Raw genomic sequence first — 115,343 nt, forward strand, 5'->3', positions numbered from 1 at the left:
TTGCAGTAATTTTTGCCGTTCCGATTCCAACAAGCGATTGACAGGGATTCCTGTCCATTTGGCGACGATTTCGGCAATATCGGCTTCGGTGACTTGTTCTCGCAGTAAGGTGGAACCTTGGTTTTGCATTTCTAAAAGGTTCGCTTCTTTGGCTTCGCGATCGTGCTGCACTCCCTCCAATTTGCCATACTTCAGTTGGGCAGCTTTATTCAGATCATAGGCGCGTTCCGCCTGTTCAATTTGCACTCGCAACGCATCTTCTTCTTTCTTTAAGGCGCTTATCGCCTCCAATATCTGCTTTTCACCTTGCCATTGTTCATTAAATATTTGCTGTTTTTCCGTTAAATTGGCGATTTCTTTCTCAATTCGCTCTAAACGTTCTCTAGTTTGGGGAGTACCCTTTTCTTCGCCAGCTAATGACAGCTTTTCCATTTCTAACTGCATGAGGCGGCGATCAATGGTTTCCAATTCGGCTGGTTTGGAAGTAATCTCCATTTTCAACTGTGCTGCTGCTTCATCTACTAAGTCAATGGCTTTATCTGGTAAGAAGCGATCGCTAATATAACGCGCTGACAGTGTTGCTGCTGCTACCAAAGCCGAATCAGAAATTTTGACATTGTGATGTACTTCGTAGCGTTCTTTCAATCCCCGGAGAATGGAAATAGTATTTTCCACACTTGGCTGATCGACAAATACCTGTTGAAAGCGGCGTTCTAGGGCAGCGTCTTTCTCAATGTGTTTGCGGAATTCGTCGAGAGTAGTAGCACCAATGCAACGCAGTTCTCCCCGCGCCAGCATTGGTTTGAGCAGATTTCCCGCATCCATTGCCCCTTGTTGAGTAGAACCTGCGCCGACTACGGTGTGCAGTTCGTCAATAAACAGAACAATGTCACCGTTAGATTCAGTAACTTCCTTGAGAACTGCTTTTAGGCGTTCTTCAAATTCACCTCGTAATTTTGCTCCAGCAATTAAACTGCCGATATCTAACGAGATCAACTTGCGGTTTTTCAGAGATTCGGGAACGTCACCGTTTACCATTCGCTGTGCTAAGGCTTCGGCGATCGCTGTTTTACCTACCCCAGGTTCACCAATCAATACGGGGTTATTTTTGCTCCGACGAGACAATACTTGAATTACCCGCCGAATTTCGTCATCCCGCCCAATCACTGGGTCAAGTTTTCCAGCTTTTGCCTGTTCTGTCAAATCTCTACCAAATTTTTGTAAGGCTTCATAGCGGGATTCTGGGCTTTGATCTGTCACCTTTTGGCTACCGCGAATGGTTTTGATAGTAGCTTCGAGTTTAGCTGCATCCGCAGTAAAGCCTTTGAGTATCTTTCGTCCAATGCGATCGTCTTCAGCAAAGGCCAAGACTATGTGTTCCACGGAAATGTGGGAGTCTTTCATCCTCGCTCTAGCTTCCTCGGCTCGGTCTAGTAAAATATCTAAATTGCGGCTAAGGTAAAGCTGATCGCTTTTACCAACTTTCGGCTGACGTTGGGTAAAGGCTTCTAGTTGCTCCTGCAAGCGGATTGGATCGACCTCAGATCGAGCCAGAATACGTATTGCTAGACTAGTGGGTTCTTCTAACAGGGCAATAATTAAATGTTCAACATCTAGTTGCTGTTGTTGATAAGCACGGACTATATCCTGAGATTTAACAATTGCGTCCCAGGCTTTATCAGTAAATTTATTTGGATCTGTAGGTTGCATCTTTAGAATTTTGGAATTTGGATTTTTAGTTTAGGGAGTGGGGATTATTAAAGGGAGTAGGGAGTGGTTGTAGCCCTACTCCTTAGTACCCAGATAATTATCCAAACATTATCGGTGTATATCCGCGTGTATCTCCGGTGGCAATTTGAGATTGGTAATTGGTGATAGTTTAATCGATTACCTATTTTCTAATTTAAAACGAAAATACTGTTCTGAGCGGACTTTGGCAAATGGTGCGATTGAAGCGATCTTTATTAGTGTTGCTCATCAAGGACAGTATGAGGGTAATAGTAATAGGATTTACGCACAGGAGATCCCCTAACCCGCCTAAAAAGGGCAGCTAAAAAGGGAAAAGTATCGCGCGTCTGGGTTTACCAGCATGAGATGCCAATGTGTGGGAAGAATCAATTTCCCCGCCTCTGTTCAACTTTTCAAGATATATCTTCAGCAAAACTTGCTGCCCAGATTCCCGACTTATTGAAAAAGTCGGGGATCTAAACTAAATCCAGCTTAAGTAAGTGACATCCCACCCTAGCGGATAATTTTTTTTTGGAAATCCCCGAGCAAAATTACTGACTCACAAGTTGCTCTTGTGATTCCTGTTTGACTGCTGACCCTTGAGTTCCCAGTTGAATCAGTTCAATTTTATACCCATCTGGATCTTCCACAAAAGCAATTACTGTCGAACCATGTTTCATCGGGCCTGGTTCGCGCACGACTTTACTGCCATGATTACGGATTTCATCACACGTAGCGTAAATATCATCAACCCCAAGCGCAATGTGACCATAAGCATTACCAAATTCGTACTTTTCTACTCCCCAGTTATAGGTTAGTTCGATCACTGTGTTGTCGCTTTCATCACCATAACCAACAAAAGCCAACGTAAATTCTCCCCCTGGATAATCTTTTCGGTGCAGTAATTTCATTCCTAAAACTTCACAGTAGAACTTTAAGGATTCTTCAAGGTTGCCCACCCGTAGCATTGTGTGTAGTAATCGCATATTGACCTTTTCTCTGTAATTGATTTAGTGTTATTCTCTGCCAATATTTTACCTAGCCCAAAGTCTGAAGGTAGAAATGCCATCAGGGAAAGAATTAAAAAGTAAAGGACAGGATAAACATTCTCTTACCCATTTTTGGCATTGATCTCTATCGATATAATGGAAATCTTCTTTAATCTCAGCCAATAAAGTCTCTTAACAGCATAAGCTAGCGATTGGGTTAGGCAACTGGATGGACTGTATGCGTAACACACTCGAACAAAGGATAAAGTACAGATGAGTAAATTTCTAGATACTGCAATTGTTGCGATCGCAGCCCGTGAAATTCTTGATTCACGCGGTAGACCGACAATTGAAGCCGAAGTGCATTTAGCTAACGGTGTTGTAGGACTAGCGCAGGTTCCCAGTGGTGCCTCGACTGGCACTTTTGAGGCTCACGAACTGCGTGATGGCGATAAAAGCCGTTATGGGGGCAAAGGCGTACTCAAGGCAGTACAAAACGTCAAAGAAGCACTTGCGCCAAAATTGTTAGGCTTGGATGCCCTCAACCAAGAATTACTAGACCGGACGATGATCGCTATAGATGGTTCTGCTAATAAATCCAATTTGGGGGCTAATGCGATTTTGGGGGTTTCCTTAGCAGCTGCTAAAGCTGGTGCTGAGTCTCTAGCAATTCCTCTGTATCGCTATTTGGGTGGCCCTTTAGCGAATTTGCTCCCAGTGCCGTTGATGAACGTGATTAACGGTGGCGCACACGCCTCAAATAACGTGGATTTTCAAGAGTTTATGATTGTCCCAATTGGCGCAACTTCTTTCCGGGAAGCATTGCGCTGGGGTGCGGAGGTGTTTGCTACCCTCAGTCAGGTGTTAGATGAAAAGGGTTTGCTTACTGGTGTGGGTGATGAAGGCGGTTTTGCCCCTAACCTAGAATCTAATCAGGTGGCTTTGGAATTGCTAGTTGCTGCCATTAAGAAAGCTGGTTATAAGCCAGGGGAAGAAGTCGCCTTGGCGTTGGATGTGGCGGCTAGCGAATTCTACAAGAATGGACAGTATGTTTACGATGGTAAACCTCACGCCCCGGCTGAGTTTATTGATTATTTAGGACAACTAGTTGACCAATACCCAATTGTATCAATTGAGGATGGTTTACACGAAGAAGATTGGCAAAGTTGGCAATTGCTGACCCAGAAGTTAGGTTCGCGGGTGCAGTTGGTAGGGGATGACTTGTTTGTTACCAACGTCACGCGCTTGCAAAGAGGCATCCAGGAAAAAGCTGCTAATGCCATTTTGATTAAACTCAATCAAATTGGTTCTCTCACCGAAACCTTGGAAACGATTGATTTAGCAACTCGCAACAGTATTCGTTCAGTAATTAGCCATCGTTCTGGTGAAACCGAAGACACAACGATCGCTGATTTAGCTGTAGCAACCCGTGCCGGTCAAATCAAAACAGGTTCTTTGTGTCGTAGCGAACGAGTAGCAAAATATAATCGCTTGCTGCGAATTGAAGATGAATTAGGCGATCGCGCCGTTTATGCTGGTGCTGTGGGGTTAGGGACGAAGTAGGGACTGGGGACTGGGGACTAGAATTCTTCCCAATCCCCAATCCCTAATCAAGGATAAAACCCCAACTTGGGCAACCCCAAGGTTTCATCCCAGCCCATCATCAGGTTTAGACACTGAATAGCTTGGCCCGCCTGTCCTTTAATTAGATTGTCAATTGCTGACATGACAATTACGCGACCTGTGCGCGGGTCAACTTCTACACCGATATAACAAAGATTGCTGCCGTTAGCCCACTTGGTTTGCGGGTAAACGCCGCTACCGCAGACTCTTACCCAAGGAGAGTTGCGGTAGAAGGCTGAGAAAATTGTGATTAAGTCATCTCGCACTAGACCGGGATCGCTCATTTTCGCATATACCGTTGCCAAAATACCACGTACCATTGGGATAAGGTGTGGCGTAAATTGGATCATGAGTTCGTGACCAGCTAAGTCACTGCAAATTTGCTCAATTTCTGGGGTATGACGGTGACGACCGACGTTGAAAGCTGCTATAGAGTTGTCTGCTTCAGCTAGTAATAAGTTGGTTTGAGGTTGTCGTCCACTGCTAGATGTGCCAGACTTGGCATCGATAATAGCTGTTTCTGGTATGATTAAACCTTGCTTTAAGAGTGGCGAAAGTGCAAGGAGACTGGCAGTAGGATAGGAACCAGGACAGCCAATGAGTTGAGCTTCGGCTATGCGATCGCGATAAAGTTCTGGTAATCCATAAACTGCTGTAGCTGCAATTGTGCGATCGCTTCTCTCTTTACCATACCAATTTGTATAAGTTGTCAAATCACTGAACCGATAGTCTGCACTCAAATCTAGTACTTTACATCCTTTTTCCAACAGTTTGGGCGCGATTTGACAAGCTAGACCATTTGGTAAAGACAGGAAAACTACTTCACAGCGGTGAGCAATTATTTCTGGTTCTACCGCCTCTATTAGCAGGTTAGTTGCATGAGCCAGATGCGGGTAGAGATCCCCGAAGGATTTCCCGATACTACTCTCACCACCTAAATAAACCAGTTCGACTTCTGGATGATCCATCAGTAGTCTTACTAACTGTACTCCGCCATAGCCCGACGCGCCAACAATCCCAACGGGTACGCGTCTAAATTTGCCCATGATCTGAAATCCTTATCCCATGAATGGTTAATTCGTTCTCAGCTATCAACAATATCAGCGACCAGACGCGCCGCGCACAAAACGTCCCAAACCCCTCTACTTTGTTTTGGGGAAATGGGGAACAAACAAACGATTATTATTCTTCCTCATCCCCTTCATCCTTTACTGTCGCTGCACTTGATCCCCACTTTCTCATGGCAAAAATTTTTGCCCCGTTATCAAATCATTGCTAGTCTACTTCTCTGCCTTATAAAGGAGCTACAATCTAAAAGAAGAAATTGTTAAAAAAATTTACGTTTATAGCTGGAAATCTTTCTGTGTCACAGCCTAATACTACCCAAGCTTTTAAATTTGATTCGATTGATGCCGCCTTAGCAGACCTAAAAGCTGGTCGCGTCATTGTAGTGGTAGATGATGAAAATAGAGAAAATGAAGGCGACTTAATTTGTGCTGCCCAATTTGCCACACCCGACACGATTAATTTCATGGCGGTGCAAGCGAGAGGACTGATTTGTTTGGCAATGACAGGCGATCGCCTAGACGAGCTAGACTTACCCTTGATGGTAAGCAACATTACAGATACTAACCAAACTGCCTTCACTGTCAGTATTGATGCCGGGCCAGAATTAGGTGTTACCACAGGCATCTCAGCAGAAGACCGCGCCCGCACTATCCAGGTTACTCTCAATCCAGCCACAAAACCTACTGATTTACGTCGTCCTGGTCATATTTTTCCGATTCGGGCTAAGGAGGGCGGCGTACTCAAACGGGCAGGACATACGGAAGCGGCTGTAGACTTGGCTAGACTAGCAGGGCTATACCCATCTGGGGTAATTTGTGAAATTCAAAACCCCGATGGTTCAATGGCGCGGTTGCAGCAGTTAGTTGAATACGCTAAAAGTCATAATTTAAAAATAATTAGTATTGCGGATTTAATTAGCTATCGCCTACAACACGATCGCCTAGTGTATCGTGAGGTGATTACCAAGCTGCCTAGTCAATTCGGTCAGTTTGAAATTTACGCCTATCGCCATACTCTGGATAATACAGAACACGTTGCAATTGTCAAGGGCGATCCAGCTAACTTCAAAGATGAGCCTGTGATGGTGCGGATGCACTCAGAATGTTTAACTGGTGATGCTTTGGGTTCTTTGCGCTGTGACTGTCGGATGCAGTTACAAGCTGCACTGAAAATGATTGAGGCTGCTGGTCAAGGTGTCGTTGTCTACCTGCGCCAAGAAGGGCGGGGAATCGGCTTGATTAACAAGTTGAAAGCCTACTCGTTGCAGGATATGGGACTGGATACAGTAGAGGCAAATGAGCGTTTGGGATTTCCCGCTGACTTGCGAGACTACGGGATGGGGGCACAAATGCTCATGGACTTGGGCATCAAAAAGATTCGCCTGATTACCAATAATCCCCGCAAAATTGCCGGAGTCAAGGGTTATGGGTTGGAAGTTGTCGATCGCGTGCCATTGTTAATTGAGGCAACTGAGTACAATTCCTATTATCTGGCGACAAAGGCGAAAAAGCTGGGTCATCTGCTGTTACAGACTTATCTGGTGACAGTAGCAATCCACTGGCAAGATCACCCTGAACCTGTGACAGAACGCTATGAACGCTTAGAGAAACTGCGACATTTAGCGAGAAGTAATGATTTATTGTTACAGGAAGAAGCGCGGCCCTTAGCGATCGCTATATTTGACGAGCCATCTTTAACAGTACACTTGGGTTTTGATCAAGCAAAAGTTGCTAGCTGTGATTGGTATCAGCAAAGTGGTCATCCTTATATACAAGCAATCTTCCAAATTCTGGATAACCTCGCAACTTTGCCATATATCCAGAAACTAGAATTTCTGATTTCTTCTGGTTGCGATCCTTTGAGTAATTTACAAGTCCAACTAGATCGGCAGACATTCGCGGATGGTACACTGCCTTCATCGATTAGCGATCGCTTAAAGACGCAACAAATTTACAGCTTTAGCAAATAGCCACAACCCTAAAAGCCAACTTTTTAAGGGGTTTGAGGATTTATTGTGTGTAAGTCCTACATTCCCCCCAAACTTTTCAGCCGTTCTTTTATATGACAATGAGAGCAATTAAAATTATTGTTGAAAAACATAATGACGGTTACGTAGCATATCCCTTGGGTATCAAGGGGGTTGTAGTTGGCGAAGGTGACAGCTATGAAGAAGCACTAGCTGATGTTAAATCTGCTATCCACTGCCATATAGAGATATTTGGCCAAGAGGTTTTAGAAGAGGAATCACCAGTCCTAGAAGCTTTTGTGGCAGAAGCTGAGGTTCCTATTTAATGGTTAAATTCCCAGTAGACGTACCTAAAGCTAAAGTAATTAAGACATTGGAATTTCTGGGATTCACTGTTATTAGGGAGCGGGAACATATTATTATGGAGCGAGAAAACGAAGATGGAACAAAAATTCCACTGACTATGCCTAACCATTCTCAAATTAAAGGTTCGACGTTGAGATCCATCTGTACTCAAGCGGGTATCTCAAGAGAGGATTTTTTGTCTGCTTATGAGCAAATCTGAAAGCAATACTGCTCGGTTAAGACTAAAAAATAGAAATGTGTAGCGAATTAGGCGATCGGATCACTGTATTGATTAACTACCAACGATCCTCGGCAGATAATCTCAGTGGATAATTTCTAACAGAGAGCGTTGGATTATCAGAATAAGACGGCTTGCGATGCAACGAGATTATTATGCTGTCTCGCCGTTTGCTGCTTGTGGCATTGACTCAATCAACGCCCTTAACACTTTATTAACCGATTCTGGTGTGGTGAAAACCTGAGCCACATCTTCATCTAAGACCACAACTGTTAATTGTTGCGTTCCACTACGGGCAGCAAAGCGATTAGGCTTTGCTTTTTGATAATCGAAGCGATACTCAGCCTGAAGCTCGTCTTCAGAATTTTGTGATTTTTCAAAAGGTGTTTCGTTCATAATCTTCACGTTCCTTTCGAGTAGCTAGACGGGCGCTGATGATACGGATAGCATTAGAACGCTCAGTGAAGGAAATCAATAGCAAAAGATTTTGTTGAGAGTGACCAATAATGATTTCTCGCTGCTCATCTATAGAGTGTGCTTTATCATCAAAGATGACTGCCAGAGAATTGCTGAAGACAGTTTTGGCTTCTTCAAAGCTGACACCGTGCTTGTTCAAATTTGCGGCTGCTTTTGATTTATCCCACTCGAACTCCATGACCAGCTCATATCCAATTAGCTATGCAGAGTTGCTAAAACTGCTCATCTGTAAGGTGAACCATTAGCTGTAGGTTTACCACAACTGTATTCATTGAATATTACTGCGATCGCTCTGGTTAAAAGTTTTCAGGATTAATAGAGTTTTTGCAAAAAAAACAAACCAGTAGTGCAGTATAATTTCCAGCCTTAAAACAAATTAGCCCCAAGCTCTAGCTTGAGGCTATCTTTTCAGTATTTCTACATCAAGCAAGTGTTTTTTACTGTACAATAGTACTTAATCCCCTAAAAATTTTTTCTGGGGATTCAAATAAACCAAATACGAGGGAATAATGAACAAACACGTTATCGTGTCTTTTGCTTCCCTGCTTGTGTTGGCTTACATATCATTCAATGTAGCCAAAACAGCAGCGCATACAGACTCTGCTACTAAATCGGTAATTACGGGAATTACACTGTTGAAAAAACACTGATAAAATGATTAGGCTACTGGTAATAGCTTTTTCATTCGTTTAACTATTCCAGCTCGTGAATTATGAACTTCACGGGCTTTTTTTATCTTATTTACATTCTAACTCATTTTTGTAATTAAATTACAAAAATGTATCCCACTAATAAAACTGACTTTTCCCGTTAACTGGTGAAACAACGAAATAGCAAGCGTTTCACACTATGTTTCATTCTAAACAAATTAATTTTAATGATAATGTGTGTTTTGTCAATCCCATTTGAGATGCGCTTACCCTGCATTCCTTTTCCACGTTTGGATAGTTCTTCAGGAAATATATCCTCAAATAGTTTCGTTTCCATTCCAGGTTACTCAATCGTTCAAAACGCCCAGCCATAAACAGATACACCCTTCTCAATATGAGAGGTAGATTACCACATTTCAATATTAGTGGGATACGTTCAATTAGCAGACCATGCCAAATTAATAATGAGTTGCCGACTTGCGATGATGCACAGCTGTAACGCCATCAGTATCTAGCAATTTGCCATTCTCGACAGTTGCATAAACCAGCCAGTGGTCGCCAGATTCCATCCGGTTTTGTACGGAACACTCTAGATATGCTAGGGCATCAGTAAGTATGGGAGAACCGCTTTCAGTTTCTTGAGCAGCGACATCAGCAAATCGGTCTTGTCCTGGGCCAAAAGGTTTGAGGAAGTGCTTCATCAATCCTAAGTGATTCCCTTCTTTAAGAATATTAAGGACAAATTTATTTCCTGTATGCGTCAGTGTTTCTACTGCGCGGTCTTTGGCGACGGCGATAGTTAAACCAGGTGGACTAAAGCTTGCTTGAGACACCCAAGAGGCTAACATGGCACTGGAGCGATCGCCTTCTTTTGCTGTGAGAACACAAAGAGAACCCACAATTCGCCCAACTGCTTGTTCTAGAGTTGTTGCAGGTTGGCTTTGCGATCGCACTTTTCTACCTTTCTTCAGTGCTTGGGCAAAGTCGGTTCCAGCTTCTTCACATAATTGTAAGGTGGCATCGTCGGGTTTGAATTTCACGCGGATGGTATCAAAACCAAACCGATAGCCAGCATCTTTTAATTTGCCCTCAATTAAATCAACTGCTTCCCCACTCCAGCCAAAGGAACCAAAAGCACCAGCGAGTTTATTGTTAGTCGCGGTAGATAGTACAATTCCTAAAGCTGTTTGCACGGGTGTGGGTGCATGACCACCGAGGGTAGGAGAACCGATGATGAAACCACCAGCTTTTTCCACAGCCGCCCGGATTTCTTCTGGTTGAGTAAATTCGCAGTTAATCGATTCTACAGCGACGCCAGCTTTTGTAATGCCACGAGCGATCGCTTGGGCTAATGTTGCCGTATTTCCATAAGCTGATGCATAAATCAATGCTACTGTCAAGTCAGCAGAAGTTTGCTGTTGACTCCATTCCCGATAGGCTTTAGTCAGATCGATTAAGCCATAGCGCACTAAAGGGCCGTGTCCGGTGGCATACATTCTCACGGGAAAATCGACAAGTTTATCCAACGCTGTTTCAACTTGACGGGCGTGGGGAGCCATGAGGCAATCAAAATAATAGCGTCGATCCTCGTTATATACTTCCCAGCCTTCATCAAATACCTGATCCCCACAAACATGCGCCCCAAATAACTTATCTGAGTACAAAACTTCTGTTTGCGGATCGTAGGTGCAGAGTTGATCTGCATAGCGGGGATTGGGGGTGGGAATAAATTGTAAATTATGCCCGTTACCCAAATCTAGGGTTTCATCGCCCCGCATAACAAGAATTTGCAAATCTGGATTTTCTAGCGCCCCACGCAAATTTATCGCCCCTGGATTAGAACACACAAAGGTGATTTGCGGGGCAATTTCCAACAAAGCTTTTAAAGTTGCAGCGCGGTTAGGATTTACGTGTCCCAAAATTATATAATCTAGGTCTTCGACATGGAAACGTTGCTGCAAAGCTTCTAAATAAATTTGCGTAAACGTTTCCCCTGGAGGATCAATAATTGCGTTTTTATCGCTTTCGATTAAATAAGAGTTAGCAGTTGTACCCTTAGCAAGAGCATATTCAATTTCAAATCTGAGCCTTGACCAACTGCGCGATCGCAGTATTCTTGTATCTGTAGCTATTGGATAAACTTGAACATCGCGGGGTTTATTTTTTGACATGGCGAAAACAATTTTAGATTTTAGATTTTAGATTTTGGATTGTTAATTAAACATCCAAACTATGGATATTAAGTAGGGATGGCTATACTCCACAAATGCTTTATTGAGTGTTTTCGGATTTTGGATTATTAATCTAAAATCCAAAATCCAAAATCCAAAATTAATAGTGGTTTCCAACTTTACGGTGATGTACAGCAGTCAAAGCTTCTGGCTTAGAAACCCGTCCGGCGTAGACTGTGCTGTATACTGCCCAGTGGTCGCCGCAATCCATTCTACTGATGACTTCGCACTCCATGTAGGCGAGGGCATCGTTGAGAATGGGCGCACCATTTTCGGCTGACTGAGTTCTCACACCTTCAAAGCGATTGGCACCAGGGGCGAACCGTTTCAAAAAGTGCTTCATTAGTGGTTGAAAATTACCTTCTTCTAAGACGTTGAGAACAAAGCGATCGCCTACTTGCATGAGTGATTCAATTGCCCGATCTTTGGCCACTGCAATAGAAAATCCCAAGGGTTTAAAGCTAGCTTGACTCACCCATGAGGCTAGCATGGCACTGGAAACATCGCCTTTTTTGGCCGTAATAATATACAGTCCGCCGCTGATTCTCCCTAATGCTTTATCTAAGTCAGCACCAAGGGATTTCATGGCTTTGATGCTGCGATCGCGTGTTACCCATTGAGCTAAGTCTGTACCCGCTTCTTCACACAACTTGTAAGTATTTTCTGTGGGTGTTTGTTTAATCCGAATCGCTGGGAACACTGTTGTCAAACCCAAATTGCGGAATTTACTCACCAAAGGATCTATCGGTTCATCATCGCCACCGCCGGTTTCAAATACGCCGATAGCTTGCTTTTCTTTGGCTGATCCTAAAACTGTGCTGAGTGCGGCTTGGATGCTCGCAGCCCCAGAAACCGGAGGTACACCAACGATTAGTCCAGCGCAGCGGCTAACTAATTCCCGCAGTTCTTGTAAATCGACTTCAGATCCCAAATCGACAATTTCCAGGGCGACACCAGTTTTACCGATACCGTTGGCAATTGCTTGCGCGAGGCGATCGCTATATCCGTATTCGGAAACGTAAAATATTCCAACTGCTGTTTCTGCCTTGGTTTGGCTTTGGCTCCAAGTGCGATAACGTCCAACTAGTTCCTCAACATTGTGAGATAATAATGGCCCGTGTCCTGTGGCAATCATGCCGATAGTTTTCAGTTCCCCCATCCGTTTCAGGGCAGACAAAACTGACCGGGCATTCGGCCCCATCAAGCAATCGTAGTAGTAATGAAAGTCTTCTTCGATAGCTGCCAAGTCTTCATCAAAGGTGCTATCTGAGCAATAGTGCAACCCAAAGGCATCACAAGTATAGAGAATTTTGGTTTTGTGGTCGAAGCTGAAGATGGTATCCGGCCAGTGTAAATTTGGAGCAATCACGAATTCAAATTCATGAGCGTTGCCCAAATCCAAGCGATCGCCATTTTTCACAATCCGCCGTTTGAATGGCTGATGTACTAAATCTTCAAGAAACTGAATCGCCACTTTAGAACCGACAACGGTTATTTCTGGAGCCATTTGCAGCAAATCTTTAACTAAACCGCTGTGGTCTGGCTCGGTGTGGCTGATAATTAAATAATCAATCTCTGTTGGGTTGATTAGTCCGGTGAGCGTATCGAAGTATAGTTGACGAAACTTTTCGTGGGAGGTATCAACTAAGGCAGTCTGCTCTCCACGGATGAGAAACGAGTTATAAGTAGTACCGTTTTGCAGACCAAACTCAATATCGAAGCGATCGCGATCCCAGTCCAAAGAGCGAATAGCCGTCGTCTCTTGAGCAATCTCCACAGTCTGTATGGTGAGCCGTTTTTCAGTTTTTTCGGTGAGTGCTACCATAACTCCCTCCTTGACACAATGAGTATTTCTTCCTCTTCTTTTATTGTTACACGACTTGAATGTTAATTTTTATTAAAAAATCTCTAGCTGACTTAAAAAAGTTAAAAGTGTGAAACCGCAGAAGGACAGAGAAGCCAGGGCGTTGGGCTGGTTAAGAGACTTGTTCCCGCAGCGTCTCCGACAGGAGAAGCAACTGGCGCGACACAGAGAGGAAATTTGGCTAGCCTTGGAAATTGGTAATTCTCGGCTGCATTGGGCATTGTTTTTAGGCAAGACGCTTTACTCAGCTTGGGATACCGACTATTTTCCTGAGTCTGCTATACAACACCTAGCAAAATGTCAAACCCTAGATGATTTATTACTAGCAATTTCTTCACCCCATCAACAAAGTAATTTTCTCACAAATACTCCGCCCCTTTGCCCCTTTGCCCCTCTGCCCCCCTGCCCTCTACTCCTCGCCTCGGTAGTTCCTAGCCAAACTGCTATTTGGCAAAGTTATCCCAACATTCGCGTTATTACCTTAGACCAAATACCACTAAAGGGAGTGTATTCCACACTAGGAATTGACCGCGCTTTAGCTTTGTGGGGTGCAGGGAAAACTTGGGGTTTTCCGATGTTAGTAATTGATGCTGGGACAGCGCTGACTTTTACGGCTGCGGATGCTAATGAGTCTCTAGTTGGAGGTGCAATTTTGCCAGGATTAGGTTTACAATTTGCAACTCTCGGTCAACAAACAGGACAATTACCATTTGTAGTAATGCAAAATTTTCCCACTCTACCACCACGTTTTGCGCTGAATACAACCGAGGCTATTCAAAGTGGAGTTATTTACACATTAATAGCTGGAATTAAAGATTTTATTGAGGCATGGTGGCATTTATTTCCTGATGGAAAGGTTGCGATTAAAGGAGGCGATCGCACTTTATTGCTAAACTATCTGCAAGCCTTATATCCTGAAATAGCAGCACCTTTAATTGTGGAGCAAAATTTAATTTTTTGGGGAATGGGGGAAATATTTAGGAATTATAAGTCATAAATTAAGAAATAATTAAAGCAACTGCTGTGAAACAGATATTGCTGAGTTATAGCGTTTCCCAATCCCATGAAAGCCCCCTCCCCGCAAGCGGGGAGGGGTTAGGGGTGGGGTTCTTCTACCTCACAAGGGCCGAGAACCGCTATGTGTATTCTAAGAGGATGTTTGGAAATTCAACAAATATACTCGAAACCTCATCCTATATTTTGGATGTGAGTATTTGATCTAAATCAACTTTGACTTTCAAGTAGCGTAGACACTTTTTCCTGGCTTTTCAACCTATTTCAAAAATAATATAGCTAACATTTCTGAGTTATCCTGACCAAATTTAGTATTCTGAATTAGCGTAGAAATACTTGTTTTCTGAATATAAGTTGCTGTAACTGATAGAATTGTAATTACCAAAAAAAATATGATGTAGTTAGTAGCAATATCTGGTTTAATTTGCACCAGTGATTGTTTCAAATATAGGAATAAAATGTGCCACAAGTATATCCATAATGTTGATGTACTGATAAATACTATAGCTTTAACAATTGGATTTTCTTGATTATTTAAATTAGATTTTTTACATAATATATCAACTACGGTAAACGTAAGCATTGACATAAAAATTCCATAAGATAAATAGTAAAGTCTTGGTGGGTATTTAAAACTTTGCGTTGATGGAATTACTCCTTGCGTATAGGATAAATATCCAGCTACTATCAAAAATACTGTTAAAAAAACTCCAGCAACAACTAATATTGATTTTCGCTTCATCGTTGGTAAAGCAATACCTAAACCAAATAAACATCCATACGGAATAGCATAAAAAACGTAGTTATTTATCAAACTAGATAAGAATGGAATATTCACTAGATTAATTGTTGTAGCTATTTGCACTAGTATTTCATAACAGATATAAATGAATAATAGCACTGCAAAAAAATGATTTTTACTTTGACAAGACTTATATAAATTCATAATTATAGTTGAAATAATAGCCATAAGAATAAAGACACGTATTACCCATACATAACCTATGCCATCTAATAATAAAAAGCTATTAATAATATGTTTTTTTAGTAAAAAAGGGTAATCCTTCCCTAGTAAGTAAAAAGCAACATAAATAGAAATAAAGTAAAAAATCAAAAACAACCATACAGGAGCAATCAGCCTTGGAATTCTCTTATGCAAGTAAGTAAGCAAAGAATAGTTTTTCTTGTAACTAGAACAGTAAAAGAGTGAGCCAGAAACGATAACCATTAGGGGAACATCAAAATTCCTGATATTAAAAAAGATGTTTTGAGGAATTATATGAGCAAGAATAATGGAAAAAATGCCGAGAGTTTTTAGAATATCAAATCTAATATCTCTTGTGACACTCTTTTTTGTTTCTACTAGCTCTTTTTGGCTTTTCATCTGCTTAATGACTCTACTAATTCCACGCAAGACTTTTAGCAGGTGTTTGCTGCTAGCGATAACTATCAAATTTAATATACTACGACTTATGTAAAATGGGGTAGTAAAAAAGAAAGGGAAACCGCAAGGTAAAGATAACTACACTTCTGCGTCAACATTTTGGTATTGATGTGCTTACTTTTGAACAATATACTGTAGCTTAATTTACATAAGGCGTTTGAGAGTTCCTAATAAACTCCTGAATCTCGATTGCCACAACCCCAGCACAAGATTCTGGTAAGTTATTTCCGGCATGGGCAATCATTTTCAACTCGACTTTCGGCATCAGTTGAGCATAAACTCGACTCTTGGCTAAAGCATCTGGTGTATCTTGGCCACCTTGTAAAATAAAAACTGGGACATCTATCATGTAAAGCTGCTTTTGCAGTAATTCTGCCTCAATTTCTACTTGTCGCCGTTTGAAAAGTAACTGGCAACCTATGGGATACGGCAATAGCGCTTGACGCAACTGCAAGTCTTGTGCAATTTTTTCATGCCAACCCAGGATTTTAGTCAAGGGAGTTAGCGATCGCAACAATTTAACTATTAGTGGTGGATAATTCAATAATCGCCGCATCTTTCGGCAATACTCTTCAAGTCCAGCTATCTCTACACCCTCTGGTGCTAACAGTACCAAGCCATTAACTTTCTCTGGATACTTTAAAGCATAGCTAGCAGCAATCCAACCCCCAAGAGAATGCCCCACTAAATATACTTTTTCTAGCTTCACAGCTTGCAAAAACTCAGCTAGACACTCAACTTGTAAATCTATCGAATGGTGGATATTAGGATTTTCTGATTCACCAAACCCTAACAAATCAGGTGCAAAACAATGAAAATCTTGTGCAAGGGACTCCATTACAGATAACCATTGACTGCTCTCATTCCAAGCACCATGTAAAAAAATTATAGGAGTTTTTTCACCGACTTCACGCCAGAATAATAGCCCTTGAGAGAGCTTTCTCCGGGAGTTACGGAATAGTGTATCCATTTTATTTAGTAGTTAACTTTTAGCACCATAATAGATAGTCATTAGTCATTAACATCTGAAAAATAACTAATGACTAATGAAAAAAATATTGTTATGCCAGTGTTGTCAAGCCATTCAAGTAGTCTTGCAACTGCCGACTATGGTCGTGAGACATCTGTCCTGAAGGTAGTAAACTGGGAGAGAAAGCTTGGATTTCCATAACTTCTAAGGTGTCTTGAATCTCCATTGTCCCATGTACTTCGGCTTCAACCACAATACAAATTGAATGGATTCTCGGATCTCGGTCTGGTGCAGAGTAAACTCCTACCAAACGGTTAATTTTCACCAATTCTAGCCCGGTTTCCTCCATCAATTCCCGGCGGACTGTATTGGGAATATCTTCTCCCCAATCCACAATCCCCCCAGGCAATGACCAAAGACCATTGTCGCGCCGTCGGATCAGTACAATCCGACCATCAGGTAAAATTGGGATGATACTAGTGCCAGTAATGGGATGACGAAATATGATACCCAAGACTGTTTGTCCAATACGCCATAAACTACGTGTGGACTCGACAGCTGCCGGAAAAAAAGCAATAACGTTCAATCTTCAAAATTTCTGTGTTGTATTCTATAGTTCCCTACCACTTACATACTCTCAACTAATAAAATTTTGGTTGAGTTGTGTTTTATACAAAAATGTTTGTGGCTTGAGATTTTATTCTGACGATTTACGTAGAATACTATCAATTCTAACATCAAGTTTCAAGAGAAGCACTGTATTTATATGTACATAATATTTGTGAGATGAGGAAAATTTTCAGTTTATATAGGACTCCGATTTGATTTTTGAAAAAACTCAGTATATCTTTATTCCTTATTCCTTGTTAAGAGTTCCCCGTTCCCTGTTCCCCTACTCTACGAGTGATTCAGGAATCAAATCGGATTGCTATAACTAGCATTAGTGCTGTTGAAACTAGCGAAAGCTAATAGTTTTTCAGTAGAGATTAAAAAAATAATATGAATAATAGGTGAGAATCCAAAATTCTGAATTTATAAGAGGCAATGAAGTCGGGTTTAAGACCTCGACTTAATTAAAGACCACTAAATTAAATATTAGACTCCATACTTAAACCTACCTATTCCTCCTGAGTTATAACGACTGACTCCTGAATTCTTTCTTGATCAGGTTGGTTTGTTTCAAGAAGAACAACTAGTTAGCTAATTTACAATCTATTGGACAGACTCGAACCTCAGAAAAGGTATTTTTCGTCTCGTTGGTGGGGATAATTCGGAATTATTATTGACATAACAAGGTTGAATGCGGTAGACTAGTACACTGTTTAAAGCGTATTTATTGCTGCACTAGGCTACAAGTATATCAATAACATTGGTAGCTGATATTGCCTACGTGATGCCTAGTTGCTACTTTTTTGTTGTTTATTAATGAGGTGAACATGGCCAAGCGCCGTAACCCGAAAAAAGAAAAGGCGCTACGTAACCAGGCGTATGCCAGAAAGTTTCGTAAACGGACTACGACAGGAAGAATGCAGAGAAGGTTCCAACAAAGACCACCAAAGAGTGAAGAAGAAGAAGGCGCAGCAACAGCAGCTGACACTGACTAAGCTGCCTGCCTAAATCCTTGTTATTTGGATTATTTTAGTTTTTAGGGCGTACAAATGTGCGCCCTTATTTTTTTTGGGCATTGGGCAATTCAATTTTGGATTTTAGATTGAAATTTAATCCAAAATCTAAAATCTAAAATTCTTACTTCCCACTCCCTCTATTGAGCAATTTGAGCGCGGGCAGCTACGAGTGCTTGGCTTACCTGTACAAAGCCAGTACCACCGTAACTGTTGCGGGCTGCCACAACTTGACGAGGGGATATCGCCTCATAAATATCTGCTGCAAATGCCGGATGTAATTGTTGCCACTCTGACAATTTCAAATCTTTCAGGAGTTTACCTGCGGCAATACTAGTTTTTACCACCTTACCCACAAGATTGTAAGCTTCCCGGAAAGGAACGCCTCGTGCTGCGAGATAATCTGCTACATCTGTAGCATTGGAAAAATCTTCTGTTACAGCTTCTGCTAACCGCTGGGTACGAAATTCCAAGCCTTCCCTAAGCAAAATCGTCATCGCTTCTAGAGAGGCTTTGACTGTGTTAACGCTATCAAATAGACCTTCTTTATCTTCTTGTAAGTCTTTGTTATATGCCAGGGGTAGCCCCTTCATAATCACTAACATCGCCTGAAGATGACCAAATACACGCCCCGTTTTCCCCCGTACCAATTCTGGTACATCGGGGTTTTTCTTTTGGGGCATGATACTGGAACCCGTAGCACAGCTATCTTTGAGGGTGACAAAGCGAAATTCTTCAGATGACCAAAGAATGACTTCTTCTGCAAGGCGGCTGAGGTGAACCATAATCAAGCTAGCAGCACACAAAAATTCGATCGCAAAATCGCGATCGCTGACTCCATCGAGGCTATTAGCATAAATATCGTCAAAATTCAATAGTTTGGCTGTGTAGTGGCGATCGATGGGGAAAGTAGTTCCTGCTAATGCACCACACCCCAAAGGTGAGATATTCACACGGCGAGAAACATCTCCTAAGCGTTCCCAGTCACGCTGCGCCATTTGAAAGTATGCCAAGAGGTGATGAGCTAAACTTACGGGTTGGGCGCGTTGTAAATGAGTATAGCCAGGAATCAGGGTTTCAACGTGCTTTTCCGCTATATCTAGTAAAACACCTTGAAATTCTCGCAATTCGCTTTTGATTTGTTGGATTTGGTCGCGGAGGTAGAGTCTAGTATCGGTGCCAACTTGGTCATTCCGCGATCGCGCCGTATGCAGTTTTTTACCCACATCGCCGACAATTTCTGTCAGCCGCCGTTCAACTGCAAAATGGACATCTTCAGCATCGACACCAGGCTGAAATTTCCCTTGGCGGTACTCTTGGCGAATTTGTTCTAAACCGGCAACTAGTTGCTCTCCTTCTTCTGGGGAGATAATGCCCGTGTGAGCGAGCATTTTGGCATGAGCTTGAGAACCAGTCAGGTCATATTCTATTAATTCAATATCAAAACCTATACTGGCATTAAAACGAGCGATCGCTGGATGCAACGCTGATTCAAACCGCTGGCTCCAAGTTTGTTTTTCGGTCATAAATATCAAGGGAGTGGGCATCAATTTTGGATTTTAGATTAATCATCAATCTAAAACCCAAAATCTCAAATCTAAAATTACTTTAACCGTAGCTAGTTAGATTCCGAATCATATAACCAATGACTAAACCAATCAACAATGCCCACACTTGACCTGTTTGTATAAAGTGGCTCCAAGCTTTTTGAATCTGATCCAGAACGTTTGGATCAGTGATTGTTTGTGCTAGTGTTGTCAAATTTACAGGTAAATGCCAAAGTAACTGAGATGTCAAATCGCTGTAATGGCTCATATTTGGTGCTTAATAAGTTAGGGGTGGCAAATTCCAGCTATCAGTTTATTTTTTACATTAAATACTGATATTGTACTGAAACTTTGGGTATGACTTTAATGTCTTAACTCAAGATGCAGCCGATGCCAACCGCAATTTCTCGGCAGTCCGCAAAATTTGCCCCGCCAAAACTGCTGCGCCAAAACCATTATCGATATTTACTACACCTACTCCCGCAGCACAAGAGTTAAGCATTGTCAATAAAGGTGCTAAACCGCCAAAACTTGCACCATAACCGATGCTGGTGGGTACGGCAATCACAGGACAACTCGCTAAACCCGCGACAACGCTGGGTAAAGCGCCTTCCATCCCCGCCACGACAATCAACACCGATGCTGATTCAATCAGGTGGCGGTTACTCAGCAAACGGTGAATACCAGCAACGCCAACATCCCAGAGGCGCTGGACGTAAAAACCAGACAGTTCAGCAGTTACAGCAGCTTCTTCAGCAACGGGTAAATCGGCAGTACCAGCAGAAAGAATGCCAATTTCACCCCAGAATTGTGGTTCGATAGTAGGAGGAGCGATCGCACAAATTCGCGCCGATTCGTAATATCGCAAACCGCTAACTTTTGATTCCAGTGCAGTATAAACTGCTGGTTCAATGCGAGTCGCCATCACCACCGGATTGCGAAGGCGCATCACTTCCATAATTTGAGCAATTTGATCGGGAGTTTTACCAGGGCCCCAAATTACCTCTGGGAAACCAGTTCTTAGCTGGCGATGATGGTCAATTTTGGCAAACTCACCCACAGATTCATAAGTTAAGTCTTTGAGTGAGTCTAATGCCGTATCTGGCGTAACTTTACCATTAGCAACCGCAACGAGTAGCGATCGCAAAGTTTTTTCATCAGTCATTGGTTATTTGTCCTTTGTCCTTTGTCACTTGTCATTTTTCCTTTGTAAATAACCAATACGCCATGCCCCATTCCCAATTCCTAATCAGTTACTTTTAGTTCGTAGAGATTCCAGAATGGGCCACCAAGAGCAGTATATTGAATTCCTTGGAAGCGATCGCGCACTGCTTGCAGAGTCAAGCTCTCCACTAAATGAATAAACGGCAACTGTTCTGAGGCGATGCGCTGATATTGATAATAAATTTCCTTGCGCTTGTTTTCATCCAATACCTGTGCGCCTTTAATGTAAAGGCGATCAATTTCCTTTTCCCAGTCGGAAACCACCCAGCCAGTCATGGGTGGATCTCCTGGTTGTGGCCCCAAATTAAATGCGTGGGATGCACCGGCAATCCTCCAGATATTGCTAGCGCCGTGTGGTTCAATACCGCCTCCAGCAAATCCTCCCAGATAACAATCCCAATTATGCGTAACCTTGAGTTTTTCTAAATAAGAATTGAAGCTGAGAATTTGTAAATCTACTTGAATCCCAATATTACCGAGATCCCGTCTGATTTGAGAGGCCATATCTCCTCTAACTTTTCTTTCCGAATTCGTTAAAATTGTAAATCTGACTCGGTTGCCATCAGCATCAACAAGCTGATTTTGAGCATTATATTTGAACCCAGCTTCTAACAGTAATTTCTGAGATTTATCTGGTTCATAATTATATACCTTTAACCCTTTTTCTGGAGGAAGGAAGTAGGGACTTTTGATATAAACAAATGAATTTTGTAGTTCACCCAGTCCTCGATAAGCATTTGTTTTCATCGTTTCTCGATCAAGTGCATAGGCGATAGCCTGCCTAAATTCCTTTTTATTAAACCAGCTAGATTTAATTGGGTCTACAAAAGGTTTACCCTGAGAATTCTTCGCTTTACTAAGATTGAAAGCAATAAAACTCGTACTTGTGCCTGGACCACCGTTATAAATTTTAAACTTCGCCCGTTTTTCTTCTCGCTTCAGCAAACTAAAACCTTCAGGAGGAACTTCTAAATCATCTAACTGCCCAGAGCGAAAACTAATCAACTGGTTTTCAGTAGATTCAATAATTTGCCAAACAATACGTTCAATGTAAGGCTGAGGATTACCCTGAGTATCTTTGCGCCAGTAATATGGATTACGCCGAAATATAACTCGCTGACTGGAAACGTAACTTTCCATAACATAAGGACCGTTGCCAACAATTTGTTTAGGATCTGTGCCTGTTCCCCATGTTGAGAGAAACTTAGAATGTCCATCAGAGCCAATTGTGCGAACTGCTTCCTGTAGAGCATGGGCTGGCATAATTGGGATGCCACCTACATATCTTAAAAAAGGAGCAAAGGGTTCTAGTATGCTAAATTCAACCCGACGCTCATCAATTTTCTTCACCTTTGGCAAAGTACCCTTGTCACCAATTCTTAGAGCATCTTTGGTAGAGGTGGGAATTTTAGGATTCAGGTAGATTTCGTTATAAGTAAAGACAACATCATCAGCTGTCATTGGCTTACCATCTGACCACTTAATTCCTTCTCGGAGGGTGATTACAATCCGTTGACCATCTTTAGAAATTTCCCAAGATTCTGCTAAAGCAGGCTCTAATTTTGTGGTTATAGGATTCTCATTAATTAATGAGTCATAGATGAAGCCAAAAACGCTATATGCTGAATCATTTAGAGCATAGTTAAAAGTTGAAGGCTCGCTCAAAACTGCGGTGACTACTTGCGGCACTTGAGCCGCCGCCGTTTTAAAGTTAGCTGGGTTGCAGGCGGTAAGTGTAAGTGCTGTTGCTGAAGTCAGAATTATTGGCAACCAAAAACGCCTAATTGCAAAAAAGATTGATGGTGATTTCATAGAATTCAATTTACTGGAATTCTGTCTAATTATGTCAATAAACTCACCCGCAGGTTTATAGGACAAAGATTCAAGTGCGTCTAATCCTATATCTGGGGTAACTTTACCATTGGCCACTACTTCGAGGAGCGATCGCAATATTTTTTCATCGGTCATTGGTAATTAGCCTTTTGTCATTTTTCATTTGTCATTTATCAATCACCAATGCCCAATGCCCAATGCCCAATAACTAATTCCCAATGCCTAATCCGTTACTTTAATTTGTTCAATATTCCAGAATGCGCCGCCAAGGGCAGAGAATTTAATTCCTTCAAAACGATTACGCACCGCTGACATTGAATAAGGATTAACCAAGTAAATAAAAGGTAAATTTTCCTGGGTAATCCGCTGTGTTTCGGCATAAATCGCCTTAACCTTTGCTTCGTCTAATTCTCGTGCAGCTTGAATGTAAAGATTCCCTATTTCCGCTTCCCAAGGAGCAATCTCCCAACCCTGAATCGGCTTTTGTCCTGCTTGGGGTTTCTGATTAAACATGTGCAATCCGCCTTCAGGTGCCCAGACATTAGCACCATCATTCGGTTCTAATCCGCCGGTCAAACCCATCAAAGAAGCTTCCCAATCCAAGGAATTAGAAACTTTGTCAGTAAAAGTATTCCATGCCAACGGGGTGAAATCAACTTGAATGCCGATTTTGCTCAAGTCTTGTTTAATCTGCGATCCCATTGCCTCACGGATTTTATTTCCAGCATTGGTAAGTAAAGAGAAACGGACGCGATTTCCCTGAGCATCTACTAGCTGATTGTTGTTGTACTTAAATCCTGCTTTTAAGAGTAATTCCTTCGCTTTTTGCACATTGTAATCGTAAATTTTTAACCCTTCTTTAGGGGAAATATAATAGGGACTTTGCACAGAAATCGGTGAATCTTGTGCTACACCCAAGCCGCGAAAAGTGTTATTAATCATCGTTTGGCGGTCAATTGCATAAGCTATAGCCTGCCGAAATTGCACATTATTGAACCACCCAGACTTAACCGGATCAACTAGTGGTTTTCCGTCCCTTTTACCTTTGTTGAGATTGAACCAAACAAACGATGTACTGGATGTTGGCCCACCATTATAAATTTTGAAATTACCCTGCTTTTCTTGCACCTTTAGCAAAGAAAAGTAATCTGGCGACACTGCCACAGTATCTAACCCGCCAGAACGAAATTGCAGCAATGAGGTATCTGTTGATTCCACAATTTGCCAAATTACCTGTTCAATATAAGGCTGAGAATTGCCTTGAGCATCCTTGCGCCAGTAGTAGGGGTTGCGCCGAAAGACCACACGCTGACTCGTGTCGTAGCGATCTATTTTGTAAGGGCCATTGACAATAATTTCGTTCACAGGAGTATCAACGCCCCATTGTGTCAGAAAAATCGGCTTCCCATCTTGGTCTTTCGTTTTTATCGATTTTTGCAACACATGAGCGGGCAAAATTGGTGAACCTGTACTTAGTAGAAAAGGTCTAAAGGGTTCCGGTACGCTAAACTCAACCCGGCGTTCATCCACTTTTCGTACAGTAGGCAGTTTCCGACTTTCACCAATCCGCAGTGCGTCTCTAACATCAGTAGGAATCGCTTCGTTTAAGTAAATATCGTTGTAGGTAAACACTACATCATCTACTGTTAGTGGCTGACCATCAGACCATTTCAACCCTTCGCGTAGGGTAAAGACAATCTTTAATTTATCATCGGAAATTTGCCAGGATTCTGCTAATGCTGGCTCGACTTTCGCAGTTATTGGGTTTTGGGTGATTAACCCCTCGTAAATTAGAGGAAAAACATTCGGAGATTCCTGACTGAGAGGGTAGTTAAAGGTTTTGGGGTCACTGAGAATGGCACTTACCAATTGCGGCACTTGAGCGGCTGCACTTTTAAAGCTAGTTGGGTTGCAGGCGGTAAGTATAAGTGCTGTTGCTGAAGTCAAAATTATTGGCAACCAAAAATATTTAATTGTCAGAAAGATTTTCCTAAAAAATTCCATAATTTTAATACGCAAATAGTGTAATTAATTTGATTGAGATTGTAGCCAACCAAGGAATTTTTGAGTTTTATTGAAATACTGAATGCCACTATCTCGTAAAACTTCTATAACTTCACGTCTGCCAAATTCTTTAGAATTAGCGCTTAAAAATATTTTTATTTCATCTGGGTTTAGGCGTGCATGGTGAACTATACACTCTATAATAAATTTATCCATCAAATGCTTTTCAAGAATATTTTTAACCCGACTTTCATGAATAATTTCTGTCGTTAACGGAATTTCTTCTGCTTTGCTAAAAAGCTGATTTAAGGCTATATAAAAACGTTTTTCTGTGTCATTATTACGTTGAAGAAAGCTAATCTTAGCTTGTTTCAAAGAATTCACAACTAATTGAGCATTTTGTGAAGTTTTATCTCTTGCAGCCTCGTTAACTTGAATGTCCAATCGCCTAATAAAATCCTCGTTATATTTGTCTTCTTGCTCTAAAGTCGTCAAAGATTCTACATAACAAATGCTGGGTATTGTTAAGGATACTGAGATAGGCATATTTTGCAGAAAATTTTCTGCTAGTTCATCTTGTCCTTTAGCAATACTCATTAAAAAGTTTGTTTCTACGTAAAGTATCACTGCTAATAGTACCTAAGGTTGAGTAATTCCACCTTTTAATAACTGTGACAAACCTATTTCTGCTACCTCCTTGGATGCTGGCGGTATTTCTGACTTCCAGTGATAGCAAAAATCACTTATCCAAGCTTCTGTAAGACCTTTAAGGTAAAGACTAAATATGCTTTGATCGCGAAATTTTGGCTCGTAATGACTAAGCACATCAGCAGTATTAAGACTGACAATCGGCTCTGATAAATTATTGCCATCCCATTTAAAAATCAGAATGTTATTTACATCAACAAACATGGCAAAAGGAATCACTATCTTTGCAGCTTTTAAGTAATCAATCAGCCGTAAAATAGCATATTTTTTGGCTTTTGCTTCTTGAAAATGGAATGGTAAACCTTTGACTTCAGCTATGAGAATAATTTGTTCCTCTTTGTCTAAAGCAACTAAATCGGGAAAGTCTATATCTTCTATTTTTGTAGCTTGTAAGGCTCTAATTTCCCACCAATTTAAGGTTTGTTGGTTGCTATAAATCATTGATTTCAATCCTCGTGAGTCTTCGATATTTTTACCGATGTTTTCAAATAAAAGTTACTCTAAAGCCACTAGCAAGACAACAGCATAAGCACATATACCTTCTTCACGTCCAACGGGGCCTAATTTTTCGTTGGTGGTAGCTTTGATGCCAATTTGATTTGGTTGCAATTCTAAAACCGCCGCTAGTTTGTCACGCATATTGTGAATATGCGGTTTTAATTTTGGGCGTTCTGCTACTACTACCGAGTCAATATTTCCGATTTGCCAGCCTTGATCGCGAATTAGTTGATGTACTTGAGTTAATAGTATTAAACTATCTGCTCCCGCCCATTGGCGATCGCTAGGAGGAAAATAATGACCAATATCCCCCAAAGATAATGCCCCAAGCATGGCATCCATAATCGCGTGCGTTAACACATCAGCGTCACTGTGCCCCAACAAACCCAGTTCATGAGGAATTTGAATTCCACCTAAAATTAAAGCGCGATCGCTCACCAGTTGATGAATATCGTAGCCGTTACCAATCCGAATTTTTGTCATTTGTTATTCTCCCTCGTCCTCTTGTGCGGTTGTCTCCTTGTGCAATTTTTCCAGGAGATCGGGGCGGCGATCGCCTGTTCTTTGAATTTGTTGCTCGTAACGCCACCGTGCGATCGCTGCGTGATTCCCACTGAGCAAAACATCAGGCACTTTCAAGCCGCGAAAATTGGCAGGACGAGTATATTGGGGATAGTCCAATAACCCTTCCTCAAAGCTTTCTGCTGTCAGGGACTCAGTTTTGGCTACTGTTCCTGGCATTAGTCGCACTACGCCATTAATCAAAGCCATTGCTGGAATTTCTCCGCCAGTCAGAATAAAATCCCCTAAAGATACTTCACGAGTTACCAAATGTAGTACCCTCTCATCCACTCCTTCGTAATGCCCGCAAATAACTACTAACTGGTCATAATTTGTGACCAATTCTTTCAAAAGAGGTTGATTAATTGTTTGACCCTGTGGACTCATCAAAATTACTTCTCTTCGGGGTAGAATCGGCAGCGACTCCACAGCGGTAAAAATAGGTTCTGGCTTCATTAGCATCCCAACACCGCCGCCGTAGGGTTCATCATCTACTTTTCGGTGCTTGTCAGTGGTAAAGTCCCGTGGGTTAACCAGATGCACTTCGGCAATCTGTTTGGCTAAAGCTTTACCCAGCAGCCCAGAATTGAGAACAGAGTTAAAACAGTCAGGAAAAAGCGTAACTATATCAAAGCGCACAGTTATTCGTATTCGAGGACACTAATCTTAAATTTGAATGTCTAGCAAACACCAGCAAGCCAAGGTCGGGTCAAACTCCAGTTAAACTTTATCAATAGTATCTAAAACTACCAGACCTCTTGGATTTTAGATGGGATCAAAAGTTTTTCTAATTACTTAATTTATGTTTAAATGTTGTCACAACTACATTTAAATTAATAATCTTATCAAGTTAACAACTTCCAGGATGCATCGAGCCAGCCTCAGAAAAAAGCGTAGTCTTAACTGCTCGTCCCCAACCCTAGAGGGGAAATCTAGCCTCAAAAAGACTATTTTGCCCTGCTGCAAGTGGACAGGTGAAAAACAAGGTGCTGGCTTTGAGGAATGGGAACAAACACGTTTAGACTGAGGCAACGCGAGCGTTAGGCGAGAATTTGGAGAGTGGCTAACCCAGTTCCAAACTTCCAAAAAGTGTCCTCTCAAAGAAGCAAAGCGCAAAATCATCAGGCTTCTGAACCTTGTTAAATTCACCTGAAGTTGTTGACAGGAGAAACAAAATGCCGCAATTACAAGCTAAATCGCTAGAAATGAGGACACCCCAAGCAACTAAAACCGCCGTTCTGGTTATCGGAGGTGCAGAAGACAAAGTTCATGGGCGCGAAATCCTACGAACTTTTTTTGGACGCGCCGGTGCTAGTAAGGCTTATATTACAATTATTCCATCTGCCTCTCGCGAACCTGCCATCATCGGTGGTCGGTATATTCGCATTTTTGAAGAAATGGGTGCCCAGAAGGTAGAGATTTTAGACATCCGCGAACGAGAACAGTGTGAAGCCTCCCAGATCAAAGCATCCTTAGAAGCCTGTAGTGGGGTATTTTTGACAGGAGGAGATCAGCTGCGTCTTTGTGGCGTATTGGCAGATACGCCAGCAATGGAAATTATTCGCCAGCGGGTGAGGGCGGGGCAACTTACGTTAGCAGGTACCAGTGCAGGAGCGGCAGTGATGGGGCATCACATGATTGCTGGCGGCGGTAGTGGAGAGACGCCAAATCGTTCCCTAGTGGATATGGCAACGGGTTTGGGATTTATTCCCGAAGTCATCGTTGACCAACATTTTCACAATCGTAATCGTATGGGGCGACTAATTAGTGCGATCGCAGCCCATCCCGATCGCTTAGGTATTGGTATTGACGAAGATACTTGTGCTGTGTTTGAACGTGATGGTTGGCTACAGGTTATGGGCAAAGGCAGTGTAACCATTGTTGATCCCACTGAACTGACCCACACCAACGAACCCCATGTTGGTGCTAATGAACCGTTAACCGTGCATAATTTACGTCTCCATATCCTCAGCTACGGCGATCGCTTCCACTTGTACCAGCGGACTGTATTGCCTGCTGTACACCGAATCTCCAGCTGACGGGATAGAGTATCTGAGGTTACACTGAGTTGACCGCACATTTATTATTTCTTACCGTAGAAAAATGATAAGAATACCATGTAAAAAGAAAAAACTGTTTGCAATGAACAGTTTAGCGGTCAATTCCAGTAAGAAACTAGAATTTTGGTTCCGAATCTCCATCTACCTATTCCCATGAGAATCCTCAAGATCCAGACCTTACGCGGCCCAAACTATTGGAGCATTCGACGCCACAAACTGATCGTCATGCGCCTCGATTTAGAAACCCTTGGCGAGACGCCCTCGAATGAAATCCCTGGCTTTTATGAAGGATTAGTTGAGGCGCTGCCGAGTCTGGAGGGTCACTATTGTTCGCCTGGCTGTCGTGGTGGTTTTCTGATGCGAGTCAAAGAAGGCACTATGATTGGTCACATAGTGGAACACGTAGCCCTAGAACTCCAAGAATTAGCTGGTATGCATGTCGGCTTTGGTCGCACCCGCGAAACTGCCACACCCGGAATTTATCAAGTAGTAATCGAGTATCTGAATGAAGAAGCGGGACGCTACGCTGGACGAGCCGCAGTGCGGCTGTGCCAGAGTATCGTTGATCGAGGCCGTTATCCCAAGGCAGAACTAGAGCAAGATATCCAAGACCTGAAAGACTTCACCCGTGATGCTTCTTTAGGCCCTTCCACGGAAGCGATCGTCAAAGAAGCAGAAAAAAGAGGTATTCCCTGGATGTCGCTGGAAGCCCGCTTTTTGATTCAGCTAGGCTACGGCGTGAACCAGAAGCGGATGCAGGCCACAATGACGGACAACACCAGCATTCTGGGCGTAGAACTAGCTTGCGATAAAGAAGCCACTAAACGCATCCTCGCGGCCGCTGGTGCGCCAGTACCCAGAGGTACAGTGATCAACTTCTTAGACGATTTGGAACAAGCCCTGGAATTAGTTGGCGGCTATCCCATCGTCATCAAGCCCCTGGATGGCAATCATGGACGTGGGATCACCATTGATATCAGAACTTGGGAAGAAGCGGAAGCCGGATACGAAGCTGCCAGACAGGTTTCCCGGTCAATTATTGTCGAAAGATATTACGTTGGACGCGACCACAGGGTACTAGTGGTAAATGGGAAAGTAGTAGCAGTAGCCGAGCGCGTCCCGGCTCATGTCATTGGCAACGGCAGATCCACCATCGCCGAACTGATTGAAGAAACAAACCTTGACCCAAATCGCGGCGAAGGACATGATAACGTCCTAACCAAGATTGAACTAGACCGCACCAGCTACCAGCTGCTAGAAAGGCAAGGCTATACCCTAAATAGCGTGCCACCCAAGGGTACTATTTCTTATCTCAGAGCCACGGCAAACTTGAGTACAGGTGGTAGTGCCGTCGACCGTACCGATGAAATTCACCCAGAAAATCTTTGGTTAGCACAACGGGTAGTCAAGATTATCGGTTTGGATATCGCCGGACTCGATATTGTCACCACGGATATTAGCCGTCCGCTGCGGGAAGTGGATGGCGTGATTGTCGAAGTTAACGCCGCTCCCGGCTTCCGAATGCACGTCGCCCCAAGCGTGGGCATCCCCCGCAACGTCGCTGGCGCAGTAATGGATATGCTGTTTCCTAACGAGCAATCTAGCCAAATTCCCATCCTCAGCATCACGGGTACTAATGGCAAAACCACCACTACTCGACTACTAGCACATATTTATAAACAGACTGGTAAAGTAGTAGGTTATACTACTACCGATGGAACATATATCGGTGATTACTTAGTAGAATCTGGCGATAATACAGGCCCCCAAAGTGCCCAGGTCATCCTCCAAGATCCCACAGTGGAAGTAGCAGTACTGGAAACGGCTCGCGGTGGCATTCTCCGCTCTGGATTGGGCTTTGAAGCCGCAAATGTGGGGGTAGTATTGAATGTAGCGTCCGACCACTTAGGAATTGGCGATATAGATACCATTGAGCAGTTAGCTAACCTCAAAAGTGTAGTAGCGGAAGCCGTATTCCCTGATGGCTATGCGGTACTCAATGCCGACGATCGCCGCGTCGCCGCCATGTCAGAAAAAACTAAGGCTAATATTGCTTACTTCACCATGAACCCCGATTCGGAATTAGTGCGGAAGCACATCCAAAAGGGTGGAGTAGCGGCAGTATATGAAAATGGCTATTTGTCAATTGTTAAAGGTGATTGGACACACCGCATAGAAAGAGCCGAAAATATACCTTTAACAATGGGCGGACGTGCGCCGTTTATGATTGCCAACGCTTTAGCAGCAAGTTTGGCAGCGTTTGTGCAAAACGTCACAATTGAACAGATTCGGGCTGGTTTGAGGACTTTCCGGGCTTCAGTTAGTCAAACGCCGGGACGGATGAATCTATTTAATTTAGGAAATTACCACGCTTTGGTGGACTATGCCCACAACGCAGCCAGTTACGAAGCTGTAGGTTCCTTTGTGCGGAACTGGACTACAGGACAACGGATTGGCGTAATTGGTGGGCCAGGCGATCGCCGCGACGAAGATTTTGTTACTTTGGGTAAATTAGCAGCACAAATTTTTGATTACATCATCATCAAAGAAGACGATGATACACGGGGACGCCTACGGGGATCAGCCGCCCAGTTGATTATTCAAGGGATCACGGAAGTTAAGCCTGATAGCCGCTATGAATCAATTCTGGATGAAACTCAAGCGATAAATAAAGGCTTAGACATGGCTCCTGATAATAGTCTGGTGGTAATTTTGCCAGAAAGCGTTACTCGCGCGATTAAGTTAATTAAGCTGCGTGGTTTAGCGAAAGAAGAGACACACCAACAAAATCCCGGCACAACTGTCATTGATTCCCAAAATGGAATCACACCTTCTTCTGTTGTTAATACCTTGCTGTAGTCAGGAGGAGTCAGTGCGCTGACTCCTGTATTCGGACTCCTTTTATTATTGTTTTTCTTCTTCCTGATTGGTTTCCTCACTGGGAGTTTTCATCTCCTCCTTAAAACCTCGTAGGGTTTTGCCTAGTGCGGTTCCCAGTTCGGGAATTTTTTTTGGCCCAAAAATTAGAACAGCGACTATGCTAATTACAGCTATTTCTGGCCATCCCAGTCCAAACATATAAATTTCCTCTAAGGCTCCTGTAATTAAATATAGACATTGATGGCTCAAATCCAATAAATCCGTGACTGATAAGCGTTTAATGCCATTGCCGAAATAAAATATAAATAAATTCAATACAAGTAGCGCATTTCTCTTCAAAAACTTTTTGCAAAGCAACATACCATAAGTGCTTTATTGTTGCTTCTAGCCAATCTAATTGCTGACTCATACTTATGATGGTTGACTTAGAGCAGCCTGAATTCTCTATACTCATTTTCATGCAGCTATCAAACGCAGGATCATCGGGGACATTGTTCGGGAAATATTGAGACGAATTCGGGCAGAGGGGGGTCATTTCCCTGTCCTAGCATTTAATGCTGAGTAGGAACAACCTTGGTCTGTTAATTGCGAAGTATATAAAGTTCATAAAACCCATGAAATAACTTAGTAAAAAGGAGATCATCTGTGATTAAGAGTCTTGGATACGCAGCCCAAAGTGCAACTACACCACTGGGCTTGTTCACTTTCGAGCGGCGAGAGTTAGGGACGCACGACGTACAGATCGAGATCCTTTACTGTGGCGTGTGTCACTCGGATCTGCATACAGTCGCTAATGAATGGAAAGGGACGGTTTACCCTCTCGTACCTGGACATGAGATCGTTGGTCGTGTAGTGAAGATTGGTGAGCAGGTTTCCAAGTTCAAGGTAGGCGAGGCTGCGGGCGTTGGTTGTATGGTCGATTCTTGTCGCACCTGTCCAAACTGCCGTGAGAGTTTTGAGCAGTACTGTGATAACGAAATTATCTTCACCTACAACAGCCCAGAGAAGCAGACAGGGAAAACGACTTATGGGGGTTATTCAAACCAGATAGTCGTGGATGAAAATTACGTGCTACGGGTTTCGGAAAAGCTGGATCTCGCTGGCGTCGCACCCCTGTTGTGCGCGGGGATCACGACGTACTCACCTTTGCGCTACTGGAAAGTTGGCAAAGGCGATAAGGTGGGTATCGTCGGGCTTGGTGGGTTGGGACACATGGGGCTAAAATTAGCCCACGCTTTTGGTGCTTACACTGTGCTGTTCACAACATCGTCAGGGAAGACCGAAGATGCCAAGCGCCTCGGAGCCGATGAGGTTGTCATTTCAAAAAACAGCGATCAGATGAAGAAGCATATCAACAGCTTCGACTTCATTCTCAACACGGTTTCGGTATCGCATAATCTGGACGCATACACTGAGTTGCTTAAGCGTGGTGGTACGCTGTGCTTGCTTGGTGTACCAGAAAATCCGCACCCATCACCCAACATCGGTAACTTGATTTTTAAGCGCCGAGTAATTGCCGGTTCGATGATCGGCGGGATTCAGGAGACACAAGAAATGCTCGACTTCTGCGCTGAACACAATATCGTCAGTGACATCGAACTTATCCCGATTCAGAAGATCAATCAAGCATACGAGCGGATGCTAAAAAGCGATGTGAAATACCGCTTTGTGATTGACATGGCATCGCTGAAGGAAGAATGACAGTAAAAAAATGCCATTGTCGCTTTTGATGAAAAGTCCTGAATCCTTTGCCTTTGTTTAGAGTCAGGACTTACGCAAACAATACCTGAAACCCTTATTTTAACGTAGGGGCAATTCATGAATTGCCCCTACAGCGTTTACTTTTGCGTAAGTCCTAAGAGTGTAAGAAAAACGAAAAAAAAAGTCTGAGCGTTGGTTTTCGGCGCTCCGACTTTTTAATTAAGAATTAAATTAAATGATTAGCTTAACTCACTTCCCATTGGATTGGTAATTGGCAAACCTAACCACTCACTTAATTCATGAGCTAACCATTCAAGTTCTACTTCGGATTTAATACCGCCATCGTTTCCACCAATCTGATATTTTTGTAATCCTGAGCAAATATATAATTGTGCTGGAACGGCAACTCTAGTGTCTTTAGAGCCTTTAGTAAAGTGTTTTGGAATGTAAACCAACTTATTAACACTTTGCCTTGGGGATGGACGGGGACGCTCAAACTTCCAACTAAACAACTCCCAGGTTAGGGTAATTTGTTCTGGATTCAGGCGTAAGTAAATGCTTCCAAACAAATTAAAGATAAATTTATACATCATCATAAAGCCAGCACCCCAAAAAGGAAGTGAGAACAAGGCAAAGGGGATGTTGACAGGAAAAGTAGCTATTGAGAGAGCGCTAATTGTCCAAATTAGGACAAATGAATTCCAGACGATCGCAAAAAAACCTGTGAATACTATTGATTCATGGAAACCAGATGGTGGAATGATAATTTCGAGAGAATCCCAATTTTTGGTTAGTTGAATCTTACTCCCGTCTGGTTTGCTAACAACTAAAGCAGGTAAGGTAGTCGCTTGTGGTTTATCTAAGGAGGCGGAACCCGTTGTAGACATCGCTTGAGCCGCAGAACTAAAACGCCCTTCTAAACTAGGTTCAATCATCCACTTTAACCAATTGGTAAAGCTGGGACTGAGATTAGCCGCTTGTTCAAACTGAATCCGAAAATCCTTTTGGGGTAAATCGGCTGGGTGAGTACCCGTCACCAAGTAAATTAAAGTTGCGCCTAAACTATAAAGGTCAGATGCTGCAACAGTGCGTCCGCCAAATTGCTCTGGTGGCATATAGCCATAAGTTCCTACCACAGTTCTTGTCCCAGTTTCGCTAACTAAGACAGTCTGTACTGAGCCAAAATCTACCAAATAAACTTGACCGACACTATTCCCTGAACGCTCCCCCAATAAAATATTGCTAGGCTTAATATCACGGTGAATTACAGGCGGATACAGCCTATGCAGGTAAACGAGAATCTCTAAAAGTGCTTTGGCTATCTGTTTGACTTCAGCTTCGGTAAAAGTCCGCCCAGTTTGTAAACATTGCTCTAAAGTTTGTGCAGGGATATAAGTTTGTACTAGAGCAAATCCTTTGATGGTTGGTAAATTTACCTCAAAATAGTTCAAATAGCCAGGAATTGAGGGATGTGCTAGGTTTTTTAAAGTTTCGGCTTCTCGCTCAAACAACTTGAGTGAATCCCACTCAAAATCACTACCAAAAGAGAGTAACTTGATGACGACTAATTCCTGAGTTTGCAAATCACGAGCTAATAAAGTCCGCCGCCCTGCTTTTTTTCCTAATAGCTGCTGAACTTCGTAGCGTAGACGCCCAGCGTCTTCTCCTCGGACATCGCTTAATATTTCACCAATCATTATGTTTTCTTCTAATGCTACGGTTGAAAAGTTTTATAGCTGATAGCTTTTCAATTTGGCAAATCGATATCTTTAGTATAATTGCGTAATTCTATGCCCTCCCAACTTTGGCCTTATATTACTCCAGGTATTCCCGATGACTTATTTGAGCATTTGCCAGGAATTCCCCTGAGCCAGCGAGAAGTCCGACTGCTATTGATTTCTCAACTGCGGCTAAAATCAGATTCTGTGTTGTGGGATATTGGCGCAGGGACAGGTACAATTCCGGTAGAGGTGGGGCTATTGTGTCCAGGCGGACAAATTATCGCTATCGAAAGGGATGAAGAAGTAGCTAATCTGATCAAGCGTAACTGCGATCGCTTTGATGTGAAAAATGTCGAAGTTGTTGAAGGCAGCGCCCCAGAGTGTTTACATGACCTCAAGCTTACTCCTCACCGCGTTTGTATCGAGGGAGGCCGCCCCATTCAAGAAATTCTGCAAGCAGCTTGGCATTATTTGCCGCCATCCGGTCGGGTTGTAGCCACAGCTGCTAATCTAGAAAGTCTGTATGCTATTTCCCAAAGCTTTTCCCTATTAAGGGCTAGAAATATCGAAGTTGTGCAATCTGCGGTTAATCGCCTAGAGACACGCGGCTTTTCTCAAACCTTTACCGCCGTTGATCCCATTTTTATCCTCAGTGGTGAGAAACTAGACTAAATCCAAAAGATTTTAGATTTTAGATTTTAGATTTTAGATTGGGGATTTAGGTGATATGTCATCAGAAACCAAGCCACAATTACCAATCCCTAATCTCGAATACCTAATCTCTAATCCAAAATCCAAAATCCAAAATCCAAAATACTTCTATGCCTTGGTCTCGGATTATTAGTGGAATTGTTGCGATCGCTCTTGCTCTTGGGGCAACCCTTTTGGGGGGTTGGTACTTTACCATCATCTTTGCGGTCATCATCTTTTTGGGTCAACAGGAATATTTTAATTTGGTGCGAGCCAGAGGCATCGCTCCGGCCGCTAAAACCACTATGGCTGTCAGCCAAGTCTTGCTGGTGATTTGTACCATTGATGGCAGTTTAGCTGACGCTGTGATGCCAATAGCTGGCACACTTATTTGTTTTTACTTGCTATTTCAACCCAAATTTGCCACGATCGCTGATGTTTCTGCTTCTATTATGGGGCTATTTTACGTCGGTTATTTACCAAGTTACTGGGTGCGGTTACGAGCAATTGATAGTGCTGCTTTTAGCAATCTCCCTTTCGGAGGTTACTGGCCCACAACCTGGACAGATTTCTGGGAAAAGGCAAATTCTGCTTCTTTAGCACAAGGTTTTACAGCCACACTGCTGACTTTTTTGTGTATTTGGGCAGCCGATATTGGTGCTTACACCATTGGCAAATTCTTTGGGAAAACCCGTCTGTCTGACATTAGCCCGAAAAAAACTGTAGAAGGCGCTGTCTTTGGCATTACTTCAAGTGTAGCCGTAGCTGTAGCAGGAGCCTATTATCTTCACTTGCCCAAATCCCTCTTCACAGGTTTAGCATTGGGTTTGCTGATTGGGATTGCTAGTCTTTTAGGGGATCTCACTGAATCTATGCTCAAGCGGGATGCTGGAGTTAAAGATTCTGGACAGTTAATCCCCGGTCACGGTGGTATTTTAGACCGTACTGATAGTTATATTTTCACAGCTCCTTTGGTTTACTATTTTGTGACATTACTTTTGCCACTACTATAGGGGATTGGGCATTGGGCATTGCATTGGTTATTAATTATTCTCCTCTGCTCACCCGCTCCCCGCTCTCCACTCTTGTTTCCAGAAGCGCCATATCATTTAAAATAGGGTATTAATATTTTTTAATTTCTCACCATCAAGGGTTAACGTTAATCCGCCCACGACACACCAGCTTGCCTGGGATCAGCGTTAATTCTTCGATATCAACATCTGAGCCAAGATCCAGATTGTACTCATAATTGTCCTTTAATATATCTTCCCGGTCGGGCTTGATTGGGATATGTACCAGTTGCAACTCATGCCCACTGAGTAATTGTAAGCCGAGACAAATCTCTAGAGGCGTTGTTTCGCTATTGGTTACTCTCAAACCCCGCAGTATAATTTGGTTGTTCCCAATCAGAATTTCTTGCCACTTAATTGGTTGTGACTGTGGGTAATCTGTTGGTAAAACCTTAACCAATAGATCGCTCAAAGCAGTCGATAATAAGTCTGATGAGAGAGAAGCATTAAGATCCTTCTCGTCTACGAGCAAATTGCCAACCACTGGTACTGTTTCTAACAGTCGTAGGGGTTTTCTCTTGAGTACGGAGCCGATATTTATCCGAATATTTTCTGCTATTAATCGAATTTGTGTAATCAGGAGACCTTGATAAACTGCATGAGTAGCAAAAACAGATACCGAAGGAATGCGCCCAGAGAGAAGTTGGCGATCGCTGGCTTTGATCTCCACTTCTAATTTCGATATTTGGCTGACTTGCGCTCTCAACCAAAGCTTGACTGCTGTCGTGAGTACCTGCGTAATTATGCGGGTTTTATTTGCACTTATTGTTTGGGGATTTTGCTCTGGCATCTAACCAATCTGTTTATGAGTATTTGCTCAACAACCGAACAGAAATTAAACAAGCTTTAAATGTAACATTTATGCCTACTGGCTACAAAATGCAAATATCATTTAATTGATAACAGTAAATAAGCAATTTCCACATGGAGGCACGGTTACAAAAAATTCTCGCTCAATGGGGTATCGCCTCACGTCGTGAAGCCGAAGAAATGATTAGGCACTCACGGGTGCGGATTAATGGGGTATTGGCACATTTAGGTCAAAAAGTCGATCCCGAAAAAGATGCGATCGCAATTGATGGTAAGCCTGTATCCGAAAAGCAGCGTCCGGCTTTAATATATCTATTGCTGCACAAACCGGCGGCAGTGGTTTCGACTTGCTACGACCCTCATCGCAGAACAACAGTCCTGGATCTACTACCGAAAGAATTACGGGAGGGTTCAGGTATTCACCCAGTTGGCCGTCTAGATGCAGACTCTACAGGAGCATTAATCCTGACTAATGACGGAGAACTGACATTTGGACTAACCCATCCACGTCACAGTATTTCCAAGACATATCATGTTTTGGTCAAAGGACATCCTCCAGAAACAGTACTAAAAATGTGGCGTCAGGGTGTGATGTTGGAGGGTAGAAAAACCAGAGCTGCTAAGGTACAGCTAATAGAACGTCGTGCCGAGGAAAGCGTTTTAGAAATAGTGTTGCAGGAGGGAAGAAATCGCCAAATTCGCCGTATAGCTCAACAGTTAGGATACCCAGTAATCAAGCTGCATCGGACTGCTATCGGCCCAATTCAATTACAAACTCTAAAAGAACCCTTTTTGTCAGAGGGTAAATATCGTTCCCTCAAAGATCATGAAATTCACTTTTTGCAAGAGCAGATAACGCAACCTAATTATTGATTTAGCGGAGTTAAGGAGTGTCAGCAGGCATGAAATGGCTAAGAAAGAAGAATAATCACCAGCCATCACTTTCATTAGAGGAACAACGAGCCGAGAAATTAGCAGAATTAGGCGCTCAACTTTGGGCATTGCGGCAAGAACAGGGTCTATCTCTAGAGCAAGTGGTTGTATTAACCAGGATTCCCCGACGATTATTGCAGGCGATCGAAGAAGGTAATTTAAACGATCTGCCAGAACCAGTCTATATTCAGGGTTTGATCAGGCAATTTGCCGATGCACTAGGCTTGAATGGAGTAGAATTTTCGGGGACTTTTCCGATCAGTTCTGCCCAAGTGAACCCCCGAGGAATGGGGAATAATTCATCCCTTGCTCAACTACGTCCGATTCATCTTTACTTTCTTTACATATTCCTAATAGTGTGTTCTGTAAATGGCTTATCTCAGTTATTAAATAACGCGCTATTACAACAAGCAAGTAATAGCCAAAACCAGCCATATCCACCACAAAAGTCCGTTGTTAAACCAGAACTAGCCCAACTAAAAGAGTCAGTGGAGGTTGAACCTGTTAGCGATACCGTTAGCGGTGTCCAAAAGGGACAGGTTGTACAGATTGGTGTCACTTTGAAAGCCTCATCTTGGATTCGTGTAGTAGCCGATGGCAAAACCGAGTTTGAGGGTATTCTGCCAGAGGGAAGTCACCGAATTTGGAAAGCTCAAGAGCAACTGACAGTGAAAACTGATAATGCTGGTGGTGTGTTGATGAGCGTCAATCAAGAGAAAGCCAAAGAAATGGGAGAGCCGGGGAAAGAGGAAGAAGTTAGGATTGCTGCCAAGCCTAAGTTGTGAAATATGGGGCATAGGGCATGGGGTATGGGGCATTGGGTATGGTGATTTTCATTCTTCCCTGTGCCTTTGTCCCATGCCCCACGCCCCACTCACCCACTCCTCACTGGGCTTCTGGGGCGCGTCCATTGAGTCTGGTAAGAACTTTCAAGCGATCGCGTAATTCGTCTGTCAACGCTCCGGCTTGATAGCGCCACTCCCAGTTACCCTCAGCAACACTAGGAAAATTCATCCGCGCTTCGTTTCCTAATCCCAAAACATCTTGCAAGGGAATAATCGCTTGGTTGGCTATAGAACTCAAAGCTAGGCGAATTAAATCCCACTGGATGCCTTCAGGACTAATACAACCTAAATAAAGCCATAAGTTATGCTTTTCGTTGTCATTAGCGGAATTGAACCAGCCTACAGTTGTGTCATTATCGTGAGTGCCGGTATAAACTACAGCATTTCGCGGGTAATTGAATGGTAAAAATGGATTAGCGGGATCAGAACCAAAGGCAAACTGCAAAACTTTCATCCCAGGAAATTCATACTTGTCTCGCAGTGCTTCTACCTCTGGTGTAATTACTCCCAAATCTTCCGCCAAGACGGGTAGCTTGCCCAACTTCTCCCTAATCGCTTCAAAAAAAGCATCTCCAGGCGCTTCCACCCATTTACCATTCATGGCAGTTTCTTCACCTTGGGGCACAGACCAATAAGCCTCAAAGCCTCGGAAATGGTCAATGCGAATTATATCTACATAATCCAGCATTGCCTCAAAGCGCTGTACCCACCATTTAAAATCTTGTTTTTGCAATTCCTCCCAGTTATAAACCGGGTTTCCCCACAATTGACCGGTGGCGCTAAAGTAATCGGGTGGAACCCCTGCCATTTGAGCAGCTTCTCCTGTCTCTTTGTCTAAGCAAAAAATGTCGGGATGCGCCCACACGTCAGCACTATCATGAGCTACGTAGATGGGGATATCGCCAATAATGTCAATGCCGCGCATATTAGCGTAGGCTTTCAGGTCTGACCATTGCCGGAAAAACTCAAATTGGACGAACTTGTAATAATAAATCTCTCCGTTGAGCTGATGCTGTGCTTGCTCCAATGCTTGTGGATCGCGCTTGACAAATTCTCTCCCCCATGCGTGCCAGTTTGCATTCTCGTTAGCATCTTTCAGCGCCATAAATAAGGCGTAATTATCTAGCCAATAAGCTTTACTGTCGCAAAAACCTGCAAACTCTTTCTGCTGGATAGGCGTAGCATTGGTTCTAAAGTTGTCACAGGCTTTTTTTAGTAGCCCAATCTTAATCGGCACAACCTGCTGGAAATCTACCTTTTCTAGCGGAAATTCTGGTAAATTAGCAAAGTCTTCTTCAGATAGCAAACCCTCTTCTAAGAGTTTTTCTGGGCTAATTAGCAGAGGATTTCCTGCCATTGCTGAGTAGCACATATACGGAGAATTGCCGTATCCAGTGGGGCCCAGTGGTAAAACTTGCCAATATTGTTGATGGCTTTCTTTGAGAAAATCAATGAAGCGATAGGCTTCTAAGCCTAAATCCCCAATGCCAAATCGACTGGGAAAAGAGGTAGGATGCAGCAAAATGCCACTGGATCTAGGAAAAGGCATATTTAACCTGAATTATGAGAGGGAGCAATTATCTGATCGACACGCTACGCGATCGCATCGAATTTATCACGGAACAGTATTTGCAGGGGAAATCAAGTAAACTCATTTTGTTTGTCATTTGTCCTTTGTCCTTTGTCTTTTGGGAATAACCAATGACTAATGACTAATGACCAATGACTAATGACTAATGACTAAATAACTATGACTTACCGAAATCCTACACCGACAGTTGATATCATCATTGAACTAGTAGATCGACCTCATCGGCCAATAGTGTTAATTGAAAGACATAATCTACCTTTAGGTTGGGCTATTCCTGGTGGTTTTGTAGATTATGGGGAAGCGGTGGAAGTGGCGGCGCGGCGAGAAGCTGAGGAAGAGACGGGTTTACAGGTGGAGTTGGTTGAACAATTATTGGTGTATTCTGACCCCGATCGCGATCCGCGTCAGCATACGATTAGTATTGTGTTTTTGGCAACAGCGACGGGGGAACCTGTGGCTGGAGATGATGCTAAGGGTGTAGGCATTTTTGAGTCTTGGCGTGTGCCTGGTAATTTATGTTTTGACCACGATCGCATTTTGCGCGATTATTGGCGTTATCGGCATTATGGGATACGTCCGAGGTTGGGGTAAGAGGGACGAACCGCAGAGGCGCAGAGGGCGCGGAGATAAGAGGGGAGAGGAATATCGGGAATTTTCTAATATACAGTTTGGGTAAATGTTCTCTAGAAATCCGTTGGTGTTGGGAGGCTGTGAAAGCCAAGATTCTAAAGCTAAGAGGATGTTTTAAAAGTTCTCTGGTCGGTAGCAAAACGTTTTAGATCCCCCTAAATCCCCCTTAAGAAGGGGGACTTTGATTCCGGTTCCCCACTTTTTAAGGGGGGTTAGGGGGGATCTAGAAGTGCCTAAAATTACAGCCGAACACTTTTAAAACAAGCGTCTCGCAGAGAAGAGAAGGAAGAAAAGAGAGGAATATCTGTGACACAAAGTTTTTGTGATTATACTGTGTCAATGGTATTTAAAGGTGCATTATGGACGCTGAGACACTGTTGGAGAAATACGCCGCAGGAGAACGGAAATTTCATGCAGTAAATCTTAGAGGAGTAGACCTCAAAGGTGCAAATCTGAGTGGAATAGACCTAAGAAGTGCAGATTTGACGGGTGTAGATTTAAATGATGCGAACCTGAGTAAAGCATTACTTCAAAATGCAAACCTCACTAGAGCTTCTCTAACAGGTGCAAATTTGAGTGAGTTGGGCGAAAGTTATAGTTTAAATTTGAGTTGGGCAGACCTAAGTAGTGCTAACTTGAGTGCAGCTAACTTGAGTGCAGCTAACTTGAGTAACGCCAATCTTGATAACGCCAACTTGAGTGCAGCTAACTTGAGTGCAGCTAACTTGAGTAACGCCAATCTTGATAACGCCAACTTGAGTGCAGCAAACTTGAGTAGCGCTAACTTTACCGACACATCCTTAAATGAAGCAAAATTCGTTAGAGCTAACCTTACTAATGCTAATTTAAGTGGAGCTAACTTGTTTAAAGCTGATTTGAGTCAAGCTAACTTAGCTCAAGTGATATTCAAAGGTGCTAACTTGCAGGGAGCCAAAATTCGGGGTATTAATTTATCTCAAAAAGATTTGTCAGGTATGAATCTGACTGAAGCTGATTTAGGTGATGCAAATCTTACAGGCGTAAATTTCAGAAAAGCCTGCCTTAAAGGAACAAATTTAGAGAAAGCGGAACTGCAAAAAGTAGATTTAATGAACGCGAATCTGAACGAGGCAAACCTAAAGAAGGCAAATCTAACTGGCGCAAATATCTATGGAGCAACTTTTAAAGATGCTGACTTCACTGGTGCGATAATGCCAGATGGAGAGGTTTACAAACCGATCGCAGCTGAGGCGGAAATCGGTAAACAGGAAACATCGTTAGAGAAAGTAATATCTATGACTCGTAAAGTAATTAATACTGATAACGCACCCGCTCCAGTCGGCCCTTATAATCAAGCGATCGCAGCTTCAGGTCAATTTGTATTCATCGCTGGACAAATTGCCATCGATCCCCGCCTTGGTGATGTCGTCTACACTGATGATGTCAAAAAGCAAACTGAGCAGGTATTAGCTAACCTTGAAGCCATCCTCACAGCAGCCGGAGCGACTTTTCAAGATGTCGTGAAGACCACTGTATTTTTAGCTGACATGAATGATTTTGCGGCGGTGAATGCCATATATGCTAAATATTTCCCGGAAGATACAGCCCCAGCGCGGGCTTGTGTGCAGGTATCGCGCTTACCTAAAGATGTGTTGGTAGAAATTGATGCGATCGCGGTGATCGGCGGTTAGCAGAAATAGAACAATGAGCAAAATTTTAACGGTTACATTTGATGGTTCTGTTTTGCGGCCAGATATTCCACTTGATTTAGAACCGAACAAACGCTATGTGATTACTATTATTTCTGAGGATATTAACTCATCTCAAATTAAAGTAGCTGATGCATGGGATGTATTAGAAGGTTTAACTGGAACAGTTGATGCACCCGATGATTGGGCAAGTCAACACGATCATTACCTGTATGGCACACCAAAACGTCAACCTGAAATTAACATAAGACAGGTGAGCGAATATTTTTAGACACTGTTTTTATCCAGGCCCTCTGATGAATGCGATCGCTTCTATAACTTTGGGAATACTGAAATTAAGTACCCTAAAGGAGTATTAAAAATGGCAGAAAATCGCATCAGTGCCAGCCTAAGCCCAGCAGATAAAGAAGCGGTCATGCAAGCGATCGCTACAATTAGAGAAAAGTTACCGTTTTTGATTGATTTGACTACCGAAGACCGACGCACCATAGTCAAAATGGGAGATAAAAGTCGGGCTTTTGTCAGCAAAGCTTTAGAAGTGGCGACACAAAACCCTAACTTTCTACCCCGTTCTTTTGATTTGGAAGAAATGCGGCGAGATTTAGAAATATATGAGGATTTGTATCCGGTGCTGTTGTCTCTAACCCAACTGCAAGAACTGGTAGATGATACCTGTATTGCGGCTGGTAGTGAAGCTTATGCAGCAGCATTAGCAATTTACAACTATGCCAAAGTTAGCAATGATGTCACAGGTTTAGATGCAGTCATTGATGAAATGGGACGCAGGTTTACCCGCCGTTCCAAGAAAAAGAAACCCGAAGTCACAGCTAGCTAAACCCTAAGATAGGCGATTTTAGCAGTTATCAGTTGGGTATTATATACGTTATTTATGGGGGCACAACATTGTTATGCCCCCATCGCCTTTTGTTTCCCAATATTCATGTAACCTGCGAAGGCAGGTTTTGTCTGTGTAGCCGCGATTTCTAATCGCCTGAGCATTTTTGAACCTTTGAACCTGACAGTTGAGCCTTTGAGCCTGACAGTTGAGCCTTTGAGCCTCAACATTGAGCCTTTTAGCCTCAACATTGCGCCTTTGAACCTCAACGTTGAGCCTTTGAGCCTCAACATTGAGCCTTTTAGCCTCAACATTGAGCCTTTTAGCCTCAAAGTTGCGCCTTTTAGTCTCGAAGTTGCACCTTTTAGCCTCGAAGTTGCGCCTTTTAGCTTGAAATTACAAGTTTATCTAGATAAATTATTAAATTTAATACTGGTTTTGAGTAAAAATCTGATAAAACCTTGTTGAAATATATTAACTAAGTACATCTACCAGCATAATACAACAGCTATGAGCAATACCTCTGGATTTTCAGTTAGCAAACCAGTTGCATTATGGAATAAACCAATAAAGGCTGACTTCAAGGAACTATTCAAATCACTAGGGAAAGTTGCGATAGATGGGGCCTTGGGTAAGTGGGAAGAGGTAGCCAAAGGTGCTTTAGATGCTACAGCAGCACTAGGTTTAGCAGACGCACCAGAGGAAGTTGCTTGGTTACTAATTTACCGTTCTTTGGTAGAAGCAATAGTGAGCTTGGTAAAAGGAAATCAAGAGTTACTGTTTGAAAAACCAAACGAGAGCGATCTTGAGCTATTGTGCGATCGCCTTAATCATTCTCTAGAAAGTATAGAATTGCGTATTGACCAAGATTTTTTTCGCCGTCCCAAAGATTTGCCGATTCTGGAAGCGATTAAAGCTGCTTTTACCGACTGGTTAAAATACTTTAGCGTTAATCAAGCACAGGCACTAACAATTAGTCATCGTCTTCCTACCTATTTTGTATTTGCCTTACATGAAGAGTGGGCAAAACATCCAGAAAAATATGCTTCTTTAAAAGAAGAACTGGATACCCCCTTTACTCAAGCCAATGAACGGGAACAGTCATGGCAGCGTTATTTAGCTTGGCTACAAAAACAGGTTGAAGAACCGATGCTTTTAGAAGCCTTTGGGTTAAAACAGGTTTATGTTCCTTTACGCGCCTACTATAAGCAGAAAGTTGCAGGTGAAAAGTCAGAAGAATTTGAACGCTGGGTGAAAGAAGATGAGAAATATCAGCGAGTTGTTCTTGACTTAGAAACTGAACTAGAAGCTTGGTTAGAAAAAGGCGATCGCAATGATCCCATTAAAGTGATTAGTGGTGGCCCAGGAAGTGGTAAATCTTCCTTTACCAAAATCTTTGCAGCTAACCAAGCAGAAAAAGGGAAAATTCCGGTTTTATTTATTCCTTTGCACCATTTTGAACCCTCGGATGATTTAGTTGATGCAGTTAGTAAGTTTGTGCGAGACGATGGTTTTCTCAGACATAATCCGCTAGATAAAGATAAGGCTGATTCACGCTTACTCATTATCTTCGATGGTTTAGATGAGCTTGCCATGCAGGGCAAAATTGCCACTGAGATTGCTCAACAATTTGTGCGTGAAGTCCAAATAAAAGTAGAACGGTTTAATGCCCATAAAACTTGCTTACAAGTATTAATCAGTGGTCGAGAATTGGTAGTGCAAGCAAATAGTAGTGACTTTCGCCAACCACAGCAAATCTTGCATATCTTACCTTATTTTGTTACTGAAGATGAGAGGAAGAATTACATTGACGATCGCAACTTGTTGCAGCAAGATCAACGTCAGATTTGGTGGCAGAAATACGGCAATGCTAGCGGACGAGCTTATGATTGCTTACCAGAAGAATTAAACCAAGATAACCTGACAGAAATTACTGCTCAACCCTTGCTGAATTACCTAGTAGCATTGAGTTTTGACCAGCAAAAGAAATTTCCTACAGACGGCAACCTGAATGCAATTTATGCAAATTTGCTCACAGCAGTTTATCAGCGCGGTTGGGCTGGTTATCAACATCCGGCTATTCGTGGAATTGAGGAAAAAGACTTTGTTCGCATCCTCGAATAAATTGCTTTAGCTTCCTGGCATGGAGATGGACGAAAAACAACAGTCAGAGAGATTGAAGCCCATTGTGAACACAGTAGTTTAAAGAGTCTTTTAGACAAGTTTCAGGAAAGTGCCAAATTAGGTGTAACTCGTCTTTTAACTGCCTTTTATTTTCGTGAGAGTGGAGTTAAAGAACAAGAAAAGACTTTTGAATTTACTCACAAAAGTTTTGGTGAATATTTGACAGCAAAACGCATTGTGCGAGAAGTTAGACTCATTCATAAAAAGTTAAACGATCGCCAGAACGATCCAGATGAAGGATGGGATGAGCGCGAGGCTTTAAAAAGGTGGGCAATTCTCTGCGGTGCATCCCATATAGATGAATACCTTTTTAACTTTGTTGCGAATGAAATGCGTTTACAGAATCCATCGGATGTTAGCAATTGGCAGCAGACATTATGCCATCTGATTAGTGTTATGTTGCGTCATGGAATGCCAATGGAACGCTTGACTCCCAGACCTGATTTTCAAGAAGAAAATAGACAAGCACGAAATGCAGAAGAAGCGTTGTTGGCTGTCTTAAATGCTTGCGCTAGGGTGACAAAGACAGTTTCAAAGATTCAATGGCATACTTCTGAAGCTTTCGGGATCTGGATTTCCCGCTTGCAAGGGCAAAGAATAGATACTGATACTGATGTGTTTTGCTTGAATTGTTTGAGTTTTTTGGATTTGCAAGGTTGCGTTTTAGTTTTTAAAGACTTTTATAAGGCGAATCTTGAAGGGGCGATTCTTGAAGGGGCGTATCTTCAACGGGCGAATCTTCAAGGGGCGTATCTTCAACGGGCGTATCTTCAAGGGGCGTATCTTGAAGGGGCGAATCTTCAAGGGGCGAATCTTCAAGGGGCGAATCTTCAAGGGGCGAATCTTGAAGGGGCGAATCTTCAACGGGCGAATCTTCAAGGGGCGAATCTTCAACGGGCGAATCTTCAAGGGGCGAATCTTCAACGGGCGTATCTTGAAGGGGCGTATCTTCAAGGGGCGATTCTTGAAGGGGCGATTCTTCAACGGGCGTATCTTGAAGGGGCGATTCTTCAACGGGCGTATCTTGAAGGGGCGTATCTTCAAGGGGCGATTCTTGAAGGGGCGATTCTTGAAGGGGCGATTCTTGAATGGCCAAGACTTAAACGAACAAATTTTGAGGGCGAAAATTTAGCAGACTTGAATGGAGGTTCAGGTTTAGACTCTGATGAGTGACTTGACTCTAGATACTTTCGATACGTTAGGCATCGCTAAACTTAATTCCATACAAATAATTAAGTGATGCCTGTGGCGGGCTACGCCTACGCTATTACTACTTTGCCTTTATCATGACAAACTGCTTTGCGATCGCTTTGTTATTAAGCTGTAGGTAAGCGATCGTAAGATTCCGGTTCAATATCTGGTACTTTCGCTAAAACTGCGTCGTATTTTTCTCGACTGCCTCGCTTTGCTAACTCCCCTAGATAAATTTCAGTTGTTAATGCAGCGATTTTTTCCGCAACTGCTGTCGCCACAAACTGATCGATAGAAATCCCGTCTTGTTTGGCAAGTTCTTGCAAACTTTTGTACAAAGAGTCAGGAAGCTGAACGTTGAGGTTGCTCATGACAATGCTCCAATAGATTGCAAAAACTCCGCAGGTGTCAATATTGTTATCCCAAACTGCTCAATGCCTTTAAAATCACGAGCATTATATGTTATTACGCTATCACATCGCGCCTTGACTGCTAGCTCTAGCACCATATCGTCTTTTGGATCGGGCAAGTAAGGTCGCCAGAGGAAGAAAATCTGATGCTGCGTTGCAACCGAGCAATGAAACTCGATAAATTCTTCAACATCTAGTGCAGTGATATATAGATTTGGGAGTTGCCGCGATAATACCTCTCGATACTCCAAAACCAGTGGAACCGAAAGATGGATATCAAAAATTCCTGTGCCCACAAGTGTCAGTAGACGAAAAGCACTCCCTCGTTTGGAACGCAAACCAGTAACAATAATATTTGTATCAAGTACAACTTGTGGAACTGTCATAGAGGCATGATACTGGCTCTCAGCTTAGGAATCAATGCTCTAAGAAAAAGTAACCCAAAGTCCCAGTTAGCTAAGGCTTTAAATAGGCAATTATACCAGTTGTCAATTGAGTAAAATACACGTTATTTCTAGGGGCATAACAATACTATGCCGTTTTTGCATTTTGTATCCAAAGATTTTTGAAACCCGCGCAGGCGGGTTTTGTCTGTATAGCCGCGATTTCTAATCGCCAAGGCATTTTTAAGCCTCGGAAGGTCAACATCGAGCCTCGGAAGGTCAACATCGAGCCTCAGAAGGTCAATGCATAAAAATTAATTAAAAAAAATTTAATAAATTCCGAAATACACCTTGTTTATTTAGTAGTTCTTTTTAGATAAATTAGCGCCTCAAAATTGAATCTTGTTATGAATACACAAAACAAGCCCAAAAGTTTACAAGATATTATTAAGCAACGTCAACAATCAAATTTTGTGGGACGTGAAGACCAAATAAACCGATTTAGCCAAAATTTAGCATTATCCCTAGAAGACAATCGCCATTGTTTTCTGTTTAATGTTTGTGGTCAAGGCGGAGTTGGTAAAACTACCTTGCTGCGGCAGTTTCGTAAAATTACTGACGAAGCAAAAATGATTTCAGCTTACATTGATGAAGCTGAAAAAACTATACCAGAAGTCATCGGGCGTATAGCTGAGGAGTTAGAACAGCAAGGTTACAGACTAACGCAATTTAGCGATCGCTACAAAGTTTACTGCCAAAAGTGCCAAGAGTTAGAAACAGATCCAGAAGCTCCTCAAGGTTTTAGTGCTTTTGTCGGGAAAACTATCGTAAAAACTGGTGTGCATCTGGCGCGTCGAGTTCCCGTTGGTGGTGCTGTATTTGATTTTGTAGATGGGGATGCTTTGGCTAACCAAGCTGGAGAATGGGCATCTTATGTTGCTAAGAAAATAACCAATAAAGATGAGGTACATTTAGTTAAACAACCTGAAGAAGTTCTCACCCCGCTATTTTTGCAAGATATTTCTAAAATTGCTGATAAAATTCCTGTTGTCCTGTTTTTCGATACCTCAGAACGCACCGGAGAATTTCTAGATAACTGGCTGCGAGAGATTCTGGAGGGTCGCCACGGTGAAGTATCTCCCAATATATTGATAACTATTGCCAGTCGGCAAGAATTAGATAAAAATGACTGGGCATCCTACGAAGGATCAATAATTCGTTTGCCTCTGGAACCCTTTACAGAAGAAGAAGCCCAACAATATCTAACTCGCAAAGGCATTACAGACAAGCACATTATTGAAGTGATTATAAATCTTTCTGGAAACTTACCGCTGCTAATAGAAATGCTAGCAGATGCTCATCCCAATGACCCTAACCAACTAATTGAGCCTAGCAGCAGTGCTGTAAAAAGCTTTTTAAGATGGATTGACGATCCCAAACGGCGACAAGTGGTGCTTGATGCTGCGATTCCTCGATGCTTGAACCGGGATATTATAGCCCAGTTAAGAACAGAAGAAGAAGCTGATGAGCTATTTACTTGGCTCAAAGAAACATCCTTTGTCAACGAACATAGCAACGGCTGGGTTTATCATGATGTCGTCAAAACCCAAATGTTATGCCACAAACGCCTTTCATCCCCGCAAGGTTGGGCTGAGATACATAATAAGTTGGCAAAATATTATGACAACCTACGGAATGATTTGCAATTAGAGGAAGATAACAAACAGCGCGATCCTAGCTGGCAAAGTCACACATTAAACGTGTTGTACCATAAGTTATGTCAGTCACCGCAAAGGAATTTACTTGTAGCTCTTAAGGAATTTCTGGCTCTACTCAAAAATCAACCCATTTTTGCCCAACAATATGCAAAAACAATGCTTCAAGCTGGTAAAGATGGGGATTCTGCTGAAGTTAAGTATTGGGGTAAGCAATTAGCAAATGGGTTAAAAGCTGATGAGGAAAAACATTATGAAGATGCTATGTATAATCGCGCTTTAGTATACTTAGCTGTTAACCAACCAGACAAAGCACGAACTCTACTAGTGCCTGCCATCAAGCTTACTACAGAGCATTGCAAAAAAGATGCTAAAGACTGCCGTAATGCTTTTAATTTAGCCCTTTACTATTTGGCTGCTCAATACACTCAACAAGCAGACCACTTATATCACTATGCTTTATCAAAGGGTACTTCCTCAGAATCTATTGGTGAAGCTATTCAAGACCTAAATAACTTTTTAACTGTCTTGCCTGACCATCTGGAAGCTACATCCATCCGACAGTTATTGCAGTCTTATCTAACTAAATCATGTAATTCTCAACCTACCGCCCAGAAAACCCAAGAATCTCAACAACAAACTGCTAATCAATTTCCTCTCTCATAATGCAAGTCCATTTGAGTGGACTTGCATTATAAGCCTGAGATTTCAACCTCTGGCACAGAAACTGGTAAGCAGAATATCCCCGCTAACTTGCATTCGGGAGACTGATGACTCAACACAATTACATAAAAATATTAAGCAATTTTAGCCAACTCATGAAAAACTACTTTGCGTAGGCTAGCAAGCACCGCAAGCATCACTCAATGTAATTCTGTAAATTCTGCATCTAAATGAAACACTACACATAGCTTGCTTCACCCGTAGGAGTACACAATCCAAAATGACATTTGCCAGGTAAAAAGGGGATTTGTCTAAATCCACTCAAATCCCTGTGTAGCTAAAAATTCTTTACCTGGTTCCAAAATATCTTTGTTTAAAATCAGGGTGACTTTTGGAGAACTAAGATACAAACGAAAACGCTGAATAAATAGTTGGTTAGCAGGTTCAATTTTCCTAATGGCACTCCAGGGAATCAACAACGGCGTAAGTCCAAAGCTAAATAACGGGAAAATACTTAGATAAATCCCTTGAGGATTTGTACCAACATTTAAAGTTCCTTTGTAATACACCAAACCCACAGAACCGCTTCTCATCCGGGAGAAGTTTAGTGGCGGCGCTTCTTGGGTGCGGTAGAGTTTAGCGAGGCGATTCCAGTCATGACGGAAAAGAAAAATCATGACTATCATCCCAAATGGCAAAAAAACGATGTATATCCACTGAGGGTTATGTGGCATTTGTTTTTAATTCATTGATGATTGACGCTTCAACTGTAAGCGATGTCCAACAACAAGCCTCAGTGCGTCTCTGTACTCACCAATCAATCACGTTCCCTTGAATCTTGACAAATTATGGGAGCATCCCAGTTAAAAATTGCTCAATAGAAACCCTATTCATTCAAAAAACTGGCCTTAATTAAAGCCAGTTTTTTGATTTTATTGCTAACTTTTAGCAAAGCTTACGGCCGAGTATTAACGGAACACACTTGAGAAGATATTATTAAACTTTCTCGTTAAAATGTCAACATTTCACTACTAATTTCCGTGAAATTTACCATTAAATATCGCCGCTTCCCTTAAATTCTCAGACTGTGCTGACAAATTTTTGTCACCAAAATGCTGATTCATCAACGCTGGGACTTGTCCAGCTTGAATTCGGCTATGGCGTGTTTTATCTGGCATTACTAAATTCGGCCCAGCTTTACAGTTCTTCATACAACCAGTGCCCTTGATTGTAACTTGGTCTTCTAAACCGCGATCGCTTAAAGCCGCCTCCAAAGCCTGACAAACTGCGTTACCACCGCGTTTCATACAATCAGACTTTTGACACACCAAAATCGTGGCCTTAGTCTTAGCTGGTTTTACCTTGACATTATCAATAGATGAAGGTTCTTGTGGTGCAGCGATGGTTTGAATTGTCGCCATTTCAGAACGCGCCGCCATCACACGTTCAGCTTTCAGTGTAACTTTGTCTTTTTTTATATCGTATTCTTTATAACCAACAACTTGTAGCCAAGTACCTGCTGGTAGCCGCAAATCAAAAGCAGCGCGTAAATGTTTAGCAAGTTTAACGTAGCATTCACCCTCATGAGTACCCAGCATTAAACCTTTCAGCTTATAGCCATCTTTAATAACAAAATTTATAAATCTGCCTTCAAGGCAAAATTCGGAACTGTGAGATACACCCATTTTTTTGACCTCCTTTTAACTAATACAAGCTATCAAGCGAGAGATTCTCAGCAGTAGCCACAGATTAGAACTGTTGGTAGCGACTTTGCCAGCAGCACTCAAGAGTCCAAATCTGGTCTTGGCGAGAGGCTGTAAATCGCCGGATCACATTCCAAAGTTGAACAGCCGCAATCGGATTGCCAATTTCAACTTTTAATGGCTGGTTAGGCGCACAACTACAGGGAATGTCTAACTCCTTTAGGCGTTGATAGACTTGCCAGCGGTCTACCCAATTCACCTCTACAAGGTGGTTTATTTCTATTTCTGAACTATACGATTTCAAGAGAATTGCCCTCAAAGTGCAACAAACTTGCAGTAACTACCGCCATTTAAGTCCCTGCTTTTTGAAAGTGTTAGTAGTTTAACCTCTTCAAACCAGCATACCTTAAGTGCAAAGAATTCTCATTAATTTTGCAAAAAAAATAAAATTCTTGCAATCATCCCATGAGGGAGATGAGGGGCACAAAGGGCAATACGCTTGATGTTAGGCATAAAAACCTTAACCTGCGTCGGTTGGGTTGAGGAACGAAATCCAACAATTAACGCTTGATGTTGGGACAAGGGAGATGAGGGAGATAATTCTACTCTATCTTCCCCACTTCCCTTGAGGAGAATCCACATTTAAGTCTGTATGTCAAGAAGAATGAAAAATATACACAACTGAATGAGCGTACCATTATCTACCAAACAAGAAACTTGAGACTTTTGGTATGTAAAAATACAAAATCTTGTGATGGCGAATTGGCTTGCTCTTATTATTAAAATGTTAATATGTAAGGAATAAGCAGTTAAAATCTATAATTGCTAAATAGGGAGGAGAGCAATGTCTGAAACGCAAACTTTGTTACGGAACTTTGGTCATGTATATGACAATCCGGTGTTGCTGGATCACAGCGTAACGGCTCCAGTTACAGAAGGATTTAACGTTGTATTAGCTAGTTTCCAGGCACTGTACTTGCAGTACCAAAAGCACCATTTTGTAGTTGAAGGCTCAGAATTTTATTCTCTGCATGAGTTTTTTAACGAAAGCTACAACCAAGTACAAGACCACATCCATGAAATTGGAGAACGCTTGGATGGACTAGGTGGTGTGCCAGTAGCTACCTTTAGCAAATTAGCAGAATTAACCTGTTTTGAGCAAGAATCTGAAGGCGTATATGCCTCTCGCCAAATGGTGGAAAATGATCTAGCCGCAGAACAAGCCATTCTTGGCGTAATTCGCCGCCAAGCTGCTCAGGCAGAGAGTTTAGGCGATCGGGGTACACGCTATTTGTACGAAAAGATTTTGTTGAAAACTGAGGAACGTGCTTATCATTTGTCTCACTTCCTCGCTAAAGACAGCTTAACTTTAGGGTTTGTCCAAGCTGCTCAAAGCTAAAACTCTCATCATCTAGATTTGTCTACCTAGACTGAAAGAAAAATTTGGCAGCGCCAACTCTTAAAATATTATAAAAAATGGCAGAAGATGGTATTCCTATCTCTCTGCCATTTTTAATCCAAGTAAACATATTTACATAATATTTAACGTTGCAAATATTTTGCAATTAGCTAGTTAATATGGATTTTTATCTAAGTAATATATCTGTGCTTAATCAGGAGACAGATATATGCCAAAATAAATCATTAATTGTTGCAAAGTTCATTAGCTTAAATAATAAAGATTCGCAAAAGCTTTAGAAATTTGAGCGTCACAATTAAATAAAATTAGAAATACAAAATAAAATAATCTTTGGGTATGGGGGAATAGCACTAAGAAAAGCCCAAAGGCTTGTGTCGCCTCGTTCCCAGTCTTAAGACTGGGAATGTATTCCGAGAGGGCTGCTGCCTCTGGTCAAGAAAGAGGAGGCGGCAGCCCTCCCAGGATGGGTTAAGAGCCTAGAGGCTGGGAACCAGTTAGACCAGTTAGGGCAAGGGCTGTATCTTAACTTAGTGCCATTCGGCTATGGGGCCTGCATTGGGGATTGAGCAAAACAGTTCCGTTAGCGAATAGCTAGGGTTTAGCCCGATATGAGTAAATAAGTGAGATTCCCAATTCAGCACTCCTGAAGGGCATCGGGTATTGGTTATTCTCTTTGTTCGCCTTGTCCCCTTATCCCCTTTTTGTCATCAAACTTAGAAAAGTTAATAATAAAAAGCACCACAGGGGGTAAAGACCCTTAAAATGATCAGGATTTGTATTCTCGTATTCCAAGGCAACGACTATGCCCCGCCGTGACGACCTCCGGAAGATTCTACTGTTAGGCTCTGGCCCAATTGTGATTGGACAAGCCTGTGAGTTTGACTACTCTGGCACTCAAGCCTGCAAAGCGCTGCGAGAAGAAGGCTATGAAGTGGTTTTGGTCAACTCCAACCCTGCAACGATTATGACCGACCCGGAAACGGCCGATCGCACTTACATTGAGCCGCTGATACCGGAATTGGTCGAAAAAGTCATTGAGAAAGAACGCCCCGATGCTCTACTACCGACGATGGGAGGACAAACCGCCCTCAACCTCGCCGTTGCTTTAGCCAAAAATGGGGTGTTGGAAAAGTACGGTGTTGAGTTAATCGGCGCTAAACTACCAGCCATCGAAAAAGCCGAAGATCGAAAACTTTTTGGTCAGGCAATGGCCAGGATCGGGATAGCTGTGTGTCCTAGCGACACAGCCGAATCTTTAGAAGAAGCCAAAGCTGTTGCCCGCCAAATTGGTACTTATCCCCTAATTATTCGTCCAGCTTTCACAATGGGAGGAAGTGGCGGCGGTATTGCCTACAACCAAGAAGAATTTGAAGAAATGGCACAGGTTGGTATAGATGCCAGTCCCGTTTCACAAATTCTCATTGACCAGTCTTTACTCGGCTGGAAAGAATATGAACTCGAAGTGATGCGTGATTTAGCAGATAACGTGGTGATTATCTGCTCCATCGAAAACCTTGATCCTATGGGCATCCACACCGGGGACTCAATTACCGTCGCTCCCGCGCAAACCCTCACTGATAAAGAATATCAAAGGCTGCGGGATATGGCAATTAAAATCATCCGCGAGATCGGTGTGGAAACTGGCGGTTCTAATATCCAATTTGCCGTTAATCCGGTTAATGGGGATGTAGTTGTAATTGAGATGAACCCCCGTGTTTCCCGCAGTTCGGCTTTATCTTCCAAAGCTACAGGTTTCCCGATCGCTAAAATTGCCGCAAAATTGGCTGTGGGCTACACCCTGAATGAAATTCAAAATGACATCACCAAGAAAACTCCCGCGTCCTTTGAGCCAACAATTGACTATGTAGTAACAAAAATCCCCCGCTTCGCCTTTGAAAAGTTCCCTGGTTCAGAACCAGTGCTGACAACCCAAATGAAGTCTGTCGGGGAAGCAATGGCAATTGGACGCACATTTAACGAATCCTTCCAAAAGGCACTGCGATCGCTCGAAACAGGACGCGCTGGTTGGGGTTGCGACAAAGCCGAAAAATTACCCAGTGGTGAACAAATCCGCGCCCAACTGCGGACACCTAACCCCGATCGCATTTTCTCCGTGCGTCATGCCTTGCAACAAGGGATAACCATTGAAGAAATCTATGAACTCACTGGTATTGACCGATGGTTCCTAGATAAATTGCAGCAACTCCTAGATGTCGAAAAATTCCTGAAGCGAACACCTTTGCAGCAATTGACAAAAGAGCAACTTTATGAAGTGAAGCGGGACGGATATAGCGATCGCCAGATTGCTTATGCCACCAAAACCACCGAAGATGAAGTTCGCGCCTACCGCAAGTCATTAGGAATCATCCCAGTTTATAAAACAGTGGATACCTGCGCCGCTGAGTTTGAAGCCTTTACCCCCTACTACTATTCTACCTACGAAGAAGAAACAGAGGTAATGCCCGCAACCAAGCCAAAAGTGTTGATTTTGGGTGGTGGCCCCAACCGCATTGGGCAGGGAATTGAGTTTGATTATTGTTGTTGTCACGCCGCTTATGCCTTGAAGGATGCGGGGTATGAGACAATTATGGTCAACTCTAACCCAGAGACAGTTTCGACCGACTACGATACTAGCGATCGCCTTTACTTTGAGCCTTTAACAAAAGAAGATGTCCTTAACATCATCGAAACTGAAAATCCAGTTGGGGTAATTATCCAGTTTGGCGGCCAAACACCGCTAAAGTTGGCTATCCCATTACAAGAGTTTCTTAGCAATAACACTTCTGGACTGATCACTAAAATTTGGGGTACATCACCAGATTCCATCGACATGGCAGAAAACCGGGAACGGTTTGAAAAGATTCTCCAACAGTTGAATATCGCCCAACCGCCTAATGGTATCGCTCGGAGTTACGAAGACGCGCTGATTGTCGCCAAACGCATTGGCTATCCAGTGGTGGTACGTCCCAGCTATGTGTTGGGGGGACGGGCGATGGAAATCGTCTATTCCGATGCTGAGTTGGAACGCTACATGACCTTTGCGGTACTAGTGGAACCAGAACATCCAATTTTGATTGATAAGTTTTTGGAAAACGCGATTGAAGTCGATGTCGATGCGATCGCCGATCATACAGGAAGGGTGGTGATTGGTGGCATCATGGAACACATCGAGCAAGCGGGGATTCACTCAGGAGATTCCGCTTGTTCCTTACCTTCCATTTCCCTATCACCAGCAGTTCTCAATCAAATTCGCACTTGGACAGTGCAGCTAGCACAAGCGCTGTCAGTGGTAGGGTTGATGAATATTCAATTTGCTGTTGTCGGCGCAAGCAGCTATTCTCCCCAAGTTTACATTCTGGAAGCTAATCCCCGCGCCTCTCGCACAGTGCCCTTTGTATCAAAAGCAACGGGCATACAGTTGGCGAAATTAGCATCCTTGATTATGTCGGGTAAAACCTTAGAGGAGCTACACTTCACAGAGGAAGTCATCCCAACCCACATTGCTGTAAAAGAAGCTGTATTACCCTTTAATAAATTCCCCGGAACTGATACAATATTGGGCCCAGAAATGAGATCCACTGGTGAGGTGATGGGGATTGATAGCGACTTTGGCCGGGCCTTTGCCAAAGCGGAATTGGGTGCTGGGGAGCGTTTACCACTGACGGGAACTGTATTTGTATCAATGAGCGATCGCGATAAAGCTGCTGCAAGTGGTGTGGTGAAGGAATTTATCGATTTGGGCTTTAGAGTGATGGCGACCCTTGGTACACGCCGAGTTCTTCTTGAACAGGGGTTAAATATTGAATTAGTCTTAAAACTCCATGAAGGTCGTCCCCACGTCCTAGATGCGATCAAAAATCAGAAAATCCAACTTATTATCAACACACCATCAGGGGAAGAAGCCCAGACTGATGCTAGGTTAATCCGCCGTACAGCCTTAGCTTACAAAATTCCCATTATTACTACCATTGCCGGCGCAAAAGCTACCGTCGCCGCCATCCGTTCCTTACAAAATACGACTTTGGACGTTAAAACCATCCAAGATTACTGTGCCAAGGACTAGGGACTGGGGACTAGGGACTGGGGACTAGGGACTGGGGACTAGGGACTAGGGACTGGGGACTAGGAAAAAGTTTTTCAAATACCTGATATCCCCAATCCCAATTCCCAGAAAAAATTAAACAATTGTTATAAGAGAATGAATATAGTTCTCATTGAGATACTTTAACAAATATGAGGAAAATTATTTGAACCAGATAATTTCTTAAATTGACTTCTAGTCAACCTTAAGATAGAGGGCAACGTTGGGTGAACTGGAACAACCAGGAAATTTCATGTCGCCATCTAGCCAAAACATTCTCATAAATGTTACAATTGTTAATAAGGCTACCATAAAAAAAATGTTTAAAAAGCGACCTTTTATCTAACTGTAGATACTTGTGATAAGTAGGAAATAACTGTAGTTTTAGCAGTTAAGAAGCCTAAATTTGATTATTATAAGCAGCCGAGTTTATCGGGCGCGTAAATTGCAAACCATAGTATGGGTTCCCAGTCTGACTGGGTAGCACCCTAATAAATAAAGCATCTATCCCTTAATGACCCTACCGCCAAACCCATCATTACCAAAGAGTAGCGCCATGAAGACCGCTCAGACAGCCACAGACCTCGTGCGGACTTACCTGCGTGAGATTGGCCGTGTGCCACTCTTAACCCACGAGGAAGAGATTTTCTATGGTAAACAGGTGCAACGTTCCTGCGCTTTGCATGAATCAAGGGAAAGTCTTGCCACCCAGTTAAGTCGTCAACCGACTCTAGAAGAGTGGGCCAAAGCGACAAAGCTAGAACCAGCAGAGTTGAACGAAGCGATCGCAGATGGTGAAATTGCCAAGCGCAAGATGGTAGAAGCCAATTTGCGGCTGGTAGTGTCCGTTGCCAAAAAGTACATCAAGCGCAACGTCGATTTACTGGACTTGATTCAAGAAGGTAGTATTGGTATGCAACGGGGTGTAGAAAAGTTTGACCCTACCAAAGGGTACAGATTTTCTACTTATGCCTATTGGTGGATTCGGCAAGCTATCACTCGTGCTATAGCCGAAAAAGCCCGTACCATTCGGCTGCCTATCCACATAACCGAAAAATTAAATAAGATTAAAAAGGCACAGCGCCAATTATCTCAAAAATTGGGACGCGCTCCGACAGCTGGTGAGCTAGCTGACGAATTAGAATTGACCCCCAAACAAGTACGAGAGTATCTAGAAAAGGCGCGTTTGCCCCTTTCCTTGGATTTGCGGCTAGGTGATAATTACGACACCGAACTCGGAGAAATGCTGGAAGATCCAGGAGCATCTCCAGAAGAGTTTGTGATGCAATCTTCCCTATCTTATGACTTAGATCGCCTGATGGGTGATCTCACGCCACAACAGCGGGAAGTAATCACACTGCGCTTTGGGTTAACTGATGGGCAAGCGCTGACTCTGGCTAGAATCGGTGAAATACTCAATATCAGCCGAGAACGAGTGCGGCAAATTGAGCGGGAAGCTTTAACTAAACTTCGCAAGTCTAAAGCCAACATGGATGAATATTTGGCAAGTTAGGGGAAGTTAGTAGTTAGGATTTAGGAGTGATGAGTTTTTAATTAACTCCTCACTCCTTACTCTATTTATTGGGGTGAGAAAATACGCTGACTTTTGTACGGTTACACCTACTTCCACTCTTACGGTAGGCTGTTACATTAGTTGACAGGAAGACAAAATAACTAAGTCAAATCCAAAACAGACATTTAATATTCAAATCACAAGCACCGCAGCCAATAGTGGTAGTTAAGGAGCTAAAAAATGAGTAACCCATCCAATCGCGTCTCAGAATTTTTTAATAGCGAATCAGAAACTAACGATTTACTATGGCAATACGTTAAATCCTTGAGTCCAGAGGCAGTTACCCAGCTATCTAAACCCACATCTGCCGAAGTGTTTCAGGTGATGGAACGGAATATTACAGGACTGTTGGGTAATCTACCTTCAGAACACTTTGGTGTTACTGTAACCACAAATCGGGAAAATCTGGGTCGGCTTCTGGCTTCTGCGATGATTAGTGGTTATTTCTTGCGTAACGCTGAACAGAGAATGAATTTTGAAATCGCCCTACAAGGTTCTGAAACCAATAACAGCGAAGTTGATTAAAATAGAAGATTTGGGAAATTCAATATTGTTGGGCTGATAGCTAGTCACAGTCACGCCGATCAGAATTTCAAATCAGCATCTGCGAAATTTTTGCCCCTGATTCCCACTCATGCATCAGCTAAATTTTTTGAAATATCCAAAAATAGTGACGAATTAGGGTTTAAATTTCGACGCAGAGGAACGCGGAGGTTGGCGCAGAGTAAGGCGAAGTTTTTGGATTTGGTTATCTTTGAACTCCTGTATATTTGGTAATTAGTTCAACTAGAGGCGTATTGCTAAATGATTAATGCACATTTGTGGATAAACTAATAGCGGTAGACGACCTTGGCAATAAATCAAAACTCGGCAGAGTTACAACTAGTCTGCCGAGTTTTGTTATTAGTCAAGAGTCAGAAGTCAAAATTCAGCAATTCTTCTCCACTCCCCATTCAACTATGAGTGAAACCAGTTCTTTCCCACCCCATAAAATCATTGGTGTTGCAGTAATTTGGAATGACCAAAAGCAAATTTTAATCGATCGCCGTCGCAAAGAAGGAGCGATGGGTGGTTTGTGGGAGTTTCCTGGTGGTAAAATAGAACCTGGTGAAACTATGAGCGAGTGTATTCAACGGGAAATTTCCGAAGAACTGGGAATAGTAATTGAAGTGGGAGAACATCTGATTACTATTGACCACAGCTATACAAATTTGCGTGTTACCCTCACAGTACATCACTGCCGCCATCTTACAGGCGTCCCCCAACCTTTGGAATCGGATGAAATTCGCTGGGTAACTTTGGCAGAACTAGAGCAGTTTACTTTTCCGAAAGCAAACACTCAAATTATTGCTGCATTAAAAGGGACTAGGGGCTAGGGGCTAGGGACTGGGGACAACGGGAATAAAGAGAATAACCAATGCCCAATACCCAATCCCGTAACAATCTATTAATTGCATCAGGTTGAGTCCCGCAATTTTCTACAATAGGCGCAGGGACTTTGATTTAAGGTGTCAACAAATAAATGCCTAAAACCGTTGCCGATGTGATGAGCCGCGATCCTATTGTCGTCCGGGAGGAAACTCCACTGAAGGAAGCTATCCAAATTCTCGCAGAACGCCACATCAGCGGACTACCTGTTGTGGATGATCTCGGTAAATTGGTGGGCATTATCTCGGAAACCGATTTGATGTGGCAAGAAACTGGTGTTACTCCACCTGCGTACATTATGTTTCTTGATAGTGTTATCTATTTAAAAAATCCTGCTACTTATGATCGTGATTTGCACAAGGCTCTAGGGCAAACCGTTGGGGAGGTGATGAGTAAAAACCCGATCGCTATTTCCCCTGATAAAACTTTAAGAGAAGCAGCTACAATCATGCACGATCGCAGCGTTCACCGCTTGCCAGTACTTGAGGGCACGGGTCAACAAGTAATTGGTATCCTCACTCGTGGTGATATTATTCGGGCAATGGCGGCTAGTCAAGATTAGTCAAAAATAGAGACGCGATTAATCGCGTCTGTCTTTTTTACACCTTTGAAAATCAAGGATAACAAAATGAGTATTACTCCGGAGTCTGTTAAGCAATTGCTCAGTTCTGAGGATTTAGGCGATCGCTTACGTGCAGTAAATCAAATCCGCCAATTGGAACCTGCGATTGGCTTTGAATTAATTCAAAGTGCTATTGGCGATCCCAATTCCCGTGTCCGTTACTCAGCGGTGAGTCAAATGGATACACTAGGAACGCAGGATTTACAGTTATCCTTGGATATTTTGCGCGATCGCTTGCTTAATGACTCCGAAGTAGATGTACAAGCAGCAGCAGCAGACTGTTTGGGCGCTCTGAAGTTACGTGAAGCTTTTGAAGATTTGCAGCAGCTTTATTATACAACCAGTGAATGGCTAATACAATTCAGTATTATTGCTACATTAGGAGAGTTAGGCGATCCACGAGCCTTTGAACTACTCAAAGAGGCACTCTCATCAGAAAACGAATTAGTCCAAACTGCTGCTATTAGTTCTTTGGGTGACTTGGGAGATTTACAAGCAGTTCCCCTATTGGCTCCCTATGCTACCAATCCAGATTGGCAAATTCGTTACAGACTTGTACAAGCCTTGGCTCGTTTGAGTAATCCAGAAGCCAAATCTATATTAGAAACTCTGGCTGATGATGAAGTAGATGCGATCGCAAACGAAGCGAAACAATCTTTGCAGTCAGTTTAACGTATCGCGGAAGTCCCCATCTTCTCTGCGAGACGCTAACGCGAACAAGGTACTCCTAAGATGGGGATTGTGAGCCTTGGTTGTTCGCGAAGCGTCACGAAGTGAGGATTGCATCTGGAATTGATTTTTTGCTGTGCAAAAACAAATTTTGGATGTATGACGAATCCCCAGGATTTTCTGGTAAGATAGGTAATATATTGACCATCAATGCCACAAGCGAAAACCATTAGCTTTTAGGTATATGTCGTAAGAGAAAGATTTGGGTCTTGGGAACCAGGACTCCTGCCCTTGGAGGGAATGTCAGACCAAAAAAACTACGGAGTAATTGATGGCTATTCCCGATGAATTGGGAAGCTCAGACTTCAGGCGAAGCCAAGTCTGAGTAGTTCACGTCTATCTAATACCATTTTGGATTTTAGATTTTGGATTGTGAACGCGAATGCGTCTCGTAGAAAAAGAGTTACGGGTAATCGCTTTTAGCGCTCCATCTGTCGCAATCATTGTTCAAATTGGTATAAGGTTAAGAAAATTCACCTTTCATATAGATTTGTCTGACAGTAGAAAAAAATTCGATCTGGTTGGTGAAATTTTGTATTCCAGCCAGATCGAATAGATAAATTAGAGTTACTTTTAGCAACTAAAAGTAACTTGTTTATACTTAGGATAAGCCTATTGAGCTACACTTTTGCGGCGGCGAGACATCGCCATTACTGCACCTACTGCACCCAAGCCTAGTAATGCAGCTGGTTCAGGAACGGAAGTGGTGAATGTAGAACCAGAAAAAGTCAAATTCTTCAATGAGCCGCCAGCAGTATTGAGAATTGAATTTGCTTGATCAATAGTAGTATTATTTCTTTGGAAAGATAAGCTTCCTGCTCCATTAGTTATCTCTCCAGTAACGCTGGTAAAGTACCCAAATAGATCAACGGCTATAGTAATGTTTGCACCAGTCTGGGTTATTTTATAACCAGAAGATGTCAAAGTAAAGATGTTCCTGCCATCGGCTAGAGAAGCTGTATGTTCCCCAGGTAAAATGGTACCAGGAATTGTCAGATTACCAAGGTCTAGAAATGGATTTTGCACAGTATCGCTTGCAAAGGAGATGATATCACGTATACCGGCTGAATTGAAACGTGAGAAGCTTCCTGTCTGAGCAGCAATAGCAACTGGGGTACTCTTTACTCCATTGGAATCTGCAATAATGCTATTTGGAGTAAATGTTAGTGAATCTTTTTTCAATGTTACTAAGCTGGAGGCAAATGGATTCACAGTCATCCCACCGTCAAAACTGAACTCACCTGTGAGTGCAGCAGCTTGAGCAGAACCAGCAGAGGTAAAGAACCCAGCAGCAGCTAAGGGAAGTGCAGCGGTAGCAGCCAGGGTAGCATTTAGTAATTTAGATTTTAAACCAATCATGATCATTTAAGAGTCCTAATAATAATCTTGAACAGAGAATGTGATGGCGTTACTTGTACTATCAGTAATTTATTTAAAATACTGTCAGTGAAAGCGGCACTTACGTGACGTATTTCTTATTTCCATAAAATCACATAGACTCTGAGTATGCAAGATTTACTTAGTGGTCTTCATTACATCTTCAATTAATGAGTAGTCTTCATAAAATTTTAATTGATTGTATAGCTGCTCTTCGTACTATTTATCATTTCATCGGGTTGAAATTGTAGGCAATAGCTTTGAATTTAATTTGCTTAACTTCCGTACATTGAACACAATTAGTATTTTTTCTTCTTGCAGATTACTCAACCATTTTTTAGATAAATAGAGTAAGCAATATATCTATATTCAATCCTTGAAGATTTAGGAAACTTTTTGAAGGTGTCACTGTACCTTTTACCCAGACTACAAAGGGGATGAAGAATGCTTATCCAAGAAGTATTGAAACAAAGGGGATTTATCCAAAGCGTAATACACTAAGTAGCGGTTCCTCCTGTCCATAGATGAAATGGGAGAAACCGCTGTCTTGGTGTAAGGTGGAAAATTTTTGTCAACTATCGGACTTACGCATTGACAGACATAACCAAATGTGAATTACCTCTCGTTAGAAGGCAGAGCCAGGGAAGGAGGCAGGGCAAGACTTTTATCTTAATAAGCTTGATATGCAGATGATGCTCAATTTTTAAAGTGCGTAAGTCCTAAACTAATTGAATGTCTGCAATAAATAGCCTGACTGCTAGTTATTACCGCTGTTTTCAAATATGTCAGAGCTTTGAAATGCTAAGAGGATGTTTGAAAAGTCTACGCTTGTATCTAGATCCCCCCTAGCCCCCCTTAAAAAGGGGGGAATAACGTTCTCAAAGTCCTCCAATTTATCGGAGGATTTAGGAGGATCTAAAGTTTTGGATACCTCAGTCACCACTTTTCAAACAACCTCTAAGAGCCAAATACCTGTGGCCAAGTTGTCACAACAAAAACTACAACTGCTGCGATCGCTAACAACCCTTGAATCAAATTTCCAACCAAAGATCCGACTACAATTCCTATACCTGCTTTAACCGCCAACCCAAATTCACGTCGGTAAAGGTACTCACCAATAATTGCTCCCAAAAGCGGCCCTAGTAAAATTCCTAACAATGGGCCTCCAAAAGGTAATGTTGGCAATAATCCGAAAAATCCCACCACCAAACCGACAATTGCGCCAATTTGACCCCACTTGCTAGCTCCAGCTTGTTTTGCTCCCACATAGCTAGCTAAAAAATCCACTCCGACACTGAGCAGTAAAACTAGAACTGTCACAATTAGGGGAATCTTGATAGCTGCAAAGGAACTACTAACGATTCCCCAGACAATAATTGCAATTAAAATTAAGCTGCTACCAGGAATGGCAGGAATTACAGCACCGATAATACCCACAACCATTACGGCAACTAATAGCCAATAAATAATTTGCATAGATCAATTGTAAATTTCCAAATTTCCCAGTAGGGGCGCACATCTGTGCGCCTCTACTGTATATTCTATCTGGGCAAGATAGCGACAAATCCCTAGTACACTGTGGTGTAAGTTTGCCTAATGCTTCTAAACTTCTATTTTAAAGCTCAAAACCGATGACGAGAAAAATATTAACTGGACTGAGTTCAGCAGCCTACGAACACCCTTTTGATCGCAAAGCCTTGGCTTCTTTGCAAAATATGCCCGGTGTCTCGCTGCTACTCAAAAAAATTAACGAATACGGCATCGATCGCCTACTCAGACTGCAAAGCCTTGGTAGTGAAATCAGAATTTCGCCCCGTAATTTTCCCCAATTACATCAAGCATTTGTAGAAACCTGCCAAATTCTTGATGTTGCTCCACTTCCTGAACTATATCTGTTTCAAGGCACAGGTCACATAGAAACCTACATTGTTGGGGTGGAAAAACCCCTTGTTGGTATGAATTTAGATGCAATGGAGTGGCTTGATGCAGATGAGTTGCTTTACATTTTTGGACACGAAATCGCTCGCATCAAGAGTCAGCACATGATTTATCACCAAATGGCAATTGTTATGCCAACTTTGAAAAATTTGTTGAGCAGTACCACACTGGGGATTGGTGGCTTGGTAGCTGGTGGAATGGAACTTGGTCTGTATAATTGGCGAATGATGGCTAGGTTCACTGCTGATCGGGCTGGAATGCTTGCTTGTCAGGATATTGACGTAGCAACTACTACACTGATGAAACTCGCGGGTTTACCAGACGAGTACTTAACTACTGCTGTAATCGAAGATTTCCTTGTCCAAGCCCGTGAGTTTGCATCCAATAACTTAGATAGTGTGGATAAAGTCACCAAAATATTAAGCTATACAGAATCTGGGCTTTCTTGGGTAGTTATGCGGGCTGGCGAGTTATTGAAATGGGTTGATTCAGGAGAATATGATAATTTAATTCAACAGACAAATTTAAAGACACCCGAAGAACCGGAAGAAAAAAAAGAAAAGACACCAGAAGAAAAAGAAGGGTGGAATTTTTTGACTTCTTGGTGAAGAAATTTTAGATTTTAGATTAAATTTTGTAATCCAAAATACGCTTGTGATGCTCAATGACTTGCCAATACCGATTACCTCTGATTTGCTCCAGAACTTGGGGCTTAAGCCCCAAGTCTCACCAAAATTGGTTGACTTCTAAACTAGCGAACACCCTAAGTACTAAGAGTAACAGCAAGTTTATCAGCAATTGCTGCAATCCAGTTTTCATCTTGTTTGGTGTAACTGCGAGGAGCATTGGCTCCCAAAATTAGCACACCTTGGTTGCCAATGGGTTGACAAATTACACCTTGAGTATTTTCTGGTAAGTAATCAAATTCAAGCCTACCTGGATATATTTTTAGAGCAACTAGATAAATCGGCTTTTGTTTTTCGAGTACCTGTTTTAAGATTACTCCTGGTACAACTTCAGATTTAGTACCCAGAACCCCGCGACGCAACAAAACTTTACCTTGATAAAAAACTACGAGCGATCGCGTTACTGTATTAGTCAACAATAAATGAGATGCCCAGGCTAGCTCTGTTTTTACAGCTTCTGGTAAATCTGCTGCGAGTACAAAACCAACTTCACCAATTAGTTCTACAATATCAGGCGATCGCGGCTGAACTTGCTGCCAAATTAAACCCGTCAAAATTAACACCGCACTCAAAATCACGCCCACCACATCACCACGCGATTGAGACTGGGTTAATTCCGGTGTTAATAAACGGTTAATCAGCAAAAGCACAGCGCCTAGCCCACCCACGACAATGGGTAGACGCCGCAAAACTCGATTATGATCAGGTTTAGTCATTAGTTATTGGGCATTGGGCAATTCAATTTTGGATTTTAAATTTTAAATTTTGGATTAAATTTCAATCTAAAATCCAAAATCTAAAATCTAAAATTCTTGCTCCCCCTGCTCCCTTATCTCCTCACTCCTCCCCCGGTTCAATAATTCGCTGGAAAAGATAACCAGTACCCCGCGCTGTGAGAATCAATTCTGGGTTGCTAGGATCATCTTCTAACTTTGCCCGCAAACGGGATATATGCACATCTACTACGCGGGTATCCACATGACGTTCTGGTGTGTAACCCCAAACTTCCTGCAAAATTTCCGAACGAGAAAAAGCTTCTCCAGAGCGACTGACTAACAACTCTAACAAGCTGAACTCCATACCTGTCAATCGAATTCGCTCATCGCCTTTGTAGACTTGTCGCTTATTCGTATCGATTTTAATATTAGCGACATGGATCACCCCAGAACTAGGAATGCCAGAAGCACTGGTTTTGTCTACCCGCCGCAGCACCGAGCGAATCCGGGCTTCTAGCTCCTTGGGGGAAAATGGTTTAACTACATAGTCATCAGCACCCAATTCTAACCCGGTGATGCGATCGGCTACATCACCCAAGGCTGTTAGCATAATAATGGGGACATCTGATTCTTTTCGTAATTCTTGACATACACCATAGCCGTCTAGCTTTGGCATCATTACATCTAAAACTACCAGGTCAGGCTCAGTTTTGCGAAAAGTTTCCAAAGCTTCTTCCCCGTCACCAGCCGTCACTACATCGTAGCCAATCATGGAAAGGCGCGTTTCCAAAATCCGGCGAATGCTGGCCTCGTCGTCTACCACCAAGATTTTTTCTTTATGGCTTTCCAAGTTTATCAACGCTCCTTGACTAAAAATTTACATGATTAATTTTTAATACCATAATATTAAGATATCATTCCATCAATTGATTTGGAAAAAGCTCTAAATACTACTATTATTGGTTTTTAGTTTTTTTCAAGAATTAAGTAAATATTAAGATTATTTAATAAGATTTAATAATGGCAAAGCCAAAAACCTTTTTCACTTGTAACGAATGTGGAGCAGAATCGCCCCAGTGGTTTGGTAAGTGTCCAGCTTGCGGCACTTACAACTCTCTAGAAGAACAAATTTCTATTCAATCCTCAGTAGATGTACCCAGTCGGGGAGGAGTAAGTAGTTGGCAATCAACTCAAGGCAATGGCAAATCTCACGCTAAACCAGCTAAAGCGCGAGCCTCTTTAACATTTGACCAAATTACCGATCGCCAAATTGCTCGCTGGGAGTCTGGTTATGAAGAATTGGATCGGGTGCTTGGGGGTGGCATTGTCCCAGGTTCTATGGTGCTGATTGGTGGCGATCCGGGTATTGGTAAATCGACTTTATTACTGCAAGTATCTAATCAATTAGCACAAAAATATCGCATCCTTTACGTAACTGGTGAAGAATCGGGACAGCAAGTAAAATTACGAGCTTCTCGTTTGGGAGTATCAAAACCCCTAAGTGTGGTTAATGAGGAGAATGTTACTGTAGTAGTAGAGACTACACTTCCTATAGACCCTGACAGTATAGGTGCAGATTTATATGTACTGCCAGAAACAGATTTAGAAGAAATTTTACGGGAAATAGACTCTCTTAAACCAAATGTGGCGGTGATTGATAGTATCCAAACGGTGTTTTTTCCGGCGCTGACTTCTGCACCAGGTTCAGTAGCTCAGGTACGGGAATGTACAGCAGCATTGATGAAGGTGGCGAAGCACGAAGATGTCACCATGCTGATTGTGGGACACGTTACCAAAGAAGGAGCGATCGCGGGGCCAAAAGTCTTAGAACATTTAGTAGATACGGTGTTGTATTTTGAAGGCGATCGCTTTGCCTCCCATCGGTTATTACGCACAGTCAAAAACCGCTTCGGCGCAACTCACGAAATCGGCATCTTTGAAATGGTAGCGGAGGGATTAAGGGAAGTCTCCAACCCGTCAGAGCTATTTTTAGGCAACCGTGACGATCCCGCTCCCGGTACTGCCATTGTCGTTGCTTGCGAAGGAACTCGCCCGATAGTTGTCGAGTTGCAAGCTCTTGTCAGTCCCACCAGCTACCCTTCCCCCCGGCGTGCTGGAACTGGCGTAGACTACAACCGCTTAGTGCAAATTCTCGCCGTTTTAGAAAAACGGGTGGGAATTCCCATGTCCAAGTTAGATTCTTACGTTGCTTCTGCGGGTGGGTTGAATGTGGAAGAACCAGCGGTAGATTTAGGAATAGCGATCGCGATCGTTGCTAGTTTCCGCGATCGCATCGTTGATCCCGGTACAGTATTAATCGGTGAAGTTGGCTTAGGCGGACAAGTGCGATCGGTTTCTCAAATGGAACTGCGGTTAAAAGAAGCTGCTAAATTGGGATTCAAAAGAGCGATCGTGCCAAAAGGTACAAAATTCCCTGATCTGAATATTGAGATATTACCAGTATCCAAAGTCATAGATGCAATTATCGCCGCCATCCCCCATCAAGAATTGACAGCCGACGATTTAGAACCCGATGAAGATGAGTAACTACTGGGTACTGGGAAATTGTTCCAAAATTTGGCAGGGTTCAAAGCAAATTCCATAATTTTTACGAGTAAAAACCCAGTCCCTTTTACACACCAAAGGATAACCCACCATGACAGTCCTCACCCAAGGCTACCAAATCACTTGGGAAAAACTACCCGATGATTACAAACTCCCAGATGATCCAGTGGACAACATCAACCAACCAGCCTTAGCTGCTGCACTTACAGAAAGCCTACAATTAGCGGGAAAAATTTCAACTAACACTCTAACAACAACCAATTACGGCATTTGTGTCACCCTAAACAACAGAATAGTCATTAAAGCCCCTGATTGGGCTTTTATTCCCAAAATTAACGTTAGTAGAGAAGAAGTAACACGCAGTTACACCCCTCAACTACAAGGTGATATTCCCGTAATTGTGATGGAATTTATTTCCGATACACAGGAGACAGAGTATTCTGTCAAAGCGACATATCCCCCAGGAAAATGGTTTTTCTACGAGCGCATCTTAAAAGTACCAAACTACATCATCTTTGAACCAGATAGCGGCAGTGTCGAGATGTATCGCTTACAAAGCACAGAACAGTACGTCTTGCAAGAGCCTGATGAAAATCAACGCTACTGGATAGCAGAAATGAATCTTTATGTTGGAGTATGGCAGGGTACTCGTGAAAACCGCACAGGGAAGTGGTTACGGTGGTGGGATAAACAAGGAAACCTTCTGCTTTGGGGTGGAGAATTAGCTGAACAAGAACGACAACGCGCTGAACGACTAGCAGCACAATTGCGGGCTGCGGGGATTGAGCCAGAAGTGTGATGAAATTTTTAGGAAAAATTGAAACTCACAGATCCCCGACTTGTCAAACAAGTCGGGGATCTTATTTCTCACAAATAATTAAGTAAGGCTGAATACCAGTTGTTGGGCAAGACAAGAGTTTAACAACTGCGATCGCCATAAGTTTATTACTGTTTTTATTCTTTTAAACAAAGATTTACTAATTTCTTTTACTTTAGACAAGCCTCTTTTAGTAACATCAGGTACAGGAGAAAAAACAAAATTAATCGATAATTCTTTCAGGCTTTGAAGCGATTGTAAAAGTACTTCTATGCCCTGTTTGTTTTGCTCATTAGGAAAAAGAAAAATAATTGCTTCGTCAGCAGCTTCGATTAATGATAAAGCTCCCCATTGATTGATTCCAGTTCTCGAATCAATTAAGAGAATATCTGGTTTTAATTGCTCGTAAATTTCACGCTTGAAAACAGACCAAAGACTTTGATCTCCATCAATAACAGTAGTAGCATGAAGATCATCAACCTTGGAGACATAATCAAGATTAAGACAACCAGCAGTAACAACAAATAATCTGCCTGTAGCGTTAGGTATTCTCACTTCACCAAATATTTCTGCAATTGAAATACTCGGTTTTATTCCTTCTGGTAAATAGGAACGCTCATAAAAATAGTCAAATTCAATAAACCTGATGTAGAAATATTTAAATCAACCCATTCTTCTGAATTATGCACATACTGGTTTGTAATTTCCTGTTTTAGCAAAACCTGCCAACTTTCCTGCATTTGACCACCTCTTTAAAGTTGAGTAGCTTGCTTTTGTAACCACCCCTTGAGACTTCGATAAGCTTTTAACCAGCGTGTGTAACTTTCATCATTAGGCTCAAGGCCACAACAACGCATATCTATAAAATTTTGGCTATTTGGATTTTCCACTTCATTAAGCCATTTTCGCACTTCAGGACGATTATCAATTCTAGATTTAAGTCGATTGTGCCGCTTTAATGCTTCTATGTAATTATGTCCCGGATTAGTAATAGTATGCCCAGGATGAGTAGAATCTGTCTTCGATTCCTGAGTTGCACCCTTTGGTAAGGTAGCAAAAATCATTGCTTTTAATAAACATTCAATGGTTACACCTCCAAAGTGCATAGCGGCTACTCTTCTTTCCGATTCCTTTCTAGATAATATTTCAGTATCAAGGTGACGCTGCATAAAAGCGGCTTGGTAATCTTCCATTTCGTTATTTTCTCGTTTGAAACACCTGAATCTTGACACAAAAAAACAGCCGCCTCCATAAAGGAAGCAGCTGTTCTCACAAAACTATGTAACTACAAAGTATTAGTAATCGAAGTCTCCGCCGCCAGCACCAGCGCCAGCAGGAGCGCCATCCTTAGGCTCAGGCTTGTCAACTATAATACATTCGGTTGTCAACACCATACCAGCGATGGAAGCAGCGTTTTGCAGAGCAGAACGAGTCACTTTCGCAGGGTCAACAATACCAGCCTCTAACAAATCGACGAATTCGTTTGTTGCAGCGTTGTAGCCAACATTAAATTCTTTCTCTTTCACGCGTTCAGCGATCACAGCACCATTCTGACCGGCGTTTTCAGCAATCCGCTTCAGAGGTGCAGGTAAGGCGCGAACGACAATCAAAGCACCAATCAACTCTTCATCCTTAAGATTGCTCTTTGCCCAAACTTCCAATTCCGGAGCAAGGTGAGCCAGAGTTGTACCACCACCAGGAACGATACCTTCTTCCACAGCAGCTTTGGTGGCGTTGATAGCGTCTTCTAGACGCAGCTTCTTGTCTTTCATTTCGGTTTCGGTCGCTGCACCCACTTTCACTACAGCAACACCACCAGAGAGTTTAGCAAGACGCTCTTGCAGTTTCTCTTTGTCGTAAGAAGATTCGGTTTCATCGATTTGACGACGAATCTGTTCGACACGAGCCTTAACAGCAACTTCGTTACCTTCGGCAACAATTGTGGTGCTGTCCTTGGTGATGGTGATCCGGCGAGCTTTACCCAGGCTATCCAGCTTGGTGTTATCTAGCTTCAGACCAGCATCTTCGGTAATTAGTTGACCACCAGTTAAAACAGCGATGTCTTCTAGTAGTGCTTTGCGGCGATCGCCAAAGCCAGGAGCCTTAACAGCAGCCACGTTCAGCACACCGCGTAAACGGTTTACTACCAAGGTTGCCAAAGCTTCTTTTTCAATATCTTCGGCGATAATCACCAAAGGACGACCAGCACGAGCTACTTGCTCTAACACTGGTACAAGGTCTTGTACCAAAGCGATTTTCTTATCGGTCAGCAGTATGAAAGGCTCATCAAAAACCGCTTCCATCCGTTCCGGGTCAGTAGCGAAATAAGGAGAGATGTAGCCTTTGTCAAAGCGCATCCCTTCAGTGATTTCCAACTCGGTGAACATAGATTTCCCTTCTTCTAGGGAAATTACGCCTTCCTTGCCCACCTTGTCCATTGCTTGGGCAATCATCTGACCAACTTCTTCGTCATTACCAGCTGAGATCGCACCAACTTGGGCAATGGCTTTGGAATCTTCCACTGGACGGGCGTGTTCTTTGATTTTTTCTACGAGGAAGGCAGTAGCTTTGTCAATACCGCGCTTCAGCGAAATCGCATTAGCACCAGCTGCAACGTTCCGCAAGCCTTCTTTGACGATCGCATGAGCTAAAACGGTAGCAGTCGTGGTGCCATCGCCCGCAGCATCGTTGGTTTTAGAAGCAGCTTGACGAATCAAAGCTACGCCAGTGTTTTCAATGTGGTCTTCTAATTCAATTTCTTTGGCGATCGTTACACCGTCATTGACAATTTGCGGGGCGCCAAATTTCTTTTCTAGGACTACGTTACGACCTTTGGGGCCAAGGGTAACAGCTACAGCCTCAGCCAGGATGTCAATGCCTCGTTCCAAGGCGCGACGGGCGTTTTCGTTGTAGATAATGCGCTTTGCCATAGGTGTCTAAATTCCGGGAGTAAGTCAATTTTTTCTTGAATTTGGCATTGGGCATTGGGCATTGGGTATCGGGTATTGGGTATCGGACATCGGGTATTGTGTTTGACATTCCCTGTTCCCTATTCCCTAATTCCCTATTCCCCATTCCCCACTCCCTACTAAATAACGACTGCTAAAATATCTTTTTCAGAAAGCAGTACATATTCTTCGGTGCCGAGCTTGATGTCAGTGCCAGCGTACTTAGAGTACAGCACCTTATCGCCGACTTTAATTTCCAATTCCTGACGGTTTCCATCGTCATTACGCTTGCCAGGGCCAAGGGCCACTACTTCCCCTACCTGGGGCTTTTCCTTGGCGGTGTCGGGCAAATACAGACCACCTGCGGTCTTTTCCTCAGAGGCGCTCACTTTTACGAAAACGCGATCGCCTAAAGGTTTAACTGTAGAAACGCTTAGAGATAAAGCTGCCATAATTATTTTCTCCAGAGTTTAGCACTCTCAACTCCTGAGTGCTAATCTACCTAAAAGTGTCGTCCAATGGCAAGAATCCCTGTAGTACGGGTTCCCGAACTACAGGGTCATAAACGTACTTAAGTATAAATGCTTAATTAGTTATACCTTGCGGGTTCTGTTCCGTAAGTTACGAAGAGAGTAGGGAGTAGGGAGTTATGAAGATTCTTCCCATTTCCCACTCCCCTTGCCAGTTAACTTTATTTGCAAAGCTTGCAAATTGTTATAGAACTGTAATCAGGGAGCCGCTCGATGAGTAACAATACAGTGATCCAGTCCAGCCATCAAATCCCCAAAACCACTAAATCTGTAGAACATAAAGCCCCGAGTAATTGTGTAGAAAGTTTAGGATTTGCAAAAATTCAGCGACACATTTTTATTTGCGCTGACCAGACAATTGTTAATTGCTGCTCAAAACGAGCTAGTCTGGAATCCTGGGAATACTTAAAAAAGCGACTTAAAGAGTTAAAACCCGATAATTCGCAACAGAGTCATCCCATTTGCGTCTTTAGAACTAAAGTCAAATGCTTGCGTGTTTCTTGTTCTAGACCCATAATGGTGGTTTACCCTGATGGTGTCTGGTATCGCCAAGCAAACCCGGAAGTTACCCTGCGGATTCAGCCGAGAACACTGAAAAATAGGCAATAAGGTGGTAAAAAAATATGCGTTTTTAACCCATCTTTTGCCAGAAACTTCCCTAGTTTCTTGTGAACACCTCATAGAGGCTTAACAACCGAAGGATATGGTATAGCAGTAAGCTTTAAGAAAGTGCGGGTTTGTTTTGAGGTAGGGTCATCTTTAAGCCAATACTTACTTGTGAGTCAGAAGGATTATTATTTAATCAGTGTTTTCTCGCCCGCCCCTTTCAAAGAGATATATAATAGCGCATTATAGATACTACTGCTATACGTATCCTTGCTGGACTTTTGCTATCGAGCTACTAGTCTGTTGAAAGTGCTCGGCATTTTTGAGACTTCGAGACAGCAAAGGCAAGTTAAGTAGGAAAAAGGACAACATCTCGAATAACCCACCATAGAGGATAAATATTCAAGACTTTGATGGACCGAAGCGCGACAAGTGCCACTGCTATGAAAGAGCCCAGCATGAAAGATCACAAACGACTTCTATTGATTGATGATGACCCTAACCTCATCTTGCTGGTGAAGGATTACTTGGAATTCCGGGGATATGAAGTCATCACCGCCGAAAATGGACGTGAAGCTCTGGAAATTTTAGAGCAAGATGTTCCAGACATGATCATCTGCGACGTGATGATGCCGGAAATGGACGGATATACTTTTGTGGAACAAGTCCGGCAAAACGAACGCACCAGCTGGATTCCGGTTCTTTTCCTTTCAGCTAAGGGACAAAGTGCAGACCGAGTTAAGGGTCTGAATAAAGGTGCTGATGTTTATATGGTCAAACCCTTTGAACCAGAAGAACTCGTAGCGCAAGTTGAATCCTCGCTGAAACAAACTATCCGTTGGAAAGAACACCAAGCTAAAGGAGGCGAAAGCGGTTCCCGTATCCAGGTTCCCTTCGATGTGCAATTAACCCCAACCGAACTGAAAGTAGTCCAGTTTGTCGCTAGGGGTTTAGCTAACCGGGAAATTGCTGAAGAACTAAATGTTAGTCAGCGCACGGTTGAAAGCCATGTGTCCAATATGTTGGGCAAAACTAATCTCCATAACCGCACTGAATTAGCGCGGTGGGCGATTGAAAATCAAATGGCATAGTCAATTTTAGATTTTAGATTTTGGATTTTGGATTATTAATCTAAAATCCAAAATCCGAAATCCGAAATTGATTACCAACCATCTTCTTCAGGGCTGGATTGGTGCAAAACTTCTAAATCCAGTTCATCGAGGTAAGTTAAGGCGCTTTCAATCTGGGAAGTAGTTCCTCTTAGTTTCAGGTCGAAGCAGCTAGATTGTGGCACGTTTGCGCTGATCTGAGCATCAGCAATAATGACTGTTACCCCATAGTGAGAAACCAGTCGTGAAATGACTGGTTCCTCATGTAAATCTTTGGGAATGCGAACTTGGATACGAGTTTGGGTGCGTCTACTATCTAAAATATCAGTATTAGATTTTACTTGTTTATTTGGAATTGCCATTGTAGCTTCCTACTCGACTTATTGGATGAGGGTTTTGCTTTACAGGATTTCTTTTAAGACTAGCGTTACTCATCCCAGACAGGCAAGCAGTGGCAAATGATTCATAATCAAGATTCGGTAGCCGGATTCTGGATTTTGACTTCTTATATAGGAATTTTACTCAAATCGTTAACTGGTAATGCTATTGGAATTTCAATCGCAAATTCTGTTCCATAACCAAGTTCAGATTTTAGCTGAATATTTCCCTGATGTTTTTCAATAATTTGATAGCTAATTGCTAAACCTAGTCCCGTTCCTTTGTTGACAGGTTTAGTTGTAAAAAAAGGCTCAAATATCTTACTTTGGATTTCGGAATCAATTCCAGAACCGTTATCTCTAAATCTAATTATGACTGTTGCTAATTCAGTTACTTCAGTTGTAATCACAATTTGCTTTTGTCTCGGTTCATCTAGCTCTAGTAAAGCATCAATGCCATTACTAAGGATATTCATGAATACTTGATTCAGTTGTGCTGGATAACATTGAACTGGTGGAAGATTTCCATATATTTTAATAATTTCAATTTTTTGTTTTAGCCGATGGTTTAAAAGTAATAAAGTACTTTCAATACCTTCATGAAGATTAACAGCTTTTTTTTCGGAATGATCGAGTCGAGAAAAGTTTCTTAGTGACAGCACAATGTCACGAATCCGATCAGTCCCTATCTTCATGGATGAAAGAATTTTTGGTAAATCATCGATGACAAAATCAAGATTACAATCACCAAACTCATCTTGCAATACAAAATGTGATTCAGGGTATTTTTGTTGATATAGTCCGATTAAATTTAAAAGACAGTTAACATGGTTATTCAAGTGGTTAAAATTGCCCTGAATAAAATTCACAGGATTATTAATTTCGTGGGCTAAACCTGCAACCATCCGACCCAAGCTAGACATTTTCTCAGTCTGGATCAATTGAACTTGGGTAGTTTGTAATTCCCGTAAGGTCTGTTCTAATTGTTGTGCTTGAAGTTGAGCAGTAGCAGTTGCTGTAGTCAGTGCTTTGAGGTTACTGTATGCTTTGGAATGATAACGGATACGGGCAATTAACTCAACTGCATCGGGTAACTTGATTAGGTAGTCATTTGCACCCTCAGTAAAGGCGGCGGCTTTGAGCTTTGCTTCTTCTTTACTGGATAACATGACGATAGGAATATCACGAGTTACCGGATGAGAGCGAAACCAACGCAGTAGCATTAATCCATCTATCTCTGGCATGATCATATCCAAGAAGATCACCGTTGGGGCAATGGCGATCGCATCTTGAATAGCTTTAGCTGGATTGCTTGTGTAGTGAAGGGAAATATCTGTTTCTGTCGCAATCATCCGACGGAAGGCTTCGCTAATAATTACCTGATCGTCAATTAGCAAAAGCCTCACTACGGATGTTTTGGAATCCAGAATAAATGGCATAGCTTGTGGGGTTTGTGGTTCACTCCACTTCGGTGATAATTTTTCTGTCTTTTGAGATATTTGTAAGAGTGCTGTTTCTTGTAGGTTCATTTAGCACCTATAAATGGTGTTTGTTTTAAAAATTACAAAGTAATAACGGAAATTTATTAATTTATAATGTCGTAATTGTATATCAGTAATTAAGTATTGATAGTAATTTGAAAGCCTTTCTATGTAAAAGTATCTTCATAAGTTACTCCAATTTACCGTAACTGATTATACTAAGATATTCCAGAGTAATAATAAGTAAGTAAAGCAGTATAATTAAGTAGTAGAACATTAAGCATTTACCGTAAGTCAGGCGAGAAACACTTGATACAGGCTGATGCGATCGCCTCAACTGGCAAAACCTCCACCGCAGATCCTAATTCCACTGCAACTTTCGGCATACCATAGACAACGCAAGTTTTGCGGTCTTGGGCAATAGTGTGCCAACCTGCTTCGCGTAATCGTTTTAAGCCTTGAGCGCCATCTTGACCCATCCCTGTCAGCAACACCCCAACCCCCTTTCCAGTCCAATTTTTAGCCACACTCGTGAAGAAAACATTGACCGATGGACGGGAGGAAAAATTTAGTGGTTCTTTGTCATAGCCAAGGGTGAGGTCGGGACGCATCACCAAATGAAGATTTGTGCCAGCAACGAGAATTTTACCAGGCTGTGGTCTGGCGTCTGCGATCGCTAGTTGCACAGGCAGAGGAATTTGCTCGTTCAACCAGGTGGCAAAACCTTGGACAAATTGGGCATCTATATGCTGGACAATGACCACAGCCGCCGGGAAATCTGGGGGAAATTGGGAGAGAATAGTTGTCAATGCTTGGGGGCCACCAGTGGAAGCCCCCATGATAATTAGGGGTGGGAGTGATTTTAGGCGATGGATAGGCGGCGATCGCTGATGTGAAGATTTACCAATTAAGCGGGCGATCGTGGCAATTTTATTTAGTAGCCCATCATCACCGAAAACTGGCGTGTTGATGGCATCCAAGGCTCCATAGCCCATTGCTTCAAAAACCTTAGCTGCATAGCGATTAACGCTAGCTGTTACCATCACAATAGCGCAGGGAGATTCGCTCATGATGTGCCGTGTAGCTTCTACTCCATCCATGCTAGGCATCAGCACATCCATCAAAATCAAATCGGGAGTATCGTCTGCACACTTGTTCACGGCTTCCACGCCATCGTAAGCAACCCACGCCAGCTTGCAGTCTGGTATTTTTACCACAATACGCCGCAGTGCCTCTACAGCCATGAACATATCATTAGCGATCGCAATTCTCACAGGTTATACCATTTTGGATTTTGGATTTTGGATTTTGGATTTTGGATTGTCAAAGATTTATTGCTAATCGCTTTTAGCGCTTTCTTCTTTTTCTTTTTGTCCTCTTTCTTCCTTTGGGGTTCGTTCCTTTATTTATCAATTTAAAGTTGACACACTAAATAGGGTGAATTCTGCAAAATAAGGCTACAAATACAATCCTGGAAACCTAGATTAAGTAAGAGGGCTTCCAATACTATTCGGTTAAGGCAAGAGACGCGATAAATCGCCGTCTCTATGAAAGATTGATATTGTCAAGACGGCGATTTATCGCGTCTTTGCGATCTAATTTTACAAAATTGGGATAAATATAGCGGTTCTCAGTTGAGTGAGGTACAAGAACCCCACCCCCAACCCCCTCCCCGCTCTTCGAGAGGGGGCTATGATGCACCTCATCTGATTAGGAAACGCAATAGTATTGTTTGAGAATAAAGACTTTTATAGCAACGGACATATTGGTTAGGACATCATATTTTGATGTCAAGGGAACTCTTAACAGGAAACGGGGAACAGAGAAATGTCCTAACAATTGTGGCGACTGCTATAATCCAAAATACAAAATCTAAAATCCAAAATTTGGTATTAATATTAAGCCTCTCCAATTAGATCAATCACTGCCTTTAACAGAGTGTCATCATGAAAGCTACTCTTAGTCAGATAGTAGTCTGCACCTGCTTCTAACCCTTGCAGTCGGTCTTCTTCCCGATCCTTGTAAGATACGATAATCACGGGTATTTGCTTCAACTTGGCATGAGTTTTGATCTGGCTGGTAAGTTCAAAGCCATTCATCCGGGGCATATCAATATCTGTCACCACCAAGTCATAATCGCCACTGCGGATTGCATTCCAACCATCAATGCCATTAACTGCCACTTCAGCTTTATAACCATTGTTTTCCAATAGTTTGCGCTCCATTTCGCGCACAGTTATCGAATCATCCACCACTAACACTCGCTTGTAAACTTTGGTAACTGCTTGATGAGCAGATTGATTTACCTGCGAGAGTTGTCCACTGGAAAATACCTTAGCAATGGAACGTACCAAATCTTCGACATCGACAATCAACACCGGGGAACCATTATCCATGAGGGCGGCGGCGCTAATGTTGGCGACTTTACCAAGGCGGGGATCTAAAGGTCGGATAACCAAACTGCACTCACCGAGAAACCGATCTACAACCAATCCATAACGGTTAAGGCGATCGCTAATTACAATAACTGATAGCGATTCTATATTTACCACAGGCGAGGGTAACTCTAAAACTTGACTTGCCAAAATCAACTCCACAGGTTGATTATTCATCAGGAAAAATGGGCGATTTTCCGATACAGCAATATTAGACTTGGACAACATCACTACCTGTTCAATGCGTGCGAGTCCAAAGGCATAGGGTTCGCCGGCAATTTCTACTAACAGGGTGCGAATCACAGATAGGGTCAATGGTAACTGCAAATAAAAGCTCATGCCCCTTCCCAACACAGAAACCGCCCGCAACGTCCCGCCAACTTCCCGCACTGTGCTATGGGCTATATCCAGCCCCACACCTCGACCGGAAATTTCGGTGACAGTCTCGGTTGTGGAGAAACCAGGTAAAAACAGAAACTCCATTAACTCGATTTCGGTAAGTTGGGCGGCCATTTCCGGGTTTGTCAGTTGTTTGGTGATGACTGCTTGACGTAAAAACTCGATATTGATTCCCCGTCCATCATCTGAAACATTGATAAACAGCATTCCGGCGCGATGGGTAACTTCAATGCGAATAATTCCTTCTTCTGGCTTTCCTACTGCTAGACGCTCTTGGGGCGGTTCGATGCCATGATCGATCGCATTCCGCAGAATATGAGTCAACGGAGCTTCTAAGCGTTCTAGAATATCTCGATCTACCAAAGTAGACTTACCGACGATTTCCAGTTTCACCCGTTTACCCAATTGTCTTGCTAAGTCACGTACCATTCGCGGAAATCCCTGTCCTCCATCAGCAAAAGAACACATCCGGGTGGCAATAATTTCCTGATACAGGCGATGGGCAAGGTTAGCAGAACGCTGAGAAAATACTTCTATTTCGTTTTGACGATCGCTGATCATCTGGTAACATTCTTTAGCTTTTTGATCGGCTGCACTTAAGTTTTCTTTAATTTGCCGATCCAGATGATAGTTGCCCAATAATTCCTGTAACTTCGTAAGCAGGTTAGACAATTCCCCCTGATTGCTTCTCAGTTTCAGCAAAGAGTTAGCAAATGGTTCTAAGGAGTTCGCCTCAACTAAAGACTCTCCTGCTAAACCCATCAAGCGATTTAGATTTTCAGTACTCATTCGCACCGCCCGATTTGGGGTGATGCCTAGTTCTTCTGAAGATGTGGAGATATTTAGCGGGGGTGGGGAAACAAGGATTGTTTGTTGGTTCTCTTCTAACTGCGCTGTTGTGATTAAGGGATGAATTTCTGTAGAGGTTGCCTCTGGAGTGAGGATATTAGCGATCGCACTCACTAGCGATTGAATGCCAACATCTTCTAAAATCTGCAAATTTGGGTTAGCTGTAACCCTTTCAGCTATATGCAGGAGCATATCCACCCCTTGCAGCAACACATCAATGCGATCGGCAGTCAAGATAACTTTTCCCTCTTGAGCCGCAACAAAACAGTCTTCCATCACATGGGCAACGTTGACAGCCGGCTCAATTTGGACAATTCGGGCAGCGCCTTTGATGCAATGGGCTGCCCGCATTAAAGCTGCCAATTCTTTTTGGGGATCGGGCTTCGTCTCCAGTGCCAACAGGCAATCATTCAACACCACAACTTGAGCTTTTACTTCCATGTTGAATAAATCAAGCAAGGAAAGATTGCTGACATCAAATTCTTCTAACATTACAAGTTTTCCTAGAACACTGATTCATTAATCCTGGAAGAACCTCTTCCCCTACCCCAATACTGCTCGGTTAAGAAAATTTGTAGGTTGGGTTGAACGAAGTGAAACCCAACAAAACCCTGGAAATGTTGGGTTTCGTTCCTCAACCCAACCTACTAAATTTAAGCTTTTTGAGCTTAACCGAGCAGTATTGCCCCCTACCCCTCTCCTACGAGTAGAGGTGAATTTAACTCCCCCTTCCCTTGTAGGGAAGGGGGTTGGGGGGTTAGGTTTTTGATCACTGCACCTTCCTAGCTAAGGTGGTGAATAATAATTCATCATCCAAATAGCTGACACTCTGCGTTAGCGTAGCTCTCTGTTCGCGTAGCGTTCCGCTGGAAAGGAATCGCTCGATTTGCTTCCCATCCGGTTGCCAGTGAAATAATCCTTTAGTATAAGTTTGAGTCAGAGTCTTAGGCGCATCTTGTAATTCATCCCGGTGAAATCGGTGTATCCCATAAAGTTCATCTACAGCAAAGACCCAAGTGTTACCTGCCCTTTCCAGCACCACTAGGCGCGAATACACTACTGGACTCAGCGTTTGTACTGCTGTATCGGCAACTTCCAGATTCAGCAGATGACTCAAAGAGATACACAAGAGCAATTCGCCTCGGATACTCACCAATCCCCGCAAGATTTGGTTGCTGCGATGCGGTAGGGTATGAATCACACTCGGAGGGGAAATTTCTTTAAAGATTTGGGCAGAAAGTGCTAGCCATTCCCGTTGCAGACGAAAAATTACAACCGTCAGAGTTTGAGTTGTGGGTAAAGCATGGGATATCTGGGAATCTTCATCGACTCTAGATTTAGCCAGTAACTCAGTCCACTCTTGCCGATAATCTTCAGGTATAGAGCGCTCTAGCAAATGACGACCAGCAGTAGAGTAAACGGGGCAATTGCGGCAATGGGTATAGATGGCTAATTGGGGACAGGTGCGATCGCCCTGAATGCCGATAAAATTCCAACAACGTTCAATATTTAATGGAGTAGCGATCGGGTTCATAAGGGCTGCTCAAGAGAGTTGGTGGAATCCGGGTATAGCGTCTTCTGTTTTCACCTGAAAGCGGGCAATCTCTTGACGCAATCCCTGCGCTACTTGGTTAAGTTGGGCTATGCCATGATTAATTTCCCGCAAGGAATCCGTAGTTTGCACCGAGGTGCTGCTCAACTGCCCCATCGCCTCACTAATTTGTTGCGCTCCCACAGATTGGGTTTCCATACCCTGGTTGACAAACTCAAATCGCGGATTCAGGTCTTGCACTTGCTGGATAATTTGCCCAACCTGTGTACTGATGCTGGCAACATCTTCTATATTCCGCCCTACTTCTGCGGCAAACTTGTCCATTTCCATCACACCTGTAGAGACTGACGATTGCATCTGCTTCACCATCTGCTCAATGTCGAGGGTAGCAACGGCAGTTTGATCGGCTAGTCTGCGAATTTCTCTAGCAACTACAGCAAAACCTAAGCCATACTCTCCAGCTTTTTCAGCTTCAATTGCAGCATTTAATGACAGCAGATTAGTTTGGTCAGCCACTTTGGTAATTGTGACGACGATAGTATTAATATTATTTGCCTTTTCGCTAATTACTCCCAATCGGGCAGCAACAGCATTAGTGGCTTCTGCTAACTGCCGCATAGTGGTTTCCATCCGCAAAATGTCTTTTTGGCTATCATTCGCGGCTGTCGTCGTTACTTGTGAAATGGTCGCAACTTGTTCCATTGCACTTACAAGTTCTCTAGAGGTGGCGGAAATTTCTTTAGTAGCGGCAGTTACCTCATTAGTAGAAGCTAACTGCTCAGTGAGCGTCGCTTCTAATTGTTTACCCGAAGCTGCTATTTGAGTAGCTGAGGTAGTCACTTGGATGCCTGAATGCTGTACCTGACGAATCAGAGTGTTGAGATTCTGGGTCATGGTTTGGAAAGCAGTTAAGAGTCTATTCATTTCATCTTTGCTATTGGGGTCAGCCCTGACCTGAGTTGTTAAGTTTCCCGTGGAAATTTGCTCTGCAATCCTAACGACACTAATAATCTGAAATGCAATTTGTCGAGCGATTACAAACCCAAAAATAATCGCAGTTAGGGGGCCAATAGCAATTCCTACAGAAATCCAGAAAATGCTGTGAGCCACATTCTTTTCGACTTCTTTTTGTGTATCTGATATGTAAGCTTCATTAAGTTCTAAAAGTTTCTCTGCTTGGATGTCAGTTATTTTAAATAATGGTTCTTCCCTATTTGTGGACTCAGAATTCATCCGATTACGTAATTCCAATGCCGTTTGAATAGTGGCAAAATCAGGTGATTTTTCTTTTCCTTGACGCATTAATTCAATTTCTTTTTTCCAAGGATTCGGAACACCCATTTGATTGAACTGTTGCTCAATATCTAACAATTTTTCATGGGCTTGCTTCCAGATACCCAGTTGTTCTTTAAGTAAGGCATACTCTTTTTTTTCTTGTTCGCTTAGTGGCGTTGCTTCGTACTGCTTAATACCATCGTTAATCTGTTTCCAAGCGTCCTGGATTTGAGCTATTGCACCCTGTCTTTCACTAACAGTGATTTCAGGATCAAATAGTAACCGTTCTGCCGATTGGATTTGTGTCTGACCTTCTTTAATCTTCCATATCCCGGACACACTGGGGATGTTATCTGTAGCTAGGATGTTAATGTACTGATTTAACTCGTTGGTGGTGAACCATCCCAGCAAGGCCATCGTGAGTACAATTAGTCCCATGAATAAAAATGAACCGATCAATCGTGTTTGCAAGGTCATATTCTTGAACATTGGGTATCCTAATGTTGGTCTACTGCTGTAAAACGCCTTCACCTATTAAAATTCCCAAATCACAAACAGGATGAACAGTCTGTATTTTTATTTTTAAACAAATTATTAAGTAGGTAGCTTACTTCAGAGACTAGCTTTTCCTTCTGATTTAAAAGTGCTGAGTAAGAAGTTTGAGTATAAAAGGTGGATGAACGAGTATAAAAGGTGGATGAATGAGTATCAAAGGTGGATAAACGAGTATAAAAGGTGGATGAATGAGGATTTAATTCTCTTTGTTCTCCCTGTCTCCCCTTAGAGGATGTTTTAAAAGTCCCCTTGTCGCTATCAAAACGTTCTAGATCCCTCTAAATCCCCCGATAAAAAGGGGGACTTTGATTCCGGTTCCCCCCTTAAAAAGGGGGGTTAGGGGGGATCAATTTAAGTGCCTAAAATCACAGCCAAACACTTTTCAAACATCCCCTTAGACCTTTTGTACGAATACAAAACCTGCCGTTAATTAACCCTCTCCCTGGTTTTACTACGCAAAACTGTCCCTCTCCGACTCGGAGAGGGACAGACTTGAACTAAAGTTCAAGGCAGGGAAAGGGTTCGTCGAACTCACATAATTTAGGGTGAGGGTAAGGATTCATGCAAGAAGTCTCTTGTCTTACCTTGTCCCCCTTTCATGCTTGAGAGTGAAATTCTTCCATTAGGGACTGACAACAAATAAATTATCCAATCTTGTGGGGTGGACATCTTGTCCGCCCTTGACTAAAGGCGAGCGAGACGCCCACTCCACAAGAAGTAGTTGAGTATTTTTTTATTTGTCAGTCCCTTATGACTACCTCCGACTCGATCTCCTCAGAACTGCTTATTCTTCGTTAATCGGTGAATTCGTTGCCAGAGAAGATTAGCACTATCCGCATTTCCTTGATGTTCTTTGAGTAATGCCAGATGAGTCAGCGCCTCTTGGTGAGTCGGTTGTAAATAAATTGCTTTTTGAAAAGATTGTGCCGCCCGCTCATTTTGTGCCATCGCTTGCTGCACCTGACCTAGTAAAAGATATGCTTCAGTACTCGCCTGATTTTGGTTGAGATAGTCATTGCATAGTTTAACCGCCTCATCCAATCGACCTTCATCGGCTAAAGCTCTAGCTGTTTCTAACAAATTTACTTTTAGTTCAATTGGCAATATCGGATTCTGAGGAGCAACATTTAACCTCTCTTGGGCAACAAACTTAGAATTATTTTTTTTCGGTAGCTGTCGCTTGTTGAGAACATCTATATTTTTGCCCGTGAAGCCTTGTCTATGAAGATTTTGATGATGATTTTTGCGAACATTTTCGCCCCCTGTGGACTTTCGATGAGCAACTACTGAATCTTGACGAACTGAGATCAATTGAGTTTTAAATAATAACCAAGTTTCAGCGTGTCCAACAAATAGCAAGCCTTCTGGACTTAGCAACCTTTCTAAGACTTGAATGGTGCGCTCTTTTGTTGTCACGTCGAAGTAAATCAACAGATTACGGCAAAAGACTAGATCATAAAGCGGCGTGTCAGCAAGAAAAACCGGATCTGCCAAATTGCCATTAATAAAATTCACCATACATTTCACCTGTTCACATAGGTGATATCCTGCCTCAGTTGCCTGAAAATAGCGCTCTTGAAACGATTGGCTATTGCCGCGAAACGAGTATTGATTGTAGATTGCTCGTTGGGCTTTTGACAGGCACTTGTTGCTAATATCAACAGCATCGATGTGAATATTTGTCGGATTTAATCCTGCTTCCAAAAGAGCGATCGCAATGGAATATGGTTCTTCACCAGTTGCACAAGGTACACTCAAAACCCGTAATATACTCTGGGGATTTTTTGGCAACCACTCAGATAATACGTAATGCTTCAGAAATGCAAAGGACTCTGGTTCTCGAAAAAACCAAGTTTCTGGAACAACTACGTTGTCAATCAGTGCTTCCCATTCCTGGGTAGATACCTGTAACTTCCCCAGATAGTGAGCAATATCCGTTATGCCACAATCTGCCATGCGTTGATAAATTGCACTTGCGATCGCATCAACACCAATAGAATTTGCATCTAAACCAATCTTGCTTTTTAGTAAAGCTTCAATCACAGATTGTGCCATTTATAGAGTCTTCAGATCAATCTAAAATCCAGTATTGCGATCGCTTTCTGGCAAGAGATTGACTTGCTGTGCTTCTGAGAATAAGTACTCAACGCGAAGACACTGAATCATCCCTTGGTCATCTACAATCATTTTGCCCAAATATGGCGCTGTATCTATCTGGATATTGGGATCAACAAATTCAGACTCAGACTTATGTAATGTTTCTACAACTTGTTCTGTCATCAAACCCAAAATATAAGGAGCCTTAAGTTCTGGATTATTACTCCCCCAATAATTGACTAATACAATCCTAGTACTCAGGTACTCACAAGAGGGTTTGCCACGCATCAACTGACATAAATCGATTACTGGTACAATGCGTCCGCGATAGTTAAAAACACCAGCGATATACTCAGGTTGGTGGGGCAAAGTTTTAAGTACAACAAGTGGTATTACTTCTACAACCTGTCGGCTTTCTATGGCATATCGCTCATTCCCGATGTTGAGAAGTAACATTAACATTAATTTACACCTCCAGTGCTACCTTTTGTATTTCTTGTTTAACATAAAACCATAGCAGTAAGTTGGGTTGACGCAAGGAAACCCAACACCAACAAATTTAATTTTTCTCAACAATACTCTATTCCCTTAATTTCAGGCTGCCATGTATGACAATATCTGTAAATTCATTGCCGAAAACTTCAAAGATGACTTAGCAACTTGGTTACTAGGTTCACCGATTAAATTAACAGAACTTAGCCCTACTGAATTATCAAGCGAACCAATTCGCGCCGATTCATTAATTTTATTGCAATCTGATGATTTAGTTCTACATACCGAGTTTCAAACTGACCCTGATGAAGATATCCCATTTCGGATGTTAGATTATCGGGTTAGGGTTTATCGCCGCTTTCCTAACAAAGCAATGCGCCAAATAGTAATCTATTTGAGAAAAACAAGTTCAGAGTTAGTCAGTGAAACCAGTTTTAGATTAAACAACACTTACCATCAGTTTGAGGTAATACGCCTATGGGAACAACCGACAGACAGGTTTATGAGTGTTCCAGGTTTATTACCCTTTGCAGTGCTAAGTCAGACAAACGATCCTACAATGGTATTAACCCAAGTAGCCAAAGCAGTTGAAGCAATTAGCGATCGCCAGCTACAAAGAAATATAGCTGCTGCCAGTGGCATTTTAGCAGGTCTGGTGTTAAGGAAAGATGTAATTAGGAAGATTTTAAGGAGTGAGATTATGCGCGAATCAGTCATTTATCAAGAAATCCTAGAAGAAGGCGAAGCCAAAGGCGAAGCTAAAGGCGAAGCTAAAGGCGAAGCTAAAGGTAAAGCAGAAACAACAAGAAAGTTGGCTTTAAATTTGTTGGGAATTGGAATGAGTTTAGAGCAAATTGCTCAAGTTACGGAATTATCTATTGAGCAAATTCAAGTTTTACAAGAGGAAATTCAAAAATCTTAACTTTAACTAATCACTTTATAAAATACGCGGCTACACAAGCAAAACCCGCATTTGCGGGCTTCAAAGTTTTTATGAGTCCCCACAGACGGACTTGGTTTGTGTAGACGCGATTTCTAATCGCCTGGGTTTAAAATTTTCAAACTAAAACTCGGCACTTTGCGGTGTACGAGGAAAGGGAATCACATCACGAATATTTCCCATACCAGTCATAAATTGCACAAGTCGCTCAAAACCTAGTCCAAAACCAGCGTGTGGAACAGTACCATAACGACGCAAATCTAGATACCACCACAAATCTTCTGGGTTTAATCCTTGCGCTAATACACGACGTTCTAGAACTTCTAAACGTTCTTCGCGCTGGGAACCGCCAACAATTTCACCAATTTTAGGTGCGAGAATATCCATTGCGCGGACGGTTTTTTCATCGTCGTTCAAGCGCATATAAAAAGCTTTAATTTGCGCTGGATAATCTGTAACGATCGCAGGCTTTTTAAATAGTTGTTCAGCTAGGTAGCGTTCGTGTTCTGATTGTAAATCTAAACCCCAACTTACAGGATATTCAAATTTAACATCGGCTTTTTCTAAAAGTGCGATCGCTTCGGTATAAGTTAAGCGTTCAAACTGATTATTAATAATATTTTCGGCTGTCGCCAACACAGATTTATCAATGCGTTCATTGAAAAATTCCATATCTTCTGGGCAAGTTTCCAACACATATTTAAAAATGTGTTTGAGAAACGCCTCAGCTAAATCCATATCGCCTTCTAGGTCACAAAAAGCCATTTCTGGCTCAACCATCCAAAATTCTGCCAAGTGGCGGGAGGTGTTGGAATTTTCTGCACGGAAGGTAGGGCCAAAGGTGTAGACGTTAGAAAACGCCATCGCCATAACTTCCGCTTCCAACTGGCCGCTAACTGTTAAATATGTGGGTTTAGCAAAAAAGTCTTGGCTGTAATCTACTGCTTGATTTTCTGTGCGGGGAATATTCTTTAAATCCAAACTGGTAACGCTAAACAGTTCACCCGCGCCTTCGCAATCGCTAGCTGTGATGATGGGTGTATGTACCCACAAAAAGCCTCTTTCGTGGAAGAATTGGTGAATTGCTGTCGAACAAGCATTTCTGACGCGGAAAACTGCACCAAAGGAATTAGTACGCGATCGCAAATGTCCAATGGTTCGCAGAAACTCAAAGGAATGGCGTTTCTTTTGCAGAGGATATGTATCGGGATCAGCTTCTCCGTAAACTTTCACTGTCTCGGCTTTCAACTCAATTCGCTGTCCTTTACCAAGAGAAGCCACTAATACCCCTGTCGCTTCGACAGCAGCACCCGTATTCAATTTTTTCAATATAGCTTCGTAATCTGGCAAATCCTGATTAATGACGACTTGCAAATTAGCTAGTGATGAGCCGTCATTGACTTCAATAAAAGCAAACCCTTTGGACTCGCGTTTAGTCCGCACCCAGCCTTGCACTTGGAGAGACTCATCAGGTTGACCACTTCGCAATATTTCTGCAATCCGTCGATTTACCATATTTTACAACTTGTATTTCGTCAACGTAGTCAGTATAGATATTAAAGAATGTTAACGAGCTAACCCAATCCAAAATCCAAAATCTAAAATCCAAAATTGGGATTACCCAGCATAAGACTTTAATATCCAGCCTATGATAACGCCCATTCCACCAAAGCGGACGACTTGCCAGAAAGGTTTTTTGAGGCTACGCCAAGAAAATAACTGGCTTTCTAAGTTTAGTTCTAGCATTTCCAACTGCTGTTGAATTTGCCGTAACTCTGCTTTGATTTCTGGTGTCTGAGATTTATTGTGCTTCAGTTTATCCCGGCGCTGTTGCCATTGTGCCTGTTCTTGGCGATCGCGTCGCACTTGATCATACCGCTCTTTTAAGGACAGGAGCGATCGCTCTACTTCCTCTAGTTCTTGTTCAAAATCTGGTTCTGGATTTTCCCCTGGCGGTTGTGATTGTTTAGACGGCTTCATGTACAAGTAGTAAACTAAGATTAAATGCGAGTCTGCCAATAGTCAAAATTAAAAGTATGAGTTTTTGACTCAGCACTCAGCACTCAGCACTTAGCACTCAGCACTCATAATTATGTCTCAATCTACCCAGCTGCCTCAAACCAGTCAACTGAATGAACTTAGTACTTTAGAACTAGCTCAAGCCCTCATGGAAAGGTTGAGTATTTCCCCTAACGATTGGCATCGCCTCAAGTCTAACCGCAATTCCCGCGCTAATGAACAAGTGGCAGCAGCTATTGTGTATCTTTTAAAGAATCAGCCAGAAGAAGCTCAAGCTAGATTAGAACAAGCAATTGGTTGGTTAGATCGCTCCATTTCTGCGCCTCCCTGTCCGACTCACGGCAAAAGTTAGGAGTTAGGAGTGATGAGTTATAGCCTTTCCTAATCAGATGAGGTACATCATAGCCCCCTCTCGAAGAGCGGGGAGGGGGTTGGGGGTGGGGTTCTTGTACCTCACTCAACCGAGAACCGCTATAAAAGTTTTAAATTATTAACTCTTAACTCTTAACTCCTAACTCTTAACTACGTTATCGCCGCAGAGATAGTCCCCGGCGATTTTCCATTTGTTTACAAAGCCTCAATTCTGTGCCTTTGCGGTTCCACTCTACCTGATCAAAAATTTGATGCAGAAGACATAAACCACGACCACTTTCTGATTCATCTGGTGGTAAATAATCTGTTGGTTCTTCATCACTAGTAGATGAAGGAGTAAAGCCGCTACCCTGGTCTGATATTATCCACCAATATTGATTATCTATTAAAGAAAAACGAACTACAACTGTTTTACTGGGATCAAGATTATTGCCATGTTTAGCGGCGTTTACTAGGGCTTCTTGAAGTCCTAGCCGCAGTTCTGCTTGTAATTTTGCTGGAATTTCTGCCAACAATAAGTCTAATATCGGACAAAGGTAGAGGGTTGAGGCAAAACTAATAGTGCCCCAGTAACGTCCAACTGGACGGAGTGAAATAGTAATCACAAGAGAAACCCCATAGCTTTCAGTTAGCTAGACATCAGTTTGCTATTACAGGCACCCTGATAAAACTTGAGGTGGTCATGCTGCCTTCAAACTTGCGTCTTTAAAACTAAATTTTGAAAATGCTAGGGAGCATTGGCTCTATAGTATGAGTTGGAATTGTTTAGATATATATCGGCTGGAAGAAGTTTGATAGTGAAGTCAGCAAATTAAAAAGATGCTGTTAATTTAAGAGAGCATTGGCATACTCTAGTTAGTTGCCGATTTGTAATTTACACAATCCTCTTCATGTTTTTAAGAACCTATGCAACTTGAATTTATTTAAACAAAATTAATTTCTTTTTTTAGCTTAATTCAATTTTAGCATCTTTAGTATGCACTAGACTACAAATTTCAAATTTCAGTTTTTTTGAAGGAATTACTACCCTTGTCCAAATGTGATAGCACAAGAAAGGCGGCAGCTTCAACATGAGCAGTTTGAGGAAAAAAATCAGCAGGTTGTACCCGTGTAATGGTATATTGCTCATCTTGACAAAGCAATTTCAGGTCGCGGGCGAGGGTAGCTACTTTACAGCTGACGTAAACGATCCGAGATGGTTTCAATTGCCGTAAAGTATCGATGACAGCGCGATCGCACCCCTTACGTGGCGGATCGAGTATTACTACTTCTGGTATTGTGCCCATTTTTGGCAGCAATTTTTCTACTGCCCCAACCTGGAATGTCGCATTATCAATTCCGTTGCGGTGGGCATTCAAAATTGCTTGTTCTACTGCTGCTGGTTGCACTTCTAATCCTGTAGCAATACGTACTTTTTTGGCCAGGGGTAAAGTTAAAGTCCCAATACCACAGTAGGCATCAACTAGCAACTCATGCCCTTGAAGATTGAGTTCTGATTGAATTACCTGTAATAGTGCCTCTGCTGTTTCTGTATACACTTGGAAAAATGTATCTGGGCGTACTTGAAATTCCAATCCAGCAAAATTTTCACGCAGGTGGGGGACTCCAGCGATGCAACGGGTTTCTGATCCAAAGATAGCATTTGTGCGATCAGAGTTGCGATTGAGCGACACTCCCACTAACTGCGGATAGCGCTTTAACCATTCCTGGGCTTGAGTTTCAATTCCTGATAAATTCCAGTCCTTCACCACCAAAGTCAGCAACATTTCCCCAGTGTGTCGGCCAATGCGTAAACCGAGATGACGAATTTTCCCTTGATGTCGCTGTTCATCGTAAATTTGCCAACCCTGCTGTTGAATATCCTGCTTAACTTCGGCAAGTAAGGGATTTAATCGCGAGTCTTGGACTGGACATTGATTTAAATTAATTAATTGGTGACTACCTTTTTGATAGTAACCAGCTTGCACCTGTCCTGTTGCCGATAGCGAGAGAGGATATGTAGATTTGTTACGATAGCCGAAAGCAGAAGGGGCAGCGAGTACCGGATCTACTGGTGGTTGGACAAAACCGCCAATGCGTTCTAAAGCTTGGATAACTTGATTTTGCTTGGCTGCTAGCTGGTAATCATAATTAACATGCTGCCACTGGCAACCACCACACTTATCCGCCACAATACAACTAGGTCGAATCCGGTGGGGGGATGGTGACAATAGCTGCTGGAGCTTACCGTGGGCGTATTTGGGTTTAACATGTACCAAGCGGACGATCGCGCGATCGCCTGGGACAGTATCCGGGACAAACACTACACGCTCATCAGCGCGTCCCACACCATCGCCTGTATCACTCAAGTTAGCGATCGTAACTTCAATTAATTCACCCTGTTGCCAAATTATTTTATTCATTAGTCATTAGTCATTGGTCATTGGGCATTGGTCATTGGGCATTGGGCAATTCAATTTTGGATTTTGGATTGACGATAGCGTCGCGTTAGCGAGTCCGCGATAGCGCAGCGTTAGCGAGTATTCGAGCGTCGCGTCTTTTGGATTAAATTTCAATTCTTTAATCCAAAATCTAAAATCTAAAATTCTTGCTCTCCACTCCCTACTCCCCAGTCCCCACACCCCTAAATAGATAAATTCAATACATAACTAGCTCCGATCCCTTCACTTGTGTACCTCCGACTCGCTAAACTAACAGATAATATTTCAGGTGATTTCAATCATCATGACTGTAATTAGCCAAGTTATTTTCAAAGCCGACGACGAACTGCGTTATCCCAGCAGTGGCGAACTTAAAAATATCAAAGACTTCTTGCAAACCGGCGTACAACGGACGCGGATTGCGGCTACCTTAGCCGAAAACGAAAAGAAGATAGTTCAAGAAGCAACCAAACAACTTTGGCAGAAGCGTCCTGATTTTATCTCCCCCGGAGGTAATGCTTACGGGGAACGCCAACGCTCTCTATGTATCCGTGATTTTGGCTGGTACTTACGCCTAATTACCTATGGTGTACTTGCCGGTGACAAAGAGCCAATTGAAAAAATCGGTTTGATTGGTGTGCGGGAAATGTACAATTCATTGGGCGTTCCCGTGCCTGGAATGGTAGAAGCGATCACTTCCCTCAAAACAGCCTCCCTTGGCTTACTGAGTACGGAAGACGCTGCTCAAGCAGCACCCTACTTTGATTACATCATTCAAGCGATGTCTTAATACAAGGTGTGTGCTGGTTCTAGGAGTATACTTCCGGTCTACTAGAGTGAGTGCAAGATATTAGCGCTCAATAGGCATAAAATCCCCAATTTGATCATACCCTCCCCACATTTGGTAGTGGCTGTGACAAAATCTTTGTCAAGTTACCTACCAGTTGTGGGGAAATTTTATAGATATAGGTATGGGGCGTGGGGCATTGGGCATATAGATACAAAAAACCGACAGTCCTTGATTAAGGCTGTCGGCAATTAAGTGTGTTCCCTATTAATGACTCGGCTAGAGTTCAGTTGTCATTAATTATGCCTAGTTAGCGATCGCAGGGAGACGATCCTAATCATCGATATGTGTGATTCTCGTCACTTAATTGTTACATCTAAACTGCATATACCCGAATAATCTCTGAGTTCAAGTATATATCCGTAAGCTATAGTGTCAGGAATTGCACGGAAATTACTTAGTTAAGTTATCTTTAAACATCTCGCTTCAATTTACAGGAAAGTAAAAGTGCGTAGCTTGCCACCGTAGGCATCGCGCTTTGCAACATAAATTAATTAGCATCCTAAAATACTTTTAACCCCATTCACCAACACAGCTACTAATTCAACTGATGCGGTGGTTGCAGTAAGTAGGTGGGCGGGAAAATTTATAACTATGTCATTGCGTTCGCCCTTGGCGTTCCCGCAGGGTACGCAACGGAGTGGAGTGTTCGCGTAGCGTGTCGTAGACAAGCAATCGCAAGGTTTTCACCGCTTTTACTTTTCGTTACATAGTTAGGTTTATTTGTGCCTACCTACTTAATTATATCAAACATTGCTGCTACTGCTGCTGATATCCCCTTTATACTAGCTCCTGCTATAAGCATTGTTATTACTGTACTTGCAATAGAAACAATCCCAGTAACAGCTATACTCGAACCAACTGAAATTGCGCCAACTATAACAACAACAATCCTCTATTCCAATGCATTAGGACTGTGACAAGCCTGAAGAAAGAGGATTATAGGAAAATTGATATTACTTACTTAAATGTCGCATTTAGGTAAGATGTATTTTACAAATAAGTCTTTATTTATTAAAATGGTAAGATTACTCAAATTATTATCAACCTTCAGCGTTGGCTAGGAAATTACGTATTTTTGCAGTTGCCTTCATTGAGTAAATCACAATGGCGCGATAAGCTAGAGTTAGCAGCAGAACTGATTCACAACGTCTTGCAACAAACCTAGCTTGGGGTAACGATGGCAACAGAACAAAAGCACAGCACTTATTTATCAGAAGCAGAAAGCCGTTTGCGTCAACTTCCTCCTGAGAAGTTGCGAGTAGCAGTTGCAATTATTGCTTATTTACAAAAAACAGAAGAAAGCGAAGCTACTGAAAAACTATTACTAAACATTCCTAATTTTGCCGAATCTTTCCGCGAAATTGAACAAAATGAAGATAAATTAGAAAATACTGCCTCAAATCAGATTGCCTCAGATGAAGAAGTATGGCAAGCTTATTTAGCTTCTAAACAGAAATGGCAGGAGGTTTACCGTCGCCTTGCAGACTCCTAGATTTATTTCTATTTCTCAAGTCTTAGATATTCACCAAGATGAGATAAACAGCTTTGGTGGAACATCTGGTGTCAGAGATGAAGGTTTGCTAGATTCAGCACTGGCACAACCTCAAGCTACTTTTGGCGGTGAACTTCTCCATCCAACAATTCACGAGCAAGCAGCAGCATACCTGTACCATTTAGCAATGAACCATCCGTTTATTGATGGTAACAAGCGCACTGCATTTGCGGTTATGGATACCTTCATAACCTTAAACGCCTACAGTTTGAACTTATCGTCAGAGCAAGCTTACAACTTGGTGATTCAAGTAGTGACAAAAGAAATATCCAAAGAAGAATTATCTAGATTTCTGGAACTGCATCTACAAGGCAAGTAAATCGATAGAATAATGCTCTGTCCCCCAGAGTGCATTACTTCCATGACTGCAACCTCAAAACCAGCCTTTTCCGCTGAAGAAATCGCCGCAGAAGGTTTAAAGCCAGAAGAATATGAAGAAATTGTCCGCAGGTTAGGGCGTCATCCGAACAAAGCTGAACTGGGAATGTTTGGGGTAATGTGGTCAGAGCATTGCTGTTACAAAAATTCTCGACTTCTACTCAAACAATTTCCCACCGATGGGCCCCGCATCCTGGTGGGGCCTGGTGAAAATGCTGGTGTTGTAGATTTGGGCGACGGACTCCAACTAGCCTTTAAGATTGAATCCCACAACCACCCCTCAGCAGTAGAACCATTTCAAGGTGCAGCAACGGGAGTAGGCGGAATTCTCAGAGATATTTTTACAATGGGTGCGCGTCCCATTGCTCTATTAAATTCCCTGCGCTTCGGTTCCCTAGAAGATGCCAAAACTCAAAGGCTGTTCCAAGGCGTAGTGGCAGGAATCTCTCATTATGGTAACTGTGTGGGAGTACCCACCGTTGGCGGCGAAGTTTACTTTGACTCTGCTTATTCTGGTAATCCTCTAGTGAACGTTATGGCACTGGGGTTGATGGAAACATCAGAAATCGTCAAATCTGGAGCATCTGGCTTAGGCAACCCCGTGCTGTATGTTGGTTCCACTACTGGGCGCGACGGTATGGGAGGCGCGAGTTTTGCTAGTGCAGAATTGAGCGATCAGTCAATAGACAATCGCCCTGCTGTGCAAGTGGGCGATCCCTTTTTAGAAAAGTCGTTAATTGAAGCTTGTCTGGAGGCGTTTAAGACGGGTGCAGTTGTCGCCGCCCAGGATATGGGAGCAGCGGGGATCACGTGTTCTACCTCGGAGATGGCGGCAAAAGGTGGTGTGGGAATTGAACTAGATTTAGATAAGATTCCCGTAAGAGAAATGGGGATGGTTCCTTATGAATATCTGCTTTCGGAATCTCAAGAACGAATGCTGTTCGTTGCACACAAGGGGCGTGAGCAGGAATTAATCGATATTTTTCATCGTTGGGGACTTCAAGCTGTTGTCGCCGGTACAGTCATAGCTGAACCTATCGTGCGGATTCTCTTTGAGGGTAAAATAGCCGCAGAAATTCCCGCTGAGGCTTTGGCGGAGAATACTCCACTATATCACCGGGAGTTGTTGGCAGAAGCACCAGAATATGCGCGTCAAGCTTGGGAATGGACTGCTGATTCCTTACCTCTTTCCACAACTGCTGGAATAGAACTCCAAGGACGCCTACAAAGTTGGAATGATATTCTGTTAACTTTGCTCGATACACCCACGATCGCTTCTAAAAACTGGGTATATCGTCAGTATGACCATCAAGTCCAAAATAATACAGTAATACTACCAGGTGGTGCAGATGCGGCTGTTATCCGTTTGCGCCCCCTAGAAAAAATCCCCAATCTAAAATCTAAAATCCCCAATCCAAAATTAGGGGTGGCGGCAACGGTAGATTGCAATCCTCGTTATGTTTATCTTGACCCCTACGAAGGAGCTAAGGCAGTGGTGGCAGAAGCTGCACGCAATCTTAGCTGTGTGGGTGCAGAACCTCTGGCGGTGACAGATAACCTTAATTTTGGCTCTCCAGAAAAACCGATTGGTTACTGGCAATTGGCAGAAGCTTGTCGCGGTTTGGCGGAAGGTTGCCGAGAATTGGCAACACCCGTCACAGGCGGGAATGTCTCTTTGTACAATGAAACTCTTGATTCTCAAGGTATCCCACAACCCATTTATCCCACTCCTGTTGTCGGTATGGTGGGCTTAATTCCCGATATAACCAAAATTTGTGGTCAAGGTTGGCAAACAGGCGGCGATGTGATTTATCTTCTCGGATTGCCTCTGGCATCCAAAATTAGTTTGGGAGCATCTGAATATTTAGCCACTATCCACGGGACTGTTGCCGGAAAACCGCCACGGGTAGATTTTGACTTGGAACGCCGCGTACAGAAAGTTTGTCGTGAAGGAATTCGTAATGGTTGGGTACGTTCAGCCCATGATTCTGCTGAGGGAGGAGTGGCGATCGCTATAGCAGAATGTTGTCTTGCTGGCAACCTTGGTGCCGAAATCAATTTAGAAATAGCACCAACGCAGTTAAACCGCCTGGACGAGGTGCTGTTTGCCGAAGGTGGTGCCAGAATTTTAGTTTCTGTAGCATCAGCACAACAAGAAATTTGGGAATCATATTTACAAGAACATCTAGGTCAAGAATGGCAAAAACTGGGTGTAGTTGGTAATTTTGAGACGGGTTTGGGGGTTTTCACCACTGATAACCAAACCTTAATCAAAGTTAGTATCGAAGATATGAACGATCGCTATTCCCATGCGATCGCCAGACGTATCGCCATCCACACCACTACTTCTGAGTGCTGAGTATTTAGACTTCACTCAGAACTATTAGCGTCTCTGAGCAAAATTACGGTACTGTTTTAATGGATGGTTAAAGATTTGTTAAGAACTCCGCAGCCATTTATATAATCCCAGTGACTGACTACCGATTTTAGATTTTGAATTTTAGATTTTGGATTGGGGGCGTTGCTTCTAGTTCATGTCTTGCTCCTACTGGGCGAAACAAATCTAAAATAGCCATTCTCAAATCCCAAGCCGCATCCCGAATACGGTGCGATCAATCCAAAAGACGCTCGCGGACTCGCTAACGCTCCGCTATCGTCAATCTCAAATCCAAAATTGATTGACCCCCCCCACCAGGAGCAAAGCTAGCATGATTTCTATTCATTCTGTCACTTCGGATGAATACCCCGACCCAACCAACAGCCCAATCAATAGTCATGAAAATCAGCCTGACAAGCCCGAAGAAGCTTGTGGTGTTTTTGGCATCTACGCCCCAGGAGAAAACGTTGCTAAACTGACCTACTTTGGATTGTATGCCCTCCAGCATCGGGGTCAAGAATCAGCTGGTATTGCCACCTTTGAGGGTACAGAAGTACATCTTTACAAAGATATGGGCTTGGTGTCTCAAGTTTTCAATGAATCCATCTTGGATCAATTGCTCGGTAGCCTTGCTGTTGGTCACACTCGTTATTCGACTACAGGTTCTAGTCGCAGAGTTAATGCCCAGCCGGCAGTGCTAGAAACCCGTTTAGGTTCATTAGCTCTTGCACATAACGGTAATTTAGTCAATACTGTGCAACTACGTCAAGAGTTGCTTGAGAATAAATGTAACTTAGTCACAACAACAGACTCAGAAATGATCGCTTTTGCGATCGCAGAAGCCATTAATGCGGGCGCAGATTGGCTAGAAGGGGCAATTAAGGCATTTCACCGTTGCCAAGGAGCCTTTAGTTTAGTTATTGGTACTCCCATTGGCGTTATGGGTGTCCGCGATCCTAATGGCATTCGCCCCCTAGTAATTGGCACTTTAGCAGGTAATCCCATCCGTTACGTTTTGGCTTCGGAGACTTGTGGTTTAGACATCATTGGAGCCGAATACCTGCGAGACGTAGAACCAGGAGAATTAGTTTGGATTACTGAAGAAGGTTTGGCTTCCTATCATTGGAGTCAACAATCCGAGCGGAAATTGTGCATCTTTGAGATGATTTACTTTGCCCGTCCTGATAGCATCATGCACAACGAGAGTTTGTACAGCTACCGGATACGGTTAGGGCGGCAACTAGCTCAAGAATCTCCCATAGATGCTGATATTGTCTTTGGTGTTCCTGACTCTGGTATACCTGCTGCCATTGGATTTTCCCAAGCTTCTGGTGTCGCCTACATGGAAGGACTGATTAAAAATCGCTACGTTGGGCGAACCTTCATTCAACCAACCCAAACTATGCGCGAGTCGGGTATTCGGATGAAACTCAACCCCCTCAAGGATGTGCTGGCAGGTAAACGAGTAATCATCGTAGATGACTCGATTGTACGGGGTACTACCAGCCGTAAACTAGTCAAAACTTTGCGTGACGCAGGTGCAATCGAAGTACACATGCGAATTTCTTCTCCGCCTGTAACTCATCCCTGTTTCTATGGCATCGATACCGATTCTCAGGATCAGCTGATTGCTGCTACCAAATCAGTGGAAGAAATTGCCAAGCAACTGGAAGTAGACAGCCTCGCCTATCTCAGTTGGAAGGGAATGCTAGAAGCGACACGAGAAGACACCAATACTTTCTGTTCTGCCTGCTTCACTGGAGATTATCCCGTGGCGATTCCTGATCAAGTGAAGCGTTCTAAGCTGATCTTAGAAAAGGTAGTGGTATAGGGGTTGAGGGGATTAGGGAGATGAGGAGACAAGCCCGCACTCAGACTTTTCGCTCCTGCTCTTGAGAGGCTTTGAATTCTCCTCCTTCTCTAGTCTACGGTCTACACACAAGTCCTAAAATCCTTGCTTGGTAAGATACAAGCCTTTCCTCGTTCCTCTGCTTTGCATGAGAATGCATTCATGTGGCTGCTGACTCAATGTCTGATTGGAGGCAGAGCCTCCAATCAGAAACTCAACTCAATTGTTCAAACTTAAATTTCCCTTTAATAAACTTGTTAAAGTATTGACCATCAGACGGTGCATTTTCTAAGCCTTCCTTTACACTAAGGGGTACTTTGTAGTACTCATAAACACTTCCATTGTCAAATTCAATAGTTAGTGTTTGAGTTGTTGGCTCATAACGAAATTCTTTAATCAGGCTGCTGGGAGGCTTGAGTAAGGGGAAGGCGATCGCATCCCGAATACTGGCACAATCAGTTAATAACATCACCAATCGATCGATCCCAATCCCTAAACCACCTGTAGGCGGCATACCGTATTCCAAAGCTGTCAGAAAGTCTTCATCCACACCTTGGGCTTCTAAGTCACCAGCGGCTTTCCGCGCCGCTTGTGCTTCTAAGCGTTCTCTTTGATCGATGGGATCGGTAAGCTCTGAGAAGCTGTTCCCAGTTTCTCGCCCGACTATAAATAACTCAAATCGTTCTACCAAACCAGCCACAGAACGGTGAGGTTTTGCTAGGGGCGAAATTTCTACAGGGTAATCAATTACAAAGGTAGGTTGAATTAAATTCGCCTCTACTTTTTCTTCAAAAGTTAAATTTAGTAACTTACCAATTGATTGGGCTTCATCGATACCAGGAATAGCAGCATTTTTACTTGCTGTTTTTGCTTCTTCCAAACTTTGGAATGAATTAAAATCCAAGCCTGTAAATTCTTTAACTAAATCGTGCATTGTCACCCGCCGCCAAGGTGGTGTCAAATTTATCGGTTCCCCTTGGTAGGTGATTGCCAATGTGCCGAGTACCTCTTGGGCGACAGTGGTAATAATCCCTTCAGTCAGCGCCATCATATCGTTGTAGTCGGCGTAGGCTTGGTAAAGTTCAATTGTCGTAAATTCGGGATTGTGTCGAGTCGAAATTCCTTCATTGCGGAAAACTCGCCCCAATTCAAACACCTTTTCAAAACCACCCACAATCAACCGCTTGAGATGGAGTTCTGTGGCAATTCGCAGATACAATTCCATCTCTAAAGTGTTGTGGTAAGTAATAAATGGACGTGCATCTGCACCCCCAGTTTCACTTTGTAGAACTGGCGTTTCAATTTCCAGAAAATCCCGCTGTTCCAAATAACGGCGAATACCAGCAGTAATTTGAGCGCGACGGCGGAAAGTTTGTCGCACTTCCGGGTTTACAATCAAATCAACGTAGCGCTGACGGTAACGCTTGGCAACATCCGTTAATCCATGCCACTTGTCGGGTAAGGGCAACAGGGATTTAGTGAGGATAGTATATTGTTTAACGTAGACAGATAACTCGCCCTTTTCAGTCCGTTTAATAGTACCTTTGGCTCCTAGAATGTCACCTGCATCTGTAAGTTGCTTCAGGTGATTGAAGGCATCAGCATCAATATCTGCCATACCTTCTTGGATGCGATTTTTATCCAGATAAAGCTGAATTGTACCGGTTTCATCTTGCAAGGTGAAAAAAGCCAATTTACCGAAAACGCGACGCGCCATAATGCGTCCGGCTATGGCAACTTCTAAATCAACTTCTTCACCACTGGATAAATCGGCAAATTGTTCTTGCAACTGCGCTGCATGATGGGTGGATTCCCAACGATAGGCATAAGGGTTAGTCCCTAGCTGCTTTAGCTGTTCTACTTTCTCCAGCCTGGCGGCTCGGATATCTTCTTCCGACATGGTAACGAACTAAATAGGGCAAGATTAATTATAGATGCTGTCAAAGTTGAGAGTAAGAGATAATCGCCTAAAAGTGATGTGTGTAGGCGTAGCCCGCCGCAGGAAATATACAATGACACAAACTAGAGTGCGCTTGTGGACTGTAAACGAATATCACCGGATGTTTGAAACGGGTATTATTACAGAGAATCAACGGGTAGAACTGATTGAAGGGCAAGTTATCCCGATAAGTGCCAAAAATCCTCCCCACGCAGCAACAACGCTGTGCGCGTCTGACTACCTCAAGCGGCTGCTAGCAGATAGTTGCTCTCGTTCGGGTACAAGATCCCATTCAGTTAAGCCAATATTCGGAACCTGAGCCAGATATCGCTGTTGTCCACATTGATGCCCGAAAGTATACAGCGCTTCCCGCTATTATGCAATACAGTTTTTCTGTTTCCATAAGTTCTATAAATCAAACCTTTATTTCTGTCCTATTTTTAGCAAATGCCTAGATGAAATAGCCTTCATTTTCAAGTTAGTAAATTGCACGATCGCCTTTACCAAATCTTGCTGTTCTGGTTGCAAATTAAGTTTTTCTAGCGCTTGCTTGATATTATTCCCCGCCCGGAGGTTGTGATTAAGTTGGTCACGCTGAGATGAGTTTAACACTGCCTCAATTTCCCTGTTTCTTCTCTGACGCACAGCCTGGAATTCTTGGCGTTGTAAGGGAGTCAGGTTAATCTCTGAGGAAGTGGAGTAACTTGCAGTTTTGCTAGTTTGGGCGAAAATAACACCAGAAGTAGTATTGATTTGAACGGGTGCAGCTAAGGCAATTCCCGGCATGAAAAGGACAAGAGCAAGAATATTAGCGAACACAGATAGCAGTTTTGTCAAGTAAATTGCCATATTGAGAAATGTCTAGTAAACTGTGGCGCAAGTTTGCCTACCTTTAACAAGTTGCTCAAGCAACTTATCTGGTTAATTAACCTCCAAAACCAGGAATTAAACGCTTCAGGGCGCGACCGGCAACGTCGCCATAACGCAGTTCTCCACACATAATCTTACCCATGATTTGGGGAGCAGAGGGGTGCTTAACACCAACTTTGTAGCCAATGTTGGAAAACCGATAGAATGCTCCAGCTAATTTTTGCGCCCAAGCCATCTCATTACCCCACTCTTCATTAATAGTTTCGCTATATTTTTCTAAAGCGTTAGTGTCACCAGAAAGTGCTTCATTAATGGTTGCGGCTGCAAGCAAACCGCTAAAAATTGAGGGGCGAATGCCTTCTGCTGTCATGGGATCAACCACACAAGCAGCTTCCCCAGCCAAAACCGCATTTTGAGTGTGCAGCTTTTGCTCGCCATCCCAAATACATAGAGGATGACCATATTGCTTGCTGGTTTTGAGGTCTAGATTAAAAAATTTGGCATACTCGGTCAAAATCTTTTTGAAGTCCTGGGGTTGACGACCAATGAAGGTTCCTACACCTATTGAATAACCATCAGCTTTGGGGAAGTTCCAGATATAGCCGTTTTTGACCAAGCCAAACTCAAAATGAATTGTGGGTTTGTTTTCTATAATGCCAGGAACTTCTGCCTCCAAAGCCCCCGTGAGGAGGCGTTTACGTTCTTTGAAGCCCAGCCATTTTGCCATTGGCCCTTTGGCACCATCAGCCGCGATTAAGTAGCGACCTGCAACTGGGCCATTAGCTGTGTTAACTTGCCAATAGTCACTTTGAAACTTAATACCCGTTACTTCCGTATTATCTCGTAGTTCAGCCCCTTGCTTCTGTCCTTGCTGCACTAGGAAATGGTCAAAAATATCTCGTCGCACCATCCAGACTGGTTCTTTGGTGGCGATTTTTGCTTCCACGGGGTCGCCTAATTTCCAGGTAAAGCGAAGGGAGTCGGCTTTTACAGAAATTACTGGGCTAAAATCAAAGTCAAACCATTGAGCGATCGCTGGAGATACACCACCACCACAAGGTTTATATCTTGGCAGGGATTCTTTTTCCAACACTAATACTGAGCGACCTTTTTTGGCTAAATGATATGCAGCTGTTCCACCAGCTGGCCCAGCGCCGACGATGATGCAGTCGTACATATTGAATTTTTGCTCCAGAATTAGTTTATTTTCTATTGAGATAAGCTGTTCCACATTTAACTTGCATAATTAGAGCGCTCATGTTGCCCACCCCACAAGAGTTATATAAATTTTAGATATGCAAACTAGATGTGGTTTAGCAAACTTTGTCAATTTTTGTTACATAACTAAGAAATGATAAAGGCTGAAGAATTTATCGATCATCCTTCAGCCTTTATGCTTAAGACTTTAGACTTTAAACAGTCGTGATGTCTTTTTCTTTTTCTGCCAACAGTGCGTCTATTTTGGCGGTATACTCGTTTGTCAGTTTTTGCAAGTTGTCTTGTTGGTCTTTTGATTCATCTTTGGAGATTTCAGAGGCTTTCTCCTGTTTGCGAATGGCGTCTATGGCATCGCGGCGAATGTTGCGAATAGCAACACGACCCTCTTCAGCATACTTGGATGCCATTTTGACGAATTCTTTACGGCGTTCGCTCGTTAAAGGCGGAATATTCAGCCGAATTACGGAACCGTCGTTACTGGGGGTTAAACCCACATCTGAGAGGGAAATAGCCTTCTCAACTATGTTTAGGGTGTTGCGCTCGTAGGGTTGAATTAAGATCGTCGTAGCATCCGGCGTGCTAATATTTGCCAGTGATTTCAAGGAAGTAGGCGAACCGTAATAGTCTACCAATACCTTATCTAATAGACTCGCATTGGCGCGACCAGTGCGAATCGAGTTAAAAGATCGTTGAGTTGACTCAACGGTTTTTTGCATCGTACTCTCAGCTTCAGCTAATTTCACAAGAACCTCCCACAACGGTGCCGATGGATTCTCCCAAGACTGCCCGGTGGATGTTACCTCGCACCGTTAGGTCAAATACCAGAATTGGGATATTATTTTCTTTACACAAGGCGATCGCAGTACTATCCATCACCCGCAAATCTTTGGCTAAAACGTGCGCGTAGGTGAGGCTATTGTAACGTTTGGCGTCAGGATAAATATGAGGATCAGCATCATACACTCCGTCTACTTTGGTGGCTTTAAAAATCACCTCGGCATCAATTTCTGCGGCTCTTAATGCCGCAGTAGTATCTGTAGTAAAGAAGGGATTTCCCGAACCAGCACCAAAAATTACCACCCGCCCTTTTTCAAGATGGCGGATGGCACGACGACGGATATACGGTTCTGCTAATTCTTGCATAGCGATCGCAGTTTGCACCCGCGTCTGTACTCCTATGCGTTCTAGCGAATCTTGCAGCGTCATGGCGTTCATTACCGTGGCAATCATCCCAATATAGTCAGCGGTTGCCCTGTCCATCCCCGCCGATGCTGCTTTGACGCCACGAAAAATATTGCCGCCGCCAACAACTATGGCGATTTGAGTGCCAGTGGCTATCACCTCTGCTAATTCTTGTGCTATTCCTTTGACCACCTCTGGGTCAATGCCATAGCCCATGTTGCCCATTAAGGCTTCACCGCTCAGTTTGAGTAAAACCCGTCGGTAATTCGTTCCCATGAAGTTACGCTTTATCAAAAAAGTTGCAATTGCCTCCAATTTAAGATAGCAGTTACAGGGACAATCTATGTCTAGTTACGCCAAATCAATGTAGTACCTATTGCTTCTGTTTGTGGTATGTCTATTTCTTCACCTTTAAACAGAGAAGCGATCGCAGTTCTCAAATAATCCTCTCCCACTGATGATGGATCTTGGGGATGATTATCAATTTTACCTTTGTAGCGTACTATACCATTAGTATCTATTAGAAAGGCTGTTGGTGTTTTTGTTGCACCGAAACTACCGGTCACATCTTGGGTCGAGTCCCACAGGTAGGGGAAATTCAACTGGTGACGCAGGGCGAAAGCTTTCATATTTTCAAAGCTTGGCCTAGTGGCGCGATCAACATTACTACCATTCAGGCCAATTAGTGTGAAGCCTTGTGGGGCAAATTCGGCTTGAATGTTTTTTAGCCTGCCTACATACCACTCTACATAAGGACAGTCGTTACACATAGAAATGACGCCGACTGCTCGGAACTTCTCAAGATAACGCCTGAGATGGTGTACTTCACCATCAATTCCTGGCAGTTCAAAATCTGGTGCATAGCTCCCAACGGGAGTATCAATTGTTTCTAGTAGATTCATGATTTCTGGCTCGCAGAACTAGGAACAAGAAAAATATTATTAAATTCAGCGTCAGTTTCCAGTTGCAAACCACCCCTTAGCCGATGCCTCATATTCGACAATCTTATAGACCAAATTTGCGATCGTAAATTGTGAAACTACTGAATCTAGCACTTATGCTAACTCGCTCACATCTAAAAATAGCCAAAATATTACTCACATTATAAAAGTTATGATTTCTAATACTGACATAATCTCAGCTGTGAGTAAATTACCTCTATTAACCAAATTAAAACTCTCTATACTGGATAAAACTATCAGCTTGATGCTAGTGTTATCAGACTAGAAGCTCTCATGGTATATGTATAGGCTATCACTAGAGCAAAGGATTTATTTTGAAAATCTGATAAATTTTATTCAAATTAAAAACAATTTTACTTGTGCCTTGCTGCTGAAGGCTTTTAGCGTTTTTTTCATCAAATTTAAAATTTACTATGACAACCTCAAGTTCAAAAACAGCACTTACTTCTACAAAAACCTGGATTTGGCAAGATTTCCCGATCTGCTATCAAACCCAAGGAACTACTGGGCCAGCTGTTGTCCTGGTGCATGGATTTGGCGCTTCTTGGTGGCATTGGCAGAAAAATATTCCCGTATTAGCGAAAAATTGCCGTGTTTATGCGATCGATTTGATTGGTTTTGGCGCTTCCGCAAAACCTCAACCTGGTGAAAAAATTGCCTATACACTAGAAACCTGGGGACAGCAAGTAGCAGATTTTTGCCGGGAAGTTGTCGGTGAGCCAGCTTTTTTAGTCGGAAATTCTATTGGCTGTATTGTAGCGATGCAAGCAGCAGTAAGCAACCCAGATATTGCCTTGGGAGTTGCTTTGCTCAACTGTTCTTTACGGCTGTTGCACGATCGCAAACGGGTAACTTTACCTTGGAGTCGTCGTTTTGGAGCGCCTTTGTTGCAACGCCTGTTGTCTATTAAACCAGTTGGTGATTTCTTTTTCAATCAACTCGCCAAACCGAAAACGGTGCGGAAAATTCTCCTGCAAGCATACTCGAATCCTGAGATGGTGACAGATGAGTTGGTAGATATTCTGACTTCACCAGCAAGCGATCCGGGTGCTGGGGCTGTGTTTCTGGCTTTTACTTCTTATTCTACAGGGCCACTACCAGAAGACCTTTTACCACTGTTACCCTGTCCGGCGATTATCTTGTGGGGAACGGACGATCCGTGGGAACCAATTAAGTTAGGGAGAGAATTAGCTAACTTTCCGCAAGTAGAAAAGTTTATTCCTTTAGAGGGAGTCGGGCATTGTCCGCAGGATGAAGCACCGGAGTTAGTCAATCCAATTTTACTCGATTGGATTTTGGAGCGATCGCGGTAATAAACTCGGCCACGCAAAATGTTGGGTTTCGTTCCTCAACCCAACCTACACATTTTTATTTTTTAGCCTTAACCGAGCAGTATTGGGGCTAGGGGGGTTAGGTTTCCGAGGCTTAGATGTTATCAAAAATAGTTTTCAAACCACCTCTAACAGGAGGACTTTCTTATAGTTCTTAAAGTATTAGTCCAAAAACTTTTAACTACTTTTCCCTATCTTCATCTAGTGCTTTTTGGATAGCTTGGCGACAAAACTCAGGAGGGTCGTCTTTAGCCTTTACCTCTTCCTTCATTTCCTTGGTGACACGGAAGTTTAATTGTTCGGTTAATTCCTTGCTTGGTTGGTTTCCAAAATTTTCAGGTTTACCCTTAGCTTTAGCCATTTATGTAGAAACGTAAATATAGCTTTAAGTCGATGTTAACAACGGAATATAGTTATTAATCGGTGAGTACTTGCCTGGAAAACTTGTAACTCACCGATACCACTTTTACAAATGGGTAACTCTATTTTATGTTCACAAGGTCAGAACTCGAAATCAAAACTACTGCTGAGTTGAGAGACTTATGTAGGCGTTACGGATTGAAGCCTACTGGGAATGGAGGGTATAAGACTAGTTGGATTGTTACCTTGATGGCATTCCCACAGATAGCGATCGCTCAACTAAGGCAAGGAAGAGGGTTGAAGTCACCAGGTTTTAGCGTTACTCAATTCCTTGAAGGGGTGGTAGATGAGATGAACTCACCCACTGATGAGCAAGCGGCGCTGATTAAGCTAACAATGGAGGGCAAGGCTATGAGCTACCCTGACAGATACGACCAAGAGGGACTGCTTAACTTGCATAGAGCTAAGATACACCTTGAAATGGCGATCGGGCTGCTAAACCAGTAAATCAGTTTCGCACCTAGTACTTTGTCAAGTTAGTAATGAAGAGTTTGTAGTAAGGACTTTAGTGTTTAGAAAATAAGGACTAAAGTCTTTACTACGAAATTGCTTACCCGTATTGGACTCAACTCAGAAGCGCTATATTTATTAACTAACGATAAATTTTTGACACTATCTCTTATTTGATTAATTAGGAATAGTACTCAAGGCAATTAGTAACTTCAGACTATATAGCCCCCTCTCGAAGAGCGGGGAGGGGGTTGGGGGTGGGGTTCTTGTATCTCACTCAACTGAGAACCGCTATAACTGACTTAAAAAGAAGGCAAGTGCTGCACTACCCAAAGGAACTGTCAAATTGTCAATACCCAAAAAGGAAACAGCTTCTAAACCAGTAGCAATAACTGCCACCACGAGCGATATCGCCCAAGTTTGCCAACTGTTTCCTTGAGTTCCAACTAAAATCAAACTACTGACGACATAGCTAACGAGCATCATAGTTAGGGAGCCTTCCCAACTTTTTTGCATCCCAAAAACTTTATACTTGTGTGTACCAAACCGTTGCCCAATTAAGGCTGCTAATCCATCTCCCCAAGTCATAATCAAAATTCCTAGTGCTGCGTACTGGGGTTGTTGCAAGTACCAGAACCAGGCGACTAAAATACCGAAACTGACAGAGTAAAAAAATGTCCCTAAACTTTGGCGTCCAACGCTATTAATACCAGGAAGAATGGGCAATCGGTATGATAATAAGGTGATTGCACTCGCTAAAATAGAAGCTGTAATCCCTACACTGGCGGGAATATCGAGCCACCAAGCGATTAAAATCACATTACCAGTGCCAATATGAACTATCTTCCGCACGATTTCTGGCTTGTCGGCGAAGCGGTTTACCAGCGATGCAATCAGGAGGATGAGTAACACCCAAATTGCAGCGATTGCAATTTGCAGCCATAAAACCGGAATTGAGGTGAAGTCAGAAAATGTAATTAACAAAGATGCAACAAAATGAAAATTTTTACCTCTGTTACTAATTTATAAGATTTAGGTAGCTGCAATGAAATTATTATTGATTTGGCTGATTCGGGGCTACCGAATGTTTATCTCGCCGTTGTTTCTCCCGACTTGTCGCTTTCAACCAACTTGTTCGATGTATGCTATTCAAGCCATTGAACGATTTGGAGTGTTGCGTGGTAGCTGGATGGCAACTCGGCGGATTTTGCGCTGTCATCCGTTTCATCCAGGTGGTTATGATCCAGTGCCAGAGGTGGTAGAAAAGGTAAAGGAGCAGTAGTTTAGTACAAATGGTGGCGAATTTAGATTGGATTTTAAACGCAGAGGGGCGCAAAGGGAAGCGCAGAGGGACGCAGAGAATGACAAAATTATTATTCGTCGGTATAGCTATTTGGGGAGATGTCAACAGATGAGGTTGTCATCTAGCCTGGGAAGGTTGAATAATTTAATTTAGATTTACCATGATTAATCCCACTGCGATTTCTATACCAGAACCACAAATTCCTACTCCTGGCCCGAATCCGCTACCTAGTCCCGAACCTGTACCGGGGCCAGCGATACCCCAACCCTTACCGGGGCCTGTACCAGAACCAGTACCTGCTCCCATTCCTCAAACAGTTCCAGCACCAATTCCCCAAACCATACCGGAACCTGTTTAGATTACCTTGGTAATGTAATCCAAAATCCCAAATCTAAAATCTAAAATGCTAAGAGCCGGAATTGTCGGACTTCCCAACGTCGGAAAATCTACTTTATTTAATGCTGTAGTTGCTAATGCCAAGGCAGAAGCTGCTAACTTCCCTTTTTGCACGATTGAACCGAATGTCGGCGTTGTCGCAGTACCGGATGAACGGTTAAATGTTCTTGCTAAGATTGCCAGTTCGGCACAAATTATCCCGGCGCGGGTGGAATTTGTAGATATTGCTGGTTTAGTTAAAGGTGCAAGTCAGGGTGAGGGACTAGGAAATCAATTCCTGTCCCACATCCGGGAAGTTGATGCGATCATCCATGTGGTACGTTGTTTTGAGAATGACGATATTATCCACGTTGCTGGTTCTGTTGATCCAGCGCGAGATATTGAAATCATTAATATAGAGTTGGGTTTATCAGATTTATCACAAATTGAGCGGCGAATTGATCGCACTCGCAAACAAGCTCGTACCAGCAAAGATGCACAGTTTGAAGTCTCAGTTTTAGAAAAATTAGCTACGGCTTTAAATGAAGGTAAATCGGTGCGTCAGGTGAGCTTGAATGAAGAAGAAGCGGAGATTATTAAGGGACTGGAACTGCTCACTTATAAACCGATTATTTACGCGGCTAATGTATCTGAGGATGAGTTGGCAACTGGTAATCATTTTGTGGAAACAGTGCGGCAAATTGCAGCTACAGAAAATGCCCAAGTTGTGATAGTTTCGGCTCAAGTTGAAGCTGAATTAGTGGAATTACCAGAAGAAGATAAAGCTGATTTTCTTGCATCTTTAGGTGTGGAAGAAGGCGGTTTGAAATCATTGATTCGTGCAACTTACATGCTTTTAGGCTTGCGGACATATTTTACCTGTGGCCCCAAAGAAACCCGCGCTTGGACAATTAATGCGGGAATGTCTGCACCTCAAGCTGCTGGTGTAATTCACAGTGATTTTGAGCGGGGATTTATTCGCGCCGAAACTGTTGCTTATAAAGATTTGGTAACGACTGGTTCGATGAATGCGGCGAAGGAGAAAGGGTTGGTTCGTAGTGAAGGGAAAGAGTATGTTGTGCAGGAAGGGGATGTAATGTTATTCCGATTTAATGTGTAGGCGTAATTAATCAGCCGCTGTTATCGATAAGATAATGGTTAACCTACACCAAGTTGCGATCGCCAGAAATAAATTGACAAAATTATTGATGTGTGTTTAGTGCTAGGCGATCGCAAATAAACCAGTAATCCTCAAAATATTGATGTGACGTTGGGTTAAATTGAGGCTCACGTAATACATAGATTTGAATCAATGCACAACAGCTTAATAATGATGAAATTAATTATAGAATTGGGCCCTTTTAAGAAAATTCAGTAAGAAATGGAATTGATTGACTTGCCCAAAAGCGCTGTTGATAAGGGTGAAGGTGAGGAGCGACCGCGTAACTTCCTTGCCAGGTCAGGTTTGTCTCATTAGACTGTGAAGCTATCTATTAGTGGGCAAGCTTAAGCTGATGGTGCGTGAGAGTGTAAAGTCCATGAATTTAGATGTCCGAAAGTCTGTAGTTAGACAATTTTACTCAACAGAACTTAATAAACTTTACGATTTATCAGACTCGTTCTGTAATTTTTTTCCTGAGTGTCGAATTGCTAGTGTTCAACTATTAACGCTATCTACTGATATGACTTTCAATTGTGTAGAGATTGAAAGAATTGAGCAAGATATTCCTCAGTCTGTAGCTAAAACTTATAATCGCCACCTTTGGTACTCTCAATACAGCCTCAGTAATCTGTACTTGCTAAAAATTCCTGTTGAATCATCTGATTCATTTGCTCTTTTGATACAGGGATATGTTGATGATGGATGGGACAATAGCGGTCGGTTTATAGAAATTTTCGATAGGCAAGGTGATTTTCTGGGAGCGAGTCGTTGTTACTATGAAGGTGTAGAGTGGCTTTCTCGACAACTTAACGGCAAGGACTTCTATACTCCGGCTCCTCCTTGGGTTGGTGATGAGCCTGAAGTTCAGCCTGAGTCGGAGCCGATGTGGTCAGAGGAATTTCTCTCACAGTACGCTGTGAATATTGAGCATAAAGGTTCAGTTACCCGCTATATGCTTCCTGGCGAAGATTAGCAAATCTTTAAACTGTACCTCAGATCAAAGCACATACTGTTTAGCTACTTCCACCCACAATGTATACATAAGAACCTAAATTCTCGTCATCTGTACCAACCACTACACCGCCTTCCGCACCGGGAACAAGTTCGATCCCTTCAATTTTGTGGTAATTAGAGCGGTAGAAGGGAACAAGTTGAGGATTTTGTCGCCATGCAATTTTGTTACCACGCCATCCTAAGTAACCAGCGACATACACAGCTGACTGGAATGGCCCATCATCTCCAGCATCACTTGCTGAGGTGATGTACACAATTCCTACGGGGTCTACTTTAATATCTGAAATATGGCGAACATTGCCAGATGGAAACGGTACTTTCAGATTGGTAGAACCGACGAGGGTAATTTGATATTCAGCTAAGTCAAACACTCCCCAAAAAATAGTTGCTGGTTTTTCTCCTTCACCTCGATGTGCCCAAATAGCAACTAATTTACCGTCTATATTTTGTAATCCAAATGCTTCAAAATTACTTCCTTGAATAATTCCTGGTAGATTGAATTCCTTAAGAACTGAGATGGTCTTATTGACAGGCTCAAACCTGATATAATAAGCTTTTCCAGAACTGCTTAAAGCGATAAAAGAGAATTTTGTTTTCTCTGGAACAGATGTTAAAGCTTCTAAGTCGATGGGCAATTCTGTATTATTTGGCCAATTCAAGGGTAAATATTCAGGTTGGCTTTTACCCTTAATCCTGATGATTGCTATACGACCTTGGTTTTTTTGTTTGTTGTCATGGACAATCAGAAAATCTAGAGAATTGCTTTGCTGTTCTATCAAAGCTATACCACTAATACCGAAAGGGATACCACCGCGAACGGGACGCCAATCTTGCGCCCAAACTTGTTGGGATATGAGTAACAATGCACCCAAGATTACTATATTGATGATTAACTTAAGAAACCGAGGCATAGTAAAAGGGATTGGGCATGGGGGATTGGACATTGGCTATTGGGTTAGGAAAACTCTTTACAGTCCCCACTCCCTAGTATCGGTAAGAGAAGTGCGTTAGCCGATGCTCAATCATATCAAATTCAGGTAATTTGCACCTGCATCAATTAAGTAATTTTTATACGTATATTTGCCAGTAGAATTATTTAATTACTTGACTCACGATAGAACTTTCTGTAAAGAAAGCAATAATTCGTTGACAGTATAGGGCTTCGACAAAAATGTATTGACACCAATAGCAGCTACTGCACTGAGCTTATTGTCAGACATAAGTCCACTGCTGGCAATAATTCTGACTTGGGGGTTGATTTTTTGCAGGGTACGGATGGCAGTTAAACCATCCAGCGAGGGCAGCATAATATCCATGAGGACGGCACTAATTGTGTCCCTATTTTTAGCGTATAGCGCGATCGCCTCAATGCCATCACTGGCAACTAAAATTTTGTAGTTGTGAGCTTCTAGTGATGTTATCGTAATCTCTTGAATGGCAACTTCATCATCGACAACCAAAATCAATTCTCCATGTCCTGTCTGTGGTGGCATATCTTCGGGGCTAAGTGTTTCCATTCCCTCTACGGCTGGTAAGTAAACCTGAAAGCTAGTGCCACTTCCCAGTTCGCTATACACGCTTACAAAACCTGCGTGACTTTTAATGATCCCCAGTACTGTGGAAAGTCCTAAACCAGTGCCTTGTCCAACATCTTTTGTAGTAAAGAATGGCTCAAAAATTCTATCTAGCATTTCTTTAGGAATGCCAACTCCAGTATCGGAGACAGTAATCACTATGTAAGGCCCCTCTTTGGCTCCCAGGTTCATGCGAGCATAATTTTCGTCAATCAACAGATTTTCGGCAGAGATACTCAAAGTACCGCCATTGGACATAGCATCGCGAGCGTTAACGCAGAGGTTCATCAGCACTTGATGCAGTTGGGTACTATCTCCAGAAACCATCCACAAATTCTGTGGTACATCAGTGCTGATTTCTATAGATTTGGGAAATGTCTCTTTCAGAATCTTGGCAACTTCCACAATTATATGTCTGAGTTGCAAAGTGATGCGTTTCCCTTCTACACCCCTGGCAAAAGACAGCACCTGTTTGACTAAATCAGCGCCGCGTCTAGCGTTGATTTCCAAAATTTCTAATAGATGGCGAGTTCGCTCATCGGCATCGGGAAATTTGAGTGGTAGCAGTTGCGCTCCTGCCAAAATCGGTGTCAGGATATTGTTGAGGTCGTGAGCAATGCCACTAGCTAAAGTGCCAATACTTTCCAGGCGTTGAGCACGAAACAATTGGGCTTCTAGATGTTTTTTCTCGGTAATATCTGTGTCAACGGTGAGAATTGATTTAGGTTTTCCTTGTTCATCGTATACCAGACTCCAGCGACTACCAACGAGGATTTCTTGATCAGTTTTGGTAAGTTTAGTTAATTCGCCCTGCCACTTACCTTGACTAATAACTTGCAATAGAGCCGCTTCGATTTCTGGTGAAGGTTCATCATACAAAAGCTCACTAGCATTTTTGCCCCAAGCCTCTGTAGCTTGCCAGCCGTAAAGTGTTTCTGCGCCTTTGTTCCAGAAGATTATTTTATTGTTTAAATCTCGCACGCAAATGGCATCTGTGGTGACATCTAGTAATGCTGCTTGTTCGCGAATTTTTTCTTCAGCTAGCTTGCGTTCGCGTAGCGCAGCTTGTCGTTCGCTAATATCTATACTGGCGCATGTCACCCCGATAACTTCTTGAGTTTCATTCCGTAGTGGCTCAATAGTTAAGTCGTAATATCGAGTTATATTTTTGATAGTAATTGATACTTCTTCTCGTGTTCCTATGCCTGTGGTCAATACTCCACGTTTAATTGCGATCAGACGTTGAGCATCTTCAACTGGGATGATATCTAAGTCTTGTTTGCCCAATATTTCCTCAACTGTCAATCCAGATGGGGGATTGTAAACCCAGGTGTAGCGTAAATCCCTATCCTGGTTGTAGACAAAGATTGGAGAGTTTTTCAGGGCAACCCGAAATCGCTCCTCACTATCGCGCAGTGCGTCGTCTGCCCGTTGACGTTCGATAGCATAACGCATAGAACGCACTAGCAAGTCGCCAGTTACTTGCCCTTTCACTAAATAATCCTGCGCTCCTTCCTGCATTGCCCTAATTGCCAGGGTTTCATCGTCTATACCCGTCAGCACAATGATTGGAGTTGCTTTTGCCTGATTGTGAGCAATGACAAAGGTTTGCAATCCCTGGCTATCTGGCAGCGAGAGGTCTAACAAAATCACATCAAAAATTTCGTTTGTTAGGTAGTTGAGTGCTTCATAAAGCCGCTCAACGGGCATCAACTCAACTACAACTGTGGTAACTTCCTTAAATAACTCTTGTAACAATAAGACATCACCAGGGTTATCTTCTACTAATAAGACTTTAATATTTTCACCTGCCATTTCCACT

The 115,343-nt window shown here is 42.7% G+C and carries 107 protein-coding genes (2 of these 107 cut by a window edge); 47 read left to right on the forward strand and 60 right to left on the reverse strand.

Annotated elements, in window-relative coordinates:
• On the reverse strand, positions 1-1,710 hold the 5' portion of the coding sequence (clpB, locus tag V7K62_RS07835) for an ATP-dependent chaperone ClpB (protein WP_334863354.1). It extends 933 nt beyond the left edge of the window; 1,710 of the gene's 2,643 nt are visible here — the first part of the coding sequence; it begins with the start codon at positions 1,708-1,710; its stop codon lies off the left edge, out of view.
• Between the two features lie 569 nt (positions 1,711-2,279).
• Complete coding sequence (gene gloA / locus V7K62_RS07840; RefSeq protein ID WP_334863356.1) at positions 2,280-2,714, reverse strand: lactoylglutathione lyase; 435 nt, start codon at positions 2,712-2,714, stop codon at positions 2,280-2,282.
• Positions 2,715-2,990: 276 nt separating this feature from the next.
• On the opposite strand from gloA, the gene eno reads away from it, so the two are divergent.
• Complete coding sequence (eno, locus tag V7K62_RS07845) at positions 2,991-4,280, forward strand: phosphopyruvate hydratase (RefSeq protein WP_334863358.1); 1,290 nt, start codon at positions 2,991-2,993, stop codon at positions 4,278-4,280.
• Between the two features lie 47 nt (positions 4,281-4,327).
• Here eno and argC read toward each other — a convergent pair whose 3' ends face one another.
• Positions 4,328-5,386 (reverse strand): N-acetyl-gamma-glutamyl-phosphate reductase, encoded by a 1,059-nt coding sequence (argC, locus tag V7K62_RS07850; protein WP_334863359.1) that lies wholly within the window; start codon positions 5,384-5,386, stop codon positions 4,328-4,330.
• 317 nt (positions 5,387-5,703) lie between these two features.
• Between argC and ribBA the strand changes: the two genes are divergently transcribed.
• The 3 genes from ribBA to V7K62_RS07865 all read left to right on the forward strand — a co-directional run bounded on the left by ribBA (position 5,704) and on the right by V7K62_RS07865 (position 7,939).
• A complete protein-coding gene (gene ribBA / locus V7K62_RS07855; protein WP_334863361.1) occupies positions 5,704-7,377 on the forward strand; it encodes a bifunctional 3,4-dihydroxy-2-butanone-4-phosphate synthase/GTP cyclohydrolase II in 1,674 nt (557 codons plus the stop codon).
• 92 nt (positions 7,378-7,469) lie between these two features.
• Positions 7,470-7,700: a type II toxin-antitoxin system HicB family antitoxin gene (locus V7K62_RS07860; protein ID WP_292725506.1), complete on the forward strand. Its 231-nt coding sequence runs from the start codon at positions 7,470-7,472 to the stop codon at positions 7,698-7,700.
• Positions 7,700-7,939, forward strand: coding sequence for a type II toxin-antitoxin system HicA family toxin (locus tag V7K62_RS07865; RefSeq protein WP_334863363.1), 240 nt, complete (start codon positions 7,700-7,702; stop codon positions 7,937-7,939). The genes V7K62_RS07860 and V7K62_RS07865 overlap by 1 nt, the downstream gene beginning before the upstream one ends.
• Before the next feature lie 171 nt (positions 7,940-8,110).
• Here the strand turns inward: V7K62_RS07865 and V7K62_RS07870 are convergent, their stop codons facing one another.
• From V7K62_RS07870 to V7K62_RS07885, 4 genes are all read right to left on the reverse strand, one after another.
• Positions 8,111-8,353: a hypothetical protein gene (locus tag V7K62_RS07870; RefSeq protein ID WP_334863365.1), complete on the reverse strand. Its 243-nt coding sequence runs from the start codon at positions 8,351-8,353 to the stop codon at positions 8,111-8,113.
• On the reverse strand, positions 8,334-8,612 hold the full coding sequence (locus V7K62_RS07875) for a BrnT family toxin (protein ID WP_334863367.1): 279 nt from the start codon (positions 8,610-8,612) through the stop codon (positions 8,334-8,336). Before V7K62_RS07875 ends, V7K62_RS07870 begins: the two co-directional genes overlap by 20 nt.
• Positions 8,613-9,542: 930 nt before the next feature.
• Positions 9,543-11,255, reverse strand: a complete 1,713-nt coding sequence (locus V7K62_RS07880; protein WP_334863369.1) for a diflavin flavoprotein — start codon at positions 11,253-11,255, stop codon at positions 9,543-9,545.
• A 160-nt stretch (positions 11,256-11,415) separates the two neighbouring features.
• Positions 11,416-13,140 (reverse strand): diflavin flavoprotein, encoded by a 1,725-nt coding sequence (locus V7K62_RS07885; RefSeq protein WP_334863370.1) that lies wholly within the window; start codon positions 13,138-13,140, stop codon positions 11,416-11,418.
• Between the two features lie 214 nt (positions 13,141-13,354).
• Between V7K62_RS07885 and V7K62_RS07890 the strand changes: the two genes are divergently transcribed.
• Positions 13,355-14,176 (forward strand): pantothenate kinase, encoded by an 822-nt coding sequence (locus V7K62_RS07890; protein WP_442937238.1) that lies wholly within the window; start codon positions 13,355-13,357, stop codon positions 14,174-14,176.
• 276 nt (positions 14,177-14,452) lie between these two features.
• Here the strand turns inward: V7K62_RS07890 and V7K62_RS07895 are convergent, their stop codons facing one another.
• The 3 genes from V7K62_RS07895 to V7K62_RS07905 form a co-directional block, all read right to left on the reverse strand.
• Positions 14,453-15,577 (reverse strand): acyltransferase, encoded by a 1,125-nt coding sequence (locus tag V7K62_RS07895; RefSeq protein ID WP_334863371.1) that lies wholly within the window; start codon positions 15,575-15,577, stop codon positions 14,453-14,455.
• Positions 15,578-15,776: 199 nt separating this feature from the next.
• Positions 15,777-16,607 carry an alpha/beta fold hydrolase gene (locus tag V7K62_RS07900; protein ID WP_334863372.1) on the reverse strand — a complete coding sequence of 277 codons (831 nt, stop codon included), beginning with the start codon at positions 16,605-16,607 and terminating at the stop codon, positions 15,777-15,779.
• Positions 16,608-16,698: 91 nt separating this feature from the next.
• Positions 16,699-17,193 carry an NUDIX hydrolase gene (locus tag V7K62_RS07905; RefSeq protein WP_334863373.1) on the reverse strand — a complete coding sequence of 165 codons (495 nt, stop codon included), beginning with the start codon at positions 17,191-17,193 and terminating at the stop codon, positions 16,699-16,701.
• Between the two features lie 850 nt (positions 17,194-18,043).
• Between V7K62_RS07905 and V7K62_RS07910 the strand changes: the two genes are divergently transcribed.
• On the forward strand, positions 18,044-18,211 hold the full coding sequence (locus V7K62_RS07910; protein ID WP_012412073.1) for a hypothetical protein: 168 nt from the start codon (positions 18,044-18,046) through the stop codon (positions 18,209-18,211).
• A gap of 158 nt (positions 18,212-18,369) precedes the next feature.
• Here V7K62_RS07910 and argH read toward each other — a convergent pair whose 3' ends face one another.
• The 9 genes from argH to trmD form a co-directional block, all read right to left on the reverse strand.
• Entirely contained in the window at positions 18,370-19,755 is a 1,386-nt protein-coding gene (gene argH / locus V7K62_RS07915) for an argininosuccinate lyase (RefSeq protein ID WP_334863374.1), read from the reverse strand.
• Between the two features lie 82 nt (positions 19,756-19,837).
• Positions 19,838-20,044 carry a hypothetical protein gene (locus tag V7K62_RS07920; RefSeq protein ID WP_334863375.1) on the reverse strand — a complete coding sequence of 69 codons (207 nt, stop codon included), beginning with the start codon at positions 20,042-20,044 and terminating at the stop codon, positions 19,838-19,840.
• Positions 20,045-20,152: 108 nt separating this feature from the next.
• Positions 20,153-20,941: a nickel pincer cofactor biosynthesis protein LarB gene (gene larB, locus V7K62_RS07925; protein WP_334863376.1), complete on the reverse strand. Its 789-nt coding sequence runs from the start codon at positions 20,939-20,941 to the stop codon at positions 20,153-20,155.
• 80 nt (positions 20,942-21,021) lie between these two features.
• Positions 21,022-22,812: an ABC transporter substrate-binding protein gene (locus V7K62_RS07930; protein ID WP_334863484.1), complete on the reverse strand. Its 1,791-nt coding sequence runs from the start codon at positions 22,810-22,812 to the stop codon at positions 21,022-21,024.
• Positions 22,813-23,055: 243 nt separating this feature from the next.
• The gene (locus V7K62_RS07935; protein WP_334863377.1) at positions 23,056-24,837 is read right to left on the reverse strand and encodes an ABC transporter substrate-binding protein; all 1,782 of its coding nucleotides are present in this window, start codon (positions 24,835-24,837) and stop codon (positions 23,056-23,058) included.
• Positions 24,838-24,861: 24 nt separating this feature from the next.
• Entirely contained in the window at positions 24,862-25,464 is a 603-nt protein-coding gene (locus V7K62_RS07940) for a PIN domain-containing protein (RefSeq protein WP_334863378.1), read from the reverse strand.
• A gap of 12 nt (positions 25,465-25,476) precedes the next feature.
• Positions 25,477-25,986 (reverse strand): hypothetical protein, encoded by a 510-nt coding sequence (locus V7K62_RS07945; protein ID WP_334863379.1) that lies wholly within the window; start codon positions 25,984-25,986, stop codon positions 25,477-25,479.
• 54 nt (positions 25,987-26,040) lie between these two features.
• Positions 26,041-26,526 carry a 2-C-methyl-D-erythritol 2,4-cyclodiphosphate synthase gene (ispF, locus tag V7K62_RS07950; RefSeq protein ID WP_334863380.1) on the reverse strand — a complete coding sequence of 162 codons (486 nt, stop codon included), beginning with the start codon at positions 26,524-26,526 and terminating at the stop codon, positions 26,041-26,043.
• Positions 26,527-26,529: 3 nt separating this feature from the next.
• The gene (trmD, locus tag V7K62_RS07955; RefSeq protein WP_334863381.1) at positions 26,530-27,243 is read right to left on the reverse strand and encodes a tRNA (guanosine(37)-N1)-methyltransferase TrmD; all 714 of its coding nucleotides are present in this window, start codon (positions 27,241-27,243) and stop codon (positions 26,530-26,532) included.
• A 536-nt stretch (positions 27,244-27,779) separates the two neighbouring features.
• Here trmD and V7K62_RS07960 point away from each other — a divergent pair.
• Together V7K62_RS07960 and cphA are read left to right on the forward strand one after the other, a co-directional pair.
• Positions 27,780-28,643, forward strand: coding sequence for a cyanophycinase (locus tag V7K62_RS07960; RefSeq protein ID WP_094348499.1), 864 nt, complete (start codon positions 27,780-27,782; stop codon positions 28,641-28,643).
• A gap of 174 nt (positions 28,644-28,817) precedes the next feature.
• Positions 28,818-31,523, forward strand: a complete 2,706-nt coding sequence (cphA, locus tag V7K62_RS07965) for a cyanophycin synthetase (protein WP_334863485.1) — start codon at positions 28,818-28,820, stop codon at positions 31,521-31,523.
• Positions 31,524-31,568: 45 nt separating this feature from the next.
• Here the strand turns inward: cphA and tatA are convergent, their stop codons facing one another.
• Positions 31,569-31,742 (reverse strand): twin-arginine translocase TatA/TatE family subunit, encoded by a 174-nt coding sequence (tatA, locus tag V7K62_RS07970; RefSeq protein WP_322677568.1) that lies wholly within the window; start codon positions 31,740-31,742, stop codon positions 31,569-31,571.
• Positions 31,743-32,189: 447 nt separating this feature from the next.
• On the opposite strand from tatA, the gene V7K62_RS07975 reads away from it, so the two are divergent.
• Positions 32,190-33,245, forward strand: a complete 1,056-nt coding sequence (locus V7K62_RS07975; RefSeq protein WP_334863382.1) for an NAD(P)-dependent alcohol dehydrogenase — start codon at positions 32,190-32,192, stop codon at positions 33,243-33,245.
• Between the two features lie 239 nt (positions 33,246-33,484).
• Here V7K62_RS07975 and V7K62_RS07980 read toward each other — a convergent pair whose 3' ends face one another.
• On the reverse strand, positions 33,485-34,942 hold the full coding sequence (locus V7K62_RS07980; protein WP_334863383.1) for a serine/threonine protein kinase: 1,458 nt from the start codon (positions 34,940-34,942) through the stop codon (positions 33,485-33,487).
• Positions 34,943-35,035: 93 nt separating this feature from the next.
• On the opposite strand from V7K62_RS07980, the gene cbiT reads away from it, so the two are divergent.
• Together cbiT and V7K62_RS07990 are read left to right on the forward strand one after the other, a co-directional pair.
• Positions 35,036-35,638 carry a precorrin-6Y C5,15-methyltransferase subunit CbiT gene (cbiT, locus tag V7K62_RS07985; RefSeq protein ID WP_334863384.1) on the forward strand — a complete coding sequence of 201 codons (603 nt, stop codon included), beginning with the start codon at positions 35,036-35,038 and terminating at the stop codon, positions 35,636-35,638.
• A gap of 149 nt (positions 35,639-35,787) precedes the next feature.
• Positions 35,788-36,669: a phosphatidate cytidylyltransferase gene (locus tag V7K62_RS07990; protein WP_334863385.1), complete on the forward strand. Its 882-nt coding sequence runs from the start codon at positions 35,788-35,790 to the stop codon at positions 36,667-36,669.
• Positions 36,670-36,802: 133 nt separating this feature from the next.
• On the opposite strand, the gene V7K62_RS07995 is transcribed toward V7K62_RS07990, so the two are convergent.
• A complete protein-coding gene (locus tag V7K62_RS07995) occupies positions 36,803-37,516 on the reverse strand; it encodes an LmeA family phospholipid-binding protein (protein WP_334863386.1) in 714 nt (237 codons plus the stop codon).
• 134 nt (positions 37,517-37,650) lie between these two features.
• Between V7K62_RS07995 and V7K62_RS08000 the strand changes: the two genes are divergently transcribed.
• Together V7K62_RS08000 and V7K62_RS08005 are read left to right on the forward strand one after the other, a co-directional pair.
• Positions 37,651-38,409 (forward strand): pseudouridine synthase, encoded by a 759-nt coding sequence (locus V7K62_RS08000; protein ID WP_334863387.1) that lies wholly within the window; start codon positions 37,651-37,653, stop codon positions 38,407-38,409.
• 29 nt (positions 38,410-38,438) lie between these two features.
• Positions 38,439-39,254, forward strand: a complete 816-nt coding sequence (locus V7K62_RS08005; RefSeq protein ID WP_334863388.1) for a helix-turn-helix domain-containing protein — start codon at positions 38,439-38,441, stop codon at positions 39,252-39,254.
• A gap of 100 nt (positions 39,255-39,354) precedes the next feature.
• On the opposite strand, the gene malQ is transcribed toward V7K62_RS08005, so the two are convergent.
• Positions 39,355-40,863, reverse strand: a complete 1,509-nt coding sequence (gene malQ / locus V7K62_RS08010; RefSeq protein WP_334863389.1) for a 4-alpha-glucanotransferase — start codon at positions 40,861-40,863, stop codon at positions 39,355-39,357.
• A gap of 201 nt (positions 40,864-41,064) precedes the next feature.
• Between malQ and V7K62_RS08015 the strand changes: the two genes are divergently transcribed.
• The 7 genes from V7K62_RS08015 to V7K62_RS08045 all read left to right on the forward strand — a co-directional run bounded on the left by V7K62_RS08015 (position 41,065) and on the right by V7K62_RS08045 (position 47,415).
• Positions 41,065-41,496, forward strand: a complete 432-nt coding sequence (locus tag V7K62_RS08015) for an NUDIX hydrolase (RefSeq protein WP_334863390.1) — start codon at positions 41,065-41,067, stop codon at positions 41,494-41,496.
• A gap of 398 nt (positions 41,497-41,894) precedes the next feature.
• Complete coding sequence (locus tag V7K62_RS08020) at positions 41,895-43,205, forward strand: Rid family detoxifying hydrolase (protein ID WP_334863391.1); 1,311 nt, start codon at positions 41,895-41,897, stop codon at positions 43,203-43,205.
• A gap of 13 nt (positions 43,206-43,218) precedes the next feature.
• Complete coding sequence (locus tag V7K62_RS08025; RefSeq protein ID WP_334863392.1) at positions 43,219-43,494, forward strand: hypothetical protein; 276 nt, start codon at positions 43,219-43,221, stop codon at positions 43,492-43,494.
• A gap of 90 nt (positions 43,495-43,584) precedes the next feature.
• Positions 43,585-44,058, forward strand: coding sequence for a hypothetical protein (locus V7K62_RS08030; RefSeq protein ID WP_334863393.1), 474 nt, complete (start codon positions 43,585-43,587; stop codon positions 44,056-44,058).
• Positions 44,059-44,232: 174 nt separating this feature from the next.
• On the forward strand, positions 44,233-44,526 hold the full coding sequence (locus V7K62_RS08035) for a hypothetical protein (RefSeq protein ID WP_334863395.1): 294 nt from the start codon (positions 44,233-44,235) through the stop codon (positions 44,524-44,526).
• Between the two features lie 42 nt (positions 44,527-44,568).
• Entirely contained in the window at positions 44,569-46,182 is a 1,614-nt protein-coding gene (locus V7K62_RS08040) for a hypothetical protein (RefSeq protein ID WP_334863396.1), read from the forward strand.
• A gap of 219 nt (positions 46,183-46,401) precedes the next feature.
• A complete protein-coding gene (locus V7K62_RS08045) occupies positions 46,402-47,415 on the forward strand; it encodes a pentapeptide repeat-containing protein (protein WP_334863397.1) in 1,014 nt (337 codons plus the stop codon).
• A 143-nt stretch (positions 47,416-47,558) separates the two neighbouring features.
• On the opposite strand, the gene V7K62_RS08050 is transcribed toward V7K62_RS08045, so the two are convergent.
• Positions 47,559-47,804 carry a toxin-antitoxin system HicB family antitoxin gene (locus V7K62_RS08050; RefSeq protein WP_334863398.1) on the reverse strand — a complete coding sequence of 82 codons (246 nt, stop codon included), beginning with the start codon at positions 47,802-47,804 and terminating at the stop codon, positions 47,559-47,561.
• On the reverse strand, positions 47,801-48,229 hold the full coding sequence (locus tag V7K62_RS08055) for a putative toxin-antitoxin system toxin component, PIN family (protein WP_334863399.1): 429 nt from the start codon (positions 48,227-48,229) through the stop codon (positions 47,801-47,803). Before V7K62_RS08055 ends, V7K62_RS08050 begins: the two co-directional genes overlap by 4 nt.
• Positions 48,230-48,633: 404 nt before the next feature.
• Between V7K62_RS08055 and V7K62_RS08060 the strand changes: the two genes are divergently transcribed.
• Positions 48,634-50,607: an ATP-binding protein gene (locus V7K62_RS08060; protein ID WP_334863400.1), complete on the forward strand. Its 1,974-nt coding sequence runs from the start codon at positions 48,634-48,636 to the stop codon at positions 50,605-50,607.
• 308 nt (positions 50,608-50,915) lie between these two features.
• Here the strand turns inward: V7K62_RS08060 and V7K62_RS08065 are convergent, their stop codons facing one another.
• The 3 genes from V7K62_RS08065 to V7K62_RS08075 all read right to left on the reverse strand — a co-directional run bounded on the left by V7K62_RS08065 (position 50,916) and on the right by V7K62_RS08075 (position 52,611).
• On the reverse strand, positions 50,916-51,281 hold the full coding sequence (locus tag V7K62_RS08065; RefSeq protein ID WP_334863401.1) for a hypothetical protein: 366 nt from the start codon (positions 51,279-51,281) through the stop codon (positions 50,916-50,918).
• A 354-nt stretch (positions 51,282-51,635) separates the two neighbouring features.
• On the reverse strand, positions 51,636-52,289 hold the full coding sequence (locus V7K62_RS08070; protein ID WP_334863402.1) for a (2Fe-2S) ferredoxin domain-containing protein: 654 nt from the start codon (positions 52,287-52,289) through the stop codon (positions 51,636-51,638).
• A 64-nt stretch (positions 52,290-52,353) separates the two neighbouring features.
• The gene (locus tag V7K62_RS08075) at positions 52,354-52,611 is read right to left on the reverse strand and encodes an Asr1405/Asl0597 family protein (RefSeq protein ID WP_334863403.1); all 258 of its coding nucleotides are present in this window, start codon (positions 52,609-52,611) and stop codon (positions 52,354-52,356) included.
• Positions 52,612-53,151: 540 nt separating this feature from the next.
• On the opposite strand from V7K62_RS08075, the gene V7K62_RS08080 reads away from it, so the two are divergent.
• The 7 genes from V7K62_RS08080 (at position 53,152) to nblB (ending at position 62,103) form a co-directional block, all read left to right on the forward strand.
• Positions 53,152-53,706: a Dps family protein gene (locus V7K62_RS08080; protein WP_334863404.1), complete on the forward strand. Its 555-nt coding sequence runs from the start codon at positions 53,152-53,154 to the stop codon at positions 53,704-53,706.
• An 823-nt stretch (positions 53,707-54,529) separates the two neighbouring features.
• Positions 54,530-57,790, forward strand: a complete 3,261-nt coding sequence (gene carB / locus V7K62_RS08085) for a carbamoyl-phosphate synthase large subunit (protein ID WP_334863405.1) — start codon at positions 54,530-54,532, stop codon at positions 57,788-57,790.
• 574 nt (positions 57,791-58,364) lie between these two features.
• The gene (locus tag V7K62_RS08090) at positions 58,365-59,321 is read left to right on the forward strand and encodes an RNA polymerase sigma factor, RpoD/SigA family (RefSeq protein ID WP_334863406.1); all 957 of its coding nucleotides are present in this window, start codon (positions 58,365-58,367) and stop codon (positions 59,319-59,321) included.
• Between the two features lie 240 nt (positions 59,322-59,561).
• Positions 59,562-59,906, forward strand: a complete 345-nt coding sequence (locus V7K62_RS08095; RefSeq protein ID WP_292724732.1) for a DUF760 domain-containing protein — start codon at positions 59,562-59,564, stop codon at positions 59,904-59,906.
• A gap of 434 nt (positions 59,907-60,340) precedes the next feature.
• On the forward strand, positions 60,341-60,757 hold the full coding sequence (gene mutT / locus V7K62_RS08100) for an 8-oxo-dGTP diphosphatase MutT (RefSeq protein ID WP_334863486.1): 417 nt from the start codon (positions 60,341-60,343) through the stop codon (positions 60,755-60,757).
• A 146-nt stretch (positions 60,758-60,903) separates the two neighbouring features.
• The gene (locus tag V7K62_RS08105) at positions 60,904-61,371 is read left to right on the forward strand and encodes a CBS domain-containing protein (RefSeq protein ID WP_334863407.1); all 468 of its coding nucleotides are present in this window, start codon (positions 60,904-60,906) and stop codon (positions 61,369-61,371) included.
• A gap of 66 nt (positions 61,372-61,437) precedes the next feature.
• On the forward strand, positions 61,438-62,103 hold the full coding sequence (gene nblB, locus V7K62_RS08110) for a phycobilisome degradation protein NblB (protein WP_334863408.1): 666 nt from the start codon (positions 61,438-61,440) through the stop codon (positions 62,101-62,103).
• A gap of 669 nt (positions 62,104-62,772) precedes the next feature.
• On the opposite strand, the gene V7K62_RS08115 is transcribed toward nblB, so the two are convergent.
• The gene (locus V7K62_RS08115) at positions 62,773-63,525 is read right to left on the reverse strand and encodes a PEP-CTERM sorting domain-containing protein (protein ID WP_334863409.1); all 753 of its coding nucleotides are present in this window, start codon (positions 63,523-63,525) and stop codon (positions 62,773-62,775) included.
• A 969-nt stretch (positions 63,526-64,494) separates the two neighbouring features.
• A complete protein-coding gene (locus tag V7K62_RS08120; protein WP_334863410.1) occupies positions 64,495-65,013 on the reverse strand; it encodes a DUF456 domain-containing protein in 519 nt (172 codons plus the stop codon).
• A 155-nt stretch (positions 65,014-65,168) separates the two neighbouring features.
• Between V7K62_RS08120 and V7K62_RS08125 the strand changes: the two genes are divergently transcribed.
• Positions 65,169-66,083, forward strand: coding sequence for a M48 family metallopeptidase (locus V7K62_RS08125; protein WP_334863411.1), 915 nt, complete (start codon positions 65,169-65,171; stop codon positions 66,081-66,083).
• Between the two features lie 155 nt (positions 66,084-66,238).
• On the opposite strand, the gene V7K62_RS08130 is transcribed toward V7K62_RS08125, so the two are convergent.
• Positions 66,239-66,877, reverse strand: coding sequence for a cofactor assembly of complex C subunit B (locus V7K62_RS08130; RefSeq protein WP_334863412.1), 639 nt, complete (start codon positions 66,875-66,877; stop codon positions 66,239-66,241).
• Positions 66,878-66,998: 121 nt separating this feature from the next.
• Positions 66,999-67,727, reverse strand: a complete 729-nt coding sequence (rpaB, locus tag V7K62_RS08135) for a response regulator transcription factor RpaB (protein ID WP_292717362.1) — start codon at positions 67,725-67,727, stop codon at positions 66,999-67,001.
• Between the two features lie 170 nt (positions 67,728-67,897).
• Between rpaB and radA the strand changes: the two genes are divergently transcribed.
• Positions 67,898-69,424: a DNA repair protein RadA gene (gene radA, locus V7K62_RS08140; RefSeq protein ID WP_334863413.1), complete on the forward strand. Its 1,527-nt coding sequence runs from the start codon at positions 67,898-67,900 to the stop codon at positions 69,422-69,424.
• 109 nt (positions 69,425-69,533) lie between these two features.
• Positions 69,534-70,241 (forward strand): Uma2 family endonuclease, encoded by a 708-nt coding sequence (locus V7K62_RS08145; RefSeq protein WP_334863414.1) that lies wholly within the window; start codon positions 69,534-69,536, stop codon positions 70,239-70,241.
• A gap of 78 nt (positions 70,242-70,319) precedes the next feature.
• Here V7K62_RS08145 and V7K62_RS08150 read toward each other — a convergent pair whose 3' ends face one another.
• From V7K62_RS08150 to groES, 5 genes are all read right to left on the reverse strand, one after another.
• Entirely contained in the window at positions 70,320-70,814 is a 495-nt protein-coding gene (locus V7K62_RS08150; RefSeq protein ID WP_334863415.1) for a hypothetical protein, read from the reverse strand.
• Positions 70,815-70,849: 35 nt separating this feature from the next.
• Positions 70,850-70,999, reverse strand: coding sequence for a hypothetical protein (locus V7K62_RS08155; protein WP_334863416.1), 150 nt, complete (start codon positions 70,997-70,999; stop codon positions 70,850-70,852).
• Between the two features lie 12 nt (positions 71,000-71,011).
• On the reverse strand, positions 71,012-71,452 hold the full coding sequence (locus V7K62_RS08160) for a hypothetical protein (protein ID WP_334863417.1): 441 nt from the start codon (positions 71,450-71,452) through the stop codon (positions 71,012-71,014).
• Between the two features lie 102 nt (positions 71,453-71,554).
• A complete protein-coding gene (groL, locus tag V7K62_RS08165; protein WP_334863418.1) occupies positions 71,555-73,189 on the reverse strand; it encodes a chaperonin GroEL in 1,635 nt (544 codons plus the stop codon).
• A gap of 158 nt (positions 73,190-73,347) precedes the next feature.
• A complete protein-coding gene (groES, locus tag V7K62_RS08170) occupies positions 73,348-73,659 on the reverse strand; it encodes a co-chaperone GroES (protein ID WP_094348596.1) in 312 nt (103 codons plus the stop codon).
• Positions 73,660-73,950: 291 nt separating this feature from the next.
• Here groES and V7K62_RS08175 point away from each other — a divergent pair, with 291 nt between their 5' ends.
• Positions 73,951-74,346: a (2Fe-2S) ferredoxin domain-containing protein gene (locus tag V7K62_RS08175; RefSeq protein WP_334863419.1), complete on the forward strand. Its 396-nt coding sequence runs from the start codon at positions 73,951-73,953 to the stop codon at positions 74,344-74,346.
• Between the two features lie 410 nt (positions 74,347-74,756).
• The gene (locus tag V7K62_RS08180; protein WP_196525356.1) at positions 74,757-75,434 is read left to right on the forward strand and encodes a response regulator transcription factor; all 678 of its coding nucleotides are present in this window, start codon (positions 74,757-74,759) and stop codon (positions 75,432-75,434) included.
• Between the two features lie 71 nt (positions 75,435-75,505).
• Here the strand turns inward: V7K62_RS08180 and V7K62_RS08185 are convergent, their stop codons facing one another.
• The 8 genes from V7K62_RS08185 to V7K62_RS08220 form a co-directional block, all read right to left on the reverse strand.
• Positions 75,506-75,814, reverse strand: coding sequence for an NIL domain-containing protein (locus V7K62_RS08185; RefSeq protein WP_334863420.1), 309 nt, complete (start codon positions 75,812-75,814; stop codon positions 75,506-75,508).
• A 143-nt stretch (positions 75,815-75,957) separates the two neighbouring features.
• Positions 75,958-77,358 (reverse strand): hybrid sensor histidine kinase/response regulator, encoded by a 1,401-nt coding sequence (locus V7K62_RS08190; RefSeq protein WP_334863422.1) that lies wholly within the window; start codon positions 77,356-77,358, stop codon positions 75,958-75,960.
• Between the two features lie 236 nt (positions 77,359-77,594).
• Positions 77,595-78,584, reverse strand: coding sequence for a chemotaxis response regulator protein-glutamate methylesterase (locus V7K62_RS08195; RefSeq protein WP_334863424.1), 990 nt, complete (start codon positions 78,582-78,584; stop codon positions 77,595-77,597).
• Positions 78,585-79,208: 624 nt separating this feature from the next.
• Positions 79,209-81,485, reverse strand: a complete 2,277-nt coding sequence (locus tag V7K62_RS08200) for a hybrid sensor histidine kinase/response regulator (RefSeq protein ID WP_334863425.1) — start codon at positions 81,483-81,485, stop codon at positions 79,209-79,211.
• Between the two features lie 277 nt (positions 81,486-81,762).
• Positions 81,763-82,527 (reverse strand): chemotaxis protein CheW, encoded by a 765-nt coding sequence (locus V7K62_RS08205; RefSeq protein WP_334863426.1) that lies wholly within the window; start codon positions 82,525-82,527, stop codon positions 81,763-81,765.
• Between the two features lie 9 nt (positions 82,528-82,536).
• Positions 82,537-84,309, reverse strand: a complete 1,773-nt coding sequence (locus V7K62_RS08210; RefSeq protein WP_334863427.1) for a methyl-accepting chemotaxis protein — start codon at positions 84,307-84,309, stop codon at positions 82,537-82,539.
• Positions 84,310-85,149: 840 nt separating this feature from the next.
• Positions 85,150-86,430, reverse strand: a complete 1,281-nt coding sequence (locus V7K62_RS08215) for a CheR family methyltransferase (RefSeq protein WP_334863428.1) — start codon at positions 86,428-86,430, stop codon at positions 85,150-85,152.
• A 21-nt stretch (positions 86,431-86,451) separates the two neighbouring features.
• Positions 86,452-86,934 (reverse strand): chemotaxis protein CheW, encoded by a 483-nt coding sequence (locus tag V7K62_RS08220; RefSeq protein ID WP_334863429.1) that lies wholly within the window; start codon positions 86,932-86,934, stop codon positions 86,452-86,454.
• A 142-nt stretch (positions 86,935-87,076) separates the two neighbouring features.
• On the opposite strand from V7K62_RS08220, the gene V7K62_RS08225 reads away from it, so the two are divergent.
• The gene (locus V7K62_RS08225; protein ID WP_334863430.1) at positions 87,077-87,886 is read left to right on the forward strand and encodes an Rpn family recombination-promoting nuclease/putative transposase; all 810 of its coding nucleotides are present in this window, start codon (positions 87,077-87,079) and stop codon (positions 87,884-87,886) included.
• A 141-nt stretch (positions 87,887-88,027) separates the two neighbouring features.
• On the opposite strand, the gene asnS is transcribed toward V7K62_RS08225, so the two are convergent.
• Complete coding sequence (gene asnS / locus V7K62_RS08230; protein ID WP_334863431.1) at positions 88,028-89,419, reverse strand: asparagine--tRNA ligase; 1,392 nt, start codon at positions 89,417-89,419, stop codon at positions 88,028-88,030.
• Positions 89,420-89,521: 102 nt separating this feature from the next.
• Positions 89,522-89,884 (reverse strand): hypothetical protein, encoded by a 363-nt coding sequence (locus tag V7K62_RS08235; RefSeq protein ID WP_334863432.1) that lies wholly within the window; start codon positions 89,882-89,884, stop codon positions 89,522-89,524.
• 112 nt (positions 89,885-89,996) lie between these two features.
• Between V7K62_RS08235 and V7K62_RS08240 the strand changes: the two genes are divergently transcribed.
• The gene (locus V7K62_RS08240; protein WP_334863433.1) at positions 89,997-90,275 is read left to right on the forward strand and encodes a DUF6439 family protein; all 279 of its coding nucleotides are present in this window, start codon (positions 89,997-89,999) and stop codon (positions 90,273-90,275) included.
• A 175-nt stretch (positions 90,276-90,450) separates the two neighbouring features.
• On the opposite strand, the gene V7K62_RS08245 is transcribed toward V7K62_RS08240, so the two are convergent.
• Both V7K62_RS08245 and rlmD read right to left on the reverse strand, forming a co-directional pair.
• Positions 90,451-90,900 (reverse strand): ATP-binding protein, encoded by a 450-nt coding sequence (locus V7K62_RS08245; protein WP_334863434.1) that lies wholly within the window; start codon positions 90,898-90,900, stop codon positions 90,451-90,453.
• Between the two features lie 390 nt (positions 90,901-91,290).
• Positions 91,291-92,697 carry a 23S rRNA (uracil(1939)-C(5))-methyltransferase RlmD gene (rlmD, locus tag V7K62_RS08250; protein WP_334863436.1) on the reverse strand — a complete coding sequence of 469 codons (1,407 nt, stop codon included), beginning with the start codon at positions 92,695-92,697 and terminating at the stop codon, positions 91,291-91,293.
• Between the two features lie 322 nt (positions 92,698-93,019).
• Here rlmD and V7K62_RS08255 point away from each other — a divergent pair, with 322 nt between their 5' ends.
• From V7K62_RS08255 to purF, 5 genes are all read left to right on the forward strand, one after another.
• Positions 93,020-93,505: an allophycocyanin subunit alpha-B gene (locus V7K62_RS08255; RefSeq protein WP_334863437.1), complete on the forward strand. Its 486-nt coding sequence runs from the start codon at positions 93,020-93,022 to the stop codon at positions 93,503-93,505.
• Positions 93,506-94,742: 1,237 nt separating this feature from the next.
• Positions 94,743-95,057: a hypothetical protein gene (locus tag V7K62_RS08260; RefSeq protein WP_334863438.1), complete on the forward strand. Its 315-nt coding sequence runs from the start codon at positions 94,743-94,745 to the stop codon at positions 95,055-95,057.
• Positions 95,044-95,436 (forward strand): type II toxin-antitoxin system death-on-curing family toxin, encoded by a 393-nt coding sequence (locus tag V7K62_RS08265; RefSeq protein ID WP_334863439.1) that lies wholly within the window; start codon positions 95,044-95,046, stop codon positions 95,434-95,436. Before V7K62_RS08260 ends, V7K62_RS08265 begins: the two co-directional genes overlap by 14 nt.
• Before the next feature lie 42 nt (positions 95,437-95,478).
• Positions 95,479-97,854, forward strand: a complete 2,376-nt coding sequence (purL, locus tag V7K62_RS08270) for a phosphoribosylformylglycinamidine synthase subunit PurL (protein WP_334863441.1) — start codon at positions 95,479-95,481, stop codon at positions 97,852-97,854.
• Positions 97,855-98,203: 349 nt separating this feature from the next.
• Positions 98,204-99,703: an amidophosphoribosyltransferase gene (gene purF / locus V7K62_RS08275; RefSeq protein ID WP_334863442.1), complete on the forward strand. Its 1,500-nt coding sequence runs from the start codon at positions 98,204-98,206 to the stop codon at positions 99,701-99,703.
• Positions 99,704-99,935: 232 nt separating this feature from the next.
• On the opposite strand, the gene lysS is transcribed toward purF, so the two are convergent.
• A complete protein-coding gene (gene lysS / locus V7K62_RS08280) occupies positions 99,936-101,621 on the reverse strand; it encodes a lysine--tRNA ligase (protein ID WP_334863443.1) in 1,686 nt (561 codons plus the stop codon).
• Between the two features lie 112 nt (positions 101,622-101,733).
• Here lysS and V7K62_RS08285 point away from each other — a divergent pair, with 112 nt between their 5' ends.
• Positions 101,734-101,979: a hypothetical protein gene (locus tag V7K62_RS08285; RefSeq protein WP_334863444.1), complete on the forward strand. Its 246-nt coding sequence runs from the start codon at positions 101,734-101,736 to the stop codon at positions 101,977-101,979.
• 104 nt (positions 101,980-102,083) lie between these two features.
• On the opposite strand, the gene V7K62_RS08290 is transcribed toward V7K62_RS08285, so the two are convergent.
• The 5 genes from V7K62_RS08290 to V7K62_RS08310 all read right to left on the reverse strand — a co-directional run bounded on the left by V7K62_RS08290 (position 102,084) and on the right by V7K62_RS08310 (position 105,832).
• Positions 102,084-102,509 (reverse strand): hypothetical protein, encoded by a 426-nt coding sequence (locus tag V7K62_RS08290; protein ID WP_334863445.1) that lies wholly within the window; start codon positions 102,507-102,509, stop codon positions 102,084-102,086.
• Positions 102,510-102,585: 76 nt separating this feature from the next.
• Positions 102,586-103,707: a geranylgeranyl reductase family protein gene (locus V7K62_RS08295; protein WP_334863487.1), complete on the reverse strand. Its 1,122-nt coding sequence runs from the start codon at positions 103,705-103,707 to the stop codon at positions 102,586-102,588.
• Positions 103,708-103,942: 235 nt separating this feature from the next.
• Complete coding sequence (frr, locus tag V7K62_RS08300) at positions 103,943-104,491, reverse strand: ribosome recycling factor (RefSeq protein ID WP_334863446.1); 549 nt, start codon at positions 104,489-104,491, stop codon at positions 103,943-103,945.
• Positions 104,478-105,206 carry a UMP kinase gene (pyrH, locus tag V7K62_RS08305; protein WP_334863447.1) on the reverse strand — a complete coding sequence of 243 codons (729 nt, stop codon included), beginning with the start codon at positions 105,204-105,206 and terminating at the stop codon, positions 104,478-104,480. Before pyrH ends, frr begins: the two co-directional genes overlap by 14 nt.
• 71 nt (positions 105,207-105,277) lie before the next feature.
• On the reverse strand, positions 105,278-105,832 hold the full coding sequence (locus V7K62_RS08310) for a thioredoxin family protein (RefSeq protein ID WP_334863448.1): 555 nt from the start codon (positions 105,830-105,832) through the stop codon (positions 105,278-105,280).
• A 473-nt stretch (positions 105,833-106,305) separates the two neighbouring features.
• Here V7K62_RS08310 and V7K62_RS08315 point away from each other — a divergent pair, with 473 nt between their 5' ends.
• A complete protein-coding gene (locus tag V7K62_RS08315; RefSeq protein ID WP_334863449.1) occupies positions 106,306-107,205 on the forward strand; it encodes an alpha/beta fold hydrolase in 900 nt (299 codons plus the stop codon).
• Between the two features lie 199 nt (positions 107,206-107,404).
• On the opposite strand, the gene V7K62_RS08320 is transcribed toward V7K62_RS08315, so the two are convergent.
• Positions 107,405-107,584, reverse strand: coding sequence for a hypothetical protein (locus V7K62_RS08320; RefSeq protein WP_292763864.1), 180 nt, complete (start codon positions 107,582-107,584; stop codon positions 107,405-107,407).
• A gap of 128 nt (positions 107,585-107,712) precedes the next feature.
• Here V7K62_RS08320 and V7K62_RS08325 point away from each other — a divergent pair, with 128 nt between their 5' ends.
• Positions 107,713-108,090, forward strand: a complete 378-nt coding sequence (locus V7K62_RS08325; protein ID WP_334863450.1) for a hypothetical protein — start codon at positions 107,713-107,715, stop codon at positions 108,088-108,090.
• Between the two features lie 294 nt (positions 108,091-108,384).
• Here V7K62_RS08325 and V7K62_RS08330 read toward each other — a convergent pair whose 3' ends face one another.
• Positions 108,385-109,077 (reverse strand): diacylglycerol/polyprenol kinase family protein, encoded by a 693-nt coding sequence (locus V7K62_RS08330; RefSeq protein WP_334863451.1) that lies wholly within the window; start codon positions 109,075-109,077, stop codon positions 108,385-108,387.
• 61 nt (positions 109,078-109,138) lie between these two features.
• Here V7K62_RS08330 and yidD point away from each other — a divergent pair, with 61 nt between their 5' ends.
• The 4 genes from yidD to V7K62_RS08350 all read left to right on the forward strand — a co-directional run bounded on the left by yidD (position 109,139) and on the right by V7K62_RS08350 (position 111,906).
• On the forward strand, positions 109,139-109,375 hold the full coding sequence (yidD, locus tag V7K62_RS08335) for a membrane protein insertion efficiency factor YidD (protein WP_300418168.1): 237 nt from the start codon (positions 109,139-109,141) through the stop codon (positions 109,373-109,375).
• Positions 109,376-109,556: 181 nt separating this feature from the next.
• A complete protein-coding gene (locus V7K62_RS08340; RefSeq protein ID WP_334863452.1) occupies positions 109,557-109,754 on the forward strand; it encodes a hypothetical protein in 198 nt (65 codons plus the stop codon).
• 45 nt (positions 109,755-109,799) lie between these two features.
• Complete coding sequence (ychF, locus tag V7K62_RS08345) at positions 109,800-110,891, forward strand: redox-regulated ATPase YchF (protein WP_334863453.1); 1,092 nt, start codon at positions 109,800-109,802, stop codon at positions 110,889-110,891.
• A gap of 418 nt (positions 110,892-111,309) precedes the next feature.
• Complete coding sequence (locus V7K62_RS08350; protein WP_334863454.1) at positions 111,310-111,906, forward strand: hypothetical protein; 597 nt, start codon at positions 111,310-111,312, stop codon at positions 111,904-111,906.
• Positions 111,907-111,946: 40 nt separating this feature from the next.
• On the opposite strand, the gene V7K62_RS08355 is transcribed toward V7K62_RS08350, so the two are convergent.
• The 3 genes from V7K62_RS08355 to V7K62_RS08365 all read right to left on the reverse strand — a co-directional run.
• Positions 111,947-112,858, reverse strand: a complete 912-nt coding sequence (locus V7K62_RS08355; protein ID WP_334863455.1) for a hypothetical protein — start codon at positions 112,856-112,858, stop codon at positions 111,947-111,949.
• Positions 112,859-113,056: 198 nt separating this feature from the next.
• Positions 113,057-115,336: a hybrid sensor histidine kinase/response regulator gene (locus tag V7K62_RS08360; RefSeq protein WP_334863488.1), complete on the reverse strand. Its 2,280-nt coding sequence runs from the start codon at positions 115,334-115,336 to the stop codon at positions 113,057-113,059.
• A gap of 5 nt (positions 115,337-115,341) precedes the next feature.
• Positions 115,342-115,343: a 2-nt sliver of a response regulator gene (locus tag V7K62_RS08365; RefSeq protein WP_334863456.1), read on the reverse strand. Its footprint extends 448 nt past the window's final position; just 2 of its 450 coding nucleotides fall inside the window; its start codon lies beyond the right edge, outside the window — the gene reads right to left on this strand; its stop codon straddles the right edge of the window (only 2 of its three bases are visible, at positions 115,342-115,343).

This window comes from Nostoc sp. (genome assembly GCF_036917935.1).
Taxonomy (GTDB): domain Bacteria; phylum Cyanobacteriota; class Cyanobacteriia; order Cyanobacteriales; family Nostocaceae; genus Nostoc.

What these genes read in the sequence shown, in the direction of transcription:
- gloA (WP_334863356.1), bottom strand. Translation starts at nt 2,714, where the DNA reads ATGCGATTACTACACACAATGCTACGGGTGGGCAACCTTGAAGAATCC.
- eno (WP_334863358.1), top strand. Translation starts at nt 2,991, where the DNA reads ATGAGTAAATTTCTAGATACTGCAATTGTTGCGATCGCAGCCCGTGAA.
- argC (WP_334863359.1), bottom strand. Translation starts at nt 5,386, where the DNA reads ATGGGCAAATTTAGACGCGTACCCGTTGGGATTGTTGGCGCGTCGGGC.
- V7K62_RS07860 (WP_292725506.1), top strand. Translation starts at nt 7,470, where the DNA reads ATGACAATGAGAGCAATTAAAATTATTGTTGAAAAACATAATGACGGT.
- V7K62_RS07865 (WP_334863363.1), top strand. Translation starts at nt 7,700, where the DNA reads ATGGTTAAATTCCCAGTAGACGTACCTAAAGCTAAAGTAATTAAGACA.
- V7K62_RS07870 (WP_334863365.1), bottom strand. Translation starts at nt 8,353, where the DNA reads ATGAACGAAACACCTTTTGAAAAATCACAAAATTCTGAAGACGAGCTT.
- V7K62_RS07875 (WP_334863367.1), bottom strand. Translation starts at nt 8,612, where the DNA reads ATGGAGTTCGAGTGGGATAAATCAAAAGCAGCCGCAAATTTGAACAAG.
- V7K62_RS07880 (WP_334863369.1), bottom strand. Translation starts at nt 11,255, where the DNA reads ATGTCAAAAAATAAACCCCGCGATGTTCAAGTTTATCCAATAGCTACA.
- V7K62_RS07885 (WP_334863370.1), bottom strand. Translation starts at nt 13,140, where the DNA reads ATGGTAGCACTCACCGAAAAAACTGAAAAACGGCTCACCATACAGACT.
- V7K62_RS07895 (WP_334863371.1), bottom strand. Translation starts at nt 15,577, where the DNA reads ATGAAAAGCCAAAAAGAGCTAGTAGAAACAAAAAAGAGTGTCACAAGA.
- V7K62_RS07900 (WP_334863372.1), bottom strand. Translation starts at nt 16,607, where the DNA reads ATGGATACACTATTCCGTAACTCCCGGAGAAAGCTCTCTCAAGGGCTA.
- V7K62_RS07910 (WP_012412073.1), top strand. Translation starts at nt 18,044, where the DNA reads ATGGCCAAGCGCCGTAACCCGAAAAAAGAAAAGGCGCTACGTAACCAG.
- argH (WP_334863374.1), bottom strand. Translation starts at nt 19,755, where the DNA reads ATGACCGAAAAACAAACTTGGAGCCAGCGGTTTGAATCAGCGTTGCAT.
- V7K62_RS07920 (WP_334863375.1), bottom strand. Translation starts at nt 20,044, where the DNA reads ATGAGCCATTACAGCGATTTGACATCTCAGTTACTTTGGCATTTACCT.
- larB (WP_334863376.1), bottom strand. Translation starts at nt 20,941, where the DNA reads ATGACTGATGAAAAAACTTTGCGATCGCTACTCGTTGCGGTTGCTAAT.
- V7K62_RS07930 (WP_334863484.1), bottom strand. Translation starts at nt 22,812, where the DNA reads ATGAAATCACCATCAATCTTTTTTGCAATTAGGCGTTTTTGGTTGCCA.
- V7K62_RS07935 (WP_334863377.1), bottom strand. Translation starts at nt 24,837, where the DNA reads ATGGAATTTTTTAGGAAAATCTTTCTGACAATTAAATATTTTTGGTTG.
- V7K62_RS07945 (WP_334863379.1), bottom strand. Translation starts at nt 25,986, where the DNA reads ATGATTTATAGCAACCAACAAACCTTAAATTGGTGGGAAATTAGAGCC.
- ispF (WP_334863380.1), bottom strand. Translation starts at nt 26,526, where the DNA reads ATGACAAAAATTCGGATTGGTAACGGCTACGATATTCATCAACTGGTG.
- V7K62_RS07960 (WP_094348499.1), top strand. Translation starts at nt 27,780, where the DNA reads ATGCCGCAATTACAAGCTAAATCGCTAGAAATGAGGACACCCCAAGCA.
- cphA (WP_334863485.1), top strand. Translation starts at nt 28,818, where the DNA reads ATGAGAATCCTCAAGATCCAGACCTTACGCGGCCCAAACTATTGGAGC.
- tatA (WP_322677568.1), bottom strand. Translation starts at nt 31,742, where the DNA reads ATGTTTGGACTGGGATGGCCAGAAATAGCTGTAATTAGCATAGTCGCT.
- V7K62_RS07980 (WP_334863383.1), bottom strand. Translation starts at nt 34,942, where the DNA reads ATGATTGGTGAAATATTAAGCGATGTCCGAGGAGAAGACGCTGGGCGT.
- cbiT (WP_334863384.1), top strand. Translation starts at nt 35,036, where the DNA reads ATGCCCTCCCAACTTTGGCCTTATATTACTCCAGGTATTCCCGATGAC.
- V7K62_RS07990 (WP_334863385.1), top strand. Translation starts at nt 35,788, where the DNA reads ATGCCTTGGTCTCGGATTATTAGTGGAATTGTTGCGATCGCTCTTGCT.
- V7K62_RS07995 (WP_334863386.1), bottom strand. Translation starts at nt 37,516, where the DNA reads ATGCCAGAGCAAAATCCCCAAACAATAAGTGCAAATAAAACCCGCATA.
- V7K62_RS08000 (WP_334863387.1), top strand. Translation starts at nt 37,651, where the DNA reads ATGGAGGCACGGTTACAAAAAATTCTCGCTCAATGGGGTATCGCCTCA.
- V7K62_RS08005 (WP_334863388.1), top strand. Translation starts at nt 38,439, where the DNA reads ATGAAATGGCTAAGAAAGAAGAATAATCACCAGCCATCACTTTCATTA.
- malQ (WP_334863389.1), bottom strand. Translation starts at nt 40,863, where the DNA reads ATGCCTTTTCCTAGATCCAGTGGCATTTTGCTGCATCCTACCTCTTTT.
- V7K62_RS08015 (WP_334863390.1), top strand. Translation starts at nt 41,065, where the DNA reads ATGACTTACCGAAATCCTACACCGACAGTTGATATCATCATTGAACTA.
- V7K62_RS08020 (WP_334863391.1), top strand. Translation starts at nt 41,895, where the DNA reads ATGGACGCTGAGACACTGTTGGAGAAATACGCCGCAGGAGAACGGAAA.
- V7K62_RS08025 (WP_334863392.1), top strand. Translation starts at nt 43,219, where the DNA reads ATGAGCAAAATTTTAACGGTTACATTTGATGGTTCTGTTTTGCGGCCA.
- V7K62_RS08030 (WP_334863393.1), top strand. Translation starts at nt 43,585, where the DNA reads ATGGCAGAAAATCGCATCAGTGCCAGCCTAAGCCCAGCAGATAAAGAA.
- V7K62_RS08040 (WP_334863396.1), top strand. Translation starts at nt 44,569, where the DNA reads ATGAGCAATACCTCTGGATTTTCAGTTAGCAAACCAGTTGCATTATGG.
- V7K62_RS08050 (WP_334863398.1), bottom strand. Translation starts at nt 47,804, where the DNA reads ATGAGCAACCTCAACGTTCAGCTTCCTGACTCTTTGTACAAAAGTTTG.
- V7K62_RS08055 (WP_334863399.1), bottom strand. Translation starts at nt 48,229, where the DNA reads ATGACAGTTCCACAAGTTGTACTTGATACAAATATTATTGTTACTGGT.
- V7K62_RS08060 (WP_334863400.1), top strand. Translation starts at nt 48,634, where the DNA reads ATGAATACACAAAACAAGCCCAAAAGTTTACAAGATATTATTAAGCAA.
- V7K62_RS08065 (WP_334863401.1), bottom strand. Translation starts at nt 51,281, where the DNA reads ATGATTTTTCTTTTCCGTCATGACTGGAATCGCCTCGCTAAACTCTAC.
- V7K62_RS08070 (WP_334863402.1), bottom strand. Translation starts at nt 52,289, where the DNA reads ATGGGTGTATCTCACAGTTCCGAATTTTGCCTTGAAGGCAGATTTATA.
- V7K62_RS08080 (WP_334863404.1), top strand. Translation starts at nt 53,152, where the DNA reads ATGTCTGAAACGCAAACTTTGTTACGGAACTTTGGTCATGTATATGAC.
- carB (WP_334863405.1), top strand. Translation starts at nt 54,530, where the DNA reads ATGCCCCGCCGTGACGACCTCCGGAAGATTCTACTGTTAGGCTCTGGC.
- V7K62_RS08090 (WP_334863406.1), top strand. Translation starts at nt 58,365, where the DNA reads ATGAAGACCGCTCAGACAGCCACAGACCTCGTGCGGACTTACCTGCGT.
- V7K62_RS08095 (WP_292724732.1), top strand. Translation starts at nt 59,562, where the DNA reads ATGAGTAACCCATCCAATCGCGTCTCAGAATTTTTTAATAGCGAATCA.
- mutT (WP_334863486.1), top strand. Translation starts at nt 60,341, where the DNA reads ATGAGTGAAACCAGTTCTTTCCCACCCCATAAAATCATTGGTGTTGCA.
- V7K62_RS08105 (WP_334863407.1), top strand. Translation starts at nt 60,904, where the DNA reads ATGCCTAAAACCGTTGCCGATGTGATGAGCCGCGATCCTATTGTCGTC.
- nblB (WP_334863408.1), top strand. Translation starts at nt 61,438, where the DNA reads ATGAGTATTACTCCGGAGTCTGTTAAGCAATTGCTCAGTTCTGAGGAT.
- V7K62_RS08115 (WP_334863409.1), bottom strand. Translation starts at nt 63,525, where the DNA reads ATGATCATGATTGGTTTAAAATCTAAATTACTAAATGCTACCCTGGCT.
- V7K62_RS08120 (WP_334863410.1), bottom strand. Translation starts at nt 65,013, where the DNA reads ATGCAAATTATTTATTGGCTATTAGTTGCCGTAATGGTTGTGGGTATT.
- V7K62_RS08125 (WP_334863411.1), top strand. Translation starts at nt 65,169, where the DNA reads ATGACGAGAAAAATATTAACTGGACTGAGTTCAGCAGCCTACGAACAC.
- V7K62_RS08130 (WP_334863412.1), bottom strand. Translation starts at nt 66,877, where the DNA reads ATGACTAAACCTGATCATAATCGAGTTTTGCGGCGTCTACCCATTGTC.
- radA (WP_334863413.1), top strand. Translation starts at nt 67,898, where the DNA reads ATGGCAAAGCCAAAAACCTTTTTCACTTGTAACGAATGTGGAGCAGAA.
- V7K62_RS08145 (WP_334863414.1), top strand. Translation starts at nt 69,534, where the DNA reads ATGACAGTCCTCACCCAAGGCTACCAAATCACTTGGGAAAAACTACCC.
- V7K62_RS08155 (WP_334863416.1), bottom strand. Translation starts at nt 70,999, where the DNA reads ATGCAGGAAAGTTGGCAGGTTTTGCTAAAACAGGAAATTACAAACCAG.
- V7K62_RS08160 (WP_334863417.1), bottom strand. Translation starts at nt 71,452, where the DNA reads ATGGAAGATTACCAAGCCGCTTTTATGCAGCGTCACCTTGATACTGAA.
- groL (WP_334863418.1), bottom strand. Translation starts at nt 73,189, where the DNA reads ATGGCAAAGCGCATTATCTACAACGAAAACGCCCGTCGCGCCTTGGAA.
- groES (WP_094348596.1), bottom strand. Translation starts at nt 73,659, where the DNA reads ATGGCAGCTTTATCTCTAAGCGTTTCTACAGTTAAACCTTTAGGCGAT.
- V7K62_RS08175 (WP_334863419.1), top strand. Translation starts at nt 73,951, where the DNA reads ATGAGTAACAATACAGTGATCCAGTCCAGCCATCAAATCCCCAAAACC.
- V7K62_RS08180 (WP_196525356.1), top strand. Translation starts at nt 74,757, where the DNA reads ATGGACCGAAGCGCGACAAGTGCCACTGCTATGAAAGAGCCCAGCATG.
- V7K62_RS08185 (WP_334863420.1), bottom strand. Translation starts at nt 75,814, where the DNA reads ATGGCAATTCCAAATAAACAAGTAAAATCTAATACTGATATTTTAGAT.
- V7K62_RS08190 (WP_334863422.1), bottom strand. Translation starts at nt 77,358, where the DNA reads ATGAACCTACAAGAAACAGCACTCTTACAAATATCTCAAAAGACAGAA.
- V7K62_RS08200 (WP_334863425.1), bottom strand. Translation starts at nt 81,485, where the DNA reads ATGTTAGAAGAATTTGATGTCAGCAATCTTTCCTTGCTTGATTTATTC.
- V7K62_RS08205 (WP_334863426.1), bottom strand. Translation starts at nt 82,527, where the DNA reads ATGAACCCGATCGCTACTCCATTAAATATTGAACGTTGTTGGAATTTT.
- V7K62_RS08210 (WP_334863427.1), bottom strand. Translation starts at nt 84,309, where the DNA reads ATGTTCAAGAATATGACCTTGCAAACACGATTGATCGGTTCATTTTTA.
- V7K62_RS08215 (WP_334863428.1), bottom strand. Translation starts at nt 86,430, where the DNA reads ATGGCACAATCTGTGATTGAAGCTTTACTAAAAAGCAAGATTGGTTTA.
- V7K62_RS08220 (WP_334863429.1), bottom strand. Translation starts at nt 86,934, where the DNA reads ATGTTAATGTTACTTCTCAACATCGGGAATGAGCGATATGCCATAGAA.
- V7K62_RS08225 (WP_334863430.1), top strand. Translation starts at nt 87,077, where the DNA reads ATGTATGACAATATCTGTAAATTCATTGCCGAAAACTTCAAAGATGAC.
- asnS (WP_334863431.1), bottom strand. Translation starts at nt 89,419, where the DNA reads ATGGTAAATCGACGGATTGCAGAAATATTGCGAAGTGGTCAACCTGAT.
- V7K62_RS08235 (WP_334863432.1), bottom strand. Translation starts at nt 89,884, where the DNA reads ATGAAGCCGTCTAAACAATCACAACCGCCAGGGGAAAATCCAGAACCA.
- V7K62_RS08240 (WP_334863433.1), top strand. Translation starts at nt 89,997, where the DNA reads ATGTCTCAATCTACCCAGCTGCCTCAAACCAGTCAACTGAATGAACTT.
- rlmD (WP_334863436.1), bottom strand. Translation starts at nt 92,697, where the DNA reads ATGAATAAAATAATTTGGCAACAGGGTGAATTAATTGAAGTTACGATC.
- V7K62_RS08255 (WP_334863437.1), top strand. Translation starts at nt 93,020, where the DNA reads ATGACTGTAATTAGCCAAGTTATTTTCAAAGCCGACGACGAACTGCGT.
- V7K62_RS08260 (WP_334863438.1), top strand. Translation starts at nt 94,743, where the DNA reads ATGGCAACAGAACAAAAGCACAGCACTTATTTATCAGAAGCAGAAAGC.
- purL (WP_334863441.1), top strand. Translation starts at nt 95,479, where the DNA reads ATGACTGCAACCTCAAAACCAGCCTTTTCCGCTGAAGAAATCGCCGCA.
- purF (WP_334863442.1), top strand. Translation starts at nt 98,204, where the DNA reads ATGATTTCTATTCATTCTGTCACTTCGGATGAATACCCCGACCCAACC.
- lysS (WP_334863443.1), bottom strand. Translation starts at nt 101,621, where the DNA reads ATGTCGGAAGAAGATATCCGAGCCGCCAGGCTGGAGAAAGTAGAACAG.
- V7K62_RS08285 (WP_334863444.1), top strand. Translation starts at nt 101,734, where the DNA reads ATGACACAAACTAGAGTGCGCTTGTGGACTGTAAACGAATATCACCGG.
- V7K62_RS08290 (WP_334863445.1), bottom strand. Translation starts at nt 102,509, where the DNA reads ATGGCAATTTACTTGACAAAACTGCTATCTGTGTTCGCTAATATTCTT.
- V7K62_RS08295 (WP_334863487.1), bottom strand. Translation starts at nt 103,707, where the DNA reads ATGTACGACTGCATCATCGTCGGCGCTGGGCCAGCTGGTGGAACAGCT.
- pyrH (WP_334863447.1), bottom strand. Translation starts at nt 105,206, where the DNA reads ATGGGAACGAATTACCGACGGGTTTTACTCAAACTGAGCGGTGAAGCC.
- V7K62_RS08310 (WP_334863448.1), bottom strand. Translation starts at nt 105,832, where the DNA reads ATGAATCTACTAGAAACAATTGATACTCCCGTTGGGAGCTATGCACCA.
- V7K62_RS08315 (WP_334863449.1), top strand. Translation starts at nt 106,306, where the DNA reads ATGACAACCTCAAGTTCAAAAACAGCACTTACTTCTACAAAAACCTGG.
- V7K62_RS08320 (WP_292763864.1), bottom strand. Translation starts at nt 107,584, where the DNA reads ATGGCTAAAGCTAAGGGTAAACCTGAAAATTTTGGAAACCAACCAAGC.
- V7K62_RS08325 (WP_334863450.1), top strand. Translation starts at nt 107,713, where the DNA reads ATGTTCACAAGGTCAGAACTCGAAATCAAAACTACTGCTGAGTTGAGA.
- yidD (WP_300418168.1), top strand. Translation starts at nt 109,139, where the DNA reads ATGAAATTATTATTGATTTGGCTGATTCGGGGCTACCGAATGTTTATC.
- V7K62_RS08340 (WP_334863452.1), top strand. Translation starts at nt 109,557, where the DNA reads ATGATTAATCCCACTGCGATTTCTATACCAGAACCACAAATTCCTACT.
- ychF (WP_334863453.1), top strand. Translation starts at nt 109,800, where the DNA reads ATGCTAAGAGCCGGAATTGTCGGACTTCCCAACGTCGGAAAATCTACT.
- V7K62_RS08350 (WP_334863454.1), top strand. Translation starts at nt 111,310, where the DNA reads ATGAATTTAGATGTCCGAAAGTCTGTAGTTAGACAATTTTACTCAACA.
- V7K62_RS08355 (WP_334863455.1), bottom strand. Translation starts at nt 112,858, where the DNA reads ATGCCTCGGTTTCTTAAGTTAATCATCAATATAGTAATCTTGGGTGCA.
- V7K62_RS08360 (WP_334863488.1), bottom strand. Translation starts at nt 115,336, where the DNA reads ATGGCAGGTGAAAATATTAAAGTCTTATTAGTAGAAGATAACCCTGGT.